The organism is Aeromonas sp. 61P (genome assembly GCF_051919545.1).
GTDB lineage: Bacteria > Pseudomonadota > Gammaproteobacteria > Enterobacterales > Aeromonadaceae > Aeromonas > Aeromonas veronii.
This window is the reverse complement of the sequence record NZ_JBQBEL010000001.1, coordinates 7,501-120,564: the sequence shown is the minus strand read 5'-3', so window position 1 is coordinate 120,564 and position 113,064 is coordinate 7,501. Positions and strand designations below refer to the sequence as shown.

General features: G+C 57.4%; 106 protein-coding genes, 1 tRNA gene and 7 pseudogenes (2 of these 114 cut by a window edge). 78 read left to right on the top strand and 36 right to left on the bottom strand.

The window, feature by feature from the left end:
• From lgt to ACTG2O_RS00565, 6 genes are all read left to right on the top strand, one after another.
• Window positions 1-383 carry the 3' end of a prolipoprotein diacylglyceryl transferase gene (gene lgt / locus ACTG2O_RS00590; protein ID WP_041201849.1) on the top strand. Its footprint begins 442 nt before the window's first position, so the window shows 383 of its 825 coding nt (coding positions 443-825); its start codon lies off the left edge, out of view; its stop codon occupies window positions 381-383.
• Entirely contained in the window at window positions 383-1,177 is a 795-nt protein-coding gene (gene thyA / locus ACTG2O_RS00585) for a thymidylate synthase (protein ID WP_019445582.1), read from the top strand. The genes lgt and thyA overlap by 1 nt, the downstream gene beginning before the upstream one ends.
• A gap of 223 nt (window positions 1,178-1,400) precedes the next feature.
• On the top strand, window positions 1,401-2,591 hold the full coding sequence (gene nhaA / locus ACTG2O_RS00580) for a Na+/H+ antiporter NhaA (protein WP_439975210.1): 1,191 nt from the start codon (window positions 1,401-1,403) through the stop codon (window positions 2,589-2,591).
• Complete coding sequence (locus ACTG2O_RS00575; protein WP_019445581.1) at window positions 2,588-2,995, top strand: hypothetical protein; 408 nt, start codon at window positions 2,588-2,590, stop codon at window positions 2,993-2,995. Before nhaA ends, ACTG2O_RS00575 begins: the two co-directional genes overlap by 4 nt.
• A complete protein-coding gene (nhaR, locus tag ACTG2O_RS00570; RefSeq protein WP_005340434.1) occupies window positions 2,982-3,914 on the top strand; it encodes a transcriptional activator NhaR in 933 nt (310 codons plus the stop codon). The genes ACTG2O_RS00575 and nhaR overlap by 14 nt, the downstream gene beginning before the upstream one ends.
• Window positions 3,915-3,965: 51 nt before the next feature.
• A complete protein-coding gene (locus tag ACTG2O_RS00565; RefSeq protein ID WP_005348924.1) occupies window positions 3,966-4,268 on the top strand; it encodes an ArsR/SmtB family transcription factor in 303 nt (100 codons plus the stop codon).
• Between the two features lie 49 nt (window positions 4,269-4,317).
• Here ACTG2O_RS00565 and rpsT read toward each other — a convergent pair whose 3' ends face one another.
• Window positions 4,318-4,581, bottom strand: a complete 264-nt coding sequence (rpsT, locus tag ACTG2O_RS00560) for a 30S ribosomal protein S20 (protein WP_005308808.1) — start codon at window positions 4,579-4,581, stop codon at window positions 4,318-4,320.
• 191 nt (window positions 4,582-4,772) lie between these two features.
• Between rpsT and murJ the strand changes: the two genes are divergently transcribed.
• From murJ to tapY2, 12 genes are all read left to right on the top strand, one after another.
• Window positions 4,773-6,335, top strand: coding sequence for a murein biosynthesis integral membrane protein MurJ (murJ, locus tag ACTG2O_RS00555; protein ID WP_026034954.1), 1,563 nt, complete (start codon window positions 4,773-4,775; stop codon window positions 6,333-6,335).
• A gap of 154 nt (window positions 6,336-6,489) precedes the next feature.
• Entirely contained in the window at window positions 6,490-7,464 is a 975-nt protein-coding gene (gene ribF, locus ACTG2O_RS00550) for a bifunctional riboflavin kinase/FAD synthetase (protein WP_019445579.1), read from the top strand.
• Entirely contained in the window at window positions 7,464-10,325 is a 2,862-nt protein-coding gene (gene ileS / locus ACTG2O_RS00545) for an isoleucine--tRNA ligase (protein WP_439975209.1), read from the top strand. The genes ribF and ileS overlap by 1 nt, the downstream gene beginning before the upstream one ends.
• Complete coding sequence (gene lspA, locus ACTG2O_RS00540; RefSeq protein WP_019445577.1) at window positions 10,325-10,822, top strand: signal peptidase II; 498 nt, start codon at window positions 10,325-10,327, stop codon at window positions 10,820-10,822. Before ileS ends, lspA begins: the two co-directional genes overlap by 1 nt.
• Entirely contained in the window at window positions 10,819-11,271 is a 453-nt protein-coding gene (gene fkpB / locus ACTG2O_RS00535; RefSeq protein WP_042059691.1) for an FKBP-type peptidyl-prolyl cis-trans isomerase, read from the top strand. Before lspA ends, fkpB begins: the two co-directional genes overlap by 4 nt.
• Complete coding sequence (gene ispH / locus ACTG2O_RS00530; protein WP_439975208.1) at window positions 11,271-12,206, top strand: 4-hydroxy-3-methylbut-2-enyl diphosphate reductase; 936 nt, start codon at window positions 11,271-11,273, stop codon at window positions 12,204-12,206. Before fkpB ends, ispH begins: the two co-directional genes overlap by 1 nt.
• A 110-nt stretch (window positions 12,207-12,316) precedes the next feature.
• The gene (locus ACTG2O_RS00525; protein ID WP_005358030.1) at window positions 12,317-12,721 is read left to right on the top strand and encodes a type IV pilin protein; all 405 of its coding nucleotides are present in this window, start codon (window positions 12,317-12,319) and stop codon (window positions 12,719-12,721) included.
• Between the two features lie 3 nt (window positions 12,722-12,724).
• Window positions 12,725-13,294: a type IV pilus modification protein PilV gene (gene pilV, locus ACTG2O_RS00520; RefSeq protein WP_042084357.1), complete on the top strand. Its 570-nt coding sequence runs from the start codon at window positions 12,725-12,727 to the stop codon at window positions 13,292-13,294.
• Window positions 13,291-14,286: a PilW family protein gene (locus ACTG2O_RS00515; protein ID WP_439975207.1), complete on the top strand. Its 996-nt coding sequence runs from the start codon at window positions 13,291-13,293 to the stop codon at window positions 14,284-14,286. The genes pilV and ACTG2O_RS00515 overlap by 4 nt, the downstream gene beginning before the upstream one ends.
• Complete coding sequence (gene tppD / locus ACTG2O_RS00510; protein WP_083851939.1) at window positions 14,283-14,717, top strand: type IVa pilus pseudopilin TppD; 435 nt, start codon at window positions 14,283-14,285, stop codon at window positions 14,715-14,717. The genes ACTG2O_RS00515 and tppD overlap by 4 nt, the downstream gene beginning before the upstream one ends.
• 10 nt (window positions 14,718-14,727) lie before the next feature.
• Window positions 14,728-18,390, top strand: coding sequence for a pilus assembly protein (locus tag ACTG2O_RS00505; protein ID WP_019445573.1), 3,663 nt, complete (start codon window positions 14,728-14,730; stop codon window positions 18,388-18,390).
• On the top strand, window positions 18,387-18,668 hold the full coding sequence (gene tapY2, locus ACTG2O_RS00500; protein ID WP_019445572.1) for a type IVa secretion system protein TapY2: 282 nt from the start codon (window positions 18,387-18,389) through the stop codon (window positions 18,666-18,668). The genes ACTG2O_RS00505 and tapY2 overlap by 4 nt, the downstream gene beginning before the upstream one ends.
• A gap of 27 nt (window positions 18,669-18,695) precedes the next feature.
• Here tapY2 and ACTG2O_RS00495 read toward each other — a convergent pair whose 3' ends face one another.
• Entirely contained in the window at window positions 18,696-19,223 is a 528-nt protein-coding gene (locus tag ACTG2O_RS00495; RefSeq protein WP_019445571.1) for a GspH/FimT family protein, read from the bottom strand.
• Window positions 19,224-19,321: 98 nt separating this feature from the next.
• The gene (locus tag ACTG2O_RS00490) at window positions 19,322-19,840 is read right to left on the bottom strand and encodes a GspH/FimT family pseudopilin (protein ID WP_019445570.1); all 519 of its coding nucleotides are present in this window, start codon (window positions 19,838-19,840) and stop codon (window positions 19,322-19,324) included.
• Between the two features lie 146 nt (window positions 19,841-19,986).
• On the opposite strand from ACTG2O_RS00490, the gene ACTG2O_RS00485 reads away from it, so the two are divergent.
• From ACTG2O_RS00485 to luxS, 4 genes are all read left to right on the top strand, one after another.
• Window positions 19,987-21,609 carry an NAD+ synthase gene (locus ACTG2O_RS00485; RefSeq protein WP_019445569.1) on the top strand — a complete coding sequence of 541 codons (1,623 nt, stop codon included), beginning with the start codon at window positions 19,987-19,989 and terminating at the stop codon, window positions 21,607-21,609.
• 9 nt (window positions 21,610-21,618) lie between these two features.
• On the top strand, window positions 21,619-21,957 hold the full coding sequence (glnB, locus tag ACTG2O_RS00480) for a nitrogen regulatory protein P-II (RefSeq protein WP_005308848.1): 339 nt from the start codon (window positions 21,619-21,621) through the stop codon (window positions 21,955-21,957).
• Window positions 21,958-22,018: 61 nt separating this feature from the next.
• Entirely contained in the window at window positions 22,019-22,612 is a 594-nt protein-coding gene (locus ACTG2O_RS00475) for a transglycosylase SLT domain-containing protein (protein WP_272942506.1), read from the top strand.
• Window positions 22,613-22,630: 18 nt separating this feature from the next.
• Window positions 22,631-23,140, top strand: coding sequence for an S-ribosylhomocysteine lyase (luxS, locus tag ACTG2O_RS00470; protein WP_011704660.1), 510 nt, complete (start codon window positions 22,631-22,633; stop codon window positions 23,138-23,140).
• Window positions 23,141-23,465: 325 nt separating this feature from the next.
• Here luxS and tppF read toward each other — a convergent pair whose 3' ends face one another.
• On the bottom strand, window positions 23,466-24,080 hold the full coding sequence (gene tppF / locus ACTG2O_RS00465) for a type IVa pilus pseudopilin TppF (RefSeq protein WP_026034953.1): 615 nt from the start codon (window positions 24,078-24,080) through the stop codon (window positions 23,466-23,468).
• Between the two features lie 41 nt (window positions 24,081-24,121).
• On the opposite strand from tppF, the gene ACTG2O_RS00460 reads away from it, so the two are divergent.
• From ACTG2O_RS00460 to deoD, 7 genes are all read left to right on the top strand, one after another.
• Entirely contained in the window at window positions 24,122-24,895 is a 774-nt protein-coding gene (locus tag ACTG2O_RS00460; protein WP_019445566.1) for a TatD family hydrolase, read from the top strand.
• A 222-nt stretch (window positions 24,896-25,117) separates the two neighbouring features.
• The gene (locus ACTG2O_RS00455; protein ID WP_019445565.1) at window positions 25,118-26,392 is read left to right on the top strand and encodes a NupC/NupG family nucleoside CNT transporter; all 1,275 of its coding nucleotides are present in this window, start codon (window positions 25,118-25,120) and stop codon (window positions 26,390-26,392) included.
• Between the two features lie 125 nt (window positions 26,393-26,517).
• Entirely contained in the window at window positions 26,518-26,688 is a 171-nt protein-coding gene (locus ACTG2O_RS00450; RefSeq protein ID WP_005340467.1) for a XapX domain-containing protein, read from the top strand.
• Window positions 26,689-27,112: 424 nt separating this feature from the next.
• The gene (gene deoC / locus ACTG2O_RS00445) at window positions 27,113-27,886 is read left to right on the top strand and encodes a deoxyribose-phosphate aldolase (RefSeq protein ID WP_019445564.1); all 774 of its coding nucleotides are present in this window, start codon (window positions 27,113-27,115) and stop codon (window positions 27,884-27,886) included.
• Between the two features lie 109 nt (window positions 27,887-27,995).
• Entirely contained in the window at window positions 27,996-29,327 is a 1,332-nt protein-coding gene (gene deoA / locus ACTG2O_RS00440) for a thymidine phosphorylase (protein WP_019445563.1), read from the top strand.
• Between the two features lie 14 nt (window positions 29,328-29,341).
• Window positions 29,342-30,550 (top strand): phosphopentomutase, encoded by a 1,209-nt coding sequence (locus tag ACTG2O_RS00435; RefSeq protein ID WP_021230981.1) that lies wholly within the window; start codon window positions 29,342-29,344, stop codon window positions 30,548-30,550.
• Between the two features lie 76 nt (window positions 30,551-30,626).
• Window positions 30,627-31,343: a purine-nucleoside phosphorylase gene (gene deoD / locus ACTG2O_RS00430; RefSeq protein WP_005340471.1), complete on the top strand. Its 717-nt coding sequence runs from the start codon at window positions 30,627-30,629 to the stop codon at window positions 31,341-31,343.
• A 67-nt stretch (window positions 31,344-31,410) separates the two neighbouring features.
• Here the strand turns inward: deoD and ACTG2O_RS00425 are convergent, their stop codons facing one another.
• Window positions 31,411-32,031 carry an AhpA/YtjB family protein gene (locus ACTG2O_RS00425; protein ID WP_005340472.1) on the bottom strand — a complete coding sequence of 207 codons (621 nt, stop codon included), beginning with the start codon at window positions 32,029-32,031 and terminating at the stop codon, window positions 31,411-31,413.
• Between the two features lie 120 nt (window positions 32,032-32,151).
• On the opposite strand from ACTG2O_RS00425, the gene serB reads away from it, so the two are divergent.
• Window positions 32,152-33,162, top strand: a complete 1,011-nt coding sequence (gene serB / locus ACTG2O_RS00420; RefSeq protein WP_439975206.1) for a phosphoserine phosphatase SerB — start codon at window positions 32,152-32,154, stop codon at window positions 33,160-33,162.
• Between the two features lie 28 nt (window positions 33,163-33,190).
• A complete protein-coding gene (locus tag ACTG2O_RS00415; RefSeq protein WP_439975205.1) occupies window positions 33,191-34,096 on the top strand; it encodes an alpha/beta hydrolase family protein in 906 nt (301 codons plus the stop codon).
• 54 nt (window positions 34,097-34,150) lie between these two features.
• Here the strand turns inward: ACTG2O_RS00415 and ACTG2O_RS00410 are convergent, their stop codons facing one another.
• Window positions 34,151-36,529 (bottom strand): PilZ domain-containing protein, encoded by a 2,379-nt coding sequence (locus tag ACTG2O_RS00410; protein WP_439975204.1) that lies wholly within the window; start codon window positions 36,527-36,529, stop codon window positions 34,151-34,153.
• A gap of 100 nt (window positions 36,530-36,629) precedes the next feature.
• Between ACTG2O_RS00410 and radA the strand changes: the two are divergent.
• A pseudogene (radA, locus tag ACTG2O_RS00405) lies at window positions 36,630-37,996 on the top strand (DNA repair protein RadA).
• Between the two features lie 81 nt (window positions 37,997-38,077).
• Here the strand turns inward: radA and ACTG2O_RS00400 are convergent.
• Window positions 38,078-38,458, bottom strand: coding sequence for a PilZ domain-containing protein (locus ACTG2O_RS00400; RefSeq protein WP_005340482.1), 381 nt, complete (start codon window positions 38,456-38,458; stop codon window positions 38,078-38,080).
• Window positions 38,459-38,558: 100 nt separating this feature from the next.
• Window positions 38,559-39,041: an Rsd/AlgQ family anti-sigma factor gene (locus tag ACTG2O_RS00395; RefSeq protein WP_005348975.1), complete on the bottom strand. Its 483-nt coding sequence runs from the start codon at window positions 39,039-39,041 to the stop codon at window positions 38,559-38,561.
• Between the two features lie 337 nt (window positions 39,042-39,378).
• Here ACTG2O_RS00395 and hupA point away from each other — a divergent pair, with 337 nt between their 5' ends.
• Window positions 39,379-39,651, top strand: a complete 273-nt coding sequence (gene hupA, locus ACTG2O_RS00390; RefSeq protein WP_005340484.1) for a nucleoid-associated protein HU-alpha — start codon at window positions 39,379-39,381, stop codon at window positions 39,649-39,651.
• Window positions 39,652-39,779: 128 nt separating this feature from the next.
• Here hupA and ACTG2O_RS00385 read toward each other — a convergent pair whose 3' ends face one another.
• The 3 genes and pseudogenes from ACTG2O_RS00385 to ACTG2O_RS00375 all read right to left on the bottom strand — a co-directional run bounded on the left by ACTG2O_RS00385 (window position 39,780) and on the right by ACTG2O_RS00375 (window position 42,580).
• A complete protein-coding gene (locus tag ACTG2O_RS00385; RefSeq protein WP_042084388.1) occupies window positions 39,780-40,223 on the bottom strand; it encodes a PACE efflux transporter in 444 nt (147 codons plus the stop codon).
• A gap of 163 nt (window positions 40,224-40,386) precedes the next feature.
• The gene (locus ACTG2O_RS00380; protein ID WP_279464313.1) at window positions 40,387-41,244 is read right to left on the bottom strand and encodes a hypothetical protein; all 858 of its coding nucleotides are present in this window, start codon (window positions 41,242-41,244) and stop codon (window positions 40,387-40,389) included.
• 111 nt (window positions 41,245-41,355) lie between these two features.
• Window positions 41,356-42,580: pseudogene (locus ACTG2O_RS00375) on the bottom strand (Nramp family divalent metal transporter).
• Window positions 42,581-42,817: 237 nt separating this feature from the next.
• Here ACTG2O_RS00375 and rpsF point away from each other — a divergent pair.
• The 4 genes from rpsF (at window position 42,818) to ACTG2O_RS00355 (ending at window position 44,806) form a co-directional block, all read left to right on the top strand.
• Window positions 42,818-43,204: a 30S ribosomal protein S6 gene (gene rpsF, locus ACTG2O_RS00370; protein ID WP_005308887.1), complete on the top strand. Its 387-nt coding sequence runs from the start codon at window positions 42,818-42,820 to the stop codon at window positions 43,202-43,204.
• Window positions 43,205-43,234: 30 nt separating this feature from the next.
• Window positions 43,235-43,465: a 30S ribosomal protein S18 gene (gene rpsR / locus ACTG2O_RS00365; RefSeq protein ID WP_005308890.1), complete on the top strand. Its 231-nt coding sequence runs from the start codon at window positions 43,235-43,237 to the stop codon at window positions 43,463-43,465.
• Between the two features lie 52 nt (window positions 43,466-43,517).
• Window positions 43,518-43,964, top strand: a complete 447-nt coding sequence (gene rplI, locus ACTG2O_RS00360) for a 50S ribosomal protein L9 (protein ID WP_005340490.1) — start codon at window positions 43,518-43,520, stop codon at window positions 43,962-43,964.
• Between the two features lie 101 nt (window positions 43,965-44,065).
• Entirely contained in the window at window positions 44,066-44,806 is a 741-nt protein-coding gene (locus ACTG2O_RS00355) for a ferredoxin--NADP reductase (RefSeq protein WP_439975203.1), read from the top strand.
• Window positions 44,807-44,857: 51 nt separating this feature from the next.
• Here the strand turns inward: ACTG2O_RS00355 and ACTG2O_RS00350 are convergent, their stop codons facing one another.
• The gene (locus tag ACTG2O_RS00350; RefSeq protein WP_162507950.1) at window positions 44,858-45,208 is read right to left on the bottom strand and encodes a hypothetical protein; all 351 of its coding nucleotides are present in this window, start codon (window positions 45,206-45,208) and stop codon (window positions 44,858-44,860) included.
• 19 nt (window positions 45,209-45,227) lie between these two features.
• Window positions 45,228-45,524 carry a hypothetical protein gene (locus ACTG2O_RS00345; RefSeq protein ID WP_021229026.1) on the bottom strand — a complete coding sequence of 99 codons (297 nt, stop codon included), beginning with the start codon at window positions 45,522-45,524 and terminating at the stop codon, window positions 45,228-45,230.
• Between the two features lie 254 nt (window positions 45,525-45,778).
• Between ACTG2O_RS00345 and ACTG2O_RS00340 the strand changes: the two genes are divergently transcribed.
• Window positions 45,779-46,789, top strand: a complete 1,011-nt coding sequence (locus tag ACTG2O_RS00340; RefSeq protein WP_159158184.1) for a Preprotein translocase subunit SecY — start codon at window positions 45,779-45,781, stop codon at window positions 46,787-46,789.
• A gap of 54 nt (window positions 46,790-46,843) precedes the next feature.
• On the opposite strand, the gene ACTG2O_RS00335 is transcribed toward ACTG2O_RS00340, so the two are convergent.
• Entirely contained in the window at window positions 46,844-47,011 is a 168-nt protein-coding gene (locus tag ACTG2O_RS00335; protein WP_005308905.1) for a hypothetical protein, read from the bottom strand.
• A 56-nt stretch (window positions 47,012-47,067) separates the two neighbouring features.
• On the opposite strand from ACTG2O_RS00335, the gene ACTG2O_RS00330 reads away from it, so the two are divergent.
• From ACTG2O_RS00330 to gshA, 4 genes are all read left to right on the top strand, one after another.
• Window positions 47,068-48,045, top strand: coding sequence for an NADP-dependent oxidoreductase (locus ACTG2O_RS00330; RefSeq protein ID WP_439975202.1), 978 nt, complete (start codon window positions 47,068-47,070; stop codon window positions 48,043-48,045).
• Window positions 48,042-48,479: a YqaA family protein gene (locus ACTG2O_RS00325; protein WP_005348990.1), complete on the top strand. Its 438-nt coding sequence runs from the start codon at window positions 48,042-48,044 to the stop codon at window positions 48,477-48,479. Before ACTG2O_RS00330 ends, ACTG2O_RS00325 begins: the two co-directional genes overlap by 4 nt.
• A 27-nt stretch (window positions 48,480-48,506) precedes the next feature.
• Window positions 48,507-51,320 (top strand): M16 family metallopeptidase, encoded by a 2,814-nt coding sequence (locus ACTG2O_RS00320; protein ID WP_107683770.1) that lies wholly within the window; start codon window positions 48,507-48,509, stop codon window positions 51,318-51,320.
• A gap of 61 nt (window positions 51,321-51,381) precedes the next feature.
• On the top strand, window positions 51,382-52,980 hold the full coding sequence (gshA, locus tag ACTG2O_RS00315; protein WP_005340500.1) for a glutamate--cysteine ligase: 1,599 nt from the start codon (window positions 51,382-51,384) through the stop codon (window positions 52,978-52,980).
• Window positions 52,981-53,061: 81 nt separating this feature from the next.
• On the opposite strand, the pseudogene ACTG2O_RS00310 reads toward gshA, so the two are convergent.
• Window positions 53,062-54,857 (bottom strand): annotated as a pseudogene (locus tag ACTG2O_RS00310) (AMP-dependent synthetase/ligase).
• A 227-nt stretch (window positions 54,858-55,084) separates the two neighbouring features.
• Here ACTG2O_RS00310 and ACTG2O_RS00305 point away from each other — a divergent pair.
• Complete coding sequence (locus ACTG2O_RS00305) at window positions 55,085-55,588, top strand: hypothetical protein (RefSeq protein ID WP_371155262.1); 504 nt, start codon at window positions 55,085-55,087, stop codon at window positions 55,586-55,588.
• A gap of 38 nt (window positions 55,589-55,626) precedes the next feature.
• Here ACTG2O_RS00305 and rimI read toward each other — a convergent pair whose 3' ends face one another.
• Window positions 55,627-56,076: a ribosomal protein S18-alanine N-acetyltransferase gene (gene rimI, locus ACTG2O_RS00300; protein ID WP_439975201.1), complete on the bottom strand. Its 450-nt coding sequence runs from the start codon at window positions 56,074-56,076 to the stop codon at window positions 55,627-55,629.
• 118 nt (window positions 56,077-56,194) lie between these two features.
• Window positions 56,195-56,629, bottom strand: coding sequence for a DNA polymerase III subunit psi (locus ACTG2O_RS00295; protein WP_236284973.1), 435 nt, complete (start codon window positions 56,627-56,629; stop codon window positions 56,195-56,197).
• A 314-nt stretch (window positions 56,630-56,943) separates the two neighbouring features.
• Here ACTG2O_RS00295 and ACTG2O_RS00290 point away from each other — a divergent pair, with 314 nt between their 5' ends.
• The 4 genes from ACTG2O_RS00290 to ACTG2O_RS00275 all read left to right on the top strand — a co-directional run bounded on the left by ACTG2O_RS00290 (window position 56,944) and on the right by ACTG2O_RS00275 (window position 62,093).
• Window positions 56,944-58,557 carry an ATPase RavA domain-containing protein gene (locus ACTG2O_RS00290; RefSeq protein WP_236284975.1) on the top strand — a complete coding sequence of 538 codons (1,614 nt, stop codon included), beginning with the start codon at window positions 56,944-56,946 and terminating at the stop codon, window positions 58,555-58,557.
• Between the two features lie 9 nt (window positions 58,558-58,566).
• Window positions 58,567-60,021: an ATPase RavA stimulator ViaA gene (gene viaA, locus ACTG2O_RS00285; RefSeq protein WP_263084714.1), complete on the top strand. Its 1,455-nt coding sequence runs from the start codon at window positions 58,567-58,569 to the stop codon at window positions 60,019-60,021.
• A gap of 224 nt (window positions 60,022-60,245) precedes the next feature.
• Window positions 60,246-60,791, top strand: coding sequence for a hypothetical protein (locus ACTG2O_RS00280; RefSeq protein ID WP_439975200.1), 546 nt, complete (start codon window positions 60,246-60,248; stop codon window positions 60,789-60,791).
• Window positions 60,792-60,812: 21 nt separating this feature from the next.
• Window positions 60,813-62,093, top strand: a complete 1,281-nt coding sequence (locus ACTG2O_RS00275; protein ID WP_439976639.1) for a tetratricopeptide repeat-containing diguanylate cyclase — start codon at window positions 60,813-60,815, stop codon at window positions 62,091-62,093.
• Between the two features lie 141 nt (window positions 62,094-62,234).
• Here the strand turns inward: ACTG2O_RS00275 and ACTG2O_RS00270 are convergent, their stop codons facing one another.
• Window positions 62,235-62,957, bottom strand: a complete 723-nt coding sequence (locus ACTG2O_RS00270) for an SDR family oxidoreductase (RefSeq protein WP_139402495.1) — start codon at window positions 62,955-62,957, stop codon at window positions 62,235-62,237.
• 429 nt (window positions 62,958-63,386) lie between these two features.
• On the opposite strand from ACTG2O_RS00270, the gene prfC reads away from it, so the two are divergent.
• A complete protein-coding gene (prfC, locus tag ACTG2O_RS00265; protein WP_085942070.1) occupies window positions 63,387-64,976 on the top strand; it encodes a peptide chain release factor 3 in 1,590 nt (529 codons plus the stop codon).
• 249 nt (window positions 64,977-65,225) lie between these two features.
• Here the strand turns inward: prfC and ACTG2O_RS00260 are convergent, their stop codons facing one another.
• Together ACTG2O_RS00260 and mdtH are read right to left on the bottom strand one after the other, a co-directional pair.
• Entirely contained in the window at window positions 65,226-66,137 is a 912-nt protein-coding gene (locus tag ACTG2O_RS00260) for a bifunctional helix-turn-helix transcriptional regulator/GNAT family N-acetyltransferase (RefSeq protein WP_236284980.1), read from the bottom strand.
• A gap of 139 nt (window positions 66,138-66,276) precedes the next feature.
• Window positions 66,277-67,473 (bottom strand): multidrug efflux MFS transporter MdtH, encoded by a 1,197-nt coding sequence (gene mdtH, locus ACTG2O_RS00255; protein ID WP_005340523.1) that lies wholly within the window; start codon window positions 67,471-67,473, stop codon window positions 66,277-66,279.
• A gap of 92 nt (window positions 67,474-67,565) precedes the next feature.
• Between mdtH and ACTG2O_RS00250 the strand changes: the two genes are divergently transcribed.
• On the top strand, window positions 67,566-68,459 hold the full coding sequence (locus ACTG2O_RS00250) for a LysR family transcriptional regulator (RefSeq protein WP_005349020.1): 894 nt from the start codon (window positions 67,566-67,568) through the stop codon (window positions 68,457-68,459).
• Between the two features lie 32 nt (window positions 68,460-68,491).
• Here the strand turns inward: ACTG2O_RS00250 and ACTG2O_RS00245 are convergent, their stop codons facing one another.
• A complete protein-coding gene (locus tag ACTG2O_RS00245) occupies window positions 68,492-70,267 on the bottom strand; it encodes a M4 family metallopeptidase (protein WP_236284982.1) in 1,776 nt (591 codons plus the stop codon).
• Window positions 70,268-70,613: 346 nt separating this feature from the next.
• On the opposite strand from ACTG2O_RS00245, the gene ACTG2O_RS00240 reads away from it, so the two are divergent.
• Together ACTG2O_RS00240 and rimJ are read left to right on the top strand one after the other, a co-directional pair.
• Window positions 70,614-71,168, top strand: a complete 555-nt coding sequence (locus ACTG2O_RS00240) for a GNAT family N-acetyltransferase (protein WP_005340529.1) — start codon at window positions 70,614-70,616, stop codon at window positions 71,166-71,168.
• Complete coding sequence (gene rimJ, locus ACTG2O_RS00235) at window positions 71,168-71,719, top strand: ribosomal protein S5-alanine N-acetyltransferase (RefSeq protein ID WP_019444980.1); 552 nt, start codon at window positions 71,168-71,170, stop codon at window positions 71,717-71,719. Before ACTG2O_RS00240 ends, rimJ begins: the two co-directional genes overlap by 1 nt.
• A 62-nt stretch (window positions 71,720-71,781) precedes the next feature.
• Here rimJ and ACTG2O_RS00230 read toward each other — a convergent pair whose 3' ends face one another.
• From ACTG2O_RS00230 to ACTG2O_RS00220, 3 genes are all read right to left on the bottom strand, one after another.
• Complete coding sequence (locus ACTG2O_RS00230) at window positions 71,782-72,030, bottom strand: hypothetical protein (RefSeq protein WP_005340533.1); 249 nt, start codon at window positions 72,028-72,030, stop codon at window positions 71,782-71,784.
• Window positions 72,031-72,339: 309 nt separating this feature from the next.
• Window positions 72,340-73,389 carry an oxidoreductase gene (locus ACTG2O_RS00225; RefSeq protein WP_439975199.1) on the bottom strand — a complete coding sequence of 350 codons (1,050 nt, stop codon included), beginning with the start codon at window positions 73,387-73,389 and terminating at the stop codon, window positions 72,340-72,342.
• 135 nt (window positions 73,390-73,524) lie between these two features.
• On the bottom strand, window positions 73,525-74,688 hold the full coding sequence (locus ACTG2O_RS00220) for a multidrug effflux MFS transporter (protein WP_005340537.1): 1,164 nt from the start codon (window positions 74,686-74,688) through the stop codon (window positions 73,525-73,527).
• A gap of 238 nt (window positions 74,689-74,926) precedes the next feature.
• Between ACTG2O_RS00220 and rdgB the strand changes: the two genes are divergently transcribed.
• The gene (gene rdgB / locus ACTG2O_RS00215; protein ID WP_005340539.1) at window positions 74,927-75,523 is read left to right on the top strand and encodes an RdgB/HAM1 family non-canonical purine NTP pyrophosphatase; all 597 of its coding nucleotides are present in this window, start codon (window positions 74,927-74,929) and stop codon (window positions 75,521-75,523) included.
• A gap of 90 nt (window positions 75,524-75,613) precedes the next feature.
• Entirely contained in the window at window positions 75,614-76,759 is a 1,146-nt protein-coding gene (gene hemW, locus ACTG2O_RS00210) for a radical SAM family heme chaperone HemW (protein WP_019444978.1), read from the top strand.
• 117 nt (window positions 76,760-76,876) lie between these two features.
• On the opposite strand, the gene ACTG2O_RS00205 is transcribed toward hemW, so the two are convergent.
• Both ACTG2O_RS00205 and zntR read right to left on the bottom strand, forming a co-directional pair.
• Window positions 76,877-77,116, bottom strand: coding sequence for an alternative ribosome-rescue factor A (locus ACTG2O_RS00205; RefSeq protein WP_019444977.1), 240 nt, complete (start codon window positions 77,114-77,116; stop codon window positions 76,877-76,879).
• A gap of 214 nt (window positions 77,117-77,330) precedes the next feature.
• On the bottom strand, window positions 77,331-77,786 hold the full coding sequence (gene zntR / locus ACTG2O_RS00200; protein ID WP_005341244.1) for a Zn(2+)-responsive transcriptional regulator: 456 nt from the start codon (window positions 77,784-77,786) through the stop codon (window positions 77,331-77,333).
• A gap of 415 nt (window positions 77,787-78,201) precedes the next feature.
• Here zntR and purH point away from each other — a divergent pair, with 415 nt between their 5' ends.
• The 4 genes from purH (at window position 78,202) to ACTG2O_RS00180 (ending at window position 82,372) form a co-directional block, all read left to right on the top strand.
• Window positions 78,202-79,794: a bifunctional phosphoribosylaminoimidazolecarboxamide formyltransferase/IMP cyclohydrolase gene (gene purH, locus ACTG2O_RS00195; protein WP_439975198.1), complete on the top strand. Its 1,593-nt coding sequence runs from the start codon at window positions 78,202-78,204 to the stop codon at window positions 79,792-79,794.
• A gap of 101 nt (window positions 79,795-79,895) precedes the next feature.
• Window positions 79,896-81,182: a phosphoribosylamine--glycine ligase gene (gene purD, locus ACTG2O_RS00190; protein WP_005341242.1), complete on the top strand. Its 1,287-nt coding sequence runs from the start codon at window positions 79,896-79,898 to the stop codon at window positions 81,180-81,182.
• A 277-nt stretch (window positions 81,183-81,459) separates the two neighbouring features.
• Window positions 81,460-81,834, top strand: coding sequence for a cytochrome b562 (locus ACTG2O_RS00185; RefSeq protein WP_439975197.1), 375 nt, complete (start codon window positions 81,460-81,462; stop codon window positions 81,832-81,834).
• A complete protein-coding gene (locus ACTG2O_RS00180; RefSeq protein ID WP_439975196.1) occupies window positions 81,815-82,372 on the top strand; it encodes a cytochrome b/b6 domain-containing protein in 558 nt (185 codons plus the stop codon). Before ACTG2O_RS00185 ends, ACTG2O_RS00180 begins: the two co-directional genes overlap by 20 nt.
• A gap of 172 nt (window positions 82,373-82,544) precedes the next feature.
• On the opposite strand, the gene ACTG2O_RS00175 is transcribed toward ACTG2O_RS00180, so the two are convergent.
• Window positions 82,545-83,764, bottom strand: a protein-coding gene (locus ACTG2O_RS00175) for an IS3 family transposase (RefSeq protein ID WP_439975195.1) whose coding sequence is annotated in 2 segments (ribosomal slippage) — window positions 82,545-83,416 and window positions 83,416-83,764 — 1,221 coding nt in all. Because the reading frame shifts where the segments join, the coding sequence is not laid out codon by codon here.
• Between the two features lie 561 nt (window positions 83,765-84,325).
• Between ACTG2O_RS00175 and ACTG2O_RS00170 the strand changes: the two genes are divergently transcribed.
• From ACTG2O_RS00170 to ACTG2O_RS00100, 15 genes and pseudogenes are all read left to right on the top strand, one after another.
• Window positions 84,326-85,774 (top strand): tyrosine-type recombinase/integrase, encoded by a 1,449-nt coding sequence (locus ACTG2O_RS00170; RefSeq protein ID WP_317114604.1) that lies wholly within the window; start codon window positions 84,326-84,328, stop codon window positions 85,772-85,774.
• Window positions 85,775-85,916: 142 nt separating this feature from the next.
• A complete protein-coding gene (locus ACTG2O_RS00165; protein WP_439975194.1) occupies window positions 85,917-86,285 on the top strand; it encodes a hypothetical protein in 369 nt (122 codons plus the stop codon).
• A gap of 45 nt (window positions 86,286-86,330) precedes the next feature.
• Window positions 86,331-86,777: a DUF6387 family protein gene (locus tag ACTG2O_RS00160; protein WP_439975193.1), complete on the top strand. Its 447-nt coding sequence runs from the start codon at window positions 86,331-86,333 to the stop codon at window positions 86,775-86,777.
• Between the two features lie 98 nt (window positions 86,778-86,875).
• Window positions 86,876-87,106, top strand: a complete 231-nt coding sequence (locus ACTG2O_RS00155) for a helix-turn-helix domain-containing protein (RefSeq protein ID WP_075116276.1) — start codon at window positions 86,876-86,878, stop codon at window positions 87,104-87,106.
• A 16-nt stretch (window positions 87,107-87,122) separates the two neighbouring features.
• Window positions 87,123-87,335 (top strand): annotated as a pseudogene (locus ACTG2O_RS00150) (ogr/Delta-like zinc finger family protein); the annotation flags it as partial.
• Window positions 87,336-87,439: 104 nt separating this feature from the next.
• Window positions 87,440-88,069 (top strand): GPO family capsid scaffolding protein, encoded by a 630-nt coding sequence (locus tag ACTG2O_RS00145; RefSeq protein ID WP_439975192.1) that lies wholly within the window; start codon window positions 87,440-87,442, stop codon window positions 88,067-88,069.
• 12 nt (window positions 88,070-88,081) lie between these two features.
• Window positions 88,082-89,047 (top strand): P2 family phage major capsid protein, encoded by a 966-nt coding sequence (locus ACTG2O_RS00140; protein WP_043851644.1) that lies wholly within the window; start codon window positions 88,082-88,084, stop codon window positions 89,045-89,047.
• 4 nt (window positions 89,048-89,051) lie between these two features.
• Window positions 89,052-89,765 carry a hypothetical protein gene (locus ACTG2O_RS00135; protein ID WP_439975191.1) on the top strand — a complete coding sequence of 238 codons (714 nt, stop codon included), beginning with the start codon at window positions 89,052-89,054 and terminating at the stop codon, window positions 89,763-89,765.
• A 78-nt stretch (window positions 89,766-89,843) separates the two neighbouring features.
• On the top strand, window positions 89,844-90,314 hold the full coding sequence (locus ACTG2O_RS00130) for a host cell division inhibitor Icd-like protein (protein ID WP_152985934.1): 471 nt from the start codon (window positions 89,844-89,846) through the stop codon (window positions 90,312-90,314).
• Window positions 90,311-90,562, top strand: coding sequence for a hypothetical protein (locus tag ACTG2O_RS00125; protein ID WP_439975190.1), 252 nt, complete (start codon window positions 90,311-90,313; stop codon window positions 90,560-90,562). The genes ACTG2O_RS00130 and ACTG2O_RS00125 overlap by 4 nt, the downstream gene beginning before the upstream one ends.
• A complete protein-coding gene (locus ACTG2O_RS00120) occupies window positions 90,559-91,200 on the top strand; it encodes a primase-helicase zinc-binding domain-containing protein (RefSeq protein ID WP_439975189.1) in 642 nt (213 codons plus the stop codon). Before ACTG2O_RS00125 ends, ACTG2O_RS00120 begins: the two co-directional genes overlap by 4 nt.
• Window positions 91,161-93,290, top strand: coding sequence for a DUF927 domain-containing protein (locus ACTG2O_RS00115; protein ID WP_439975188.1), 2,130 nt, complete (start codon window positions 91,161-91,163; stop codon window positions 93,288-93,290). Before ACTG2O_RS00120 ends, ACTG2O_RS00115 begins: the two co-directional genes overlap by 40 nt.
• A 297-nt stretch (window positions 93,291-93,587) precedes the next feature.
• Window positions 93,588-94,871: an AAA family ATPase gene (locus ACTG2O_RS00110; protein WP_421195434.1), complete on the top strand. Its 1,284-nt coding sequence runs from the start codon at window positions 93,588-93,590 to the stop codon at window positions 94,869-94,871.
• A gap of 2 nt (window positions 94,872-94,873) precedes the next feature.
• On the top strand, window positions 94,874-95,407 hold the full coding sequence (locus ACTG2O_RS00105; RefSeq protein WP_421195436.1) for an RloB domain-containing protein: 534 nt from the start codon (window positions 94,874-94,876) through the stop codon (window positions 95,405-95,407).
• Window positions 95,408-96,425: 1,018 nt separating this feature from the next.
• Window positions 96,426-96,737: a hypothetical protein gene (locus ACTG2O_RS00100; RefSeq protein ID WP_439975187.1), complete on the top strand. Its 312-nt coding sequence runs from the start codon at window positions 96,426-96,428 to the stop codon at window positions 96,735-96,737.
• Between the two features lie 557 nt (window positions 96,738-97,294).
• Here the strand turns inward: ACTG2O_RS00100 and ACTG2O_RS00095 are convergent.
• The 6 genes and pseudogenes from ACTG2O_RS00095 to rpsU form a co-directional block, all read right to left on the bottom strand.
• Window positions 97,295-97,371, bottom strand: a tRNA-Ile gene (locus tag ACTG2O_RS00095).
• Between the two features lie 177 nt (window positions 97,372-97,548).
• A protein-coding gene (locus tag ACTG2O_RS00090; protein WP_439975186.1) for an IS3 family transposase occupies window positions 97,549-98,768 on the bottom strand; the annotation gives its coding sequence in 2 pieces (ribosomal slippage) (window positions 97,549-98,420 and window positions 98,420-98,768; 1,221 coding nt in all).
• Window positions 98,769-98,883: 115 nt separating this feature from the next.
• A pseudogene (gene rpoD / locus ACTG2O_RS00085) lies at window positions 98,884-100,739 on the bottom strand (RNA polymerase sigma factor RpoD).
• 222 nt (window positions 100,740-100,961) lie between these two features.
• The gene (gene dnaG / locus ACTG2O_RS00080; RefSeq protein WP_160880934.1) at window positions 100,962-102,749 is read right to left on the bottom strand and encodes a DNA primase; all 1,788 of its coding nucleotides are present in this window, start codon (window positions 102,747-102,749) and stop codon (window positions 100,962-100,964) included.
• Window positions 102,750-102,837: 88 nt separating this feature from the next.
• A pseudogene (locus ACTG2O_RS00075) lies at window positions 102,838-103,280 on the bottom strand (GatB/YqeY domain-containing protein).
• Between the two features lie 15 nt (window positions 103,281-103,295).
• Window positions 103,296-103,511, bottom strand: coding sequence for a 30S ribosomal protein S21 (rpsU, locus tag ACTG2O_RS00070; protein WP_005309452.1), 216 nt, complete (start codon window positions 103,509-103,511; stop codon window positions 103,296-103,298).
• 179 nt (window positions 103,512-103,690) lie between these two features.
• Between rpsU and tsaD the strand changes: the two are divergent.
• Window positions 103,691-104,703: pseudogene (gene tsaD / locus ACTG2O_RS00065) on the top strand (tRNA (adenosine(37)-N6)-threonylcarbamoyltransferase complex transferase subunit TsaD).
• A gap of 243 nt (window positions 104,704-104,946) precedes the next feature.
• Here the strand turns inward: tsaD and ACTG2O_RS00060 are convergent.
• Window positions 104,947-106,266 (bottom strand): anaerobic C4-dicarboxylate transporter, encoded by a 1,320-nt coding sequence (locus ACTG2O_RS00060; RefSeq protein WP_019444958.1) that lies wholly within the window; start codon window positions 106,264-106,266, stop codon window positions 104,947-104,949.
• A 125-nt stretch (window positions 106,267-106,391) separates the two neighbouring features.
• A complete protein-coding gene (gene aspA / locus ACTG2O_RS00055) occupies window positions 106,392-107,834 on the bottom strand; it encodes an aspartate ammonia-lyase (RefSeq protein WP_005340569.1) in 1,443 nt (480 codons plus the stop codon).
• Window positions 107,835-108,276: 442 nt separating this feature from the next.
• On the opposite strand from aspA, the gene ACTG2O_RS00050 reads away from it, so the two are divergent.
• Entirely contained in the window at window positions 108,277-108,753 is a 477-nt protein-coding gene (locus tag ACTG2O_RS00050) for an FxsA family protein (protein WP_005340570.1), read from the top strand.
• Window positions 108,754-108,786: 33 nt separating this feature from the next.
• Here the strand turns inward: ACTG2O_RS00050 and ACTG2O_RS00045 are convergent, their stop codons facing one another.
• On the bottom strand, window positions 108,787-110,121 hold the full coding sequence (locus ACTG2O_RS00045; protein ID WP_439976638.1) for an MATE family efflux transporter: 1,335 nt from the start codon (window positions 110,119-110,121) through the stop codon (window positions 108,787-108,789).
• 260 nt (window positions 110,122-110,381) lie between these two features.
• On the opposite strand from ACTG2O_RS00045, the gene ACTG2O_RS00040 reads away from it, so the two are divergent.
• The 4 genes from ACTG2O_RS00040 to ACTG2O_RS00025 all read left to right on the top strand — a co-directional run.
• A complete protein-coding gene (locus ACTG2O_RS00040; RefSeq protein ID WP_005340573.1) occupies window positions 110,382-110,675 on the top strand; it encodes a co-chaperone GroES in 294 nt (97 codons plus the stop codon).
• A gap of 42 nt (window positions 110,676-110,717) precedes the next feature.
• On the top strand, window positions 110,718-112,352 hold the full coding sequence (gene groL, locus ACTG2O_RS00035; RefSeq protein WP_005340575.1) for a chaperonin GroEL: 1,635 nt from the start codon (window positions 110,718-110,720) through the stop codon (window positions 112,350-112,352).
• 102 nt (window positions 112,353-112,454) lie between these two features.
• Window positions 112,455-112,955: a molybdopterin-binding oxidoreductase gene (locus ACTG2O_RS00030; RefSeq protein ID WP_019444953.1), complete on the top strand. Its 501-nt coding sequence runs from the start codon at window positions 112,455-112,457 to the stop codon at window positions 112,953-112,955.
• 23 nt (window positions 112,956-112,978) lie between these two features.
• Window positions 112,979-113,064: the beginning of a putative bifunctional diguanylate cyclase/phosphodiesterase gene (locus ACTG2O_RS00025; RefSeq protein WP_019444952.1), read on the top strand. It continues 1,846 nt past the right edge of the window; the window shows 86 of its 1,932 coding nt (coding positions 1-86); the start codon lies at window positions 112,979-112,981; the stop codon falls past the right edge of the window.

Below are 113,064 nucleotides of genomic sequence, written 5' to 3'. Positions count from 1 at the left end.
TCCTCAACGGCGAGCTGTGGGGCCGGGTCACCGATGTACCCTGGGCCATCATCTTCCCGGAGGCCGGCCCCGAGCCGCGTCATCCCTCCCAGCTTTACCAGTTCGCACTGGAAGGGGTGGTGCTGTTCATCATCCTCAACCTGTTCTGGCGCAAGAATCCGCCGCGCGGTGCCATCTCCGGCATGTTCCTGCTGTTCTACGGCCTGTTCCGCTTCCTGGTGGAGTTTGTGCGCCAGCCGGACAGCCAGCTCGGTCTCTACTTCCAGGAGATCAGCATGGGCCAGATCCTCTCCACCCCGATGATTATCGCCGGTGCCCTGATGATCTGGGCCGCCTACAAGCGTCCGCAGTTGTTCGGTAATGCCATGAAGGAGGCGAAATAATGCGAGCTTATCTCGACCTGATGCAGAAAATCCTCGATGAGGGCACCGTCAAGTCAGATCGTACCGGCACCGGTACTGTCTCCCTGTTCGGCCATCAGATGCGCTTCAATCTGGCGGAGGGGTTCCCGCTGGTGACCACCAAGAAGTGCCACCTGCGCTCCATCATTCACGAGCTGCTCTGGTTCCTCAATGGCGATACCAATACCGCTTATCTGAAGGAAAACGGCGTCAGCATCTGGGATGAGTGGGCCGACGAGAATGGCGATCTGGGGCCGGTTTACGGCGCGCAGTGGCGCTCCTGGCCTGCGGCTGACGGGTCTGTCATCGACCAGATCCAGAAGGCGGTGGATGACATCAAGCACAACCCTGATTCGCGCCGCATCATCGTATCCGCCTGGAACGTGGGCGAGCTGGACAAGATGGCGCTGGCTCCCTGCCACGCCTTCTTCCAGTTCTATGTGGCGGACGGCAAGCTCTCCTGCCAGCTTTACCAGCGCAGCTGTGATGTGTTCCTCGGCCTGCCGTTCAACATCGCCAGCTATGCCCTGCTGACCCACATGATGGCCCAGCAGTGCGATCTGGAAGTGGGTGACTTCGTCTGGACCGGTGGTGATGTGCACCTCTACTCCAACCACATGGAGCAGACTGCGCTGCAGCTATCCCGCGAGCCGCGCCCGCTGCCGACCCTGGTGATCAAGCGCAAACCTGACTCCATCTTTGACTACAAGTTCGAGGATTTCGAGATCGAGGGTTATGACCCCCATCCCGGCATCAAGGCGCCCGTCGCCATCTGATAACAAGGCGCCTCAGGGCGCTTTTTTTATGCAGTTAAATAATTGAAAATTCATTTTATTGATTAATAAGACGGTAGCCAGAGACGAGGAAAAACCTGCTTGTAGCAGGTATGTTCTATTTTGCTTTCGGTTTTTTCGTTGTATTGAGCAGCAAGAAACGATTTTCCATTGGTTGTTGCAAGGGATAGACTCAAACCAAAGCAATACGGTGGAAAATTTAACCATGAGTGACGTAATCAAAAAGTTCCTGAAGCTGGAGGCCGCCTCCGGAATTATTCTGATCATGGCTGCCATGCTGGCAATGATTTTGGCCAATACCGCGCTGGCTGGCGGGTATCAGGCGTTTCTCGACACGCCGGTGCAGGTGCGCATCGCGGCTCTCGACATCAACAAGCCGCTGCTGCTCTGGATCAACGATGGCTTTATGGCGATCTTCTTCCTGCTGGTTGGTCTGGAAGTGAAGCGTGAAATGCTTGAGGGGGCGCTCTCCTCTCGGGTGCAAGCGACTTTTCCGGCTATTGCGGCGGTTGGCGGCATGCTGGCTCCGGCCTTGATCTACGCCTTTTTCAACTATTCGGACGAAGTGGCGCGCGCTGGCTGGGCAATTCCGGCTGCGACCGACATCGCCTTTGCCCTCGGGGTGATGACGCTGCTCGGCAAGCGGGTGCCGGTGAGCCTCAAGGTATTCCTGCTGGCGTTGGCCATCATGGATGACCTCGGCGTCATCATCATCATCGCGCTCTTCTATACCCAGCAGTTGTCGCTGGAGGCGCTGGCCATCGGTATTCTGGCAACCCTCACCCTGCTTTGGATGAATCGTCGTGGTGAGGACAGGATCAGCCTCTACATGCTGGTTGGCCTGGTGCTCTGGGTTGCGGTGCTGAAGTCTGGCGTCCATGCGACCCTGGCCGGTGTGGTAGTCGGTTTTATGGTCCCGCTTAACGGCAAGCGTTACGCCTCGCCGCTCAAGTATCTGGAGCACAAGTTGCACCCCTGGAGTGCCTATCTGATCCTGCCGCTGTTTGCCTTTGCCAACGCGGGGGTATCGCTGGAAGGGATTGGTCTCTCCTCCCTGCTGAGTCCGGTGCCTATGGGGATCATGCTGGGGCTGTTTATCGGCAAGCCGCTCGGGGTGTTCACCATCAGCTGGCTGTCGGTCAAGCTGGGCATCGCCCAGTTGCCGCCCGGGGTCAACTTCAAGCAGATTTTTGCGGTCAGCATCCTCTGTGGCATCGGGTTCACCATGTCGATGTTTATCGCGTCGCTCGCCTTCGAGCACGGTGGGCTGGATTACGGCAGCTATTCTCGCCTCGGGATCCTGGTGGGCTCCACCATGGCGGCGGTAGTCGGCTATCTGGCCTTGCGCATGGCCCTTCCCAAGGGTGAAGGGGAACAGAGTACGGAGGGACTATGAAGCTGCATACAGGGTTGTTGATGCTGTTGTTGAGCCCCGCGGCCTGGGCCGGCGGGCTGGAGGATTGCAAGCAGGACGCCGCTTCGGCGAACTGCTCTGCCTATCTGAACGGGGTGGTAGACAGTGCCCTGCTGCTGGGGGACAAGCAGGCCAAGGCGCGCTTTGGCGAAACCTTCTCCGAGCGGGCGCTAAGCAGCAGGGCTGGCGAGATGGTCAAGCGCTCCAACAAGCGTTATTGCGCTGACCGGATGCCTGACAAGGCACGCCTCAAGGCAAGTCTGATGGAGCAGTTTGGCGCGAACAAGGTTGACTCGGTTAGCGACATGTATGACATTCTGGCGGTTGAACTCAGCTGCTACCGGAGTCCGCGTCAAGCGGGAACCCCATCGGATGTCACACCTTAACTACAACCATCTCTACTATTTCTGGATGACTCAGAAGAAGGGCTCCGTTACCCAGGCAGCGGAAGCCCTTTTTTTGACCCCGCAAACCGTCACCGGCCAGATCAAGCTGCTGGAGCAGCGCCTCGGTGGCAAGCTGCTCAAACGCAAGGGGCGCTCCCTAGAGGCGACCGAGCTGGGTCAACTGGTGTTTCGCTATGCCGACAAGATGTTCAGCCTCTCCTACGAGATGCTCGATATCGTCAACTACCGCAAGGAGAGCCAGATCCTGTTCGACGTCGGCATCGCCGATGCCCTCTCCAAGCGCCTTGCCAGCCGCGTGCTGCTCTCTGTCATCCCCAATGATGGTTCCATTCATCTGCGCTGTTTCGAATCGACCCACGAACTGCTGCTGGAGCAGCTGAGCGAGCACAAGCTCGATATGATCCTCTCCGACTGTCCAGTGGACTCCAGCCAGCATGCGGGGCTGCTCTCCAAGCGGTTGGGCGGCTGTGGCGTCAGCTTCTTCTGCAAGGCGCCGCTGCCTGAAAAACCCTTTCCTGCCTGTCTGGAAGAGCGCAAGCTGCTGATCCCCGGTCGCCGTACCGCCATGGGGCGTCAGCTGACCCAGTGGTTCGAACAGCAAGGTGTCTCCCCCAGCATTCTTGGCGAGTTTGATGATGCCGCCTTGATGAAGGCGTTTGGCTTCTTCAATCAGGGGATTTTCATGGCTCCCACCATCTATCGGGAGGAGATCCTTGAGGGGGAGGGGGTGATGCTGATCGGGGAAACCCAGGATCTGATGGAGGAGTATTACGTCATCTTCGCCGAGCGGATGATCCAGCATCCGGCGGTGAAGCGGGTCTGCGAGAGCGATTTTACCTTTCTCTTTTCCGGCCAGGAGAATTTCTCCGCCATCCAGCCGGCCACCCTGTCGTTTTAAAACGACCCGTCACCACGTATCATCGGCGATGAGTGGTAGAGGAGAGATGTGATGCAACTTGAAGAGATGGAAGCCAATGCGAGTAAAGCGGTGGCCTTGCTCAAGGCGCTGGCCAACGAACGGCGGCTGTTTATTCTGTGCCAGTTGCTGGAGCGCGAACTGTCAGTGGGGGAGCTCAACGAGCGATTGGGATTGAGTCAGTCGGCCTTGTCACAGCATCTTGCGCTGCTGCGGCGGGATGAGCTGGTGACGACGCGCAAAGAGGCCCAGACGGTCTACTATTCGCTGCGCAGCCATGAGGTGCGTGAAATGATCAGTTTGCTGCATCGACTTTATTGCAGCTCAGATAAATAAAAAACCGGCACTAAGGCCGGTTTTTTCAGCTTTGATCAGCAGAAGCTGATTAAGCCATAGCTTTGATCTGGGCAGACAGGCGGCTCTTGTGACGAGCAGCTTTGTTCTTGTGGATCAGGCCTTTGGTCGCCATACGATCCATGATCGGCTGAGCAACAGCGAAAGCGGCAGTCGCAGCAGCTTTGTCGCCAGAGGCGATAGCAGCAATGACTTTCTTCAGGTAGGTACGGGTCATGGAACGACGGCTGGCGTTGTGCTGACGGCGTTTTTCTGACTGAAGAGCGCGCTTCTTAGCAGATTTGATGTTAGCCAAGGTAAAACTCCTAAAACTGTCTTAGCGAGTGTATTGAAAAGGCCCGGAAATATGCCCTTCCAACCACATATTGTCAAATGATTTGTGCAAATAAACACCGCCTCCCGGTGGTGTGTCAGTAGGGAGACGGTTAAACTGTCGGCCGATTCTAGCAGCATTCTTTTCATTCTGACAGTTCCAGAGGCCTCGTCTTGAGTAAGAAATTGATCAAATCCGGCATGATAGTGTCCGGAATGACGCTGGCATCCCGCGTAATGGGCTTGGTTCGCGATGTAGTCATCGCAAATCTGCTCGGTGCCGGGGTGGCCGCCGACGTCTTCTTTTTTGCCAATCGCATTCCCAACTTTCTGCGTCGTCTGTTCGCCGAAGGTGCCTTCAACCAGGCCTTTGTTCCCGTGATGACGGAGTACAAGAAAAATGGCGACGAGGGGGAAGTGCGTGAATTGCTGGCGGCGGTGGCGGGCACGCTGGGGGGGATCGTGACTGTGGTCACCCTGCTCGGTGTGCTGGGGTCGGGTGTGCTGACCGCGCTGTTTGGCTGGGGCTGGTTCTGGGACTGGCTGCATGGCGGCCCTGCGGCCGAGAAGTTCGAGCTCGCCAGTCTGATGCTCAAAATCACCTTCCCTTACCTATGGTTCATCACCTTTACCGCCATGGCGGGGGCTATCCTCAACACCTTCGGCCGCTTTGCGGTCTCGTCGTTTACGCCGGTGTTTCTCAACATCACCATGATTGCGGCGGCCTGGTGGATTGCACCGCTGATGGACAAACCTGAGATCTCGCTGGCGATTGGTGTCTTTTTGGGCGGTTTGGTGCAGTTTTTGTTTCAGTACCCCTTTTTGCGCCAAATCAACATGCTGGTATGGCCCAAGTGGGGATGGAATCACCCTGGGGTGGTGAAGATCCGCACCCTGATGATCCCGGCCCTGTTCGGGGTCTCGGTCAGCCAGATCAACCTGCTGGTCAACACCATGCTGGCTTCGTTCCTGGCGACCGGTGCCATCAGTTATCTCTACTACTCTGATCGCCTGCTGGAGTTCCCCCTCGGGCTGTTTGCGGTAGCCATCAGTACCGTGATCCTGCCTGCGCTGGCGAAGAAGCATGTGGATGCCGATCCGGCCGACTTCTCCCGCACCATGGATTGGGGGGTGCGGATGGTGATGCTGCTCGGCCTGCCCGCCATGATAGGTATTGCGGTCATGCGCGAGCCCATTTTGCGAGTGCTGTTCATGCGCGGCGAATTTGGCCTGCATGAAGTGGCCATGTCGAGCGCCAGCCTGCTGGCCTCCACTACCGGTCTGCTTTCCCTGATGCTGATCAAGGTGCTGGCGCCCGGTTACTACGCCCGTCAGGACACCAAGACGCCGGTGCGGATCGGGGTGATGTCGATGATTGCTAACATGGTCTGCAACCTCATCTTCATCTACCCGCTCGGTTACGTGGGGCTGGCGCTCTCGACCGCCTGCTCGGGTACCCTGAATGCGGCTTTGCTGTTCAAAGGGTTGTACCAGCAGAGCGTCTATCGTCCTTCCCGCCATACCGGCGTGTTCTGCCTCAAGCTGCTGGTCGCCAGCGTGCTGATGGGCGGCGTGCTCGCCTATCTGTCGCCAGACTTGGCCCAGTGGGGCGCATGGAGCATGGGCAAGGCCAGTTTGCAGCTGACCATGCTGCTATCGCTGGGGGCTGCGGTCTATGCCGTGGTGTTGCTGCTGCTGGGCATTCGGCCGCGTCACCTTAAATCGGGGCAGCAGTAGTCGTGATCCTGCGGCGCCATGGGGATAGTGCCTCATGGCGCCGCAGTGGGCGTGATTGGGCCCGGATAGTTGAAATCAGGCTATGAGGGCTGACCCTGCCTGCTGCCTGATATATAATCCGCCGATTTCCATGGCAGCAACGCACAAGGCACTGATGGAGCTTATTCGCGGCATTCACAATCTCAAGCCCCGTCACCGGGGATGTGTATTAACCATTGGCAACTTTGATGGGGTTCATCAGGGTCACCATGCGGTATTGGCACGTCTCAAGGAGAAAGCGGCCCAGCTGGGATTGCCCGCCTGCGTCATGCTGTTTGAGCCGCAGCCGCTGGAGCTGTTTGCCGGCACAGCTGCGCCCGCCCGGCTGAGCCGGTTGCGCGAGAAGTATGAAGCGCTGCAGGGGCTGCATATCGACCGCATGCTCTGTGTGCGCTTCAGCCACCGCTTTGCCGAGCAGGCGGCCTCGACCTTCATCGAGCAGTTGCTGGTGGAGAAGCTCGGAGTGCGCTATCTGGTGGTCGGCGATGATTTTCGCTTCGGCAAGGGGCGGGAAGGGGATTTCCACCTGCTGGAGGAGGCGGGCCATCGCTTCGGCTTCGAGGTGATCAGTACCCAGAGCTTCCAGCTCGAACGGCAGCGGGTCAGCAGCACCCTGGTGCGTGAAGCCCTCAAGGCGGGCCGGATGGCGGAAGTGGAGCTGATGCTTGGCCGTCCCTACACCATCAGCGGCCGGGTGGCCCACGGCGACAAGCTGGGGCGCACCATAGGTTTTCCCACTGCCAATCTGGCCCTCAAGCGTCAGGTGATCCCGGTCGGTGGCGTGTTTGCGGTGGAAGTGATATGTTCCGGCAAGACCTTCCCCGGTGTAGCCAATGTGGGTGTACGGCCGACCTTGAGCGGTACACAAGCCAGATTGGAAGTACATCTATTTGATTTTTCTGGTGATCTATATGGTCAGCAGGTCAAGGTGCTGCTTCGCCACAAGCTGCGCGAAGAGCAGAAGTTTGCCTCTTTCACTGCCTTGAAAGAGCAGATCGAACGAGATGCCCTGGCGGCCCGAGCCTGGTTCGGGCTGCCACAATTCAATTTACCCAGCACTCTTTTAGAAAAGAAGGGAACCCAGGACTGATGAGCGACTATAAACACACCCTGAATCTTCCGGAAACCGAGTTTCCGATGCGTGGCGATCTGGCCAAGCGCGAACCCAACATGCTGAAACGTTGGTACGATCAGGATCTCTACGGCGCTATTCGCCGCGCCAAAGCGGGCAAGCCTTCTTTCATTCTGCATGATGGCCCCCCCTATGCGAACGGCAACATTCACATCGGTCACTCGGTCAACAAGATCCTCAAAGACATCATCATCAAGTCCAAGGGCCTCTCCGGTTTCGATTCCCCCTATGTGCCGGGTTGGGATTGCCACGGTCTGCCTATCGAACTGAAAGTGGAAGGCATGGTCGGCAAGCCGGGCGAGAAGGTTTCCGCTGCCGAATTCCGTGCCGAGTGCCGCAAATACGCCAAGACCCAGATCGAAGCGCAGAAGACCGACTTCATCCGTCTGGGTGTGCTGGGTGACTGGGAACACCCCTACCTGACCATGGATTTTGGCACCGAAGCCAACATCATCCGCTCCATGGCCAAGATCGTTGAAAACGGCCACTTGCACAAAGGCTCCAAGCCGGTGCACTGGTGTACCGATTGCGGCTCCGCGCTGGCTGAAGCCGAAGTGGAGTACTACGACAAGAACTCCCCCTCCATCGATGTGCGCTTCAAGGCTGTTGATGAGGCGACCGTTGCCGCCAAGTTTGACTGTGCCGAAGGCCACACCGGCAAGGGCCCGATCTCTGCGGTGATCTGGACCACCACTCCGTGGACCCTGCCAGCCAACCGCGCCATCGCTATGCACGCCGATCTGGATTACGCACTGGTGCAGGTTGAAGGTGAGCATCCCGAGCGTCTGATCCTGGCCGCAGAGCTGGTCAAGGACGTGATGGATCGCGCCGGTATCGAGAAGTTCCACAATCTGGGCTATGCCAAGGGTGCCGCGCTCGAGCTGCTGCGCTTCAACCACCCTTTCTACAGCTTAGACGTGCCTGTGGTACTGGGCGATCACGTGACTCTGGATGCCGGTACCGGCGCCGTACACACCGCCCCTGGCCACGGTCAGGAAGACTTCGTGGTCGGCCAGAAATACGGTCTGGAAGTGGCCAACCCGGTTGGCAGCAACGGCGTTTACCTGCCGGATACCGAACTGTTTGCCGGTCAGCATGTGTTCAAGGCCAACGCCTCCGTGATCGAAGTGCTGACCGAGCGCGGTGCCCTGCTGCATCACAAGGTGTTCAACCACTCCTATCCGCACTGCTGGCGTCACAAGACCCCGATCATCTTCCGTGCTACCCCGCAGTGGTTCATCAGCATGGAGCAGAAGGGTCTGCGCAAGCGCGCGCTGGAAGAGATCGAGCGCATCGAGAAGGATGGTATTGCCCAGCAAGGCCAGAGCGGCTGGGTACCGGCTTGGGGTAAAAACCGTATTCAGGCGATGGTCGAGAACCGTCCTGACTGGTGTATCTCCCGTCAGCGCACCTGGGGTGTGCCTATCTCCCTGTTCGTCCATAAAGAGACCCAGGAACTGCACCCGGAATCCGTGCGCCTGATGCACGAAGTAGCCAAGCGGGTCGAGCAGTCCGGCATTCAGGCATGGTGGGATCTGGACAAGGCGGAGCTGCTGGGTAGCGACGCCGACATGTACGACAAGGTGCCTGACACCCTCGACGTCTGGTTTGACTCCGGTTCTACCCACGCCTCCGTGGTCGATGCCCGTCCCGAGTTCAACGGTAAGCCAGCCGACATGTATCTGGAAGGTTCTGACCAGCACCGTGGCTGGTTCATGTCCTCCCTGATGATCGGTGTGGCCATGAAAGACAAAGCTCCCTACAACCAGGTGCTGACTCACGGCTTCACCGTGGATGGTCAGGGTCGCAAGATGTCCAAGTCCATCGGCAACGTAGTGAGCCCGCAGGACGTAATGAACAAGCTGGGTGCAGACATCCTGCGTCTGTGGGTAGCGAGCACTGACTACACCGGCGAGATGACTGTCTCCGACGAGATCCTCAAGCGCTCTGCCGATGCTTATCGTCGTATTCGCAATACTGCCCGCTTCCTGCTGGCCAACCTGAACGGCTTCAATCCGGCGACCGACATGGTGGCGCCTGCCGACATGGTGGTGGTGGATCGCTGGGCTGTGGGTCGTGCCAAAGCGGTACAGGCCGAGATCATGGCGGCATTCGACGAGTACAACTTCCACGGTGTAACCCAGAAGCTGATGCAGTTCTGCTCCATCGAGATGGGCTCCTTCTATCTGGACGTCATCAAGGATCGCCAGTACACCGCCAAGGCTGACAGCCTGGCCCGTCGCTCCTGCCAGACCGCCCTCTATCACATTGCCGAGGCCATGGTGCGCTGGATGGCGCCGATCATGAGCTTCACCGCTGATGAAATCTGGGCCCTGCTGCCGGGTGAGCGCGGCGAGTTCGTCTTCACCGAAGAGTGGTACGACGGCCTGTTCGGTCTGGAAGCGGGTGAATCCCTCAATGACGATTTCTGGGCCGAGATCCTCACCGTGCGTGGTGAAGTGAACAAGGCGCTGGAAGTGGCCCGTGGCGAGAAGCGTATCGGCGGTTCCCTGCAGGCCGAACTGACCCTGTTCGCCAAGCCGGAGCTGGCGGCACGCCTGAATGCCCTGGCTGATGAGCTGCGCTTCGTGCTGCTCACCTCCAAAGCCAAGGTGGTTGTGGCTGACACTGCGCCGGAAGGCTCTGTGGCGACCGAGCGTGATGACCTGTGGCTGAGCGTGGCCCAGTCTGCCGCCGCCAAGTGCGACCGCTGCTGGCACCATGTGGAAGATGTGGGCACCATCGCGGGTCACGAAGAGATCTGTGGTCGCTGTGTGACCAACGTTGAGGGTGACGGCGAAACTCGTCAATTTGCCTGATGAACATGACTCAACATAAAAGCGGCCTGCGTTGGCTGTGGCTGGCAGTGCTGGCCTTTGTACTGGACCAGGCGAGCAAGCTCGCCGTGGTCAAGTTGCTGCCATTTGGTTACCCGGGGGTGGAGATCACCCCCTTCTTCAATCTGGTTCACGTCTACAACAAGGGTGCCGCATTCAGCTTCCTGGCTGATCAGGGGGGCTGGCAGCGCTGGTTCTTCGCGGTGCTGGCTTTTGCCATTTGTGGATTGCTGATCCACTGGCTACGCAAGCAGTCGGTGGCCCAGCGTTGGAGCGGTATCGCCTATTCACTCATCATCGGCGGCGCCCTCGGCAACGTCTTTGATCGACTGGTGTTGGGCCATGTGGTCGATTTTCTCGACTTCTACTGGCAGCGTGCGCATTGGCCGGCATTCAATCTGGCCGACAGCTTTATCTTTATCGGGGCCGCCATGATTGTGCTGGACGGTTTCCGTGGTGAGAAAAAGGAGCAGGCATGAGCCAGCAGATCACCGCTAACAGCAGCGTGCTGTTCCACTTCTCCATCAAGCTGGAAGATGGCTCGGTTGCCGACAGCACGGCGCTGCACGGCAAACCTGCCCGCCTGCGGATGGGCGATGGCAGCCTGACCCCCACCTTCGAGCAGTGTCTGCTGGGCCTGTGCGAAGGGGAGAGCAAGAGTTTTACTCTGGCGCCGGAAGAGGCCTTTGGTCTCTCCAATCCCGACAACATCTACCATCTCGACCGTGCCAAATTTGGCGCCGATGTGGAGCCAAAAGTCGGCACCATCATCCTGTTCGATCAGCCCAATGGCAGCGAGCTGCCGGGCATCATCCGGGCGGTAGCCGGGATGTCGGTCACGGTCGATTTCAACCACCCGCTGGCCGGTCATACCGTCACCTTCGAGGTGGAGATCCTGGGCGTTGATGATGAGGAGAAGGTGCATTAATGGATATTCTGCTCGCTAACCCTCGCGGTTTTTGCGCCGGTGTCGATCGCGCCATCAGTATTGTCGAGAGCGCGCTGGAGAAGTTCGGTGCCCCCATCTATGTCCGCCACGAAGTGGTGCATAACCGGTATGTGGTGAACAAGTTGAAAGATGCGGGCGCTGTCTTCGTCGAGGAGCTGGACGAGGTGCCGGACGACAGCATCGTCATCTTCTCTGCTCACGGCGTGGCCAAGACAGTGCGCGAGATGGCAAAGTCCCGCGCCCTCAAGGTATTCGATGCCACCTGTCCGCTGGTGACCAAGGTTCATATGGAGGTGCATCGAGCCAGCCGCAAGGGCTCCGAGGCGGTGCTCATCGGCCACGCCGGTCACCCCGAGGTGATCGGGACCATGGGGCAGTACGAGAATCGCGAAGGCGGCATGTATCTGGTGGAGACGCCGGAAGATGTCGCCAAGCTCAAGGTGAAGAATCCGGATGACCTCTGCTTTGTCACCCAGACCACCCTGAGCGTGGATGAGACCTCTGACGTCATCGATGCGTTGCGCAAGTACTTCCCCAAGATCCAGGGGCCGCGCAAGGACGATATCTGCTACGCCACCCAGAACCGTCAGGATGCGGTGCGGGAGATGGCAGGGCTGGTGGACGCCATGTTGGTGGTGGGGTCTCGCAACTCCTCCAACTCCAACCGTCTGCGCGAGCTGGCCGAGAAGGTGGGCGCCAGAGCCTATCTTATCGACGATGCGTCGATGATTGAGGCGAGCTGGCTGGAAGGCGTGAAGGCGATTGGCGTCACCGCTGGCGCATCCGCCCCCGAGGTGCTGGTGCAGTCTGTGATTGCCCGCCTGCGCGAGCTGGGTGGCAAGGTGGTCGCCGAGCATCCTGGCCGTGAAGAGAACGTAGTCTTTGAGGTTCCTCCCGAACTTAGAATAATTTGAGTGCAGCCAGGAAGGCTTAAGAATAAAGTGTGTTGATAATGACGCCGGGTTTGTTCATGAGACAGGCTCGGCGTTAAACTTATGCAGCAGTCTGTCACCAAGGATGGGATATGATTGGATACTTTCGTGGCTTTTCTCTTATTGAGTTGATGATTGTCATCGCCATCGTGGCGATTCTTGGCACCATCGCTTATCCCGCCTATCAGCAATATGTGCTGACCAGTCATCGTGTCGAAGCCAAGAGCATGCTGCTCAATGCGGCCAATCGGCAAGAAACCTATTTCATGGATTTCAATCAGTATGCATCCTCTGCTGCTGCTCTTGGTATCAGTAGTGCATCTGAGAATGGTCTGTATCAATTATCCATTGCCGTATCAGGCAACACCTACACCTTGTCAGCCAGTGCCGGCGCGGCGACGGCCCAAGCTAAAGATACCGATTGCACGGTGTTTTCCATTAATCAGTTAGGTGTCAAAAGTGCTTCTGGTGCAGCTAGCAATAGCTGTTGGGAATAGCCCATGGTCATTCATGTTTCACCACATGAGAGAGGATTCAGCCTGCTGGAGGTGATGATCACCGCAGTCATCCTGTCGCTGGGGCTGCTTGGTCTGGTTGCTTTGCAAACCCATTCCAAATTTGCCAGTTATGAAGCTCGTCAGCGCACTATTGCCAGCTGGTTGGCTAACGATATGGTTGAACGGGTACGGATAAATCGCGATAGCTGGACCGCATCCGGTGCAGTGAGCGTTAATCTTGCCACCAACTTGCCACGTCCGACATGCGCCGCCGCAGATGGCACAATCAGCGCGTGCAGTGCTGCAGATTTACGTAACGCCGACCTTCACTACTGGCAACAAGCCCTGCTTGGGGCCAGTGTGTCGGGGGCGGCATCTTCCTTGAATTCACCGATAGGCTGCGTGGTGCGGCGGGCTAATAATGTATTGGCTGTCGGAATATTCTGGGCTGGCAAGCAAGAGATATCTGATGGGGGGGCTGCTGCTGCCGCAGCAACGCTGATCAATGAGTGTCAACTCTCGACAGCAAATAATCTTTCGAGGCGCCAGTTTATTCTGACGACGACTTTATGAATTCTCGCGGTTTCACGCTGGTAGAGTGGCTGGTCGCTATGCTGCTCGGTCTATTTTTGTTGGCGGGGGTATTCACAGTTTTTGTGATGTCTCGCTCCAGCTCTGAAGATGCCTTTGATCAAAGTGAATTACAGGAAAATGGTCGATTGGCCATTCGGCTGATTAGCCAGGATATCAAATGGGCTGGCTTTTTTGGAGCTTATACTGGTCAGTCAACACAAGTTGGTTCTTCTCTGAGCCTCAGTGCTGGCAGCATTGTTCCTGCCAGTAGCGATTGTCTGGATGAGCGCTCTGTCGGTAGTTTGCCATCACCTCTTGGGCCAATTCGCGGACTTTGGGTTTCACGGGTTTCCGCAAGCAAAGGATTGAGTGGTTTTACTTGTATTGATGCCAACGATCGAGTGGCAAACTCCGATGTAATCAGTATCAAGCGACTGGTAGGGCGTCCTATACCAGGATCAGAGGGATTGGATACAAACCGCTTTTATATGGCAACCAATAGTCAGGAGGCGAGAGTCATCAAGGGAAGCGAAACCAGACCACTCTTTGGTGCCAATAATGAGAGCCAGATCTGGGAATACCAGCACTACATTTATTACCTATCACAAGAAGATGGTATTCCTGTTTTACGCAAGCGCTATTTGACCGTCAATGGTGGCTCTGCTCTGATTGGTGGCGCTATGGCTGAGGGCGTTGAACATATGGTGCTGATGTATGGTGTTGACGATTCCTTGATCCCTGATGGACGCATAGACAGATATATGTCAACGGACCAAATGACAACACAGCGCTGGAATGAGGGGCGAGTATTGGGGGCTCGGCTTTTCTTACTGATTAGAGCCGCTCGGGAATCAAGTCGCTATAAGAATAACAATAGCTATCAACTCGGTAATATTACGGTTAATGGTGGTGGTGATGGTTATCGCCGTCTGCTCTTGGAAAGCAGTATTGCATTACGCAATCAACAAATAACCACCCGAGGTGGAACATGAGATTGGTTAAAAAAAACCAGGGTGTAGCATTGATTGTTGCACTGGTTATTCTGGTTCCCTTGACTCTGATTGCGGTAGTCGTCATGCAATCCAGTGGTATGAGTCTGAAGATGGCGGGTTCTAGTGCCAGTTTGCAACGAGCGGAGCACGAAGTTGAAGGTGCTCTGGAGTCTGCATTGAGCGATACTTCTCTCTCAACACAAATTGCAACGCAGGCAATTGGTACTTCGGCGGCAATAGGCACTACCACTCCTACTACTTTGACAGTCAATACAGAAAGTGTATGCAAACGAAAATTTGAAGCCAGTAGCCAGAATGTAACGCCAGCTTGTCGTTATGCTGAAGCCACCACATCCAGTGCTTATGGCAAGGTGAATAGCCAAATGACCTTTACTGCCGGGGTAGAACAACCCTTGCTCAGTGCCAATTAGGGAGCGGGTGATGAACATAAGGAACTGTTTGTTTACAAGCTTGCTGGTATTGTGTTGCGGAATATCAGGGGGATCTTTGGCGGTAGGTACTGGTTATTCCGATGATACCGAGTTGTTTATTTATGACTTTGCCAAGGCGGGGGACTTCCGCCCTAAGGTGCTCTTTATTTTCGATAACTCGGGGAGTATGAAAAATACAACCGAAGTTGCTAAAGAGCCTTATGACTCATCGATAAGTTATCCATCATTGGCTAATGATCCAGATGTTAATAATAGTAATCGCTTCATCTATTTCTCCAGTGATGGAAAAGTTCCCACTATCAACAGTACCAAACGTTTTAGTGAGAATTTAAATGCATGTGCGACATCTAAAGGCCCTCTAAATAATGTGGGCCGATTTCAGTCACGAGTTTGGGGATATGAAATATATGATAAAAATAGAAAGGGGCGTTGGCGTTCTCTAAATGATTTTGATATTTACAGTATAATAATTGCAGATTGCCAGCAAGATATTGATGAGCAAAACGCAAACAATCAATATTCAGGTCCATATTCAACATATATTGTTGATGGTTATCCCGTTGACAAGCCAAATCGCACAACGGGAAGCTGGTTTTACACATCAAATGTAGCCAATGCTCTTGCTAGTGGTAGTTCTACCCAGATCTCATTATTTACGGCAAATTATGTCCGTTGGTATTACGGTAGTACAGGTGTGTCAACACAAACTCGATTGAAAGTTGCTCAGGATGCAGTCAAAGAACTGGTTTTGGCTACGCCAGCTGTCGATTTTGGTCTGGCTGTTTTTAACTACAATGATGGCAATGAACCAGGTAGTAGAAATGGCGGAAGAATAATCCGCAATATTGTAGGTAACGATGCCATCCTCACCTCTGGTAAAAGCGGTGCGCAGGATTTGATTGACAAGGTAAATAGTTTGAGCTCTGACACTTGGACTCCCTTATGTGAAACACTATATGAATCATATAGATACTTTGGCGGTTTGGGGGTGTACTTTGGTGACGATGATGTAAATCGTACTCCAAAGCGGGATAGCAATGCTGAAGTAACATCGGGTATATATAAAACCCCCTATGATAAATGTTCCAATAATGGTTATATCATCTATATGACAGATGGTGAACCAACCAATGATAAAGCAGCAGATTCCCTTGTCGCCAACCTGATCAGCACGTTATCTACAGAGGAGAAGGTTGCTTATGGCGGCTTGGTTAGTTATGGGTCTTCTGGTGAAAAAAGCTATCTTGCTGCACTTGCCGGATATATGAAAAACAATGATGTAAACACCTCGGCTATAGGCAAACAAACAGTCACAACATTCACCGTGGGTTTTGGAGATGAAGCAATTAAGGGGGCCGGTGCATTATTGGCAGAGACCGCTCGTCGTGGTGGGGGTAAATACTATCCAGCAACCGATGCAACCCAACTTAACGAAGCATTAAAATCATCATTACTAGCTATCTTGAAAATGAATACCTCGTTGGTCTCTCCCGCCATTGCCACTAATAACTTTGACCGTACTCGCAGTCTGAATAATATTTATTATGCAATGTTTGAGCCTGGTTCTGGTCCACGATGGAAGGGCAATCTTAAAAAGCTGGTTCTGAATCCAGATAAGGGTTATGTAGTCGATCAGAGTGGCTTACCTGCGATATCCAGTGATGGAACAATTCTTGAGTCAGCAAGAACCTATTGGTCATCCACCAGTGATGGTAACAAGGTTGCCGAGGGTGGGGTACAAGAGATGCTGGCAGCTAAAACCAATCGCAATCTTTATGTTATTCCCCCTTCCACTAATACATTAACTCCCTTTAGCAAGTCTGCTCTTGAGGGCATGGCAGGCGGGGCGACGCAGCTACGCACTGTCATGAAGCTTGATAGTGCTGATAGCATGGATGACCTGCTTAATTGGACCAAGGGGATTGATGCGTTTGATGAGAATCAGGATGGTGATAGAACAGATAATCGGGAGCATATTCTTGGTGACCCGTTGCATTCACGGCCATTAGTGATCAACTACGGTTGTACAACGTCGACAGGACAGACTACATGTACACCTGACTTGCGCATTGTGATGGGAAGTAATGCCGGCTTCTTGCATATGTTTAAAGACAGCGGCACCACGGTTGATGAAAGCTGGGCCGTTATGCCTTATCAATTTATCGCGAATCAGAAAGCGCTGCGAGAGAACCTGGACTCATCAGTGCATCTCTATGGTGTGGATGCATCGCCTACAGTGCTGGTCAATGAGCAAGTAAAAGATGGTCATATCAAGTCGTCACAAGGTGACAAGGTGTGGTTATTTACTGGGCTGCGGGGTGGTGGCAAGGCCTATTATGCGTTGAATATATCCAATCCGGACTCCCCTTCGCTGATGTGGCGGTTGGATAAAAACAGCGCCGGTTTCAGCAAACTGGGCGAGACCTGGTCGATCCCCGAGGTTGCGTTTATTCCCGGTTATTACACAGAAACCAATGGTAAAAAAACCTATAAGCCAGTCCTGATATTCTCTGGAGGTTATGATCAGGCCAAGAGCTATTTGGGCCAGGGGGCTGAAGACAGTGAAGGGTTGGGTATTTATATCGTGGATGCTGAGGCCGGCACGCTGTTGTTCAGCTTTACCCCGGATGCGGCCAGTGCAACCAACAAACAAGTTGCAGGCATGGTTTATAGCATGCCTGGCTCTGTCTCCGTGCTGGATAGTGATGGAGATGGTATTTCAGACCGAATCTATGCAGGAGATACCGGTGGCCAGATCTGGCGCATCGACATGAAGGGGACAGAAAAATCTAAATGGACGGCCATCAAATTTGCCAGTTTGGGTAATGCCCATTTAAGTGAGGGTGATAAGAAACTGGCAGACGACCGTCGCTTCTTTACTCAGCCCGTATTGGTGCGCACCATCAATAAAGGTTGGAAGTATGATGGTACAAATTATCTTTACAGTGAGCGTCCGTTTGATGCCGTATTGATAGGCAGTGGTGATAGAAATCGTCCTTCCTCAGAAGCGACAACCCAAAATGTGTATGTGATGCTACGTGACTACAATGTTAATCCAACCTTGTTTGGGGAAACGTCTGAACCAGCGGTGCCATCAAGTATCACACTGAACGATCTCTACGATGTGACCAGCGATCCCTTTACGGGTTTGAATGAAGAGCAGATTGTAAACACCACCAAGGCGTTGACCAGCAAGTTGGGATGGAAATTCTGGCTCAATGAAAGCGGTGAAAAATCAATGGGGGCTGGTTTGGTGTTGCAAGGCAAGCTCTATTTCACCTCCTTCTTACCTCAGGTACAGGACTTCCAACAATGTACGATTCAATCGATCGGTGCCATGCGCCAATATATGATTGATATGCACTATGGCACTTCGTTCAAATATGTACTGGATAGCAACAATCAGGAAGTTATTCAGCGTTACGTAGAGGTGCAAAATAAGGTTGCTGATGATCTGGTTATTCATGGTGGGGATGATGGCCGGATCAGGATTATAGGTGGTGCTCCGGGCAAGGAGGTCATCCTCAAAGATGATGGGAAGGGAGAGCCTGAGCGCTGTACCGGTGAAGGAGAATGCTCACAAGGTGCGGAAGAGGCAAAAATGGATATGTCCCCCAAGAAAATCTATCTCTATGAAGGAGAACAGGGATGAAACGCATGCTGCTCTGGTGTGTGGGCTTACCCTTGTTGGTTCATGCTCAAACGGAAGACATGAAATGTTATGTCACTCTGGAAGGTGGCGTGCAGATGGTGTTGCAGCAACCGGTTGCTGATACGAGCAAGGCAAATCTGGTCAGGGTGTTTAAACAGAAAGGTTATGAGATTGATGGGGTGGTGCATCTTGTCACAGAGGTAATCGAGTGCGTTCCTTTGGCGGCTACCTTTTCGCTGGCTGATGCAAAAAAACAAGATGAAATCCAACCCAGATAACGTTGGTTATTGAGTAGGGTAAAGGGGCTAAGAACAACTCAGCCCCTTTTTTTCGCTTCTGCTTCTGCCGGATGGGGAAACGATGATATCGACTCGAGGTGCCTGGTCGATACAAAACCGGAGTGTCATGTTGGTGCCAATCGCAGTGCCATCTGGACTAAATCGCACAAATTGTCGATTGGCCGTCACGGTATGTTTTTCAAGAAAGGGTTCTGTTGCTGATAACAAGATATCGCCATTTGCAATATCGAATTGGCGATCCTGATTGGTGTCGATAAAGACAAGCATGCGCTGAGCGCCGGTTTGATTTGCGAGTACACAACCTTCTTTTGTGGAGTTTCTGACAGGCATGGCAAGACATGCTGTGACGGGTTGCTGCTGTGTGATGGCTTGCCGTTGGCCGAAGATCAGGTGGTCCTGCAGGTTTCTTGTGTAGATGTCGCTGTTGGTAGATGTCAGCAGATTTGCCAATGACGGCAGTCCCAAGGTCAACAGGATGGTTGTCAGGCTTGCAGATATTAAAAACTCAAGCAGGGTAAATCCATTTCGTGCCATAGCGTATGAGTCCTTGTTCAAAGGAGACTCTAAGCATAGCTATTGGATTGAAATGGATCCTTTTGTGCTCGTGTGTGTTTCGCAGTAGTTAACGCAGGTCATGGACATACAGCACCACTTGCCTGGCTATGGGCACGCCCGGCAGGCATAACTGCAATCTCAATGCCCTTTTCACCGCTTACACAGAGTGAAAAGATGACCTCGCTATCAGACGTAATGGTGCCATCAGGGGTGAAGCGCAGCGCCTGTGCATCTGCAGAAATGGCCAGTTCTGCAGGAAACTCGGGACTTGCCGTCAGAGTTGTTTCGCTGCCATTGAGCTTCTGATCGCTATTAGTATCGATAAAAGCGATCTGCCGGGTCGCTCCATTTTGATTGGCAGTAACGCACTCTTCTACAGAATTATTGATAGTGGTCAGGCAGAGAGTAACCGTTTGCTGGTTAGAGATAGCCTGTTGTCTGGCATAGTTTAAGTGGTTGAGAAGACTTTTTTCCTGGGTCGCCAAATTATTGCTGCCAAGCAGGTTAGAGAGGGAAGGAATACCAATCCCCAACAGAATGACGCCCAGTGCAATGGCTATCATCAACTCCATCAGGGTAAATCCGGCGTTTTTCATATCTGCGAAGGCCTGTCGTTCCGTGACTATCTACAGCTTATCCTTCCCGCATGTTGCTGTCACACGGTTACGCCTGTCTTGAACTGGCAGATTGCCCCCCTTTTCTTTATCATTCCCCATCATTTTCGAATTCAAGATGCATCGCCATGGCAAAAGCCCTCTCTCTGATGCTTGCCCAGTTGAATCTGACGGTAGGCGCCATCGAAGATAACTGTGACAAGGTGCTGGCGGCAGCCGCCGAGGCCGATCGGCAAGGTGCCGATCTGCTGGTCTGCTCCGAACTGGCTCTGACCGGCTATCCGCCGGAAGATCTGCTGCTGCGCGCCGATCTGATGATCCGGGTGGAGGCCGCCCTGGCCCGCATCGCGGCATGGCAGGGGGCTTGCGCCATTCTGGTGGGTCACCCCTGGCGCGACGGGGAGGCACTCTACAACGCCGCCTCCCTCTACGAGCAAGGCAAGCTGGTCGCACGCTACTTCAAGCAGGATTTGCCCAACTATGGGGTATTCGACGAGAAGCGCTACTTCACTGCGGCAACCGAGACCTGTGTGGTCCCCTTCCGTGGTCATCAGCTGGGGTTGCTCATCTGTGAAGACCTCTGGCAGCCGGGTCCGGCGCTGGCCGCCAAGGCGGCGGGAGCCGAGCTGCTGCTCACCATCAATGCTTCGCCCTATGATCAGGAGAAACCCTGGATCCGCCGCGAGCTGATGGCCGAGCGCTGCGATCAGACCGGTCTGCCGTTGGTCTACCTCAATCAGGTATGTGGTCAGGACGAGCTGATCTTCGACGGTTGCTCCAAGGTGTTCAACAGCCAGGGCGAGCTGACCCACAAGCTGGCTCCGTTTGCCGAAGAGCTGGCGCTGGTGCGCTTTGCCGATGGCCAGCCGGTGAAAGAGCGGGAACCGGCTGCCCCGCTCGATCCTTTGGCCGAGACCTATCAGGCGCTGGTGCTGGCGGTACGCGACTATGTCACCAAAAACGGCTTCCACGGCGCCGTGCTGGGCCTCTCCGGCGGCATCGACTCGGCACTGACCCTGGCCATCGCGGCCGATGCCATCGGCGCCGACAAGGTGCAGGCGGTGATGATGCCATTCCGCTACACCGCCCAGATGAGCGTGGAAGATGCCAAGGAGCAGGCCGAGCGGATGGGGGTGGAGTTCAATATCATCTCCATCGAGCCGATGTTCGAAGGCTTTATGGCCCAGCTGGCGCCGCTGTTTGAAGGGACTGCCCGCGACACCACCGAAGAGAACCTGCAGGCGCGCTGCCGTGGCGTGCTGTTGATGGCGCTCTCCAACAAGCGTCGCCGTATCGTGCTGACCACCGGCAACAAGAGTGAGATGGCGGTGGGCTACGCCACCCTGTACGGCGACATGGCCGGTGGCTTCGATGTGCTGAAAGATGTCCCCAAGACACTGGTCTTCAAATTGTGCGAATACCGCAATACCGTCGATTATGTGATCCCGCAGCGGGTCATCGACCGTCCCCCTTCGGCAGAATTGGCACCGGACCAGGTGGATCAGGACAGCCTGCCGCCCTATGACATCCTGGATGCCATCCTCAAGCGCTACGTGGAAGAGGATGCCTCTGTGGCCGACATGGTGGCGGAGGGCTTCGAAGAGGCGGTGGTGCGCAAGGTGATCCGGCTGGTGGATCTCAACGAATACAAGCGCCGTCAGGCGGCGGTCGGGCCCCGCATCACGGCCCGCAACTTTGGTAAGGATCGCCGTTACCCCATCACGTCCGGGTTTGGCAAACAGAACTGGTAAGGAGTCACCATGAAGAAGATTGAAGCCATCATCAAACCGTTCAAGCTGGACGATGTGCGCGAGGCCCTGGCCGAGATCGGCATCAACGGCATGACAGTGTCCGAGGTCAAGGGCTTCGGCCGTCAGAAAGGCCACACCGAGCTCTATCGCGGCGCCGAGTACATGGTCGACTTCCTGCCCAAGGTGAAGGTGGAGCTGGTGGTGCAGGACGAGGATCTGGATGCCTGCCTGGAAGCGATCCAGAACACCGCCCGCACCGGCAAGATTGGTGACGGCAAGATCTTCGTCTGCGAGGTGGAGCGCGTCATTCGTATCCGTACCGGCGAAGAGAACGAAGACGCCATCTGATGAGATGGCAGAGCCTCGTGATGAGCCAACGAATGGAGACTCGATCCCGCTGATGTCCTGGATGCGCCTCGTTGCGGTGGCCGGCCTGCTGGCCGGTCTGACCGCCTGCAGTACCCGGCCGCCGGCCCAGCCGGAAAACCTGTGCCAGATCTTTCGCGAGAAACCGGACTGGCACAAGGCGGCGCTCAAGATGAACGAGAAGTGGGGAACCCCGATCCACGTGGTGATGGCCATGATGTATCAGGAGTCCTCCTTCGTGCACGATGCCCAGCCGCCGATGCAGTATTTCCTCTTCATCCCGACCGGGCGGGCCAGTTCGGCCTACGGCTATGCCCAAGTCAAAGATGAAACCTGGGCTGACTACCAGCGGGAAACCGGCAACGGCTGGAGCGATCGCGACGACTTTGCCGACGCCATCGACTTCATGGGCTGGTACACTCACAAGGCCCAGCGGCTGAACGGCACCTCCAAGTGGGATGCGTATGGCCAGTATCTCAACTATCACGAAGGGTGGGGTGGCTATCGGCGTGGCAGCTACCGCAGCAAGGGATGGCTGATGAAGACATCCCGCAAGGTGGAGGCCCGCGCCCAGCGCTACGGCGCCCAGTATCGACAATGCAAGGATCAGCTCTCCAGCGGGGGCTGGTTCTGGTAACCAAATCAGGAGTCAGAAATGCCGTTATTGGACAGTTTTACCGTTGACCACACCCGCATGGCTGCGCCGGCGGTGCGTGTGGCCAAGACCATGCAGACCCCGAACAAGGACACCATTACCGTGTTCGACCTGCGTTTCTGCGTGCCGAACCAGGAGATCCTCTCCGAGCGCGGCATCCACACCCTCGAGCACCTGTTTGCCGGTTTCATGCGTGATCACCTGAACGGCAATGGGGTGGAGATCATCGACATCTCCCCCATGGGCTGCCGGACCGGCTTCTACATGAGCCTGATCGGTGCACCGGACGAAGCCCGGGTTGGCGCCGCCTGGCAGGCCGCCATGAGCGACGTGCTGACCGTGCAGGAGCAGGGCAAGATCCCCGAGCTGAACGAATACCAGTGCGGTACCTACAGCATGCACTCGCTGGAAGAGGCCCATGCCATCGCCCGTCACGTGCTGGAGCGCGGCATCGGCGTCAACCGCAATGACGAGCTGGCCCTGCCGGAAGAGAAGCTGAAGAGTCTGTGAGGCTGATGAGCTGTCGCTCATCGGATAACCTCTTCAGGGAATGTTAAAAGAGCCGGTCAGCCATGCTGACCGGCTCTTTTTTATTCCGCCTGATCGCGGTTATGGGGATGACTTGCTCCCCTTGCCGACTCTGATTAGGATGGTTTTTGACCTGAACCTGTTGGCGGAGGTGCGACGATGAAGGGGATATTGCTGCGTTGGCTGGCCCGTTACGACGCGTGGTGCGAGGAGTGGGGCCTCACCCAGGAGAACCGGCGCTGCTGTACGCCGGTTCGTTATGATGATGATTCAAGCAAAGAGCGAGCTTGCGCAGAAGAGGCTGAGCTCAATCAAAATTGCGGGTCACGGCACCGGTAACGCTGTTGTACTCGAAGCCGAGGCCGTTGGGGTGATCCGGGAGGCGGCCGATAGAATCGCGAAGAATATAACGGCAGTTATCGTGACGTAGCCCCCCGTCAATTTGGTCATCTGCAGCAATGATCTCAGAGGTGTAGTCTGTGTCCGTATTTTTGTCTGCTAGGTCAGGAACGGTTTGATTGGTATCAAGTAATCCAGTGAAAAGTAGTTTGCAGTCATCCGGGCTACTGACCGATATCTGGTCACTTGTGCCTCCGGGGAAAACAATATCAACACCTTGATTACCCTGATCCTCTTTTGTCCCCACAGGCCAGCCGTAGTGGTTGATATCCAAATCTTTATTGCCCATCCCACTGAAGTTATACAGTGCGAGGTCTTGTCCCTGCACTTTCACCGCCCAGCCAGCATGAGCCAGCTGAACTGCGCTTGCAAAGCTGCCAGCGGTCGCCGAGACCGTGCTTTTCAGGGCATCATCCTTGATATTGATAAAGCGGGGCAGGGCGGTGACGGCCAGGATCCCCAGCACTATGATCACCAGCACCAGTTCAATCAGGGTAAAGCCGTTGTTTCTGTTGTTCATCATGTTCAATGACCCATTAAATACCGCAAACAGGTGTGAGTGATATGCAGCTGATAGATACCCATTGCCATCTCGACTTTCCGGTGTTCGACCAGGACAGGGAGGCGCTGCTGGCCCGTTGTCGGGCATTAGGGGTGACGGAGTATATCATTCCTGCCATCGCAGAGGATAACTGGACTCGTGTGATGGCACTGGCAGAGCAACATGACGGCCTCTTTTATGGTCTGGGCATTCATCCCTGGTATGCCGGTGAACAGCGGGAGGGGGTGATGGAGCGGTTGCGAATGCTGGTGATGAGCCAGCCTGCCGGGCTGGTGGCCATTGGCGAGTGCGGGCTGGACCTCCGTTCTCACGTGCCGCAGGAGGGGCAGCTTGCGCTGTTTGAGGCTCAGATCCGGCTGGCTGCCGATGTCGGGCTTCCCCTGATGATCCACTCGGTGCGCGCCAATGACACTGTGACCAAGCTGTTGCGCCGCTTCAAGCCGCCTCGTGGCGGGGTGATCCATGCTTTCAGCGGTTCATTGCAGCAGGCGGAGGCTTTCTGGCAACAGGGCTTTCGACTCGGGGTGGGCGGGGTAATCAGTTTTGAACGTGCGAACAAGACGCGAGAGGTATTTCGGGCTATGCCGCTCGAGGCTCTGGTGCTGGAAACCGATTCGCCCGATATGCCGTTACAAGGTGAGCAAGGCACCCGGAATACCCCGGAAGCGCTGCCGAAAATAGCGGAAATATTGATGACTTTGCGGGATGAACCATCGGCAGATGTTGCCAAGGTGTTATTTGAAACTGCCCGACATATTTTCCATCACGACCAATAGCCATGAAACAAATTCGCAACACCTGATTTAGTTGTCAGGAAAAAAAATGAGCGTAAAAATCGTTTGCTGTCTAATTTTGTGACACTTGGACATTTTGATAACGATAAAATGTGACCAGCATTCTATTTTATCGGACTTTAATTAGTATAATGCGCTCCCCTTGATTAGTTGGGTTTAATAACAACTCGCTAACAAGCCAGGTGCTACTAGAGGAAGATAATAATGAATTTGTTCATGGGTCTGGTAGGGATGGCGACGCTCGTCCTTATCGCGGTGCTGTTCTCCAGCAATCGCAAGGCAATCAACGTCCGTACCGTTGTCGGTGCGTTCGCAATTCAAGCCGGTCTGGGGGCGTTTGTTCTCTATGTTCCGGTTGGTCGCGATATCCTGGTCGGCGTGTCCGACGCGGTATCCAGCGTGATCAGCTACGGCCAGAACGGGATCGACTTCCTGTTTGGCGGTCTGGTCAGCAACAAGATGTTTGAAGTGTTCGGTGGCGGCGGCTTTGTCTTTGCCTTCCGTGTTCTGCCGGTCATCATCTTCTTCTCTTCCCTGATTGCAGTGCTCTACTACCTGGGCATCATGCAGATGGTCATCAAGTTGCTGGGCGGCGGTCTGCAGAAAGTACTGGGTACTTCTCGCACCGAATCCCTGTCTGCAACTGCCAACATTTTCGTCGGTCAGACCGAAGCGCCGCTGGTGGTTCGTCCTTACATCTCCAAGATGACTGACTCCGAGCTGTTCGCCGTCATGTGTGGTGGTCTGGCTTCCGTTGCCGGTTCCGTACTGGCCGGTTACGCCTCCATGGGCGTGAAGATGGAATACCTGATTGCTGCCTCCTTCATGGCTGCACCGGGTGGTCTGCTGTTCGCCAAGCTGCTGGTTCCCGAGACCGAGACCCCGAACTACGACGAAAGCTCTGCCGATGCCGAGCTGGATGACAAGCCTGCCAACGTCATTGACGCTGCTGCTGCTGGCGCCTCTGCCGGTATGCAACTGGCTCTGAACGTCGGCGCCATGCTGCTGGCCTTCATCGGTCTGATCGCCATGATCAACGGCATCTTCTCCGGTGTGGGTGGCTGGTTCGGTTATCCGCAACTCTCTCTGGAACTGCTGCTGGGCTGGATCTTCTCCCCGCTGGCCTTCCTGATCGGTGTGCCCTGGAATGAAGCAGTGGTTGCCGGTTCCTTCATCGGTCAGAAGCTGGTAGTGAACGAGTTCGTGGCTTACCTGAACTTCGCTCCGTACCTGAAAGACGAAGTGCTGATCAACGGTGTGGCCATGTCCGATCACACCAAGGCGATCATCTCCTTCGCGCTGTGTGGTTTTGCCAACCTCTCCTCTGTTGCCATCCTGCTGGGTGGTCTGGGGTCCATGGCGCCGAACCGCCGCGGCACCATTGCACGCTTTGGCCTGAAAGCCGTATTGGCTGGCTCTCTGTCCAACCTGATGTCTGCCACTATCGCAGGCTTCTTCCTGGCACTGTCCGGCATGTAATCGCCGCCTGACTGACAGGGTATAAACACGAACGCCACGGCATCTGCCGTGGCGTTCGCGTATGGAGCGGTGACAACCGTTTTCCTATCTAAACTAATAATAAAATGAGTCAAATCGGAGGTTATATGAATGAAGTGCTACTGGCGATGGTGGCCGGCTTTATAGTTGGTTTGTTGTTTTCTTTCCTCAAATTGCCGATCCCGGCGCCTCCCGTTTTGTCCGGGGTAATGGGGATCGTCGGGGTCTATCTGGGGGGATTGGCCTACTCCTGGATCCTGACCCGTTTCTTTTCGTAAGGCTTTTTTAGACCTGGATTTGCCAGATGTGAGGTACCTCTGAAATTGGCAAATCCGGCTTGCAAACAGGGGGTATCTCGGCTGAAATAGGCATTGCCAGCAGGGTGCTGGCAATGACTAATACTCGATGAAATCGGGTGTTGGCGGTCAAATGGAATTGATTGGGAAGTCGGGTCAGATGTTGTCGGCCTTTCTCAAGTCTTCATGGAACCAAGTCCGCACTTTTGTAAGAAAGTGACAGGGCTCTTGCCTTATTTACAGTCGCAGTGCCTGCAGGGTGTTTTGAATAGCATCCCGATAGTGCCGGTGCCTTCGCACTGTAATTCCATTCCCGTATAGCTGGGGATTACTGCCTGTGCATCCATTGCTGGATGGTATGGTGGCGCCCGGTTATCTGGATTAAATCGAGACTTTGGAGAACAGAATGACTGATCTGAAAGTGGCCGCTCAGCGCGCCCTGAACCTGATGGACCTGACCACCCTGAACGATGACGACACCGATCAGAAGGTGATCGACCTGTGCCATAAGGCCAAGTCACCGGCTGGCCTGACTGCCGCCGTCTGCATCTATCCCCGTTTTATTCCTATCGCTCGCAAGACCCTGCGTGAGATCGGCGCTGCCGATGTACGCATTGCGACCGTGACCAACTTCCCGCACGGCAACGACGACATCGAGATCGCCGTGGCCGAGACCCGTGCCGCTGTCGCCTACGGTGCTGACGAAGTGGACGTGGTGTTCCCGTATCGCGCCTTCATGGCTGGCAATGAACAGATCGGTTTTGATCTGGTCAAAGCCTGTAAAGAGGCCTGTGGTGCCAACGTGCTGCTGAAAGTGATCATCGAAACCGGCGAGCTGAAAGAAGAGGCGCTGATCCGTCGCGCTTCCGAAATCTCCATCGATGCCGGTGCCGACTTCATCAAGACCTCCACCGGCAAGGTGCCGGTCAATGCGACACCGGAAGCGGCGCGGATCATGATGGAAGTGATCAAGGCCAAGAATCCGAAAGTTGGCTTCAAGCCTGCTGGTGGCGTGAAAGATGCCGCCGTTGCCGGTCAGTATCTGGCCATGGCCGAAGAGATCCTCGGCAACGACTGGGTATCCGCCCGTACCTTCCGCTTTGGTGCATCCAGCCTGCTGGCCAGTCTGCTGGCCACTCTGGGGCATGGCGACAAGCCGGCCAACACCAGCGGTTACTAATAGGTTGATGAGAGGGCGGACCGCTGTCCGCCCTGTTAGCCCCCACCATGCGGTGTGCGGGCAAGGATTCAGGCTTGTGTAACGCCAGCAATGGCGGAGGGAATGAAAGATGTTTTTGCCTCAAGAAATTATTCGCAAGAAGCGCAACGGTGAAGCGCTCAGTACCCAAGAAATTCAATTCTTCGTTCAGGGCATTACCAATAACACCATCGGCGAGGGGCAGATCGCCGCGCTGGCGATGGCGGTCTACTTCAAAGACATGACCATGGATGAGCGGGTTGCCCTGACCTGCGCCATGCGCGACTCCGGCATGGTGCTGACCTGGGATCACCTCAATCTGGGTGGCCCGATTGTCGACAAACACTCCACCGGCGGTGTGGGTGACGTTGTCTCCCTGATGCTTGGCCCGATGGTCGCTGCCTGCGGCGGTTTCGTGCCGATGATCTCCGGCCGTGGTCTGGGCCACACCGGCGGTACCCTCGACAAGCTGGACGCCATTCCCGGCTACCAGACGTCGGTCGACAACGATCGTTTCCTGAAAGTGGTGAAAGAGGCGGGTGTCGCCATCATCGGCCAGACCGGCGATCTCGCCCCCGCTGACAAGCGTATCTATGCAGTACGGGACATCACCGCCACCGTCGAATCTGTCGCCATGATCACCGGCTCCATTCTCTCCAAGAAGCTCGCCTCCGGGCTCGAAGCGCTGGTGATGGATGTGAAAGTGGGCTCCGGCGCCTTTATGCCGACCTTCGAAGCGTCCGAAGAGCTGGCCAAGAGCATTGTGGCCGTGGCCAACGGTGCCGGTTGCCGCACCTCTGCGCTCTTGACCGATATGAACCAGGTGCTGGCCTCCAGCGCCGGTAACGCGGTGGAAGTGCGTGAAGCGGTGCGCTACCTGACCGGTGAATATCGCAACCCGCGCATCCACGAAGTGACCATGGCGCTGTGCGCCGAGATGCTGATCTCCGCCGGTCTGGCCAGCGACGAGCGCGATGCCCGCACCAAGCTGCAGGCGGTGCTGGATAACGGTAAGGCGGCCGAGATCTTCGGTCGCATGGTGACAGGTCTCGGTGGCCCGGCCGATTTTATGGAGCGTTATGACGCTTACCTGCCCAAGGCTGCCATCGTGCGCCCGGTCTACGCGGCCAACAGCGGTTTTGTGACAGCCATGGATACCCGCGAACTGGGTCTGGCTGTGGTCGCCATGGGCGGTGGTCGGCGCGCTGCCGGTGACAAACTTGATTATGCGGTCGGTCTGACCGACTTTATCCGCCTGGGTCAAAGCGTCGATGCTGACAAGCCGATCGCGATGATCCACGCTCAGACTGAAGAGCAATATGCTCAGGCTGCCAGCATGGTGCAGGCGGCTGTCCGGATTGGTGGCGAGCGGCCGGAAGCACTGCCTGAAGTGTACCGCCGTATCACCCTGGCCGATTTGTAACAAGGGGAAGACCCATGAAACGTACCTTTATTCTGATGATGGACTCTTTCGGTATTGGCGCTGCTGCCGATGCCGACAAGTTCGGAGATGTGGGCGCCAACACCCTTGGCCATATCGCCAAGGCGTGTGCGGCAGGTGAAATTGAAGGCCGCGGTGCCCTCAATCTGCCCAACCTCAACAAGCTGGGTCTGGGCCACGCCTGCGAGCAGGCCTCCGGCTACTTCCCGGAAGGGCTGAAGAAAGATATCGAGGTGGTCGGTGCCTACGGCTTTGCTCAGGAGCTCTCCTCCGGCAAGGACACCCCGTCCGGTCACTGGGAGATCGCCGGCGTGCCCGTGCTGTTCGAGTGGGGCTACTTCAAGGATCACCACAACAGCTTCCCGCAGGAGCTGCTGGACGCCATAGTCGAGAAGGCAGGTCTGCCAGGTTATCTCGGCAACTGCCACGCCTCCGGTACCCAGGTGCTGGATGATCTGGGCGAAGAGCACATGAAGACCGGCAAACCGATCCTCTACACCTCTGCCGACTCCGTGTTCCAGATTGCCTGCCACGAAGAGACCTACGGCCTCGAGAAGCTCTATGAGCTGTGCCACATCGTGCGCGAGCTGCTGGAGCCCTACAACATCGGCCGCGTGATTGCGCGTCCGTTCGTGGGTACTGGCAAGGGCAACTTCAAGCGTACCGGCAACCGTCACGACTACTCAGTGCTGCCGCCGGCGCCGACTGTGCTGGATTACATGAAAGATGCGGGTGGTCAGGTGGTCTCCATCGGCAAGATTGCCGACATCTATGCCCAGCAGGGTATCACCAAGCAGGTGAAAGGGACCGGTCTGACCGAGCTGTGGGATCGCACGCTGGAAGAGGTGAAAGCGGCCGGTGACAACACCATCGTCTTCACCAACTTTGTGGACTTCGACTCCTCCTACGGCCACCGCCGTGATGTTGCCGGTTATGCCGGTGCGCTGGAGTATTTCGATTCCCGCCTGCCGGAGCTGTTTGAGCTGCTGCAAGATGGCGACGTGGTGGTGCTGACTGCCGATCACGGCTGCGACCCGACCTGGGGTGGCACCGACCACACCCGCGAATACATTCCGGTGCTGTTCTTCGGCAAGCCGGTCAAGGCTGGCTCCGTTGGTCGTCGCGAGACCTTTGCCGATATCGGCCAGAGCATCGCGGCTTACCACGGTCTGCCGAAACTGGCATACGGTACCAGCTTCCTGTAATTTACCCGCCCGCCACTTCGGCGGCGGGCAATTTATAAAACAATAAAACTCAACCTAGTGTGAAGGAATCAAGAGAATGGCAACTCCTCATATCAATGCGAAAGATGGCGCCTTTGCTGATACCGTGCTGATGCCGGGCGACCCCCTGCGCGCCAAGTACATCGCTGAAACTTTCCTGGAGAACGTCGAGCAGATCTGCGACGTGCGCAACATGTTCGGTTTCACCGGTACCTACAAGGGCCGTCGTATCTCCGTCATGGGTCACGGCATGGGTATTCCATCCTGCTCCATCTATGCAAAAGAGCTGATCACCGATTACGGTGTGAAGACTCTGATCCGCGTGGGCTCCTGTGGCGCTGTGCGTGAAGACGTGAAACTGCGTGACGTGGTGATCGGTATGGGTGCCTGCACCGATTCCAAAGTAAACCGTCTGCGCTTCAAGGATCACGACTTCGCTGCCATCGCCGACTTCGACCTGGTTGCCAATGCCGTACAGGCCGCCAAGAACAAGGGCGTTGCCGTGCGCGTCGGTAACATCTTCTCCGCCGACCTGTTCTACACCCCGGACCCCTCCATGTTCGACGTCATGGAAAAATACGGCATCCTGGGTGTCGAGATGGAAGCCGCCGGTATCTACGGCGTGGCCGCAGAGTACGGTGCCAAGGCACTGACCATCTGCACCGTCTCCGACCATATCCGTACCGGTGAGCAGACCACCTCTGAAGAGCGTCAGCTGACCTTCAACGACATGATCGAAATCGCGCTGGATTCCGTCCTGCTGGGCGACAAGTAATTCCCTTGCGAATAAGAAACGGCGGCCTTCTGGCCGCCGTTTTTGTATCTGCTCTCTGGTTGCGCCATCAGTTTTCCGGTGGCGGCGAGGGTGGGGTACTCTTTTTCTTGTGCTTGCGTACCCGCATGTAGTTGCGGCGCACGCCGTAGGAGATGAGCACCCCGGCCAGCAGGGCGACCAGCAGCATCAGCCGCTGTTTCTCCTGCACCACCTTGAGCCGGGTGTCCTTGTCTGCCAGCATCTGCTGCTCTTCCAGGGTGATTCGCAGGAAGCCGATGGTCTGCTCGCCATCCCGGATCTCCTGTACGAACTGGATCCGCCCCTTGCCCTGCTCCGGCAGTGACTTGTTATCGCTGCCGATGGGCAGCAGGCTCTCCAGCGGCACCGCCTGCTCAGACTGGGCGAGGGGAATGCCGCGTCCGTCGTAGAGGGTGGCATCGAGGATCTCCGGCTCCGCCGCCAGATCCCGCGCCAGCCGCTCCAGTTCGCTGCTCTTCTCCTCCTTGATCCAGCGTTTCATGTCGCGGGCGGCATAGGCGACCAGCGCCTGTGCCCGGTTGCGCGCTTCGCTGTGCAGCGAGGCCTGGCTTTCACCCTGCATATGGATGAGCACACCGAGCACCCAGCATCCGAGCAGGATACCGGCACCCAGGCTGAGAACACGTTTGATGGGAAGATGACGCTGCAAGCGCGAGACCTCATGGTAACAAGGAGTGGCGGGATCTTGGCGCTTGCCTGTACAAAAAGCAATACGCTACTCTGGGCCTGCACTGTTAACCCCCTGATCACCAAGGAAGGCGTATCCCTTATGTTGTTGTCCCGGCTCCCCCCTCTGTTATCCGATTGGCCCGCGTTGTTGTCCGGCTCACCCTGTTGGCAGCTCCACGCAGATGCGTTGCAACCGACAGAGACTCCGCAGGCTGGCGGCTGGTTGGTGCTGTTTGGCAAGGGGCTGGGCGCCTCCCATCTGGCGCGTCTGTCGCTACTGTTGGCTGCGCAGGAGTTGGCGGCCACCCTCTATCCTCCCACCGAGGTGGCGGGCGTGCCGTTGCTGCTGCTTGGCTGCGATCGCTTCTCTTCCGAGCTGGTGGCCGAGCTCAAGAGCGGTGAGTGGGAGATCGATCTCTGCCATCTGCCAGCGCTACCGACCCTGAACGAGCCCGGCCTGCTGGTGATGGACATGGACTCCACCGCGATCCGCATCGAGTGTATAGACGAGATTGCCCGGCTTGCCGGGGTTGGCGAGCAGGTAGCTGCAGTGACGGCCGCGGCGATGCAGGGCAAGCTGGAGTTTTCCGACAGCCTGCGCAATCGGGTTGCCCTGCTGGCAGGGGCGCCGGTCACCATTCTCGACGAGGTGGCGGCATGGATGCCCTGGATGCCGGGCTTGCAGCTGATGGTCGATACCCTCAAACAGGCGGGGTGGCGTGTTGCCATCGCCTCCGGCGGTTTTACCCGTTTTGCTGGCCAGTTGCAGCGCGAGCTGGGGCTCGATGCCATCTTCGCCAACGAGCTGGCGGTGGAGGGGGGCCAGCTGACCGGCAAGGTGAGCGGGCGCATCGTTGATGCCAGCGTCAAGGCCGAGGTGTTGCAGCAGCTGGCTCAGGAGTACGGCATTGCTGCCGACCAGACCGTGGCCATCGGCGATGGTGCCAACGATCTCAAAATGATGGGGGTCGCGGGCCTTGGCATCGCCATTCACGCCAAACCGCTGGTGCGGGCGCAGGCGGCGGCCACCCTCAATCATCACGATCTGGAGGGGGTGATCTGCCTGCTGGCGGCGCGGGCCTGCAGCGAGCAACGCTGGGACAAGCGCTAACAGTGTTTCAAGGAGGAAACCAATAAAAATGGAATTGTTGCAGCAGTCTCTGTTTATCCCCTGTGGTGGCCATCAATTGCATGTTCGCCACATCAAACCCCGGGTCGCCGTGCATGGCGAGCCGATCCTGATGGTGCACGGCGCCATCGAGAACGGGCGGATCTTCTATACCGAATCGGGCAAGGGGTTGGCCTGCTTTCTGGCCCGCCACGGTTATCAGGTCTATGTGGCTGATTTGCGGGGGCGGGGGCTCAGCACTCCTGCCATCGCCGAGCAGGCGGAGCACGGTCAGCATGAGCTGATCACCGAGGATCTGCCCGCCCTGCACCGCTGGATTGCCGAGCGCCATCATGGCTTCAAGGTGCACTGGGTGGCCCACTCCTGGGGGGGGGTCATCATGGCCTCGACCCTGGTGCGCTTCCCCGAGTTGGCGGATCAGGTGGCCAGCCTGCTGTTTTTTGGCACCAAGCGCGGTGTGTCGGTGCACAATCCCGAGCGCTGGCTGAAGGTGGATCTGATCTGGAATCGGCTGGCCCCCTGGCTGGCTCGCCGCCGTGGTTTTCTGGCGGCTCGCAATCTGAAGATCGGTGCTGACGACGAGCCGCTGCGCTATCTGCAGGAGACCATCCCCTGGGTCAAGTGCGGCCCTTGGCAGGATCCTCACGACGGTTTTGCCTATGACGAGGCGGCGGCACGGGTCAACTGGCCACCGCTCTGGATGATTTCGGCCAAGGCGGACAAGGTGCTGGGCCACCCGACCGATGTGCGCCGCTTCAGCGACGAGATGGGTTCGGCCACGCGTCACACTCGATTGGGGAAGGACAACGGTAACCGCCTCGATTATGACCACATCAATATGCTTACCGCCCCGCAGGCCCAGGAGGATCACTTCCCCCAGATCCTCGACTGGCTGCTCAACCCGCAGGCGGCATGACAAAAAACAGGGCGCATCAAGCGCCCTGTTTCATTTTTGTCTGTTTCCGGATCATCAGTTCAGTGGTGGCGTGATGCCAAAGCGGAACAGGGTGGCCTGGGTGGTATCGGTCAGTTCGCCCACCCCCACCACGCTCCACAGCTCCTCTTCCAGCTTGCGTGCCTTGTGGATGGCAAACTTGGCGATGTAGTCCAGCTCGTTGGCGATGAAGTTGGTGTCGGGCCGTCCGGTACGGGAGATGCCGACCAGCACCGAGTAGAACTCCCCCTGTTGCTGCGCCAGCTCGATGAACTGACGCTTCTCTTTGACATTGGCAAAGCTGCTGGCCAGTCGGCTGCTGAAGATGGGCAGGCCGGCCTTGGTCTGGATGCTGGCGATATAGACCTCGTCTTCTCTCGGTTTGTCCTCCCGCTCGATGGCACGTAGCGGGTTCATCAGCAGCTCCTTGAGCAGCTCCCCCTGAAACAGCGGGTAGAGGTTCTCCTGCTCCGGCAGCTCGGCACAGGCTTGCAGCAGCCGCTGCAGACTGCGTGGTTGCAGAGACTTGCCGATGGAGGCCGGTTTGGGCGCGCCTTTCAGCTTGTTGACATAGACCGGCGAGTTGAACAGGTGGTGGGTGTAGATGTTGCGCAGTGCCCGCGCCAGCCCACGATAGCGGCGCTGCTCCTGCGCCGCCTTGAGCTTGTTCTGGTTGCTCTCGATCAGCAGGCTGAAGAATTGGCGGCCGGTATGGCGATCCGAATCCCCTTCGATGCAGAGGTGCAGCACGGTGCGGGTCATGTTGAGGCTGACCAGCCTGTAGGAGAGGCGCTGCAGATCCATGCTCTTGGAGAGCTCCTGCAAGCGGGGCAGGGCGATGGTCACCACATCGTTCTTCTCGCCGATAAAGGCATCTTCCAGCTCGATTTGCAGGCCGTGAGTCGAGATGTCGCGGGTCCAGCCGATCCAGGATTTGCCGTTGTGATGGATGGCGACCGCGGTCTTGTGGATGTAGCGTGACTCCTTGCGCAGCTGAACATAGTGCAGGGTCTCGATCTCGAAGGGGGCAACCCCCTGCTCGTGACCAAAGCGTTGCAGCTCGTTGGCGTTGTTGCTGACCCCTTCCTGATGGAACTCTTCCCGCTGGGACTCCAGGCCGATCTCCTGCAGCAGGCCGCAATAGCCGATCTGCTTGAGCCGCTCGAGCAGCAGGATATCTTGCAACTGCGGGTTGTCCTGCCCCTGCAGTTGTCCCACATCCGCTTCGACCAGATCGCATGCCTCCAGCGCGAACTTGTAGACACGCCAGCTGGGGCGGCGCGAGCCCACCTGGAAGAAGAGGGCGGTGAGGCCACTCTGGCGCAGCTCCTCGGCGGTGGCGGAGAAGAAGTAGATGTGGCTGCGCACCGTGTGGGTAAAGCAGTAGATGATGGTCTCGGTGGTGGTGCCGGGGGCTGGGCAAAGCCGTTTCATCCGCTCTGCGCTGAAAAGCCCCGCGAGGGCATCGCGGTTTTTCTCATCGCGCCAATACTCCAGCAGGTGCTGGTTGTTTTCCGTACGCAGGGCAATCTCGAGATTGGGGCTGTCGCCGGTGCCGAAGAAGAGCGGCATACCGGTCATCCGCGGCAGGTAGAACTGCTCATACCCTTTGATGATGGCGGCGGAGAGCAGATAGTCGACGCTGACCCGATAGCGGATCTTGTTGGCATCGATAAAGTCGCTGAGGAAGGCATCAAAGGCTGGCTGTTCGCCGGAGCGCACCAGCCGCAGCCAGTATTTCCCCTCTTTGCTCTCTTCTCCGAGGATCTGATAGCCGACCGGCTGGTGCAGCACCGGATTAGGGGTGTCCCGCTCCAGTCCGGTAAAGAAGACCTCTACCTGGGCGCCGGTGTGATAGCTCGGCAGATAGGGGACCGAGACCCGCATGCCACCCAGCGAGAGATCGGAACTCTTGGCGAACAGCTTCTCACCATCCTGAAACTTGATCAGCACCGGCGAGCTGAAGTGCATCCGCTCCTGACGGCGGCCATAGTAGCTGGCAAAGGCAATGGTGTTGACATCATATTGCCGGAAGGGGCTGGCCGGGGGAGACAGCTGACCATCCACACTGGCGTTGTGGTGCTGCTTTTGCCACTGTTGCAGCGCCTCGTAGACACCGAGGGTATAGATATCGCGGTAGAGATAGCACTGGGACTGGAACAGGGCAATCGCATCGGCGGGCATGAAGTGAGTGATGCCGTCGAACTCATGCACCAGGCACTCATCCTCTAGCTCATCGCGCATGTCGATGACCCTGCGGCAGGGGGAGCACTTGCGCTTGAGCTCCATCTTGATCAGAAAACGGCTGTTGCTGTTTTCCTCCTGAGTCATGCGGTTGAAGATCTCCTCGAAATCTTTCTCCCGCAGCAAGGGGACGAGTTGTTCAATCAGATGTTGCTGGTGTTCTGAATCCATTTGTTCCTGCCACGGAAAGTCACTTTTCCGATTCTGGGTTTGATCTGTCGGTCGCAAACAAGTATATCAAGCAGGAATTCATCCTGTCCCCGAGTTATCAATGGCCAAAAATAAAACTGCTTATGTTTGTTCCGAATGTGGTGCCGACTTCACACGCTGGCAAGGTCAATGCAGCGAGTGCAAGGAGTGGAATACCATTACCGAGGTGCGCCTTGGCTCGGTGAGCCCCGCTGGCAAGAGTGCCCGTTACACCGGTTATGCCGGCGCGGTCGGCAGTCAGGTACAGACACTGGCAGAGATCGCCACTACCGAAATTCCCCGTTTTACCTCAGGTTTCAAGGAGTTGGATCGGGTGCTTGGTGGCGGTGTGGTGCCCGGATCGGCCATTCTGATCGGCGGCAACCCGGGGGCGGGCAAGTCGACCTTGCTGCTGCAGACCATGTGTGGTCTCGCTGAACGGATGAAAACCCTCTATGTCACCGGCGAGGAGTCGCTCCAGCAAGTCGCGATGCGGGCCAACCGCCTTGGGCTACCCACCGACAAGCTGCGGATGCTCTCCGAGACCAGCGTCGAGCAGATCTGCCTGATTGCCCAGCAGGAGCAGCCGCAGATCATGGTGATTGACTCCATTCAGGTGATGCATGTGGCGGATGTGCAATCGTCCCCCGGTTCTGTCTCACAGGTGCGCGAAGCGGCTGCGTTGCTGACCCGCTACGCCAAGCAGAATCATGTGGCCATCTTCATGGTGGGCCATGTGACCAAGGATGGCAGTCTGGCGGGCCCCAAGGTGCTTGAGCATTGCATCGACTGCTCTGTGCTGCTCGATGGCGGTCATGACTCCCGTTTTCGGACTCTGCGCTCTCACAAGAACCGCTTCGGTGCGGTCAACGAGCTGGGGGTCTTTGCCATGACTGAACAGGGGATGCGCGAGGTGAGCAACCCCTCCGCCATCTTCCTCAGCCGGGGGCAGGAGCAGGCGCCCGGTTCCATCGTCATGGTGATCTGGGAGGGCACCCGACCGCTGCTGGTGAGTTGCAGGCGCTGGTGGACTACTCCCAGCTCTCCAACCCGCGCAGGGTGGCGGTGGGGATGGATCACAACAGGCTCGCCATGTTGCTGGCGGTGCTGCACCGTCACGGCGGGTTGCAGATGGCAGATCAGGATGTCTTCATCAACGTGGTTGGCGGGGTCAAGGTCGAGGAGACCAGCGCGGATCTGGCGCTGCTGCTGGCGATGGTCTCCAGCTTCCGGGATCAGGCGCTGCCCAAGGATCTGGTGGTCTTTGGCGAAGTGGGCCTTTCCGGTGAGATTCGTCCGGTTCCGTCCGGTCAGGAGCGGTTGCAGGAGGCGGCCAAGCACGGTTTTCGTCGCGCCATCGTGCCGCACGCCAATGCCCCCAAGCATCCCATCGAAGGGATGGAAGTGGTGCCGGTCAAGAAGCTGTCCGAGGCACTCGAGGCGCTGTAATCCCTCAGCATTGCAATCGATACAACAGCACAACGGAAAAAGAGCGCCTCGGCGCTCTTTTTTATGGGCTGGAACCTGCCATCAGGGCTGGCTATGTTCCAGATGTTCGCTCAGCAGTTGTTCCAGCTCGCGGTGGAGCAGCTCTTCGTCGCCGACGTTAAGCTCGATCATCCGCTTGAGATGGGTGGCGCTGTCGATATCGATGTGGTGGCAGTAGAAACCCAGCTTCTTGCTTGCTTCGTGGGTCAGCTCGACCTGCATTTTGATCTCGATATCGCTACCGCTCAGGATAAAGCTGAGCTGGTACTCCTTGTTGTCACGGCTCTCCCAGTCGTCAGGGCGGATCAGCAGGGCTCCCTGCAAGGAGACGTCGACAAGCTGGGTCTGCCACTTCTGTTCCCCCTGGGTGAGTTCTGCCATGGTCAAGTAGAGGATCCGTGCAAAACGGCGGCGCTCAGACATGCTCATCTCCTGTATGCAATAAGTGTGGACGCTAGGGTCATTGCTCTGAGTGTAATCCACCTTGGTTGCCAGTATCTTGAACTTGCTCCGAAAATGGCATTCAGGCTTGCTGGGTACTCAAGGATTCCACCACATGAAGCGCCTTAACCAGGCGGTCTTCCTGTTTGAACCGCTCTTCAAGAACCGGACCCAACTCGTTGAGATCATCATCCAGTAGCAGTAATTGGGCCTCGTCGGCATCACTGTATTTGTCGTTGAACTCGAGGGCGAATTCAGTGCTGTTACGAATATGGGGATAGATGCGCTTGGCCAGCTCCAGTGTTTCGCCGCTGGCTTGCTCGAAGGCGGTGACGACGTGGTGGTAGATTTCGAAATGGCCCGCGCTGACATAGTCGACCAGCCGGTCGCAAAACTGATGCAGCTCTTCTGTTTTGGGCAGGCTGCGTTGCTTGGTCCGCGCCGGAGTGAGGCCTGCCAGCTGCATGTATCCGACCAGCAACGCTTGCCTTGCATCCAGCCAGTCGTCGATAGCCTTATGCTTGCCTGCCAGCGCCTGCTTGGTCTGTTCCAGTTTCGTCAACATAATCCCTATCCCTCCGTGGGGCAAAGGCTGGCCGATTGTTCGGTATTCCGAGCCGTTTGAGCAGTGACACAACCTATAACTAGGGAAAATCTGGGCAAGCGTCAATAGCCATGGGGGGATAATGTTAAGTGGCGAAGAAATAGTCAGCGGATTGTGTCTGCGTGCTAGCAGGTTTCAGGCCTGCTCACGGTTTTTCGCGTGTGGAATGTGACTATTTCCGCAGATCTTGATGAAAACCCCAGCGTTTGACGCGTTCGGCTCGATAAAGGCTTTGCCTGTGCGTTTTTTTTTGCATAGAGTGACCCAGCGCTAAATGCCCGATCATAAAGGAAATGTTATGAACAAAGCTCAACTTGTCGATGCGATTGCCGCCAAAGCAGATCTGAGCAAAGCTCAGGCCAAAGTGGCTCTGGAAGAGATCATCAATGGTATTACCCAGAGCTTGAAAGAAGGCGATGCTGTGCAACTGGTCGGTTTTGGCACCTTCAAGGTCACCCACCGCGCAGGCCGCACCGGTCGTAACCCGCAAACTGGTAAAGAGATCCAGATTGCTGCTGCCAACGTGCCTTCATTCGTGGCTGGCAAGGCTCTGAAAGACGCCGTCAAGTAAGTCCGAAAGTCTGTTTTGTCCAATGCCAGTCAGCTTGCTGACTGGCATTGTTTTTATGGGATTATCCCATCCTTCCTAGTTAGTCCTTCCTGACTTTTCCTTCTGTCGGCCTCGTTGCGGCTGAGGCCTTATGCCGTCTGCGGGTTGGATGGCAGCGGCCAGATCCGCTCATAGGCCCAGGTAAAGAACATGATGTAGACGAGGTAGAAGGCGACGAAACCGAGATCCAGCATCAGGGCGTCCCACACTCCCAAATCGAGCCAGAACATGACGCAGGGGAGGGAGAGCATCATAAAGCTCGCTTCATAGCCAAACGCGTGCAGGAAGCGGTCCAGTGGTCGCTTGTTGGTGCGCCCGCAAAGTTTGAGCAACCCCTTGTCGAACAACAGGTTCCAGCCATAGGTCCAGGCGGTGGCGACGATGGAGAAGAAGATGGCCAGCGAACCGACCTCTGCGACGCCCTGACCGAACAGCTGGCTGATCAGCGGTGCGACCAGTGCCAGCCCGATGCCTTCGTAGAGAACCAGATAACGAAGTCGATCCGGGGTGGTGCGTAGTTGGGTACTACTCATGGGTGATGTGCCTCCTGTGGGAGGCGCATTCTAATCAGGGAGTGGTTAAAAGAGAAGCATCGGCCCGTCATGACGGGCGTTGAGGGGCATGATGATGCGCCCTCTTTGCGATACTTCTCTATTGCCAACTTGGGCGTTAGCCCTGAGTGGTCAAGTCTGCGACTCAGGCGTCGGTTGGCGTGACCCGGGTCAGCATGGCAAAGCCCTCTTCCACTTGAGTGAGCTTTACCTTGACCTCTCCCAACTCGGCGAGCGAGGCAACATGGGTGCCACCACAGGGAATGGTCACCTCCTGGCCTTCCAGCATGCAGTGCCAGTAACGGGAATCGATGATCGCCTCGCCAGCGCGGCTGCGGCGGATCTCGCCTCCGGCTGCAATCCAGTCGGCCAGCTGCTGGTTAACCTTCTCTTCAATCAGCGCCAGATCTGCCAGCAGCGCCTCGCTGTTGACCCCTTTCTTGCGCAGGCTCTTGCCGATGCGGTACTGCTCCCGCGATCCACAAGGCTCGACCCGAGAGCTTTGAATAGCCAGGCGGTCGAAGTCGGGCTGGCCCAGTGCATCACGCTCGCTTACCTCCTTGCGCCAGTAGGGGATGAGAGCCCGGTTGAGAGCGAGCGCCGCCAGATGGCAGCCGCTATGGCCTAGACTCAGGGCGTGGCGGGCAGCGCTATCCACTTGTAATTCGACCTGGCTGCCAACGGCCAGCGCGTGGTCACCGGTCAGCGGATGCACCACCACGAAACGCCACCCCTCAGCGCCCCGTTTGACCGGAATGGCAGTATCGACGAACAGCTCGCCATCCGGGCTGATGGCCCCCATTCGGCAAGGGCCAATGGTTGCTTCGCCCCCTTCCCAGCGAACATGGCCCACATCCCCCGGCTGATCGGGCCAGAGGTGGCTCTGGGGATGAAAGGGGGTGAGGTCGGTGACCAGCAGCGTGGTGTCACCGCGCTGGCAGCAGACCACGCTGGCCTGCTCCTGATGATGGCCCAGTACGAAGCTGGCTCGGGTATGTTCCATGGCAAGACTCCCGCAACGATAAATGAGAAGAGAAAGCGGCAGCATACGCCAAAGTACGAAAGGGCTCATTAACCAGTGTTAATGAGCCCCTCTTCTCGGTTTTACGGTTCGCTAGATCATGGCGACCAGCAGATAGGCGTTGAGGCCAATCACCAGTGCAACGATAAGGCGGCCGATGGCTTGTGTGACCGGATGGTTGCGATGTTGCCCCATCAGCGCCCGATCGCCGGTCAGCATCAACAGCGGGATCAGGGCCAGCGCGATGCCAAAGCTCAGGATCACCTGACTCAACACCAGAATTTCGGTGGTGTTGAGCCCCATGGCGATTACCACGAAGGCGGGAGCCATGGTGATGGCGCGACGCAGCCAGAGCGGGATGGTAAAGCGGACAAAGCCCTGCATCACCACTTGCCCGGCCAGGGTGCCCACCACGGTAGAGCTGATACCGGAGGCGACCAGCGAGAGGCCAAACAGGGTGGCTGCCGCCTGACCCAGCAGTGGAGTGAGGGTCTGGTAGGCGGATTCCAGCTCGGCCACCTGCTGGTGGCCCGAGCTGTGGAACGCAGCGGCCGCCATCGCCATCATCGCCAGATTGACGAAGCCGGCGATGGTCATGGCAATCGCCACATCGACCCGGGTGGTGTGCAGCCGCTGGCTGACCGAGCCCTGATCCTGCGTGTGCTGGGTCAGTGCCGAGTGCAGGTAGATAACGTGGGGCATCACGGTGGCACCGAGCACACCGGCGGCCAGATAGACGGCATCGCTGTTGGGCAAACCGGGGAAGAGGGCCCCTTCCAGCAGGCTGGGTAGATGGGGGCGGGAGAAGATCAGTTCGACGATGTAGGCCGCCGCGACAAACAACAGCAGGCCGCCGACCACGAACTCCAGCGGTTTCTGGCCACGGGATTGCAACATCAGGATCCCCCAGGTCACCACGGCGGTGATGCAGGCCCCTTCAAGCAAGGTCACGCCAAGCAGCAGCTTGAAGCCGACTGCGGCGCCGATAAATTCGGCGAGATCGGTGGCCATGGCGATGATCTCTGCCTGCACCCAGTAGGCCCAGACCGCCGGTTTTGGCAGTCGGTCGCGGATGTGCTCCGCTAGATTCTTGCCGGTGACGATACCGAGTTTGGCCGAGAGGGTTTGCACCAGCATGGCCATCAGATTGGCCCATACCACCACCCAGAGCAGTTGGTAGCCAAAGGTAGAGCCCGCCTGAATATTGGTGGCGAAGTTGCCCGGGTCGATATAGCCGATGGCGGCGATAAAGGCAGGCCCGAGCAGGGTCAGTTTGAATTTGCGGGCTGGAATCGTCAGTCGTCAGTGCGGGTTGCATGGCATCACCCTCCATAAGGATATGGAGAGAGAATAGATCTAAGTGATAATCATTATCAATTGTTGTTTCTGATGATTTCCATCGGGAAAAACATTTAAGGCGGTCAGTTGCAGTGAGGGATGTGATTTCGTACAATACGCCGCCCTAGAAAAGCAGCGACTAAACACCTTTATGTTCCTTGCCTCCGAGGTCTGGCTGCACCTGGGCGGAGGCTGAATTAATCCGTAAGGAGCTAAAATGCGTCATTACGAAATCGTCTTCATGGTTCATCCGGACCAGAGCGAGCAAGTTCCCGGCATGATCGAGCGTTACACCGGCGCCATCACCACCTCCGGTGGTACCATTCATCGCCTGGAAGATTGGGGCCGTCGTCAGCTGGCTTACCCGATCGACAAACTGCACAAAGCCCACTACGTTCTGATGAACGTAGAAGCAGAGCAAGCTGTTATCGATGAGCTGGAAACCAACTTCCGCTTCAACGATGCCGTTATCCGCAACATGATCATGCGCACCAAGCACGCCGTGACTGAAGTTTCTCCGATGGCCAAGGCCAAAGAAGAGCGCTTCACCCGTCGTGACGACGAGCGCCGCGAAGAAGCTACTGAAGCTGCTTCCGAAGAGTAATTCTGGATCACTGACTAGAGGATAAAGGCCATGGCACGTTATTTCCGTCGTCGTAAGTTCTGCCGCTTCACCGCCGAGAACGTTACCGAGATCGACTACAAAGATATCGTTACTCTGAAAAACTACATCACTGAATCTGGCAAGATCGTACCGAGCCGTATCACCGGTACCCGCGCCAAGTATCAGCGTCAGCTGGCACGCGCCATCAAGCGTGCTCGTTACCTGGCTCTGCTGCCGTACACCGATCTGCACAACAAGTAAGAATCGGCCCGGCACTTAAGCCTAACTCAACGAAATTTATAGAGGAAAGGTAATGCAAGTTATCCTGCTCGACAAAATCGCCAAACTGGGCGGTCTGGGTGACCAAGTTTCCGTGAAATCTGGTTATGCCCGTAACTACCTGATCCCGCAAGGCAAAGCTGTTATGGCCACCAAGGCCAACATCGAAGCTTTCGGTGCTCGTCGCGCTGAGCTGGAAGCCAAACTGGCTGCCAACAAAGCTGCTGCTGAAGAGCGTGCTGCCAAGCTGGCCGAACTGGCTACCGTGGTTATCGCTTCCAAGTCTGGCGACGAAGGCAAGCTGTTCGGTTCCATCGGTACCCGTGATGTGGCTGAAGCCATCACTGCTGCTGGCGTAGCCGTTGCCAAGAGCGAAGTCCGCATGGGCAACGTTCTGCGTAACACCGGTGACTACGAAGTTGCTGTTCAGCTGCACGCTGACGTTAAAGCAACCGTACAGATCCAGGTTGTTGCCCTGTAATAGCGATTCGCTTTTGCAGAGAAAACCCGCGCTTTTGCGCGGGTTTTTTATTTTCCGGCCCGGGGGTAGAGTGAAGGTCTGTTCCACTGGAGGAGATCTTTATGGCTTGGGTAGAAGGTCGCGTCATCGAACGCATCGAATGGACACCCACTCTGTTCTCCCTGCGGGTAGCGGCCGAGCTGGCTCCCTACAAGGCAGGCCAATTCACCAAGCTGGCCCTCGAGCAGGGTGATCGCCGCATTCAGCGTGCCTACTCCTTCGTCAATCCCCCCTCTGCGCCATATCACGAGTTCTATTTGGTCGAGATCCCGAGCGGTGAGCTGACTCCGTCCCTCGGCTCGCTGCAAGCGGGCGATACCCTGCTGGTGCAATCCCAGGCCACCGGCTTTCTGACGCTGGATGAGGTGCCCGCCGGGCGCGATCTCTGGCTGCTCTCGACCGGTACTGCCATCGGCCCCTTCCTCTCCATGCTGGCCGATGGGGAAGCCTTCAACCGTTTCGAGAATCTGGTGCTGGTGCATGGGGTACGTAAAGGCGAGGAGCTGAGCTATCAGGATTTGATCGCCAGCTTTGCCGAGCAATATGGCGCGCGTTTCCGCTATGTCCCCTTTGTCAGCCGCGAGCCCTGGCCCGATACAATGGCAGGGCGGATCCCGGCGGCGATTGCCAATGGTCAGCTACAGGCGCGGGTGGGGTTGGAGTTCTCACCCGAGCTGAGTCAGGTGCTGATCTGCGGCAATCCGGAGATGGTGAAAGAGACCCAGCAGACCTTGCTGGCGCTGGGGTTGGCCAAGAATCTGCGGCGGGCGCCGGGCAATATCAGTGCGGAGAATTATTGGTAAAACAATCAGCACAGGGGCGCCATGCCCCTGCTGCATAAGGAAAGGGGGCGGTCAGTTTTTCTTGCCGTTACCCTTGTTTTTATCCTTCTGTTTGTCGTGACCTTGCCCGGGGTTATTGCCGCTGTGGATGCTGCGGTTGTAGTGATCCCGGTACTTGCCATCCATCTTGTCGCAGTTGAGTTTGATCCGGCTGTCGCCAATGCCAAGATCCAGACAGTTGTCCTGCCACCAGTCGTACTCTTTGTCATCCCAGTCGAGATTGATCTTGATGTCATCACCGGAGATCTTGATGCCATCGCTATTTTTGCTTGGCGGTGCCGCAACCGCGATGCCATGTGCCATCAGCAGGGAGAGCAGCAGGGCGCCACGCTGGATAACGGGGTTGTGTTTGGCTTGGGTCATCGCAAGGGTACTCCTGTCGTTATTGGCCACTCTGCGAGTTGGCAGGGATCTGGTTGGTTTGCGGCGGCTGGTTGCGGTTCTCTTCATCTTCCAGATTGAATTTGACCGCCCTGCAGTCGGCCGGGGCGGTTTCGCCGACCCCCAAGTCGAGACAGTCGTTCTGGGTCCAGCCGAACTGCTTGTCATCCCAGTCCAGATTGAATTTAAGCTCATCGACGGAGAATTCGGAGCCACTGCTCTCTTGATATTGCTGGGTCGCTGCGGCGCTGCCGGTAACCAGAAGAAGGGAGAGTAGCAAAGTGGTCTTACTGTTCATGATGGCCTCGGATAATTGCAACGGTGGATGAGTGTACAGACCGGAGCTGAACCCGGGCGGAACTGTTCCCCATCTCACTACATGATCAAGTCAGGGAGGGATTGTATCGCTTTTCTGCTGCCGATTTGTCCGTTTTGGTCGCACTCTGGGCAGCTGGTTGCCAATCTGAAGAAATTCAGTCATTTGCCCTTCTCTGGGCGAGTCTGGCGACTATAATCGGCAGCCAACTTTTCCTGCACAGCCCCCCCTTCATCATGACCACACAGGACTCCTCTACATTGCGCTACCCCAAGGGGTGGTTTGCTCTGACGACGGTATACAGTTTCACCGGGTTGGCTATTCTGGCCTCCATTATCTTCTCCCTGCTGCTGTTCCTCTCCATCGATGACAATCCGCTGATGAAGTGGCTGTTCGGCGGCTTGGCCATCATCTTCGAGCTGGGCAAGTTTTACGTCTGGTACGAGTACGGCGAGCGCAAGGCGCGGCGGGATTTAAGTGGCGCTTTCTGGTCGCTGTTGTTTTACAGCGTGCTGGCGGCCATCTCCATCGGCGGCAGTATTGGTGGCATCAACAGCGCCACCAACACGGTACTGAGCCAACAGGCACGCCACGAACGGGAACTGGCCCGTTTCGACGAGCAGATCGCCAGCATCGAGCGGCAGATCCAGCTCAACGAGGAGGCGGCCCGCAAATACATCGAGCTGGAGCGCATTTCCAGTGGCGTCTCCTCGTTGCAGCATGCCAACACCAAGCTGCGCTTGCAGCAGGATGAGCTGCGTCAGCAGCGCGATGCCAAGCCGGTCAACGAACAATCCTCCATGTTGGGGCTGATGAGCAGTCTGGCGGACGGGGTGGGGATGAGCATCAGTCAGGTGCAGTTCCTGCTGGTCTGCTTCCTCTCGGTGTTGCTCGATGTGTTCGGTGCCTTTTTCGTCAGTCTGATCGGCGAGGAGAACCGCTTTCGCCGGATGTGGCGCTGGCAGCAGGATCAAGCTCGCAGAGAGGCGCAGGAGGCGTTGGCGATGGCGGCCCAGCCCGAGCCCATGCTGCCGCCCGAGCCCGCCCCCGAGGTGCTGGCGCAGGTGCGCGGTGCGCTGGTGAGCGGTGAGCTCAAGTGCAGCAAGCGCTCGGTGGCACAGGCGTTGTCACTCTCGCTGGAGGAGGTGGATCGGGTGTTCCACCATCTGCTGTCGCAAGGGGTGTTGGGGCAGGGGAGCAATCGCCACTACTACCTCAATCCGGCGCTGGAGCAGCAACCCGGATAGTGAGAAGGCCACCGGAACGCGGTGGCCTTTTTCGTTATCGAGTGGCTGTGGCACTCAGTGAGTCAGCACCATCATCAGGCTGAGGAAGGCTGCCAGTCCGCCACCGATGCCGATGATCCAGTAAAACCCCTTGGCCCCCTGTTTGAGCGGGATGCGGAAGTAGAGCAGAAACGCCCACCACCCCAGTGCCAGCAACAGAGGAATAAGAAACATTCGAGCCATGGTGTCCTCGCTGTTATTCTGTTGACCCTTGATCAATCAACAGGATGGATTGTGCAATGACGCAACTACAGATTACCGCATTCGGTGACCCCTCGGTACTCAAGCTCAACCCTTCCCTCGATAAGGTGCCAGCCGATGGCGAAGTGCGGGTACGCATCTGCTTTGCGGGGGTCAACCCCATCGATGCCAAAACCCGCGCAGGTCTCGGCTGGGCGGCGGCCCAGAACAAGGACAAGCTGCCCTGGACACCGGGTTATGACATCTCCGGCGTGGTAGAGAAGGTGGGCCCCGGCGTGACCTTGCTGGTCGAGGGGGATCGGGTGTGCGGCATGGTCGGTTTTCCCCTTACCGCCGGTGGCTACGGGGAGTCTGTGGTGGCAAGCGAGAGCGAGCTGGTCAAGCTCGACGGGGTGAGCCTGCAGCAGGGGGCGGCGCTGCCGCTGGCCGGTCTCACCGCCTGGCAGGGGCTGCTTGAGCACGGTGGCCTCAAGAGCGGTCAGCGGGTCTTGATCCTCGCCGGTGCCGGTGGGGTCGGCCATCTTGCGGTGCAGTTTGCCAGCGCCTATGGTGCCGAGGTGGTGGCTACCGCCAGCCCGGACAACCATGGCTTCCTGCACGCACTGGGGGCGCGCTGGATGGTGGATTACCATGATGCGAACTGGCCAGCACGGGTGGTGGCAGAGGCCGGCCAGGTCGATCTGGTGCTGGATCTGGTAGGCGGCGAGAGCGGCAAGGCGGCGTTGGCCTGCGTCAAGCCGGGGGGCCGCTTGGTGACTGTGCCTACCATTACCGCCCAGCAGATCAAGGATGCTGGGGCTGCGGCGGGGATCGAGGTGGTCGGCATGCTGGTGCACCCCGACCAGAAGCAGCTGGGGCAGATGTTGATGCTGCTGCGTCAGGGGGAGGTGAAGGTTACCCTCGCCGGTGAATTCCCCCTGGCCGAGGGGGCGCTGGCCCATCAGGCCATCGAAGGGGGCCATGTGCACGGCAAGCTGCTGCTGCGGATGCCTGCGGCCGACGGCTATCCCGGATGAGCGAGATGATGGAGATGGGGCTGGGGTGGCTCTTTTTAAGCGCCTTTACCTCCGCCACCCTGCTGCCCGGCAGCTCCGAAGTGCTGCTGGGGGCTATGGCGGCCAAGGGGGAGTGGAGTATGGCGAGCCTGCTGCTGTGGGCGACGCTGGGCAATACCCTCGGCTCCATGACTACTTGGTGGCTCGGCTGGCTCGCCACCTTCAAGAAAAAACCGGAAGATTTTCAAGGCCGTGGGGAACAAAAAGCCTTAGGCTGGCTCAAACAACATGGTCACTGGTGTCTGCTGCTTGCCTGGACGCCGGTGGTCGGTGATGGTCTCTGTCTGTTGGCCGGTTGGCTGCGCCTCTCCTTCTGGCGCTCTCTCATTTTGATCGGGCTCGGCAAATTGTTCCGTTATGCCCTGGTTTTTCTGCTGGCCAGTCACATTTTCTAGCCTGTTTTTGTCACTCACGAGGTTACCGTGAACAAAGTCATACCTTTAACGATTCTGCTGGGCTTCACCCTGCCGGTGCTGGCGGCACCGACCCTGATCGCCGAACAGGGCAAGGAGGAGGGCAAGCTCGCCATCCCCTACCAGATGTACAAGCTGGACAACGGCCTGACCGTGATCCTGGCCCCCGATCGCTCCGATCCGCTGGTGCACCTCGATGTGACCTATCACGTCGGCTCATCCCGCGAGACGGTCGGCAAGTCCGGTTTCGCCCACTTCTTCGAGCACATGATGTTCCAGGGCTCGAAACACGTCGGTGATCAGGAGCATATGCGGATCATCAACGAAGCCGGTGGCGACATGAATGGCACCACCAACAAGGACCGCACCAACTACTACGAGACAGTGCCTGCCAACCAGCTGGAAAAAGTGCTCTGGCTGGAGGCGGATCGGATGGGCTTCCTGCTCGATGCGGTGAGCCAGAAGAAGTTCGAGATCCAGCGCGCCACCGTCAAGAACGAGCGGGCCCAGCGGGTCGATAACCAGCCGTACGGGCTGGTGAGCGAGAAGGTTGGGGAGGCGCTCTATCCGCGTACTCACCCTTACTCCTGGCAGCCTATCGGTTACGTGGAAGATCTCGACCGGGTCGATGTGAACGACCTCAAGCAGTTCTTCCTGCGTTGGTATGGTCCCAACAACGCCACCCTGACTCTGGGCGGCGACTTTGACAGCAAGCAGGCTCTCGAGTGGATCGAGAAGTACTTCGGCTCCATCCCGCGCGGCCCGGACGTGGCCGAGCCGACGCCAAAGCCGGTGACCCTGCCCGAGACCCGCTACGTGACGCTGCAGGACAAGGTACACCTGCCGCTGCTCTATATCAGCTACCCCACCGTCTCTCTTGGCGATCCGCAGGAGCCGGCACTCGACATGTTTGCCGACGTACTCGGCGGTTCCGCCAGCTCCATGCTCTACCAGTCGCTGGTGAAAACCGGCAAGGCGATCGATGTGGGGGCGTCCCACTATTGCGAAGAGCTGGCCTGTACCCTGACCGTCTACGCCTACCCCAATCCGTCACAGGATGGCAGCCTCAAGACCCTCAAGGGGGAGGTGGACAAGGTGATCGGCGAGTTCGCCCAGCGCGGCCTCAAGCCGGAAGATCTGGAGAAGGCGATCGCCAAGTACCGCGCCTCTGCCATCTGGGGGCTGGATAGCGTCTCCGGCAAGGTGAGCCAGCTCGCCATGGGTCAGGTGTTTGCCCAGGATCCCAACTATGTGTTCAAGACTCTCGATGCCATCGGCAAGGTGACACCGGAGCAGGTGAAGGCCGCCTACGACAAGTTCATCGCGGGCAAGCCGGCGGTGGTGCTGAGCGTGGTGCCCAAGGGCAAGACCGAGTGGCAGGTTGCCACCCCGAACTTTACCCCCGCCAAGCGCGAGCTGCCGGATTACAGCAAGCATGACGAAGCGCTGGCCGAACGACCGGTAAAAGACAATTTCGATCGCAGCGTGCAGCCCAAGGCGAGCGAGGCGGTGAGCGTCAAGGTGCCCGCCATCTGGCACGGCAAGCTCGACAAGAACATCGAGATCATCGGCACCAAGAGTGACGAGATCCCCGCGGTCTCCATCATGATCGCCCTGCCGGGCGGCATTCGTGCCGAAGATAAGGGGCAGCTTGGACTGGCCAATCTGACCGCCGCCATGATGGGGCAGGGCACGGTGCGCCTGACCGAGGCTCAGCTGAGCGATGAGCTGCAAAAGCTGGGCTCAAGCATTGATGTCTCCAGCGCCCAGTACAACAACCTCATCACCGTCAGCTCGCTGGCGGACAAGTTGCCCCAGACCCTGGCGCTGGTGCGCGAGGTACTGGAGCGCCCGGGCATGCGGGAGGCGGACTTCGAGCGGGTCAAGGCGCAGCTGCTGCAAGGGATGCAACAGGCCCAGCAGCAGCCCGAGTGGCTGGCCGGGCAGGCGTTCCGCGAGCTGGTCTACGGCAAGCAGAACCGCCTCGGTCAACCTACCGACGGGGTAGCGGCTGATGTGGCCAAGCTGACCCTGGCGGACGTGAAGCACTTCTATCAGGCCTACTACAACCCCACCAACGCCAAAGTGGTGGTGGTCGGTGATGTGGGCCAGAAGCAGATCGAGGAGCAACTTGGCTTCCTGACCGAGTGGAAGGGGGCCACGCCGACCCTGGGGGATCTCAAGCTCAAGGGTGAGCAGGCCAAGCCGGGTATCTATCTGGTCGACAAGCCGGGGGCGCCCCAGTCGGTGATCCGTATCGGCCGCCGTGCCATGCCGTTCGATACCACGGGGGATTACTTCACCGCAGGGCTGATGAACTTCAACCTGGGTGGCAACTTCAACAGCCGCATCAACCTCAACCTGCGCGAAGACAAGGGTTACACCTACGGCGCCAGCTCGGGTTTCTCCGCCAACCGCGAGGTGGGCACCTTCGCCACCGGCGCCAATGTGCGGGCCGATGCAACCGTCGATGCCATTCGCCAGTTCCTCAAGGAGATGGACAACTACCGCAAGAGTGGCCCGACGCCGGTCGAGCTGGCCTATATGCGCAGCGCGGTCTCCCAGCAGGATGCCCTCTCTTACGAGACCTTGGGCCAGAAGGCGGGCTTCCTGCTGCAGATGGTGATGTATGACCTGAAACCGGACTATGTGCAGGCCCAGAACAACCTGATCAAAACGGTGTCGCCCGAGGCGCTGAAGGCCAGTGCGGCCCGTTGGCTCAATCCGGCCGACATGGTGATCGTGGTGGTGGGAGACAAGCAAAAGCTTGAAAAACCCCTGAAGGAGCTTCATCTTCCCATCTATCCGCTGCAGTTGCCGTAACTGACGCTTTATAAAAATCAAGAGCCGCCCCGGATGGGGCGGCCTCACATGAGCCGTGAATATGACTACAACAAGCTTGTCGCTCACCGAGTTGCTGAATGCGTTGGGATCACCGGAGCGCCTCACCGCGCTCAAGGGGATCCGGCGCGGGATCGAACGTGAATGCCTGCGCATCACGCCGGATGGCCGACTCGCCCAGAGTGACCATCCCCGGGCGCTGGGCTCGGCCCTGACCCATCCCAATATCACCACCGACTACTCGGAGAGCCTGCTGGAGTTCATCACCCCGGCCACCGACTCCATCGACAGCCTGATGGAGCAGCTCGGCGACATCCATCACCATGTGATTCAGCATCTGGGTGACGAGCGGATTTGGCCGCTCTCCATGCCCTGCTTCGTCGGCGGGGAAGAGAGCATCCGACTGGCTCAGTACGGCAGCTCCAACATCGGCAAGATGAAGACCCTCTACCGTCAGGGCTTGAAGAACCGCTACGGCAGCCTGATGCAGGTGATCGCCGGGGTGCACTTCAACTTCTCCATGCCCGACAGCTTCTGGAGCGAGTGGCAGGATCTGGTGTGCGAAGGGTGCTGCAGCCAGCGCTTTATCTCCGACAAGTACATGGGGCTTATTCGCAACGTCTACCGCTTCGGCTGGCTGGTGCCCTATCTGTTTGGCGCCTCCCCGGCCATCTGCGAATCCTTCCTCAAAGGACGCAAGAGCAACCTGCCGTTCGAGAAGACCGGCAAGGGCACCCTCTATCTGCCTTACGCCACCGCGCTGCGTCTCTCCGATCTTGGCTATACCAACAGCGCCCAGGCGGGGCTCAAGATCAGCCACGACAATCTGCCTGCCTATGTCAGCAGCCTGCGCCGCGCCATCAACACCCACAATCCCGACTTTGCCAAGATCGGGGTCAAGGTGGATGGGGAGTATCGTCAGCTTAACGACAACGTGTTGCAGCTGGAGAACGAGCTATACGCCCCGATCCGCCCCAAGCGCACCCCGCGCAGCGGCGAGAAGCCCTCGGATGCGCTGGATCAGCGCGGCATCGAATACATCGAGCTGCGTACCGTGGACGTCAACCCCTTCACCCCGCTCGGCATCGACGCCGACCAGATCCGCTTCTTCGACCTGTTCCTGGTCTGGTGCCTGCTGCGCCCCTCTCCGGTGCTGAGTGACGAGGAGATTGCCCGCAACCGCCGCAACCAGAACAAGGTAGTGCTGGAAGGGCGTCGTCCCGGCCTGACGCTGGAAGATGAGCAGGGCAATGCCATTGGCCTGAAAGAGTACGGCCTCAAACTGTTCGACGAGCTGGCTCAGGTGGCCGACTTGCTGGATCGCTGCTGCGGCCGCAACCGCTATCGCGAGACGCTGGCGATGCACCGCGAGAAGCTGCTCAACCCCGAGCTCACCTACTCCGCCCGCATGCTCAAGGAGCTGCTGGAGAGCGGCAAGGACAACGGCTGCTACGGTGACAAGCTGGCGACCCGTTATCGCGAGGAGCTGCTGGCAGGGGAGCTGCAGTACTGGGATGAGGCCTACTTTGCCGGTGAGGCGAAGGATTCGCTGGCCAAGCAGCGCGAACGCGAGCGCAGCGACAGCCTGTCGTTCGATGACTTCCTGGCCGACTACTTCGGTACCAGTACCACCACGGCCTGAAGGCGGGTGCGTACCAACCAAAGTGCCAACAAAAAGCCGCTCGAGTGAGCGGCTTTTTTATTCCTCTGAGCCTGAGCGATATCAGACGTGGTTATACATGGCCTCGATTTCGCTCTGGTACTTGGCCTCGATGATCTTGCGGCGCAGCTTCATGGTGGGGGTCAGCTCACCCAGCTCCATGGAGAAGGCGCTCGGCAGCAGGGTGAACTTCTTCACCTGCTCGAACTTGGCCAGCTCTTTTTGCAGATCGGCGATGCGGGCTTCGAAGAACTCCATTACCCGGGAGTGGCGCAGCAGCTCGGTCTTGCACTGGTACTGCAGGTTGATGGAGCGAGCGTACTCCTCCAGCGACTCGAAGCAGGGCACGATCAGCGCCGAGACGAAGTGGCGGGCATCGGCGACGATGGCGATCTGCTCGATAAAGCGATCCTTGCCGATGGTCCCTTCCACCAGCTGCGGGGCCACGTACTTGCCGTTGGAGGTCTTCATCAGCTCCTTGAGGCGCTCGGTGAAGTAGATATTGCCCTGGCTGTCGAGCTCACCGGCATCGCCGGTACGCAGGAAGCCATCCTCGGTCATCACTTCGGCGGTGGCGTCCGGCTTGTTGTAGTAGCCGCGCATCACGGTCGGGGAGCGCACCAGCAGCTCGTTGTTCTCACCCAGCTTTACTTCGATGCCGTTCAGTGCCGTGCCGATGGAGCCGAGCTTGAACTGGCTGTCTTCGTAGCAGCAGACAGTGGCGGTGGTCTCGGTCATGCCGTAGCCGTACTTGAGATTGAGCCCCATCGCCTGGAAGAAGAGGTTCACATCGTCGGCCAGACGGGCGCCCGCTACCGGCAGAAAGCGGGTGCGGCCGCCAAAGCGGGCGCGCAGCTTGCGAAACACCAGTCGCTCGGCAAGCCAGAGCTGGCCGTAGAGCAGCGGGGAGGCGGACTTGCCCGCCTGACGGGTGGCAACCATCTGCTTGCCGACCTTGGTCGCCCAGCCAAACAGGGCGCGGCGCAGAGCCGGAGCCTGAGCCACCTTGGCCTGGATCATGGCATAGGCCTTCTCGTAGAGGCGCGGCACGGCGCACATCACGGTCGGCTGCACTGCACCTCGCCAATCACATCCATCACCTTCTGTGGATCGCGGATATAGACGTTTTCGGCACCACAGTAGAGCACGTAGTAGCTCCAGGCCCGCTCGAACACGTGGCTGAGTGGCAGCATGCAGAGCGACACATCCTGCTGATTGAGGTCGAGGCGGCTGTTGTGCATCTCGAAACAGGCGGCGATGTTGCTGAAGTCGAGCATGACCCCCTTGGGCTCGCCTGTGGTGCCGGAGGTGTAGATCAGGGTCAGCAGATCATCCATCTGGTACTGGGTTTCCCGTACTCGCAGTTCCTGCTCGCTGGGCTGATGGTTGCCGGAGACCAGAAATGTCTGGAAGTGACTCGCCTGCTCGCAGCCGCGCAGATTGATGTTGCCATCGAGAGCGACGATCTGACGAATTTCGCCGTTTTGCAGCAGGGTCAGCGCCTGATCGAACTGGGGTTGTTCGCCAACGAACAGTACCTTGATGCCGGCATCTTTGACGATGTAGCGCAGCTGATCGAGCGTGCTGGTTGGGTAGATAGGGACGCTGACGCCGCGGGCGGCCAAGATGCCGAGATCGGCCTGGGTCCATTCCGGCATGTTGCGGGCATAGATGCCGACCATCTCGGTTGGCTGGTGGCCGGCACGGATCAGCGCCTGTGCGCAGTAGTCCATGGCCTGGCCCAGAGTACGCCAGCCGATGGCGCGCCACTGGCCATCTTGCTGAACCCGCAGGGCAGCCTTGTTGCCAAGCTGGGCAATACGTTCACGCATCAGTCGAACCAGATGAAGCTTCGGCATCAGTTAAACATCCTTTAATTACAGTTGTACGCCCGCGAGGGCACTAAAAATCGGGCTAGAGTTTAAACTCCAACATTACGGCTTACAAGTGTTCGCCGTTTGTCTTGGATCACAAAGAGCGCAAATAGCTCTCCCTTTGCGCAGACTGGCCGATACTGCTAGGAGGCAGAGAGAGGGTTAACGATATGAATCTGTGGGTGAAAGGGGCGTTGGCCGCGGTCGGGCTGATGGTGGTGGGGGGCGCTGCGTTTTGGTTCTTTGCCGGAACGTCATCACAGGGGCCCGCCAATCCCTGGTATCAGGGGGCCGAGGGGTATCAGCAGGCGCAGCAACAGGCGCTGGCGTTGGGCTATCCGCTGCTCTATGTGCTGGAGACCCCCAAGTGCCGCCGCTGCGGCGATCTGGAGAAGAAATTCTGGCAGAGCAAGGAGATGGCAGGCCCGCTTGCCCGGCTGGTGAAGGTGCGGCTCAACCCGGGCAAGGGGGATGGCAGCGAGCAGATCCTGCGCCGCTTTCCCAAGGTTGCCACACCGCCCGGCATCTATATCCAGCAGCCGGGGCAGCCCCTCAGACCCATCAAGATAGTGGTGGATATCGATCAGATCTGGATGCCGGGAAAAACCTGGCAGCGTGGCTTCTATATGCCGCTCTCCGGTGCCGGATTCGAGGCGGTGGTGCATACCACCCTGGCCTTGCAGGATCCCGCGCTGGATAACGCCCCCCTCGATTGAGGGGGGACAAAAGGCTTGGGCGCGACGAACAGGCTGGATCAGCCGAAATCGAACAGTCGCGACATCAGTACCGCATCTTCCCTGTCGTTGCCGGTGCCGTAGTAGTCGGCGCGGCGGCAATATTCGGCAAAACCGGCGCTCTCGTAGAGGTTGATGGCGGTCTGGTTACCGGCCCGTACCTCGAGAAACCAGGCCTCTGCCCCGGCTTGCTTGCTGCGCGCCAGATAGGCCTGCAACAGTGCTCGTCCCAACCCCTTGCCCTGAAACGCCGGATGCACGCAGATGTTCATCAGCGAGCTGTCACCGGCCACCAGATCCGAGATATAGAAGCCCGCCGGGGAACCATCGACCAGCATCAAGCCGTTGAAATAGCGAGGGCCGAAGCAGGAGAGCAGGTTGGCCTCACTCCACGGCTCCTTGTGGGCGGCTTGCTCGATGGGGTAGACAAGGTCGAAATCGCTCTCGAGCAGGGGACGAAACTCAGGCATGGGGGCTCCGGATGGCAAGATGTTGGGCACTGGGGTTAGCAGAGGTTGCAGAGGCGGCATTTGTAAAATCAGGTAAAAAGAGCGGCATCACAGTGGGACTTGGCGGCATGATGCAGGATCACGCCGCGCTGGCCGCAAGGTGCTGGCGCAGCTGTTGCCACAGGGCGCGCTTTTGCGCGGCGCTGGGGGCGAGCGGGCAGATCAGCGCATTTGGCCGCTCGGGGTTGGCCTCCGTCAGCCAGAGCAGAGGGGAGGCGCCCGCCGATTGTAGATCGGCAGGCGGCAGCTCGCTGAGCAGTGAGACCTCGTCGGGGGTCATGCCGAGCAACTGGCAGATATCCGCCAGCAGCGTGGTGGCAGGCAGCTGAGGCGCCAGCAGCCAGAGTTTGCCGCTGGGCAGCGGAGCGCGGGTGGCCGGTGCTGTCTGGTCGGGCTGCACGGTATCTTGCGCAAGCTCGGGAGCGGGAGCTGCGCCCAGCAATGCCGGACGACGCAGTTGCCAGCTTTGAATGCCCATGCGGGCCAACATGCTCTGACGAACGGGATCTTGCATTTGAGGCGACTCACTCTTGATCTGCATTGGGGAAAATTGTGTTGCGCAGGGTACACTCGAACCGCTTTTGCTGCACCCTTTGCAACGCATCATCTGGCGCATGCGGGCATGGTGCTCATCACGACACTGGCTATGCATGGGCGCAGCACGCTGTCGATACGGTATCGCACTGCCTTTGCGTTTTTTCCTGCCAGAGGCGGGTATTGTGCGGCAAGAGATACCAGAATAAACATCATAACAAGACAAAACCCAAGGTCGAGCAAATGGATATCGCGCCTTGGGGCTAACATCATCCCAGCTTCGGAACACTCTCTATGTCGTCTTTAGCTCAAGCCCAGAATCCTGCGCGTCTTATTCCCATCCAGGAGCGCTTGCCCCGGCTGCTGGCCGCCCTCGGTGAGGGACTCTACGAACGGCAGGATGCCTTGCGCCTCGGTCTGCTGGCGGCCCTCAGCGGTGAGAGTGTCTTCTTGCTGGGGCCACCCGGTATTGCCAAGAGCCTGATCGCCCGCCGCCTCAAGCTGGCCTTTCACGACGCCCGCCACTTTGAATACCTGATGACCCGTTTCAGTACGCCGGAGGAGGTGTTCGGCCCCCTCTCCATTCAGGCGCTGAAAGAGGATGGCAAATACCTGCGCCTCACCACAGGTTATCTGCCAGAGGCTGAGGTGGTGTTCCTCGACGAGATCTGGAAGGCCGGTCCCGCCATCCTCAACACCCTGCTCACCGCCATCAACGAGCGGCAGTTTCGCAACGGAGACAGCCAGCACCCCATCCCGATGCGCTTGCTGGTGACTGCTTCCAACGAGCTGCCGGCACCGGACAGCGGGCTGGAAGCGCTCTACGACCGGATGCTGGTGCGGATCTGGATGGACCGGGTGCAGGAGAAAGCCAACTTTCAATCCATGCTGGCCAGCGATGGCCACGCCCACCAGAACCTGCCGGAATCCCTGCAGATCCGAGGGGATGAGTACGAGCAGTGGCAGAGCCAGATTGAACAGGTGCGTTTGCCGGATGCCTGTTTCGAGCTTATCTATCAGCTGCGCCAGCAGCTCGACAGTCAGCTGGCCCATCGCTGCTATGTGTCGGATCGCCGCTGGAAGAAGGCGGTACGGCTCATCAAGGCGAGTGCCTTCTTCAATGGCCGCGATGAGGTCGCACCGGTAGATCTGCTGCTGTTCAAGGATTGTCTCTGGCATGACGAGGAGTCCCGCACCGCCCTGCTGGAGATGATGACCGAATTCTCCCGTCTCTACGGCTATCAGCAACTGGCGATGACCCGTCAGCTACTCGCCCTTCGGGATCAGTTCAAACAGCTCAAACAGAGCGTGGCCCAGCGCCTTTGCACAAAGGCCCGCCAACGCAAGCAGTGGTTTGGCCGGCGGGCTCGGGGCATCGAGATCCCGCTTGCCAATGCCAGACCCTTTGGCAAGCAGGTGCACTTCCATCTGCTCACCCCGGCGCCGCTGGATGGCAGCGATCCCGAGCGTCTCACCCGCACCCTGGTGTTCGATCGCACCTTGCTCTCCCATTGGCATCCCACCGGTGAGGCGCTGGTGGGTTATGAGTTCGGCAACCCGAAAGAGGGGCATTACGAGCTGGTGCTGGACGATGAGCTGCGGCTGCAGGTGCTCGATATCCAGCGCCAGCAGATCCCGTTGGTGCTAATGGAGCGCAACGCCATCCCCGAGGTGGTGCTGGCGCCCTGGTTGCAGTCACTCGACGAGCAGCTGGTTCAGGTCGGCAAGGTGATGCAGATACTCAAGCAGCAGCGCAGCCTGTTCGAGCGTCACCAGCAACACCTCTTTATCGCCCAGCGCTGGCTGCAGCAGGTGGAAGACAGCTTCTTCGTGCTGAACCGGGATCTCGAACTGCTGCGTAGCGAGCTGACCCAGTGGCGCGAGCGGTTGCCAAGGCTGGACGAGTAAGGAGCGCTCATGCTTGAGATCGGCATGCTGGATCTGGGCCTTCTCATGGGAGAGGGCGAGCTGGCGGGAGAGGTGGTGGCGCTGCTGGCGGCCTCACCCAAGATTTCCGAATTTATCAAACGCTCCCCGCTACAGGGCAAGCTGCTGAAAAAGCGCCTGCAGAGTTGGGGCGAGCAGCTTGGTGAGGAGATCCGTCACAAGCCGGTGCCGGTGGCGTTGGAGCAGGAGTACCTGCTCTATCAGGCGCATCGGCAACTGCCGATGACCGAGCTGATTGGTCGCCTGCCCGGCTTGCTGGAGTCGCTGGAGCAGTACAGCCCCTTCGCCGGTGAGGCCAGATCCTTGGTGCGTCAGCTGACGGCCCACCCCACCGAGGGGCTGCGCCAGCTCTTTATCGACAAGTGGCGCGCCAGTCTGGTGGGAAGCCTGCTGCAACTGCAGCAGCAGATAGCCGAAGCGGAGCGGGAGAAGCAGCGTCAGGAGATTGAAGATCAGCTGCTGGCGAGCCGCACCCTGGCCGATGCCCTCGATCCCAACCAGATCTCCGCTGGTGGTCTTTGGGATCTGGCGCAGGGGCACTGGCACAAGCGCAGTCTGGTGCTGGTCAAGCAATACGCCCGCATGTTGCAGCGCGAGCCCTTGCTGGCGGAGATTGCCGGCCTGCTCGGGCGCAGCGAGCGGGATCGGCGGGCGCAGGAGCAACCTGTGCCGCCGGTTCAGGTGCTGGAGCTGGAGCCCGCTCCCAGCGATGATGTGCCGGACGACTTGGTAGGCATTCATCAGGCCAGCGATCTGATGCGGCTACTGCCAAGCGAGGCTGTGATGCTGGGCCTGCCCGAGCTGGAGCTGGAGTTCTACCGCCGCTATCTGGAGCGGCGTCTGCTCAGCTACCAGTCACGTGGCACCTTGCCGCGTCAACGCATCATGCTGCGCACTCCGGAGCAGGGGGGGCAGCAGTTGCAGCAGCGAGGCCCCTTTATCGTCTGCGTCGATACCTCCGGCTCCATGGGCGGCTATCCCGAGGAGTGTGCCAAGGCGCTGTTTCTGGCGTTGCTCAAGGTGGCGATGGATGAGAAGCGCGGCTGCTACCTAATGCTCTTCTCCACCGAGGTGGCGACCCTCGAGATCACCGCGGATACCGGTCTGGACAAGGCGGAGCGCTTTCTCTCCATGAGTTTTCACGGCGGTACCGATCTGGTGCCCTGCTTGGAAAAAGCGCTGGCCAAGCTCGATGATCCCGCCTTTGCCAAGGCGGATGTGCTGGTCATCTCCGACTTTATCGCCCAAAGCTTGCCTCATCTCCTGCTCGATCAGATGAACCGCTATCGCCAGCGCCAGACCCGTTTTCACGCTGTCGCCATGTCCCGCCACGCCAAGCAGGCGCTGTTGCGGGTCTTTGACAGCAGCTGGCTGCTCGATTGCGGCCTGCGTGGCCGGCTGCTGCGGCGCTGGCAGCACCACTAGTGACCGGGAGGGGGCAACCCCTCTTGAGTTGTTATCCCGCCCTCTTTTTCGCTGTGCGTCCCCGCTTTCATTCCAACGCGATGATATCGCAGTAAAATGTGACTAGCCTGCCATTCGGGCTCTCTGTCCGGGTGATAGCCTTTACAACCATTGTTACAGGGGAAAGATGGTGATTTTCCGGCATCGGCTTGCCCGATGATCTTTCCCATTGATCCGGAGTGTGTATGAGCCGACTTGCCTTGCTGCTGTTGCTGGCGGTGTTCGGGCTGGCAGCCAAACCCTTGTCCCCCGAGCAGTTGGAAAATGAACTGGGAGGGATGGAGCGGGTCTATCAGCCGATCGAGTTGCTGCGGGAGCGCGTTGCCCGTTTGCAGCGGGACGGCAACGCCTATCCGCCGTCGCAGCAGATGCGGATCAGTCGTCTGGCTTGCTGGGCTCAATCGGCCGATGACATGCAGGAGTCCCGTACCGCCATCGCCAATGCGGAGCGGATGCTGGCCATTGCGCGCGAGCAGGGTGATGACGCCGCCGTGGCGGAGCTGACGATTTGCCGCGGCTGGTTCAATCAGCTGCTCGGCGAGGTAGCGAAGGCTCGCCACGATTACGATGAGGGGCTGCGGCTGGCAAGAGAGGCCGCCGTGCCAAAGCTGGAGGCGCTGGCGCTGGCCCGCCGGGGGGCCATGCTGTCTTTTCAGGGGGTCTCAGGCCAGGGGCTGATGGATCTCACCAAGGCGCACAATATCTATGAGCAGCTGGGGTTGCCCACCTAGTATCACCAGGCGCAGCTCGAGATTGCAGCCACATTTCGTCGTATGGGCCTCTATGCCGAAGCGCTCGCCACCCTCAACCGGTTGAGCGAGCATTTTGCCAGAAGTCACGACGGGTTTGGCTCGGCAAGGTTAAGTGATCAACTGGCGATGGTCTATCTGCAGACCGGGCGTTATCAGGATGCGCTGGGCGAGCTTGAACGTAGTGCGGCCTTTTATAATCAGCCTCAATATCTGATTGAGCATGCCGAACGCATGGTGATGCAGGCCGAGGCTCTGCTTGGCCTGGATCGCCCCGCTGATGCGGGACGCTTGCTGGCACAAGCGGCGAAGGTGCTCTCTCCCGACGTTGACCCCATCCTCCATGCGCATCTCGAGCTGGTGCGGGCGAGGTTGATAGTCGAACAGCAGGAACCGGCGCCAGCCTTGCATGCGCTTGAGAAGATTGAGCCGATTTTGAAGGTGGAAGGGCACGTGCGCTTTTTGCTCGAGCTCTACTGGGTACGCAGTCGGGCGCTCGAGTTGCAAGGCGATTATCCGGCGGCACTGGCCGCATTGCGGGAGCATCTGGTGCAGGAGCAGCGGCTCGATCAGCTGTTACGGGAACAGAGCACGGCCTGGGTTCGCGGCGAGTTCGAGCTGGCACGTCAGGAGGGGGAGAACGAGCGACTGCGAGTCGAGCAGAAACTGCAGCAGCAGGAGCTGGAGCAGGTCAAGGAGCGTCGCTTCTGGCTGCTGGTGGTGATGGTGCTCTGCGGGGGACTGGCACTGCTGACGATGGGGTGGCTGCTTGATCGCAACCGTCGGATGCGTCGTCTGGCCTTTACCGATGAGCTGACCGGCATCAACAACCGCCGTCGGGTGCTGCGGCAGGGCAGCGATATGTTGGCGCAGGCTCGCAGGCAGGGCTCGCCATTTTGTCTGCAGGTGTTCGATATCGATCACTTCAAGCGGATCAACGATACCCTGGGCCATCATCAAGGAGACAGGGTGCTGCAATGGGTCTCTCGAGCGGCAGATCGTCAGCTGCGGCACCAGGATCAGTTGGGGCGTACCGGCGGAGAGGAGTTCTTGATCCTGCTGCCGGATACCAGCCTTGAAGAAGCGTGCCGGGTGGCTGAGCGGATCCGTCACTCGGTCGCCAACCGGGCGCTGCCCGGCATGTCGTACCCGGTAACCATCAGTATCGGATGTGCCTCTCTGCGAGACGATGATCAGGATCTGGCGGCCTTGATCCAGCGTGCTGACAATGCGCTGTATCGTGCGAAAGAGGCGGGGCGCAACCGGGTGGAAACAGACGAGTGACGGGCTGGGTATTGTCACTCACCAGGGTGTCATCGATATTGGGGAGCACTCTGATACGGCGATGGGACTCGTCCCCTGCGCTCGTTCTTGCCTGCGATGACAGATTGGCAAGCGCGAGCGCAGAAGACTGTCAGAAGGGCGTTAGGCCCAGGCGCTGCCGCCATTGAGGTGAAGCACCTCACCATTCATGTTGTTATTGCTCATCAGGAACAGCGCGGCCTGCGCATAATCCTCTCCCTCTCCCAAGCGTTTCAACGGCAGGCTTTGCGCCACGGCAGCCACTTTTTGTGGGTCATTGCCCAGCGCTTTAAGCAGCATGGGAGTGCGCATGGGGCCCGGGTTGATGACGTTGATCCGACGGGGGGTCAGCTCGGTAACCAGACTGTGAGCCAGCGTTTCAACCGCGCCAGCTGCAACGGCAGGGAGTGCCTTACCTAGTTGTGGGCGACGCGTCACCATCCCGGACGTGAGCACGATGGAGCCGCGTTCGGACAGTTTGGGTGCTGCGGCGCGGATCGCATGAACACTTCCCCAGAAGCGGCTGTCCATGTTGATTTTCAAATCCTCGATGGCAGCGGTGAGAAAGCTGCCTGGTCGCATGACGGCGGCGGTGATGACGAGATGATCCAGCGAATCCAGCTGGCTGAAAAAGTGATTGACGGAGTCGACGTCGAGAATATCCAGTTGATGGCCACTGGCATTTGGGCCCAGTTCAGCCAGCGCAGTGGCAAGCTGCTCACGGCTGGAACCGCCGATAATGACCTTGGCGCCTTGCTCGATCGCTTGTTGGGCGGTGGCCAGGCCAAGACCCGAGGTACCACCGATAATGACGATCTGTTGATTGTGCAGGGTGGAATGTTTCATGTAATGACCTCTCCATTATGTAGATACGATTTACATATTTGTAGCTGGATAGGGAAAGTCCAAGTATGAAAATTTATCAAGAGTGGTTGTTGCTGGCATGAGGAGGGGGCCAAGTCCACGTGGTCCGGATGCTGCCATCCGATTCGGAGTGTTTGATTTTCTGTTCAGTTGGAACCTGTGGAACGGCTGAGCGGCCAAATTATCATCTCTTGTCAGGCTGGGTATTTTTCACTCGCGCGGGTATAATGTCGCGCAATTTTGCTTTGACTCAGGCGAGAAGACCCATGTAACGCAACCCTCCTCCCTCTCTCCACCAGGTTGGCAACACGCCAGCTGGCGTGGCTTTCGTTGCGTATACATGTGCCGTGAGCGGCATTCCGGATTTATTCCCACGGTGGCTGATGCCACCGCTCAATAGAAGAACGTTGAATTATGTCAGCTGAATTTCTGAGTGAAGTCTCCAAGAGACGCACTTTTGCGATCATTTCGCACCCGGATGCGGGTAAAACCACCATCACTGAAAAAGTCCTGCTGTTCGGACAGGCCATTCAGCGCGCCGGTACCGTCAAGGGCCGTGGCTCGGGCCAGCACGCCAAATCCGACTGGATGGAGATGGAGAAGCAGCGTGGTATCTCCATCACCACCTCGGTGATGCAGTTCCCCTATGCCGATTGTCTGGTCAACCTGCTCGATACCCCGGGTCACGAGGACTTCTCTGAAGATACCTACCGTACCCTGACCGCGGTCGACTGCTGCCTGATGGTCATCGATGCCGCCAAGGGTGTTGAAGACCGGACCCGCAAGCTGATGGAAGTGACCCGTCTGCGTGATACCCCTATCCTCACCTTCATGAACAAGCTGGACCGCGAAGTGCGCGATCCGATGGAAGTGATGGACGAGGTGGAGCGCGAGCTGAAGATCATGTGCGCCCCGATCACCTGGCCAATCGGCTGTGGCAAATCCTTCAAGGGTGTCTATCACCTCTACAAGGATGAGACCTATCTCTACCAGAGCGGTCAGGGCCACACCATTCAGGAGAAGCGTGTAGTCAAGGGGCTGAACAACCCGGATCTGGATGCCGCCGTCGGCGAAGATCTGGCCCGGCAACTGCGTGACGAGCTGGAGCTGGTGCAGGGCGCCTCTCCCGAGTTCGATCACGATGCCTTTATCGCTGGCGAGATGACCCCGGTCTTCTTCGGTACCGCACTGGGTAACTTCGGTGTTGACCACATGCTGGATGGCCTGACTGACTGGGCGCCGTCTCCTATGCCGCGCAAGGCCGAGAGCCGCGAAGTGGTGGCGACCGAGGAGAAGTTCTCCGGTTTCGTATTCAAGATCCAGGCAAACATGGATCCGAAGCACCGTGACCGTATCGCTTTTATGCGTATCGTGTCAGGTACTTACAGCAAGGGCATGAAGATGCGCCACGTGCGTATCGGCAAGGATGTGAACATCTCCGATGCCGTGACCTTTATGGCCGGTGACCGTGAGCAGGCGGAAGACGCCTTCGCCGGTGACATCATCGGTCTGCACAACCACGGTACCATCCAGATCGGCGACACCTTCACCCAGGGTGAGGATCTCAAGTTCACCGGTATCCCGAACTTTGCACCGGAACTGTTCCGCCGCATCCGCCTGCGCGATCCGCTCAAGCAGAAGCAGCTGCTCAAGGGGCTGGTCCAGCTCTCCGAAGAGGGTGCGGTACAGGTGTTCCGTCCGCTGATTAGCAACGATCTCATCGTTGGTGCGGTCGGTGTGCTGCAGTTTGACGTGGTGGTTTCGCGCCTCAAGAGCGAGTACAACGTCGAGGCCATCTACGAGGCGGTCAACGTCTCCACCGCCCGCTGGGTGGAAGGGACCGACGTCAAGAAGTTCGAAGAGTTCAAGCGCAAGAACGAGGTCAACCTGGCCCTCGATGGTGGTGACAACCTCACCTACATCGCGCCGACCATGGTCAACCTGCGCCTGGCCCAGGAGCGTCACCCCGACGTGGAGTTCCGCCAGACTCGCGAGCACTGATAACGGTTTGTTTGCCTGTTGGCAGATAATCAAAGAGACCCCGCTTCGGCGGGGTCTCTTGTTTTGTGCCGTTTTGCCTGTTTAAGGAGGGATGCAGGGGGGAATTTTTCAGCATATACCAGTCGCAAGCAACCCTCACCCTAGCCCTCTCCCAGAGGGAGAGGGAACCATCAGAGGTCTGCCTGAAAGATCGCGGAAGTGTTTTGCCCCCTTCTCCCCTTGCGGGAGAAGGGTTGGGGATGAGGGGGGTTACCCCAGTGTCAGCACCATGCAGATCTCGCAATCCCCGTGGCCGGTGCAGCCAAGGGGGCCGGGCAGGTGTTCAAAGCCCAGTGATTCATAGAGGCTGGTGGCTTCGCGCAAGACCTCGGTCGTTTCCAGATAGCAGCGCTGATAACCAAGCGCGCGCGCCTCGTCCAGTGCCTGCAACACCAGCCGCTTGCCAAGGCCCAGTCCGCGCAGGGCGGGCAGAAAGTACATCTTCTGCAGCTCGCAGACTCCCTCTTCTCCCGCCAATGGCGCGATACCACCACCGCCGAGGATGGAACCGTCCGGCCCTTCGATGACCCAGTAGCGACTCTTCTCCCCCTGATAGCTCTGGGAGAGGGTATCGAGATTGGGATCGGATACCCCATACCCCTTGTCGGCGGTGAGACCATATTCGGCCGATACGGCGCGGATCACCAAGGCGATCTGGGCATTGTCCGCCGCCGTGATGGGGCGGATCTGGTAGCCCCGCTGGCGACGGGCGCGGGAGAGGGCGCTGCGATAGAGCCGCAGCCCTTGCCACAGCTGCTCCCGCTCGGGCAGGCTCAACTGCGCCAGCATCTCTTCCATCGTCCCGTCCATCTCCCGGTGCAACTCCAGCAGCATCCCCTGACCGTTGACAGTGAGGCGGGCCTCCTTGCTGCGCCCATCGGAGGGATGCGGGTGCCAGCTGATAAGCTCCCGCTCGGCGAGGCGCGCCAGCGGACGACTGGCGTTGGATTTGTCGATGTGCAGCTTTTCTGCCAGCTGCTGGTTGGTGGCCGGGGCGTTTTCCAGCTCGATCAGCAGGTGTGCTTCGATGGGGGTGAGGGCCAGATTGCCGCACTGCTGGGAGAGCATGCCGAGTTCGCGAACCAGATCGCGCGACAGGGCGCGCAGGGGACGGGGATCCATGTCGTGGTTTCCTTTTTAGTTGTGCATGACAACTAAAATAGCGTAAAAGTTGTAATTCGCAACCTTTTGCTGTGATGGCTTGCAGAATATGGGGTAAGCGGCAGCCCCGTTGATTGTGCTGCCGCTGGTGGGGCGGTCGTCAGGCGGCGGCTCTGATAGCCAGCTCTGGGCGGCGGGAGAAGCAGCGGGCGAGCAGCAACATGGTGGCGACACCTATGGTGCCCAGCACCAGCCAGGGAAGGGCCGGTTGTCCCTGTTGCAGCGAGAAGTCATAGAGGGAGCCGCCGCCCACATAGCCGGTCATGCCCCCCAGCGCCAGTCCGAGGCGGCTGAAGCCCATGTAGCTGCCGCGGGCTGTGGGGTTGGCCAGCCGGGTCATCAGGGTCTCCCGGGCCGGTTCGCAGATGATGATCCCCAGATAGAAGCAGGCCAGCAGCACGAAGATGCCGGAGAGGGTGCTGACAAAGGCGACCAGCCCGATCCCCACCGTCATCAGCAGGATACCCGCCATCAGCCGGCTCTCCAGCCGATAGCGCCGCTCGCTAAAACGGGCGATAGGGTAGAGCAGCGCCAGCGACAGCGCCGTTTCCAGGCTGTACATCCAGCCCACCGCCGTGGTGGTGCCGGAGAGCTGTTTGACCAGAATGGGGAAAATCAGCATCACCTGTACCCACAGCATGTAATAGCCGCTTAAGATCAGCACCAGTCGGCAGAAGGCACGATCCGCCAGCACTTGCCCCAACCCTTCCCGCATAGGAGTCGGTTTGACCGAGAGGCGGTAGGCGGGCAGCAGGGTCCAGTTGCACAGGGCCGCCAGGGTGAAGAGTCCGGCGCCCAGCAGGCAGACGTAGGTGAAGTCAAAACGCAGCAGCCAGCTGCCGAGCAGCGCACCGGTGACGGCGCCTGCGCTCTCCAGCATCATCAGCAGGGAGATAAAGCGGCCCCGCTCATGGGGACGGGTAAATTTGATCACCAGTGCGGCCCGGGGTGGGTCGAACAGGCAACCGCCCAGTCCGGAGAGGAAGCAGGAGAAGATCAGCATGGCGCCGCTGTCGGCCCAGGCCAGGGTGGCGAAGCCCACCGCCCGCAGCAGCATGCCGGTGACAATGAGCGGGCGGGCACCGAAGCGGTCGGCCAGCGAACCGCCAAAGATCCCCAGCCCCTGCTGGGTCAGCTGGCGCAGGCCGAGGGCCAGCCCCACCAGACCGGCCGCCCAGCCGAGTTGATCGACGAAGCGCAGGCTGATCATCGGCATCACCACAAAGAAACCCAGGATCACCAGTGTGGTATCCAGCGCCAGAAACCAGCGTCCCCAAAACCTCGCCCTATCGACCATAACGCCCTCTCATTCACAGATACCTTCATTCTGGAGAGGGTTTAGATATAGTGGTAGACGACAACTACCTATATTTCATATCAGGATTATTTATGTCTATGGATCTGGACGATCTGCAACTGCTGCTGGATGTGGCCGAGCTGGGCAGCTTCAGTCAGGCGGCGGCCATTCGTGGCTGGTCACAGCCGCTGGTGAGCCAGCGGATTGCCCAGCTGGAGGAGAGCCTCGGGGCGCCGCTGTTTCAGCGTCATCGACGCGGGGTGACGCCGACCCGTGCCTGCGAGGAGTTTCTGCCATCGGCCCGCTCTGCGCTAGCGATCCTGAGCGAAGGGCGGCTGGCACTGCAGGGGGCACCGGCGCTGCCTTGTATCCGTCTCTCCAGCCTGCCCTCCCTCACTTCGGTGGTGTTTGGCTCGCTATTGATGGAGCTGGTGGACGAGCCGTTCGAGATCCGCTGCACCACGGATCACTCCGGCGAGATCATGCAGTCGCTGCTGACCGGGGAGGCCGATATCGGCTTTGTGCTCAAGCGCCCGCCGGTTGCTGGCCTGCAGATGGAGCTGCTCTGCTGCTCTCCCATCATCGCAATCGCCTCGCCATTGCATCCGCTGGCCGGTTGTCACGGCCTCACCCTGGAGGATATTGCCGACCAGCGGCTGGCGCCCCAGGTGTGGGGGCCGGGGTGTGACGTCTTTATCCAGCAGTTGCGGCGGCTACGGAGGGCGGCCAGCCCCCTGCATGCGGTGCAGCCGGCCAGTGCGGCGCGTGATCTGGCGCTGGAACACGGGTTTATCACCCTGATGCCGGAGCTGGCCATCAAGCGGGATCTGGAGGTGGGGCGGCTGGTCAGGCTCGATGTGCGCAATCTGCCGCAGGAACATTGGGATGTGATGATGGCGTGGCGCGGTGGCAAGCGGCCCAACCCGGCTAGGGAAACCGTGTTGGCCACCGCTCGCACGCTGGCGAAACGGTGGCGCAATGAGTAGAGCGATGCGGGACAAGGCCCGCATCGGGTGGATCAGTAGCTGGCCTTGAGGGTCACGCCACTGAACGCGGAAAACCCTGACAGCTGCACATGCCAGGTGCCCGCTTTGGGATTGGTGAACGAGCAGCTTTCGTTATTGCCCCCCTTGTAGGGGCGGCAGTCGTAACTGCTGCTGGTGGGGGCGCTGCCAAAGCGGACGTAGAGGTCGGCATCACCGGTACCGCCGCTGCTGCTGATCTGCAGCGACCTGGTGCCCGCCGGCACGTTCAGGGTGTAGTTGAGCTTGCCACCCTTGCTGGCGGCAAGGTTGCTTACCGGCACGCCGTTTTGCAGCACGTTGTCGCTTGGTGGCGGCGTGCTGCCGCAGCTGGCATCGACCCCGACGGTCTGGAAGGCCCGTGCCACATCCGCCTGACTGTAACCCAGGTCGGCGGTCGCCCGGCTGACGCCGCAGGCCCCTTGCTGGTAGTTGGTGTTGGCGCCCCAGTAGAGGCGGTTGGCCAGCAAGAACACTTCAAATGCCTTGCGGGTGTTCCAGCCGCTGCTGGTGGCGAGCAGGTAGAAGGCGCGGTTGTAGACCCCGGAGCTGTGGTGTACATCCATCCCCTCCTGATAATCCGCGGCATGGCCGATGGATCTGCCATCCCGGGTCGGATCCTCGAAGTAACGCAGGGAGCCGTTTCCCTTGAATATCTGCGCCCCGACCAGCCAGTCGTTGCTCCCCTTCATGTAGAACTCTGCCGCTTCCCCCGCCATATCGGAGAAGGCCTCGTTGATGCCGCCGGATTGTCCTGAATAGACCAGCCCGGAGTTCTGCTCGGTAAAGCCGTGGCTCACCTCGTGGGCCGCCACATCGAGGCTCACCAGCGGGTGGAAGGTGGTGGCGCCGTCACCGAAGGTCATCTGGCTGCCATCCCAGAAGGCGTTCTCGTAATTCTTGCTGTAGTGAACCCGCATCTTCAGTTTGAAGGTGAGGGGCGCCGTGTTGTACCAGTTGCGGTACATGTCGAACACCACGTTGCCGAAGTAGTGGGCGTCGTTGAGGGGCGAGTAGGCGCCGTTGATCTCCTTGACCCGGTTCTCCGGACAGGTGAACTGGTGGATGGCGCCGCCTGAGGTGGCGTGGTTGAGGTTGATGGTATCGACGTTGGGGCTGGTCATCCGGCAGTTGTCATCCACGATGAGCGGACCAAAGTCGGTGCCGTAGACGTATTTGCCGGTCTTGATGTTGCCCCCCGGGCCGGTGGCGTCCTTGTGGTTGATCCCCTCCCAGCGTTTGAGCTCCTCACCGCTCTGGGCATCAAGAATGACGAAGGGGCGGCTTGGCTTGTCACCTTCGGCGATGAAGGAGACCTGATAAACCAGCCGGGCCAGCCCGTTCTCATCCTGCATCACGTAGAGTTTGACCTGCTCGTTGCTCCCCTTGCTGCCCGCCTTGGCCTTGCTGGCGGCATCCTGTGGAGATAGGGTGGCGACCGGGCTTGCCACATCCTGATCGATCTGGCGCAGCATGCGCCCGCTGGCCTGTTGCAGCTGGCCGTTCAGGCTCTTGTCAGCAACGACTACCTGACCCATTACCGGGATGCCGTTCCAGACCTGCTCGTAGCGGATCCGCTGCTGGCCGTTGGGCAGCTTGACCACCCGCACCTGACGAAACTCGCCATCTTCCAACTGCAAGGTACCACTCGCGGCACTGAGGCCTGTCATGGCCCGGATGCCGTTTGCCGTTACGTTGATCTCTACCTCTTGCGCCGCCAGTGCGGCGCTTCCCCAGCAGGCCAGCGCAACGGCCAGATAAATTTTATTCATCTCTTCTTTCCTTAAATCGATGAGGTTGATAAACCGACCGAAGGTCGGGCGTTTTGAAGCTAGTGCCGGTGGGGGAAAGTGCCCCCTGTCAAAAGTGACAGCGCAGCACAAAGGGGTAGCAGGATCTGCCAAAGTGCCGTTTGGGGGTATTCGTCGGCGCCATGTGGAGAGCATTATCCGGTTTCGGACACCCACCCTCCTCTTTTGAGGGAGGAGAGTACGTGCGCTGTCACCCTCTGCGAAGCCTGCCGGAGGGGGGCCGTAAAAGTGGCTGGCGCGGCCAGTGGCGATTGGCTACATTGGGTGCTGATTCGCTATTTGATCACTGATTTGAAAGGAGAATCCCATGTTTTCATGGCAGTTGGACGACGAGCTTGCGCTGCTCTTCTTGCAGCCCGATATGGCGAGCGAACTGTTTGCCCTCTGCAATGACAACCGGGAGTACCTCTCCCAGTGGCTACCCTGGCCGCCACTGATCCAGCGCCCCGTCGACAGCGCCCTCTTCATTCGCAGTGCCATCGAGAAGTTCGCCCGGGGCGAGGGGCTCACCACCGCCATCGAGTATCAGGGGGAGGTGGTGGGGGTCATAGGTTACAACAGCATCGATCACGACCTTGGCAAGGTGGTCATCGGTTACTGGCTGGCGGAGCGCTGGCAGGGTAACGGTATCATCACCCGGGCCTGTCAGGCCCTGATCCACCACGCCTTCGAAGAGATGGGGATGGAGAAGGTGGAGATCAGCGCTGCCACCGATAACGAGCCCAGCAGGGCTGTTTGTGAACGGCTCGGGATGCAGCTGGAGGGGGTGACCCGGCGCGCAGAGCGTCTGGGCAACCGGATTGTGGACCATGCCCACTACAGCCTGCTGCGCGATGAGTGGCTAAGACAGCGGGAGTCCTGATGGCGCTGCCACATATCAAGACGGCCCGTACCCACCTGACCATATTGTCGCCGGATCAGGCCCCCATGATGCTCGACTTCTACCGGCGCAACCGCGCCCATCTCGCCCCCTGGGAGCCGCTTCGGGACGAGCAGTTTTACACCCTCTCTTACTGGCATGCCCGGCTGCAGGACAGCTACAGCCAGTTCTTCAACGGCACCGGCGTCAATCTGGTGGCCCTCGATCCGGCTGGCGAGCGGGTGATCGCCACCTGCAACTTCAGCAATATCCTGATGGGGGTCTTCAAGGCGTGTCATCTGGGCTATGCCATCGACCAGCAGCATCAGGGACAGGGGGTGATGGGAGAGGTGCTGTCAGCCGCCATCGACTACCTGTTTCGGGAGCACGATCTGCATCGCATCATGGCTTGCTATATGCCAGCCAATCAACGCAGTGGCGCCTTGCTGGAGCGGCTCGGCTTCGAGCGGGAGGGATTCGCGCGGGCGTATCTGATGATCAATGGCCGCTGGGAGGATCACATCCTCACCTCGCTGATTAATCCGGCCCCCTGAGCGACAGATAAAAAAACGGGCCCGAAGTTGCCTTCGGACCCGTCTTCGAATGAGGTGCAGGCTTAGTTGGCCTTGGCATCGCTCACTGCAGCTTCAACCTTGGTAGCGGCTTCGGTAGCAGCTTTTTCTACGGTTGCAGTCGCTTCGGAGGTGGCCTTCTCTACGGTAGAGGTGGCTTCGCTAGCGGCTTTTTCTACAGTGGCAGCAACTTCGGCGGCCGGAGCAGCAGCAGGAGCGGCAGCTTTTTCTTCTTTCTGACCGCAAGCAGTCAACATCAGACCCAGGATACCGGCTACCAGTACTTTGTTCATGTGCATTCCCTCAAAAAAAGATGGAGAGATGGTCTGTGCAACCATCACAGCGCCCACCGTTGCCCGGTATTGAAACAAGAAGCCGGGAGGCAGCAGGCGGGCGCAATATAGCCCCATTAGTTACCGATGAAAACGGATATCACAATGACATTTTTTCGTGCCGTGGATAAAAAGCTCCACTGCAACGACTGATATCAATACAAGATGCCGTTAAATGGCACTAATTGCACAATAAAACACCGCTTTGTTGCCATCTTGTGGCGGTTTAACAAGGTAAAGGTTGGTCAAGCGCGGCCGATGACCCGCACCTTAGTCAGACAGCTTCTGACAGGGCAGCCGTTTTCCCTCAAGGTGGCTCTGACGGGCCAGATCCAGCAGCGCCATCACCGCCAGCGCTTCACTTGCTGGCACCAGATTGCTTCCCTCCCCCTTGATGGCGGCGCAGACACCGCGATAGTAGGCGCCATAATCCCCCGCCTCACCCACCACGCTCTGCTGCTGCAACTGACCATCGACAATGCGGCTGAGCTGACCGGGTTCACTATCAATGCCCCAATCCGCCGCCGGTGGCCGCTTGCCCAGTTTGAGCTGATCTTCCTGCACATCCATACCGAATTTCACGAACGAACCCTGGCTGCCGTGAATGACAAAGCGCGGCATGGTGGCCGAGACCAGACAGCTGCCATGCAGAATAACCCGCAGAGCACCGTAACCCAGCACCACATGGAAGTAGTCGTCCGCCAGTGCGCCGGGGCGTTGCTCGGCCAGATCGGCCTGCAGCCAGTCCGGCTGGCCGAACAGCTGCAGCGCCTGATCCAGTACATGGGGGCCGAGATCGAACCAGAGGCCGGAACCCGGGCCACCCGCTTCGCGCCAGCGCTGGCGCACTTCGGGGCGATAGCGATCGAAGTGGGATTCGAACTGGGCGATCTGCCCCAGCGTCCCTTCGGCAATCAAACGGCGCACGGTAAGGAAATCCCCGTCCCAACGACGGTTGTGGAAGATACTGAGCAGCCGCTGCTGCTTTTCGGCCAGTTCGACCAGTGCTTGCGCCTCGGTCAGATCCAGTGCAAAGGGCTTGTCGATCACCACATGTTTGCCTGCCAGGAGCGCCTGGCGGGCGAGGGGGGCGTGGGTGTCGTTGGGGGTGGCGATCACCACCAGATCGACGGTCTCATCGCTTAGCACCTCCTCCAGTGAACCGACCCAGCAGCCGGGCAGATCGGCCTGCACCTTGGCGGCATCGCGGCTTACCACCCAACTCAGGGACAAGCCCGGCGTGGTGGAGAGGAAGGGGGCGTGGAAGGTCTTGCCTGCAAAGCCATAGCCCACCAGGGCTGCGTTGAGAGTGTGGCTCATCGGGAGTTCTCCGCTGACATCGAGTGAGTGGGGTTGCCATCGCCGGCTCTCTGCCGGATGGCCATACGCTGTAAAGGCGATACAAACGAGAAGGGGGCCGATGGCCCCCTGAGTGTGCCCATCAGAGCACAAGATTTATTGCAAACACAAGCGGCGACCGCGGCGGGTCATCAGCATCACCAAGGGCGGCAGCAGCAGCCACATATGCAGTGCCAGCTGGCTGAGCGGGTCGTGCATCAGGGCGCCGGTCAGACCAACCAGGGCGCCGGAGCCGCTCATCTGGAACAGGCCGAGCAGGGCGGCGGCGGTACCGGCGCAGTGGCCGAACGGTGCCAGCGCCATCCCGGCGGCTGAGCCCAGAATCATGGCAAAGCCGATGCTGGAGAGGAACACCGGCCCCATCATCGCCAGCGGATGTTCGATGTGCATCGCGAGGGTCAGGGTGATGGCCGAGAGCATCAGTACCAGCAGGCCGATACGCAGGGTGCGTCTTGGCCCTACCTTGGCAATAAAGCGCGGGGCCATGAAACAGGCCAGAATGTTAAGCGCAGCGTTGGCGGTAAACCAGTAGCTAAAGCCGCTCATATCCAGCCCCAGTTTCACCATCAGCTGCACCGGTGCGGCGGTGACATAAGCGAGGATCACCGCCATCGCCAGCATGCACAGCGCCGCGTTGAACAGGAAGCTGGGGGAGCGCAGTACCGGGCTGTAGCGAGACCAGCTGATGAGGGCGCCTTCGCTACGGGTCTCCTCCGGGCGGGTCTCCGGCATCCGCCACATCAGCCAGCTGCCGACGATGAGCGCATAACCGGCCATAAACCAGAAGTTGGCAGACCAGCCCGCCTTGGCGGTGAGCCAGCCACCGAGCAGGGGGGCCAGCGCAGGAATAAAGCAGATGGCGCCATTGAGGTAGGAGATCATCTGGCCGCTCTTTTTCGGGCCGTAGCTGTCACGTACCACCGAGAAGGCGGCGACCGAAGTAGCGCAGGCGCCGAAGCCCTGCAGCACCCGGGCCAGCATCAATTCACCGAGGCTGGCGGCAAAACCGGCCCCCAGCGCGCTCAGGCCATAGAGCAGCACGCCGCCCAGCGCGATGGGCTTGCGACCGTAGCGATCGGCCAGCGGGCCAACAAGCAGTTGCCCCAGCCCCATGCTGAACAGGAACCAGGTGATGGTGCCCTGCATCAGAGTTACTTCGGCGCCCAGCTGCTCGGCCATCTGCGGAATGGCGGGAAGGTAGATGTCGATAGCCAGCGGACTGAACAGCACCAGTAGTACGAGTAAAAGTATCAATGGCATCTGTCACCTCTTTAGTCAGCCAGGTTAATGAATTGGGGCGCGAGTCTACTGACTCACAGTAATGAATAGAAATGGTATTTAATCACTTTGGTTATTCCATTATGGAAACATGTATTAAAAAGCTGGTTATTCGATGGCGGCAAATCCCCCGTAACCCCATCACAGCGGGTGTAATTGACGCTTTTACTAAACGCTTGCGCCGCATAGAATGCGCAGATTATTTTTGCGGAGGTGCTCGATGAACAAGCTTGTCCTGGCAACAGGTAACCAGAAAAAGGTGAAGGAATTGGCCGCCATGCTGGCCGATATGAAGATCCAGGTGATCCCACAGAGCGAGTTTGCGGTCTCCGATGCCGATGAGACCGGCACCACCTTCGTCGAGAATGCCATCATCAAGGCCCGCCACGCCGCCCGCATTACCGGTCTGCCCGCCGTGGCCGATGATTCCGGTCTGGAAGTCGATCTGCTGCAAGGGCGCCCCGGCGTCTACTCCGCCCGCTTTGCCGGTGTGGGTGCCGGCGACAAGGCCAACATCGAGAAGCTGCTCGGCGAGCTGCAAGGTGCCCCCGAGTACCTGAAGAGCGCCCGCTTCTGGTGTGTGCTGGTCTATATGCGCCACGCCGATGATCCCACCCCCATCATCTGTCAGGCGAGCTGGGAAGGGATGATCATCGACGAGCCGCGCGGTCAGCATGGTTTCGGCTATGACCCGGTCTTCTTCGTGCCGGATCACGACTGCACCGCCGCCCAGATGCCCGCCGAGCTGAAAAACCAGCTGAGCCATCGCGGTCAGGCGCTGGCCAAGCTCAAAGCGGCGCTGGCTGCGGCGCACTGAGCCAATTCGCCACCTTGTCGGTTACACACGGTCAATTACACATAGTCATCTACAATGGGGGCCTTGAGCCCCCGTTTTATTGGAAGCCCCATGCTGCAACTGCCGCCGCTCTCTCTCTATATTCATGTGCCCTGGTGCGTCCAGAAGTGCCCTTACTGTGACTTCAACTCCCATGCCCAGAAGGGGGAGTTGCCTCACCTCGAATATGTCGCCGCCCTGCTGGAGGATCTGGATCAGGATCTGAAGTGGGCACAGGGGCGGCCGCTCTCCTCGATCTTTATCGGTGGCGGCACCCCCAGCCTGTTGACGGTGGAGGCGATGCAAGCCTTGCTGGACGGGGTGCGGGCCCGTATTCCGCTCGCCGCAGATTGCGAGATCACCATGGAGGCCAACCCGGGCACGGTGGAGGCGGACAAGTTTGCCGGTTTCCAGCGCGCCGGCATCAACCGCATCTCCATCGGTGTGCAGAGCTTCCAGCAGGAGAAGCTGAGCCGCCTCGGCCGCATTCACGGCCCGGAAGAGGCGCGCAAGGCGGCGGCACTGGCCCACGCCATCAAGTTGCCTACCTTCAATCTGGATCTGATGCACGGTCTGCCGGATCAGAGTCTGGATGATGCCCTTTATGACCTGCAGCAGGCTATCGACTGCGCCCCGCCGCACCTGTCCTGGTATCAGCTCACCATAGAGCCGAACACGGCGTTTGCCTCCAAGCCGCCCACACTGCCGGAAGATGACACCCTGTGGGACATCTATGAGCAGGGCCACGCCATGCTCACCGCCAGCGGTTATCGCCAGTACGAGATCTCGGCTTATGCCAAAGAGGGCTACCAGTGCCATCACAACCTCAACTACTGGCGCTTTGGCGACTATCTGGGGATCGGCTGTGGCGCCCATGGCAAGGTGACTGATCTCGCGAACCAACAGATCCTGCGCACCGCCAAGGTGAAGCATCCGAAAGGGTATCTGGACAAGAGTCGCCCCTATCTGGACGAGCAGTGGCAGGTGACGGCAGACGATCTGCCGCTCGAATACTTTATGAACCGCTTCCGCCTGTTTGAACCGGCCCCCAAGGCGGAGTTCGAGGCCTATACCGGCCTGCCGCTGGAACGGGTGGAGACGGTGCTCGCCATCGCCCAAAGCAAGGAGCTGATCGAGGATCTGGGGGATAGCTGGCAGCTCACTTCTCTCGGCCATCGCTATCTCAACGTGCTGCTCGAACTCTTTATGGATGAGTGAGTAGCCTGTTGAGGTGCAACTTTGAGGTGGTGAGTTGGCGTTGCCAAATCGCTTCTTCTGTCAAAACAATCAGGGCGCCAATGGCGCCCTGATTGTTTATGGTCGGTAGAAACCCGCTCAGCAGCAGACGCGGATCATCTGCTGTTGGCCAGGCTCCCACCGCTTGCCAAATTTGGCCTTGCGCTGGTAACTCCCCTTGCCCTTCTTGTTGCGCTCGACCCGGCTGCGAAACAGCGGATCGGAGAGCAGGGCGTGCAGATGGTTATCCTTTATTTCGCCGCGCTGATGGGCATAGCAGCCCCCTTGCGCATTTTCCTCACGGGGGAGGGCGGGTTGGTCGACCCGAATTTTGGCCATGATGGCACCTCTTCTTTTCTCTTGGTGTGTTGATGCTTGTGTCTGGATGGTGGTTTTCGCTGCGGGTGCCTGTGCAGGCTAGCGCCCGGCAACCGGATGCACTTGCACCGGTTAAAAACGCGGCGATTTTGTCACCAAATCGCCGCCGGAGCAATGCGTCGGGCACGCCGAGTCAGTCACACTGAGCTAGGCACGCTCAGTCAGGCATACCATGTCAGCCGTGAACCGGGTCATGCTGGTCGTGGCTGTGGTGCTCGTGATGGGCAGGGGCGCCAGATTCCAGCGTCTCGAGGATGGCGCAGTGCTCCGCCGAGCGCGGCCCGCCGCAGCAGATATTGGAGAGCTCGCGCAGATTGTCGCGAAAGCGGGTCAGTTCGATGATCTTCTGCTCCACCTGGGCCAGCTTGGTGTCGGCTACCGCTTTCACCTCCTGACAGGTGACTTTGGCCTTGTTGGTATCGAGGTCGAGCAGCTCGCCGATATCGGCCAGCGAGAAGCCCACCGACTTGGCGCGGATGATGAATTCCAGCCGCCGCTTGTCCTGTTCGCTGTAGAGGCGGTAGCCGGATTCGTTGCGGATCCCCGGTGAGATAAGCCCGTTCTTCTCGTAAAAACGCAGGGTATCTGCCTTGACCCCGCACGCCTTGGCCAGTTCACCGATCCGATACATGCTCTCTCTCCCCTTGAATGTATGCCGCCACAAAAACCGGAATCCACTATCACCCCTTTGCCCATGGATTGCCAGCCAAGGGCATAAAAGGGGCAGATAAACATCTCCTGGCGACCCTTTTTCCCATAAAACACTGAAAGTGCAAACGTTTCGAGAAAATCAAGCGGAAAACGTTTAACGCCGCGCCAAATAAGGCTTTGCTGTTTCAAAAAATCCACCACAGGTCACATTTTTTGTGTAGAATACGCGCCCATAACAGAGCGCCGCACCAAGCGGGCATTTCCTAAAACGCTTTTGCCGGATGTCGGGGCGAGAGTGGTTTGCGAAATCCCCCACTTCCATTTATTTGGGGACTCTCTGTGTTGAGCCTCGCCTCCCATGGAACGGTCCCCGTTATGTTGAGGACGATAGTGTGATGGAACAAGCTCGACCCATTCGCCGTGCACTGCTGAGTGTGTCTGACAAAACTGGCATTCTGGAATTTGCCAAGGCACTCAACGAGCGTGGTGTTGCCCTGCTCTCCACGGGCGGTACCGCCAAGCTGCTTGGCGAGGCGGGTCTGCCGGTGACCGAGGTCTCCGACTACACGGGTTTCCCTGAAATGATGGATGGCCGGGTCAAGACCCTGCATCCCAAGGTTCATGGCGGCATCCTCGGCCGTCGGGATCAGGATGACGCCATCATGGCTCAGCACGCTATCTCCCCCATCGACATGGTCGTCGTCAACCTTTACCCCTTCGCCGCCACCGTGGCCAAAGCGGGCTGCACCCTGGCCGATGCGGTCGAGAACATCGACATCGGCGGCCCAACCATGGTGCGTTCTGCCGCCAAAAACCACAAAGATGTTGCTATCGTCGTCAAAGCTGCTGACTATGATCGGGTTATTCGCGAGATGGATGCCAACGGCAACAGCCTGAAACTGGCGACCCGTTTCGATCTGGCCATCGCAGCCTTCGAGCACACCGCCGCCTACGACGGCATGATCGCCAACTACTTCGGCACCATGGTTCCTTCCTACGGTGACAACAAGGAGGGTGACGAGGAGTCCCGTTTCCCGCGCACCTTCAACAGCCAGTTCATCAAGAAGCAGGACATGCGTTACGGCGAAAACAGCCATCAGGCAGCCGCCTTCTACGCCGAAGAGCATGCCGCTCCGGGTTCTGTCTCCAGCGCTACCCAGTTGCAGGGCAAGGCGCTCTCCTACAACAACATCGCCGATACCGATGCGGCGCTGGAGTGTGTTAAGGAGTTCGACGAGCCGGCCTGCGTCATCGTCAAGCATGCCAACCCCTGCGGTGTGGCTATTGGTAGCGACCTGCTGAGTGCCTACGATCGTGCCTACCAGACCGACCCCACCTCCGCCTTTGGCGGCATCATCGCCTTCAACCGCGAGCTGGATGGTGCCACTGCCGCAGCCATCGTGGCCCGCCAGTTTGTTGAGGTGATCATCGCCCCGACCGTCAGCCAGGAGGCCCGCGATGCAGTCGCCGCCAAGCAGAACGTGCGTCTGCTCGAATGCGGTCAGTGGACGGCTCCGGCGCAAGGCTTTGACCTCAAGCGCGTCAACGGCGGCCTGCTGGTACAGGAGCGGGATCTCGGCATGGTGACGCTGGCTGATCTGACCGTGGTCAGCAAGCGCCAGCCGACCGAAGCCGAACTGCAAGATCTGCTGTTCTGCTGGAAAGTGGCCAAGTTCGTCAAATCCAACGCCATTGTCTACGCCAAAGATGGCCAGACCATCGGCGTCGGCGCAGGCCAGATGAGCCGTGTTTATTCGGCCAAAATCGCCGGTATCAAGGCGGCGGATGAAGGACTGACCGTGGCGGGCTCCGTGATGGCCTCCGATGCCTTCTTCCCGTTCCGCGACGGTATCGATGCTGCCGCGCAGGCCGGTATCTCCTGCGTGATCCAGCCGGGTGGCTCGATGCGCGATCAGGAGGTGATCGATGCCGCCGACGAACACGGTATGTGCATGGTGTTCACCAACATGCGCCATTTCCGTCATTGATGGGTCAGGGGCTGCCGATGGCGGCCCTTTTGTTGTCTCTTTTCAACTGACTGACGGCCCGGGTGGCCGTCCGGTGACCATAAATAGAAGCGAGCGATACGATGAAAGTACTGATCATTGGCAACGGTGGCCGCGAACACGCCCTGGCCTGGAAGGCCAAACACTCCCCACTGGTACGTCACGTTTTTGTGGCGCCGGGCAATGCGGGCACCCAGCTTGAGCCGGGTGTCGAGAACGTTGCCATCGAGGCGACCGATATCGAAGGGCTGCTGGCCTTTGCCAAAGAGAAGCAGGTCGGCCTCACCATCGTCGGGCCGGAAGCGCCGCTGGTGAAAGGGGTGGTGGATGCCTTCCGCGCCGCCGGTCAGCCGATCTTTGGCCCGACTGCTGCCGCTGCCCAGCTGGAAGGATCCAAGGCTTTCACCAAGGATTTCCTGGCCCGTCACGCCATTCCGACCGCCGAGTACCAGAACTTCACCGAAGTGGAGCCAGCACTCGCTTATCTGCGCGAGAAGGGCGCCCCCATCGTCATCAAGGCCGATGGTCTGGCGGCGGGCAAGGGGGTGATTGTCGCCATGACCTTGCAGGAAGCGGAAGACGCGGTGCGCGACATGCTCTCCGGCAATGCCTTTGGCGAAGCGGGCTCCCGGGTGGTGATCGAGGAGTTTCTGGAGGGTGAAGAGGCGAGCTTTATCGTCATGGTCGATGGTGAGCACGTGCTGCCGATGGCCACTAGTCAGGATCACAAGCGGGTTGGCGACGGTGATACCGGCCTCAACACCGGTGGTATGGGGGCTTACTCCCCGGCGCCGGTGGTGACCGCCGAGGTACATCGACGCGTGATGGAGCAGGTGATCATGCCGACCGTGCGTGGTATGGCGGCCGAAGGCAATGTCTACACCGGTTTCCTCTACGCCGGTCTGATGATCGACGGTGCAGGCAACCCCAAGGTGATCGAGTTCAACTGCCGCTTTGGCGATCCCGAGACCCAGCCCATCATGCTGCGGATGCAGTCCGATCTGGTAGAGCTCTGTCTGGCGGCTTGCGCAGGCAAGCTGGATCAGAAAGAGGCCATCTATGATCCCCGCGCCGCTATCGGCGTGGTGTTGGCGGCGGGTGGCTATCCCGGCGATTACAGCACCAACCACCCCATCAGCGGCTTGCCGGTGGATGAAGTGGCGGGTGAGAAGGTGTTCCATGCCGGTACCCGCCTGGAGGGCGATACCAGCCTGACCGCTGGCGGTCGTGTACTGTGCGCCACGGCGCTGGGCCATACGGTTGCAGAAGCCCAGCAGCGTGCCTATCAGCTCGCTGGCCGCATCAAGTGGGATGGCGTCTTCTACCGCAAGGATATCGGCTGGCGCGCCATTGCTCGCGAACAGGAGTAACTGACGCCAGCAAATGGCCAGCTGATTCAGACCCCGCTAAGGCGGGGTTTTTTGTCCCTGTTTACCGCTTTCAACCATCCTCATGCTGCGCGTCACCGGCGTTCAGTCAGTTACCAAGCGCAAACAAGCGCGGCATATCTGTCACTATTTGCCACAAAAAACAGCATTTTTCACAAACGTTTCACCATGAGTCATGGCATCATGCTGGTGATGAATTCTTGTTTGGATTCATAAGTACCCCTAACAATTCGAGCATGTCGTTATATAAGGAAATCCCATGTTGAAAACCGTCCGCCCCCTGCTGCTGGCCCTGATGTTTGGCCTGATGACTCTGCCTGCCGTGGCGGGTGATCTGGAACAGCCGATGAAGAAGATTGGCTTCAACTACAAGCAGGCCGTCAAGGCTGATGATGCAGCCACCATGGAGAAGCACATCAACGAGATGAAGGCCCAGCTGGATGTGGCCAAGCAGAAGAACATGCCGGCCGCCAAGAAAGAGAAATTCCTTGAAGGGATGAACGAGGTACAGACCGAGCTGGACGCCAGCCTGGCCGCACTCAAGGCGGGTGATGAGGCCAAGGCGCGCGAACATCTGGCCAAGGTCAACGACCTGAAGAAGGAGTACCACAAATATGCCAAGCAAAAAGGGTGAGCCCTTTCACTGGGATCCGCTGGTTCGCCTGACCCACTGGGGCTTGGCGGCAGTCTGCATCGGCAACCTCTGGGTTAACGAAGCGGGCGAGGAGTGGCACGAGTGGCTGGGTTACGGCGCCATTGGGCTGGTCTCCTTGCGTCTGCTCTGGGGGCTTACTTTTGCCCGTGGCTACGCTCGCCTTGGTGCCCTCATCCCCAGTGGTGAGGATTTTCGCCAGCAAGCGCGCGAGATGCGTGAGCGGCAGCCTCCGGCACCGGGTCATCACGGTAGCGGCAAGCTGGCCGTGTGGGCGCTCTGGCTGGTTGTGCTGGCCACTGCTGGCAGCGGCTGGTTTCAAAATACCGAGACGGGATTTGAACTGGGGGCTGACGAGTGGCATGAGTGGTGCGTGGTGGCGCTACAGGGGCTGATAGGTCTGCACCTGCTGGCGATTGTCTTCACCTCCTGGCGTCAGCGCAGCAATCTGGTTACCCGGATGCTGCCTGCCATCGGGCGTCGCTCATCCATCCAGAGCGGCAGCAACGAGCAAACCTGAGGCTCAGCATTAGGCTCCTTGTCTCTGAGTGAGGCGCCTGATCCGGACCCTGCCCAGACCCGCCCATGGCGGGTCTTTTCTATGGCCTCATCGAGCTTATCACTGGACATTGCCCGATACGTATGTCTAGTCCTGAAATAGGTTTACACATTTTCGGCTAGCTTTGCTCCACTCAGAACCCCCTATGTACCGCATCGGGGGTTCTGTATTTCAACGCATGATGCGGCCGCTCCGCGTTGTAAATATCCACTGCTTCACGCACCATTTCCCGCGCTTGCGTCAAATCCTGCGGGCTTTGCAACAATAACTCTCCTTTCAAAATCCCGTTCACCCGCTCCGCCAACGCATTCTGGTAGCAGTCATACCCATCCGTCATCGAGCATTTCACCCCGTACCGTTCATGTAATGACTGATACAGCCCAGAGCAATACTGCACGCCGCGGTCAGAGTGATGGATGAGTTCACCGCCGCCACGTCGTTGCTTCAGTGCTTTCTTGAACGCCATCGCCACCGATTCGGCGTGCATCCCTTCGTGCACGTGATGGCCCACTATCTTGCGTGAGTAGGCATCCGTCACCAGGCTCAGGTACAGCGGCCCGCTTCTGGCTGGCAGATAGGTGATATCAGCGACCCAGACCTGCTCCGGGGCCACCGGTGTGACCTGCTCTGGCCCCGCCTTGAGCAAGTTGGGATGACGGTAGAAACGGTGAAAACTGTGGGTGGTCTTGTGATACGCCCGCCTGGGCTGCACCAGCAGGCGGTGCTCGGCCAATATCTGAAACAGCCTGTCCCGCCCGACCTTGAGCCCGCCATCATCCTGACCCTGCAGCAGATAATGCAGCTTGCGAGTGCCCACCCGCGGTTGTCGCAGTCGAACCTGACGCACAAAACGCACCACTTGCAATCCCTGTGCATGGCGCTCGTCGGCGACCCGATTGCGCTTGTAGTAAGCCTGCCGGCTTATCCCCAGAAACAGGCAAGCCCTGACAATGGTCAGCCTCTCGACTTGCCGCTGCGAGAGGACTTGCCGGGTCGCTTTTTTACGATGGAGACGCCGTAGTCATTCTTCAGTACATCGACGACGGCCTCAAAGAACTGGGCCTTCTGACTCATCAACGCCAGCTGTTGCTCAAGTTCCTTGATGCGCTGTTCGGGCGTCTGATTGTCGTGGTCAGGCATGGTGATGCTCCTGCCGGCACGCACAGAAGCCCCCTGGCTCCAATCTTGCCGACCATGTTTACGCAACCATACCAGAACGGTGGAGCGGCCCTGAATGCCATAACGCACCTGAGCCTGTTTGTAGGTGAGCTCGCCTTTTTCAATCTGCTCGACCAGCGCCAGTTTAAAAGTCAGCGAGTAATCGCGCTGTGTCCGTTTCACACCTTGTCCCATCGGGCTCTCCATTTATTGGGGGGAAAGGTGTAAACCATATTCAGGACGGGACAGTAGATGCAAAAAGGCCGCTCATCATGAGCGGCCTTTTTCAATTTGGTGGCCCCTGGGGGACTTGAACCCACGACCAATCGATTATGAGCGTGGGGAAAATGCATTTTACTGTATTTACGTACAGTATATGATGTTATATAAATCAATATCTTAGAGCGCGCTGCTCATTTTATGACCTTCCCTGATCTTCCCCTATATTCTCCCTCTGTCATATCCTATAGGTATCCTTTTTCGACCAATCGATTTTTAGGATACCTGGATCGATTGGTCGGCCAAGAGCAGGCTAGCCAGGGAAAGGAGCCGCAAACGCCACTCCCCCCTTGGGCCAAAAAAGGTCGCATAGGGTTTAAATATTGAGGTTACAGAGGTTACAAGGTTACATCTCTCTACAGGCCACGGTTTTACTGGGTTTGTTTGTAACCTCACCATAAATAGTCAGAGGTTACAGAGGTTACAAGACCTGTCTTGCCTGCCCTTCCTCTGGCTAGCCTGGTTGGTGGGAGGAAGATGAAAGCGTTCAAATTCACCAAGGCCACGATCGATGCACTGCCCCGCGCACCAGAGGGGAAGCAGGTCGAGTACTGTGATGCCATGGTGCAAGGGCTGAGGCTTCGGGTCGGGGCCACTGGAACCAAGTCGTTTAGCGTGGCCAAGAGGAAAGAAGGGCGCTTTATCAGGGCGACCTTGGGGCGCTATCCGGCATTGACCATCGACATGGCCCGCGCCAAGGCGCTGGAGATCTTGGGAGACGTGGCCATCACTGGCCAGAACCCCAACGTGATCCGCCGCGAACAGGATAAGCTGAAAGTCACCCTGGGCGAGGCGATAGATGCCTACCTTGCCAGCCGTGGCGACCGGATCAGAGCAGAGACGGCCAAGCACTACCGCGCCGATCTCAACAACTACTCCGGCGACTGGATGACGATCCCCTTGGTCAAACTCACGCGGGAAAAGATCGAGGTTCGCCACAAGGCCATCACCGAAGGGTTACCCAGTGCCTGGCACGGCGCATCGCCAGAGTTTCGCAAGGCGGGCACCGGCAAGGGCAGCAAGGCGCAGGCTGACCGCTGGGCGCGCACACTGCGGGCCGTGTGGCGCTTTGCCCGTGATCACTATCGGGATGCCAATGATCGGGTCATGCTGCCCGAGCCACCGACCGAAGTCCTGAGTAGCAAGCGGCTTTGGCACAACACCCCCAGACGCAACGACCGGATCCGCACCCACGAACTCAGGCGCTGGCTGGATGCTGTGGAGCAGGTCAGGCAGCACGCCATCGACTGGCGGGACGATACGACCGCCACCGTCTGCGATGCCATCGACATGGCGTTGTTTACGGGGTTACGCCGCGCTGAAGTATTCCAGCTCACCTGGGATCGGGTCAGCATGAGCGGCGGCTACTTCTGGATTGACCAGACCAAGAATGGTGATCCGCTGGAGCTGCCGATCACCGATACCCTGCTCACCATTTTCCGCCGCCGTTGGCACTGGAACCTGAAACAGAGCCGGTTTGTGTTCCCTGGTCGCAATCCGGATCGCCCTATCCACGAGCCGCGCCGTGTCATAGCCAAGATCTGCGCGGCCACTGTACCGAACCCGAACCCTGATGGCCTGCCGCCGCTCGAGTTCAAATGCCACGATGCCCGCCGAACCTTCGGCACTGTGGCCGAATTGGCCGAGGTCGGTCAGTACACCATCAAGCGCCTGATGAATCACCGCACACTACGCAGTGCAGATGTCACCCAGGGTTACATCCACTTCACCGCAGACGAACTGCGTAAACCGGCAACCAGGATTGAACGGGATATTTTGGAATACGCAGGCCGCCTGGACAGTAAAAATAATGCCAATAGTAATTTATTAACCATTTTCGCCACACTGCCAGAAACAGAACAACGCCGGTTATTACTAAGTCTGCATGGCGTGGCCGACAACGAGAGAGGAAAAGACCTTGTTTAAAGCTAGCTATATGGAGAGTGAAGAGTTTAAGCATTCCATAAAAAATGGAGATATGCAGGTTAAACTATTTTCTTTTTTCAAGAGTGATAAATTTAAAAACGTAGTAAAGTTGACCTAAAAAGAATTGATTGAACAATTACATTTGAGAGCGAATATTTATGACCTTCTAATAAAAAATGATCCCGCAGCAGGATATTATATAGAGCCTTGGGTGAGGATGTGCAAATCTGACTCTCTGATGATTATCAGACCAGACGATATAGAAATTGATGTGTATGAGTTTATGAAGGGGAAAATGGAGCCTCACGAGGTTTCAGAGTTAATAAAGCAGACTGGCATATCAGAGTTCACCACACTACGGGAACTCCGTACCAAAACAAAGCAGTTCCAGGCATTTATTAATGATATTGTCTTGGATGAGCCTAGGGTGCTGTCACATCTGAATAGCGTGACCCCTCTTTCAGTTGGCAAGGTCTACGAGATGGCCAACATAGCTAAGGAGCTGGAGTGAAGCCCTGTCGATTCATTCAGCGCACATTATAAAACCAAGGCATGCGTGGATGCTTTTGCATCTGAACCTAATTATTCTCCTGGTGATAATATTGTTGTGTCGCTCAACTTGAGTCACTACACGAACAGGGAGATCCTGGAGGATATGGGCAGATTGCTTGATAAGTGGCGCCAGGAAAGCGCTATCGATTATTGCCAAGATGGAGTCAAGGCTAGCAATAATGCGTTGCGGAAGGCTATAACCAATAAGTACCTCATGTTATTGGATACCATGATTGCTAATCAGCTCTATCCTGGTCTCATTAATGATGAGGTAACGTTGGATTTAGTATATCCGAATTTGAATATTGAGCCTGAATCGCTAAGAAAAACACATAGGAAAAACGCCCTGGCATTTGCTGATCACCAGTGTCTCAAAACGTGGGAAAGAACGCTTACTCATGCAGGTGTATGGAATATGCCGGTAGAGCAGGCAATAACAGAACCGTTCTAAATTCTCAAGTAAAAAAAACAGAGCTTCGTTTCTCCCTACTAATATCATGGCCCCCCAGAGAAAATTAGCACCATCAAAGCAATACTGGGGGTGCCAAGATGAAATCAGTAATAAACCAGAACACTCCGCAACGCCTTACTCGCCGTGAGGCTGCCGCCTACCTTGGGTTGTCCGAGAAGACCCTTGGGGTCTGGGCCAGTAATGGCCGGTATGAGATCCCTTACTACAAGCTCGGCAACCGTACCCTCTACGAACGCGCCGATCTCGATGCGTTCCTCGCCTCCCGCAAGATGCTGCATTCCAGCAAACCCGCGAACTCCGTCCAATAACCAGGAGGTATGCACTATGCGCGTAATGTGCACCGAGTGCGGCCAATTAGGCCGTATCACCAAAACCAATCGCATGACGGTAGGGATCGCCAATCTCTATTGCCAATGCACTGATGCCAGTTGCGGTCACTCTTGGGTGTCCACACTGGCCTATAGCCACACCCTGAGCCCTTCAGCCAAGCGAGCCAGCGCCATGGCCATCGCACTGGCGCGAGGGCTGTCGCCGGAGGCGCACGCCCCGCTGTGTCAAAGCATGAACGAACGCCAAAAACAGCTGGATGAGCAGGCCGCTAAAGAGCAAAAAAAGCCCGTTTCAAATGATCGGTGGGTGCTATGAGTAGTCAAGTCAAAACCGGCTGGGTGTGCATCGCCACGGCGGGGCCAACACTGGATGGCCGCACTATTACCCCCGAGTGCCTGCGCGAGCTGGCCCAGACCTACAACCCGAGTTTCTATGTGGCCAACCTCTGGCCAGAGGGGGCACGCATTCGCCCACTTGGCTATGTGGATGCGTTGAAGGTGCAAGAGGAAGACGGCCAGCTCAAGCTGATGGCGGTACTTTGTCCGACCCTTGAGCTGATTGACCTCAACGCCAACGGCAGCCACGGCTTTTGCACCATTGAGGCGGCTGAAAACTTTGCAGGAACTGGCCAGTGGTATCTGGCGGGGGTCTCTGTCACCGACCAGCCGACCATCACGGGGCTGACCCAACTGCAATTCAGTGCCAAACGGCCCGAGGCGCGCCCACTCTTGGTGCCAGCCTCTTTGCCTGTGCCAGTCCCCACCAAACCGGTGAACCGGACACCAGACCCTGATCGCATGTTTAAGCAGCTGGAAACCTTGGTGTCGGATATCGACAGCATCAACAAAAAGCTCGCCAGCATGATGCCCTGCCCACCAGACCCGCCCACTGCTGGCCGCCGTGATAACCCCGACTCTGACAACACCTACCCCCTCTACTAAGGAGCCTTTCTGATGACCTTATCTGACCTGCTGCGCGATGTGCGCATGAGCTTTGCCCCCGCGCCGCAACCCAGTTTCGGCAACCTCGACAATGCCACCAGTTTGGCTCTGACGGCGGCCATTTTGCAGGCCGTCCCGTTCCTGTGGATGGTCTCTATCTTGGGGGTGGATGACCCGCACGCCCCGCGCTTTGACCCGCTCAAGCCAACCCTGCGCAGTGGCCGCAAGGCGCAAGCGCGTTTCATGGTTCCGGCCAAGCCGAGCAAGCGCGCCCACCAATACGAAGAGATGGACAGCAGCGTTATCTGGACATGGCAACAGCTGGCCCAAATGCTGGAAGGGCTCGACCAAGCCCAGGTTAACGCCCTGCTCGAAGAGCTGGCCTTGGCCGCCTTTGGTGATGACTTGATACGGGTCGGCTTCCATGGCCAATCTGCTGCCGTCAATACCGACCCCGTTGCCAACCCCAACGGGGAGGATGTGATGGTGGGCTGGCCCGCCTTGGCCAAGGCAGCTGACCCCGAGGGGCTGCGGGTGCTGCGCGATGCGGTCACCTTCTCCACAAGCGGCAAGGGCGATTTCGCCGACCTCGACAGCATGGTCTATGCCCTGATTGAGAAGCTGCCCGAGGCGTACCGCCAAGACCCGCGTCTGGTGGTAATGGTCGGCGGCGAACTGCTGCGCGCCCACCAGAAAGCCCACCTCAAGGCCGGACAGGTACGAGATAAAACCCAGCGCATGAAGATTGCGGACTTGGGCTTTGTCTCGCACCAGCATATGCCAGGCACCTATCTGGCCATCACGCTGGCCGAGAACCTGCAGGTGCTCACCGTCAACCACACCCACCGCCTCACGGCGGGCGACATTGACGACTTGGCCAGCTGGGGCATTCGCTACAACCGCGCCCAGACCTACGCCTTGGGCGAGCCAACCGCCTACGCCGCTTTTGATGCCATCACCCTTGTCACTGAGGAGTAACACGATGCAAGAGAATCCTTCTGTGCAGGCCGTGCCGACTGCCCCCGCAGCCACCCGAGCCAACCGACTGGATGAACACGTGACCCTGTTTCAAAGCGAACACAGCAAGCTGATGGAACTCGACCAAGAGATATTGACCTTGCGCGAGCAGCGCAAAAACCTGATGGCGCAAATCCCGTCTGCCCAGGCGCGCCGTGAGGAGCTGCGTCAAGGGCGGATAAGCCAGATGATTGGGGGAGAGGTCTCGCTGGAGGAGGCGCGGGAATACCGCGAATTGGCCGAGTTGATAGAGGATGCCCAAGCGGCGGCCAGCATGTCGGAGCGCCAAGAGAAACGCTTGGCATTGCCGCTCTATGATGCCCAGCGTGAAACCGACCTCGCCAAGCGGAGGGTCGCCGGATGGTATGACAAACACCTCGACAACAAGTTGGCGCCCGCCATCTTGAAACCGCTCAAACAACAGTTGGCAGAGCTGGCTGCGTTGACCCGTGCCAAAGGGTGCATCATGGGGCTCGAGGAGGCCCGCCGCTGGGCGCTTGCCGAGTTGGGGAGTGCTCTCAATGAGGCATTGAACGGCGAGCAGGTGGCGCTGGAGGGGGATAACCCCGCAGCACGCAAGGCGCTCATTACCTCAACCCGTCCGGAGTGCGCTGATCTGCTGGCGTTGTGTGACAGTCCAGGCAAACGGCAGCAGCTGAAAAGGGAGTTGGGGAAGTAACCGCCCAGAAAAACAAAAGGGAGCCTGCCAGGGCTCCCTATTTGCTTACCCCACCCCCAAATCCAGAGGAGCAAGCCCATGCACCATAGCAAAGCCCCTGATCCCCAGCAAGAGTTGCATCCACAGATCAATTCGGATAGCCTTCCTCGTGTCGCCTTAAGCAAGCGACAAGGCTGGCGGATTAAGCACCCGCAAGCAGCGACTCACGTAGGAAAATTTGCGTCCCTTTCCCCCATTTCTGGCATCTTGCCGGAGATCTATCCTGTTTTGGGGGCATGGGTCGGGAGCCAAAGAAAACGCCCCCACTGTGCCTGCCTACGTGAGCACTGCTTTGCGGCTACCCGATCCGCCCTGCGTCAACTTCACGTAGGGATAACCCAAATGATCTTCACCTTCCTGATCGCCACCCATGGCAGGGTCTCTGACCTTCACCGTATACGCACCATTTCTGCCGTCGCTGATACCGAAGCCCAAGCGCGCGCCAATCTACCTGGCTTGCCGCTCGTGTTTGTTGCCCGTATTCCCTGTGCGAAAAGGGGGCAAGCATGAACATCCATCAGAACCCCTCAAAAGAGCTTACCCGCGTCACTGCTGAACTGGATACGTCAGTGTGTGCCCTTCATACTCTTTCCCATTTGTTGTCCGCCTGCGTGGATTGGGAGCGTAAGAACCGCATAGACCATGAAGAGTTTACCTATGGCATTTCCGGCCTGCTCAAGGCACTGGCGAAAGACATAGACACCAACTCTTGCCGGATCAGTGAGTTGAATGATCGGCTGCCTGGAGGTGAGTCATGACCTCTATTCGAATTGTCTCTGATGTCTCCCTGGCAGCCCGTGGCCAATGGCCCTTTATCCTTGCTGAACTTGGCCTATCAGTCCCCAAGCGTGGCCAGCATGGCCCATGCCCTGCCTGCGGTGGCAAAGACCGGTTTCGCCTGGATGATAAGGAGGGGCGGGGCACCTGGATTTGTTCCCAGTGCGGCGCCGGTGATGGCTTAACCCTTCTGGCCAAGGCCACCCACAAGAGCACCAAGGAGGCCGCCCAAGAGGTGGCCACCTTGCTCGGGTTATCCCCAGACGGTCTCGATGCAAACGAGGTAGCCGCCCGCCGACAGAACGCCGAGCAGGTAGCAGCCAAAGCCAGACAGGATGAAGAGAAAGCCAAGCGCAAAGCTTGCACCAGGGCCGCCTCAATCATGGGGGATTGCGTTAAGGGCCGTAGCCCCTATCTCTCCCTCAAGCACCTGCCCGACTGGCTGGCAGATACCAATCAGACCCTGATCCGAGAAGCGCGGCACAACTCCCCCAGGGCTCCCTGGTTATCCCACTTACTGATGAACATGATCAGCTGGTCAACGTCCAGCTCATCGACCCCCAGGGCGAAAAGCGCTATTTGGCCGGCGGCCAGAAAGCAGGGGCATTTCACCGGTTAACCGGCGGGCTACGGGTGGCAATCTGTGAAGGTTACGCAACGGGTGTCTCTGTCCATTTGGCGACAGGGGCAACTGTCTATTGCGCCATGGATGCAAGCAATCTGCTAGCCGTGGCGGAGATAGCCAAGCGCCGAGAAGGGGCTGAGCCGATCCTGATTGCCGGTGACAACGACGCCCATACTGATGGCAACCCTGGCCAAGCCAAAGCCCAAGAAGCAGCAACAGCGATAGGGGGGCTGATCTGCCTTCCTAGTGAAGCTGGTGACTGGAACGATTACCACCAGGCCCATGGGCTGCTCGATACCAAGAAGGCGATCATGACCTCTTTCGCAGATACCAAGACCCCAACAGAACAAGCACCAGAGACACCAGAACTTCCCGACAACTACAGCATGGGGAAAGATCGACTCTTCGCCATGGAGTGGCGTGGCAAGGGGGAGGAGGCCGAGCGGGTGCCGGTGCCTATCAGTTCCCCGCTACATGTCAGGGCGATCACACACACCGAGCAGGGCCAAGGCTTTGGCCGGTTGCTGGAGTGGCGGGATACAAATGGCAAGACCCGCCGTTGGGCGATGCCCATGCGCATGCTGGTTCACAAAGGCGGCGAGGAGGTATTCGGCCAGCTGGCGGAAAGCGGGCTCAGTTACATCAACATGAGCAAAAAGAACCTGCTGCGCGATTACCTGATGAGCTGCCAGCCACAAGCCAGGATCACCTGTGTCGAGCGCACTGGTTGGCACAAGCGGGCCTATGTGCTGCCAAATGGCAACTTGGGGCCGGATGCCAACGAGGTGATCCTGCAAACCACCGGTTATGTGAATAACGACTTCACCACGTCCGGCACTTTGGCCGAGTGGCAAGCCCAGGTTGCCGCCCTGGCGGTCGGCAACAGTCGGTTGGCCTTTGCCATGTCGTGTGCCTTTGCTGCTCCCTTGCTATCACTGATCGGGGTAGAGGGGGGAGGATTCCACTTGAAAGGCGAGAGTACCGATGGCAAGACCACCGTGATGATGGCCGCTGCCAGCGTCTACGGCCCCGAGGCGTTCGCTCATACCTGGCGTGCTACCGGTAACGCGATAGAAGGGATCGCCAGTCGCCGTAATGATGCCTTGCTGTGCCTGGATGAAATCAAGGAGGTGGATGGACGGGAGGCCGGTCTGGTCGCCTATATGCTGGCCAACGGACAGGGCAAGGGCCGGAGCCGCCAAGATGGGGAGCTGCGCGAGCGCAAGCAGTGGCGTCTGTTATTCCTCTCAACCGGTGAGCTTTCCCTGGAAGACCACGCCGAGCAAGCGGGCCAGCGCACCTTTGCCGGTATGGAGATTCGCACTATCCAGATCCCGAGCGACACAGGCAAGCATGGTGCGTTTGAGGAGCTGCACGGCATGGCCGATGGCCGCCAGTTCGCCGATACCCTGCGTGAGCGCCTGCAAGGGCAACACGGCACTGCTTTTCGTGCTTATGTTGAGGCATTGGCCAATGACCTAAACGGGCACAGCGCATGGATGAAGGGCGAGATCCGCCGATTGGTCACGACCATGACCCCAGAGGGGGCAGGTAACCAGGTAGGGCGAGCTATTAACCGCTTTGCCCTGGTTGCAGCAGCTGGTGAGCTGGCCACTCGCTTAGGGATCACTGGATGGCAAGCCGGAGAGGCCACCAAGGCAGCACGAGTTTGTCTTGATGCGTGGCTTGCCGATCGTGGCCATCTTGGCAACCAGGAAGACGCAGCAACCCTGCGACAGATCCGTCAGTTCTTCACTGCTTACCAGTACAGCCGGTTTGCGGATTGGGATGATAGTAATCACCGTCCATCCCAGATGGTTGGCTATCGAAAGAATCCCAAAGTGGGAGATGATGAAGGGGTCGTATTCCTGGTGTTGCCCGAAGGTTGGAAAGAGATTAATCGTGGCCGCGATTTTAAAAAGGCTGCCAAACTGGCCGTGTTGGCAGGTTGGATCATCAAGGCTGCGCCAAACAAGACTCAAGCGCTTGTGCGCCTTCCTGGAATGGAGAACAAACCGACCAGGGTGTATGTGCTCGGGCATCAAGTGTTGTCTGATGGCGATGATTTGACAGAGGCGGTATGAGTTTGCCAAGAAGTGATTAGGCTACCTTTGGTAGCCCTTTTTGTGAGCACACAAACCGAATGGGTCTCATTGGGCTTTTTGTATAAAAGAGCTTGTTTGTATGGCAACGCTTTGGACTGCCACTCTTGAGCATGAGCAACTATGACCGCGTACTATCTGTCCAAGTGTAGCCTCTTGTCGCGTGATGCGCACAAAAGTAGTCGTTGCGTCACTTTTCCACCCATTATGGTGGACTTGGGTCCATTTGATGTGCATAGTTAGCGTTAATAGACAAAATTTTGTCTAAAAGGGGATGTCATGATTCTTAAGTATAGTTTTGAAAATTTCTTTTCGTTTGCAAATGAGACCACCGTAGATCTCACTTCAAACGCTAAGGCCACCAGTACTCGTTATGACTATCAAACTGATGATGGTTATAAAGTAAATAAAGTTTCAGCGATATTTGGTGCTAATGGTTCTGGTAAATCAAATTTATTAAAACCTTTGGCGTTTTTACGCTGGTTTTTGAACTCGTCCTTTAAGTCATTAGACAGTGATGACGTGATACCTATTAAGCCACATTTCTCCAGAACTGAGGACAATATTTTCATCAGCGTGGAGTTCTTGAACTTACCAGATGTCGATGAAAAAACAGTTCCTCTTCAGTTTAAATACAGTATTGAATTAAATCCAGAAAGGGTAATCAAAGAAGAGCTTAAATTAAGGTCATCTAAGCAATATCGTAGTATTTTTACGCGAGAGTTTTCTAAGGAAAATAATGACTATAATTACAAAGCCAACAAGAAATTTTTTGATTTCTCACCAGAGATTTTATCATCTACGCCTAAAAATGCCTCTTTGATTTCATTTTTAAACCGGCTTTCTGATAGCGCTGGTAAATATAAAAATATATCACTTGAAAATGAAGATATAATTGCAAAAAGTCTTGTTACTGTTGTTTCTGGCATGTTTGAGCTTTTTAGTAGTAATTTGTGCTTGAATGGTAGAATCGGCGATAGTGTTGATAAAACAGTACTTGATACAACAAAGCTATATAGCACTGATAATGTTTTATTCGAAAAAGTATCAAAAATAATATCTGATTTTGATATTGGAATTGATAGTTTGTCTATTTCAGAAGAAGAGTTTATTACAGAAAGTGGCGAGAAAAAGAAAATGAAATTACCTCTTGCCAAGCACACTCATAACAATAAGCAATATGTTTTGCCTTTACTATATGAATCTAGTGGCACTAAGTCGGCGTACAATGTTCTGTATTCCATTGTAGGTATACTTACTTATGGCGGTGTAGCTATTATTGATGAGTTGGACAATGATCTTCATCCACGTTTGCTATTAGAAACAATAAGCCTATTTAAAAATGAAGAGACGAATCCCCATCATGCTCAGCTCATATTTAGTACTCACACACCGGAAGTATTAAAAAATCTTAAAAAGCACCATTGCTTTATTGTTGAGAAAGAAAACTCAGAGTCTGATGTATGGCGAATTGATGACATTGAAGGCATTCGTAGTCAGGATAACCTTTATACTAAATATATGAGTGGCGCGTTAGGTGGTGTGCCTATGATAGGTAGATAAAAATGGCAAGAGAAAAAAGAAAGTTACATACCACCATTCTTTTTGTTGGAGAAGGTCCCACCGAAAAGACTTTCATTGAGTATCTTCGGGGGATTTATTCACCAGGGAAAGCGAAAGTAACCGTCAGGTCTGCGGATGGTAAAGGTCCAAAACATATTATAGCTGAGGCTATTACCATGCAGAGGCAAGATGATTATAACCATTGCTGTGTATTTTTAGATACTGATTTGGAGTGGCCAGCAGAGTCAATAAAAAAGGCAAGATCGAAAAAAATCGTTCTTATTGGTTCAGAACCTTGTGCTGAGGGTTTTTTCCTTGATGTTCTAAAAATGAAAAAGCCTCAAGATAGCCAAGGATGTAAAGAGGCATTTAATTTATCTATCTTGAAAAAGAAGAACGCGATGATAGAGCGCGCTATTCTTGAAAAGCACTTTACGTTTGAAGTTCTTGAAAAGATGAGATTAAAAGTTGCCATTCTAGATAAGATAATTAAATGCCTGGAGGGGAGGGTTAAAGAGGTTTTCGAGGAGGGGTAGATTAAAAGCGCTGTAATCGTGAGTGCGTGTCGTAGACACTTGCCGTAAAGGCAAGGACAAGCAGCTAGGTTCCAGTGCATCGGAAATGAGCACGAGCGCGATAACCTCACGGAATCCGCGCTCATCCGCTCCCGCCTGCGGGCCTCGTAAAGATAATTTTTTGCAGAAATGGATTACCACAGTTTCCTAGCTCTAGGGTGCGCCGCTCTTGGGGGGTGGGGGCTTGGGAGGAACTGCACGAAGTGAAAGGAATTTCAGTTTTTTGCAAAAATGCGCCGCATTAGCAGGTTAGACGTAAAATATAAGTATCTGATTTATATATAAAAACGTACTTTTCGTGGCAGTTTCTCCATTGCCCAGATTTTTCAGTTTGCCGACTGGAATCACCTTTTTTCATTTAAAAACAATGACCTATGAGTAAATCTTCGGTTTATAGGATCTGAGAAATTTCATTTTTCTATCTGTACTACTGAGCATGCCGTCCAGAGTGCTGAAATGAGCTTCGGCTGCACCGAGGGCTTCATGTGCTGCACATTATTCATTCTATCTCGTCGCACCTAGCAATCGACATGCTATCTAATCCTTCGTCTTGAACTATCCGGCAATGAATACGGGAGGGAGTACATAGACAATCACATTTGGACTGATCACTAGGCTAGGCAGATTCCTCTTTTTACTTATTAATCACTGATTAAGCGCTCATTAAGGTTCGGATGGCAACATTGTTGCCTGCAGAAAAATGGTTTTTTGCAATAGAAACAAGGGTATGGAAATGTCATTTAAGGTTGGGGATGAGGTTACTTATAAAAAGGAAACGATGACGGTTCATTTTGTTTCTGGCGATGAGGTTACGTGTGTTTACACCGTTGACAACATTCATCACTCAATCAAGCTTAATGCCGCCGAACTTACACTGAAAACTGATCAGCCACTTAAGAAAAGACGTCGGCGAGTAAGCAGCTATTGATGCTGATTCGCAAACTACTAACACAGAAAAATAGACCTTTGAGAGATTGTTATGACAGCAGCTATTACTAACTTTGATGGTTTTTTGGACAATGTTGATGACTACTATGCTGAGGTTTACTCACTTTATCATGCTGTCGCGAATGAAACTGAAATGGGGTCTTTCAAGTGTGTTCCTGCAAATCGTGCGGGTGCCTGGCTAGTTAGAACTGCGGGTAGTGAGGATCTTCTCTTGGCATCTCCAGCAGCTAAGCAAGCTTTCCTGAGAGCCATTGTGGATCGTTTTATTGGCGATGAAGAAGATGGAATGGACATTGAAGGCTGGTATGCCTACAACAGAGCCATGGAAAACGATAACGATTAACTCAAGGGGCCTCTGGCCCCTTTGTTCTACCTGGATAAAGAGACATGAGCACATGAAGGCATCGTTAGCCTCATTCAATTGAGGGTACGAAGTCTCAATTTATAAGGGCTGAGATTTGTAACCTCACGGGGTTACAGGTTACAGCGCCAAGAAAAATCGCTACAGCCCGCACCAGACAAGGGCTACAGGCTTGTAACCTCATGCCTCTTTCGGAGCGTGTAACCTCTATTCGCATTTTGTGCCTTGAGTGGGGTTACAGCGCAAAGCCGCGCCAGTACTGGGCTAGAGCCGAGTTGTAACCTCGTAACCCGTGTAACCCCGTTTTTTTCAATATATAGAGATAGAAAAGGGAAATCTGGGGAGGAGAAAAAATTTTAGCGATGGTTCTCAAAAGAGAACATTCCTAAGAGGCTGATAATTTTTCTTCCTGGTGGAGAAAAAATTTTTTGAGGGGCTGGGGAGTGGTTTTAGAGTGGTTACTCTACAGGCTGAGATATCCTATAGGTATCCTATTGAAAAGAGGGTTAGCGAGTACTATCTCGCTAACCCTCTGGAATTGGTGGCCCCTGGGGGACTTGAACCCACGACCAATCGATTATGAGTCGACTGCTCTGACCAACTGAGCTAAGGGGCCAAATTGTGCGTTTAGCGGCGTGGATTATAGGGGAAGAGGAAAGGGCAGTCTATAGGCATATCAACCACTTGGCGACTAATTGTCCAGCTTGATTGAGGGCGAAAAGAGGGTTGCAAGGGTAAATGCCATGTCTAGTCCTGAAATAGGTTTACACATTTTCAACTAGCATTTCTCTACTCAGAACCCCCTATGTACCGCATCGGGGGTTCTGTATTTCAACGCATGATGCGGCCGCTCCGCGTTGTAAATATCCACTGCTTCACGCACCATTTCCCGCGCTTGCGTTAAATCTTGCGGGCTTTGCAACAATAACTCTCCTTTCAAAATCCCGTTCACCCGCTCCGCCAACGCATTCTGGTAACAGTCATACCCATCCGTCATCGAGCATTTCACCCCGTACCGTTCATGTAGTGACTGATACAGCCCAGAACAATACTGCACGCCGCGGTCCGAGTGATGGATGAGTTCACCGCTGCCACGTCGTTGCTTCAGTGCTTTCTTGAACGCCATCGCCACCGATTCGGCATGCATTCCTTCGTGCACGTGATGGCCCACTATCTTGCGTGAGTAGGCATCCGTCACCAGGCTCAGGTACAGTGGCCCGCTCCTGGCTGGCAGATAGGTGATATCTGCGACCCAGACCTGCTCCGGGGCCACCGGCGTAACCTGCTCTGGTCCCGCCTTGAGCAAGTTGGGATGACGGTAGAAACGGTGAAAACTGTGGGTAGTCTTGTGATACGCCCGTCTGGGCTGCACCAGCAGGCGGTGCTCGGCCAATATCTGAAACAGCCTGTCACGCCCTACCTTGAGCCCGCCATCATCCTGACCCTGCAGCAGATAATGCAGCTTGCGCGTGCCCACCCGAGGTTGTCGCAGTCGAACCTGACGCACAAAGCGCACCACCTGCAATCCCTGGGCATGGCGCTCGTCGGCGACACGATTGCGCTTGTAGTAAGCCTGCCGGCTTATCCCCAGAAACAGGCAAGCCCTGACAATGGTCAGCCTCTCGACTTGCCGCTGCGAGAGGGCTTGCCGGGTCGCTTTTTTACGATAGAGACGCCGTAGTCATTCTTCAGTACATCGACGACGGCCTCAAAGAACTGGGCCTTCTGGCTCATCAGCGCCAGCTGCTGCTCGAGTTCCTTGATGCGCTGTTCGGGCGTCTGGTTGTCGGGGTCAGGCATGGTGATGCTCCTGCCGGTGCGCACAGAAGCCCCCTGGCTCCAATCTTGCCGACCATGTTTACGCAACCATACCAGAACGGTGGAGCGGCCCTGAATGCCATAACGCACCTGAGCCTGTTTGTAGGTGAGCTCGCCTTTTTCAATCTGCTCGACCAGTGCCAGTTTAAAAGTCAGCGAGTAATCGCGCTGTGTCCGTTTCACACCTTGTCCCATCGGGTTCTCCATTTATTGGGGGGAAAGGTGTAAACCATATTCAGGACGGGACACCAGACAAAACAAAGCCCCGCATGGCGGGGCTTTGGCAGAGCAGTTTGACACAGGGTCAGGACTATTCGTCCAGGAAGCTGCGCAGCACTTCCGAGCGGCTCGGGTGGCGCAGTTTACGCAGTGCCTTGGCTTCGATCTGACGAATACGCTCACGGGTAACGTCGAACTGTTTGCCCACTTCCTCGAGGGTGTGGTCAGTGTTCATGTCGATACCGAAACGCATCCGCAGTACCTTGGCTTCGCGGGCGGTCAGGCCAGCCAGCACTTCGCGGGTGGCGTTGCGCAGGCTTTCGCTGGTCGCCGCATCCGCTGGCAGAGCCAGGGTGGTATCTTCGATAAAGTCGCCCAAGTGGGAATCTTCATCATCACCGATGGGCGTCTCCATGGAGATAGGCTCTTTGGCGATTTTCAGTACCTTGCGGATCTTGTCTTCCGGCATGCCCATGCGCATGGCCAGCTCTTCCGGGTTCGGTTCACGCCCCATCTCCTGCAGCATCTGACGGGAGATTCTGTTGAGCTTGTTTATGGTCTCGATCATGTGTACCGGGATACGGATGGTACGGGCCTGGTCCGCGATGGAGCGGGTAATAGCCTGACGGATCCACCAGGTTGCATAGGTCGAGAACTTGTAGCCACGACGGTATTCAAACTTGTCTACCGCCTTCATCAGACCGATGTTGCCCTCCTGGATCAGATCCAGGAACTGCAGACCGCGGTTGGTGTACTTCTTGGCGATAGAGATAACCAGACGCAAGTTGGCCTCAACCATCTCTTTCTTCGCACGGCGGGCTTTGGCCTCACCGATGCTCATGCGACGGTTGATATCCTTGATCTGAGCAATCGACAGACCGGTCTCTTCTTCAATCTGCTGCAGCTTGCCGATGGCGCGCTGGATATCCTCGTCCATTTCAACCAGACGAGGAGACCAGGCTTTGCCAGCCTGCTTCTGGTATTCGAACCAGGCAGTTTCACACTCGTTGTTGGTGAAGGCCGCGACGAAGGTTTTCTTCGGCATCTTGGCCTGCTCAACGCAGAGCTTCATGATGATGCGTTCCTGCACGCGGACGCGCTCCATCATTTCACGCATGTTGTTGACCAGGCGATCGAACTGCTTGGGCATCAGGCGGAATTGACGGAATACATCGGCCAGCTGGGCGATGGCGGCCTGGGTATCTTCGTGCGCGCGACCATTCTTCTGAATGGAGAGGCGGGTCACTTCATACTGGGCACGCAGTTCACCAAACTTCTCGCGAGCGACTTCCGGATCCGGACCACCGTCACCGTCGTCGTCAGAGCTGTCGCCATCTTCATCTTCGTCTTCTTCGTCTTCTTCATCTTCATCGGCCAGATCGTCTTCGCCGAGCTCGGAACCGATATGCGTGGCGGTAGGCGCCATATCTTCAGTTTCGTTCGGGTCAATAAAGCCAGAGATGATGTCAGAGAGACGCAGCTGCTCGGCTTCGTACTTGTCGTACTGTTCGAGCAGGTAAGTAATTGCTTCAGGGTACTCGGCTACGGAGCTTTGTACCTGGTTGATACCGTCTTCGATCCGCTTGGCGATGTCGATTTCGCCTTCACGGGTCAGCAGTTCGACGGTACCCATTTCCCGCATGTACATGCGGACGGGATCGGTCGTGCGACCAATCTCAGATTCAACAGATGCCAGAGCCTGGGCCGCTGCTTCGGCAGCGTCCTCATCGGCGGTACCACCTTCAGCCATGATAAGGTCATCGGCATCCGGAGCGTTTCAACCACTTGAATGCCCATATCGTTGATCATCTGAATGATGTCTTCGATCTGGTCTGAATCGACAATGTCTTGCGGGAGGTGATCGTTCACCTCGGCATAGGTCAGGTAGCCCTGTTCTTTACCTTTGGCAACGAGGAGTTTAAGCTGAGACTGCGGGGTTTGCTCCATAGAACTCATCCGGTTGGTGTTGCTAGGTTGCGCGTACAGTGCGCTGCTGCGCAAATAGCCAATTCTAATAGAAAACCGCCAGACATGCTATGTCTGGTTGCGGCGTCGGTCATGAGAAACCCCTGCCCGCAGTATTGTCGGGGCCAGGCGGTTATAAAAAATTTGCTTTTCATCCCGTCGATTCGGGCAACGCTATCCATATTGGGACTAATCACTCAAATATCAAGCCCCACTCTCATTTCTTTTCTCAATTTGCACCTCTCTTATCAGCATCATCAGCTCTTGGGTTTCTTCGGAGCTTAGTCCTTCCTGAGCCACTTTGGCCTGCAATTCTTCGATCCGCTGTTTCAGAAACTGGTTGATGAAGCCGACGAAGGTGTCCTGCAATTCTCCCAGAATATCCGGCTCCTGATCGAGTTTGATCTCCTCGAACAGGTCGTGCATGGCCAGCTGAGCAAGGATCTCTCCCTCCTTGGTACCACGCCAGTGTTCCAGCAGGATACCGGTTGTGATACTAGGCTGTGCCAGGATCTGCTGGTGCAGTTGCAGCAGGAACTTGATGCCCTGTACGCGTAGTCCGGCCAATTCCGGCATGGGGGGAAGCTCAGCCGTTACTGCCGGATATTGCACCATCAGTGCCAGCGCACGCCGCAGTGGTGTCAGCTTGGCTGCCTTGGGTTTGTTGACCTCGGCCTTGGGCTGACTGTTGCGGGCAAAGAGCTCGGCGATGCGCTGTTTGTTCTCGCCCCAACGCATCATGCTGGAGAGACGAGTGATCAGCCCTTCGCGGGTAAACCCTTCCGGAACGCGACGAATAAGCTCGGCGGCCTTGTTGGCCACTTCGAACTTGCCAGCCTCACCGGAGAGCGCCGCATCGCGACCGAGACGCTCGAACATGAAGTCGGCGAACGGCTGGGCTTCATCGAGCAGGGCTTCAAAGCCCTCCTTGCCGATCTGGCGTACCAACGAGTCGGGATCCTCGCCATCGGGCAGGAACACGAACTTCAGCTCGCGGCCATCCTGCAGATGAGGGAGGGCATTATCCAGCGCGCGCCACGCGGCTTCACGACCAGCATTGTCGCCGTCGTAACAGCAGACCACCTCGGCGGTGGTGCGAAACAGGGTGTGGATATGGTCGCTGGTGGTCGCAGTACCCAGCGCCGCCACCGCATAGTCGATGTCGTACTGACCGAGTGCCACCACATCCATGTAGCCTTCCACCACCAGGATCCGGCGTGGATCCTTGTGTGCCTGCTTCACCTCGTAGAGACCGAACAGCTCCCGCCCTTTATGGAAGATGGGGGTCTCCGGCGAGTTCAGGTACTTGGGGGTGCCATCACCCAGTACCCGGCCACCGAAACCGATGACACGGCCACGCTTGTCACGGATCGGGAACATGATGCGATCGCGGAAACGATCATAACTCCCCGGGCCATTGTCACGGGTGATCAGCATGCCGCCCGAGATAAGCAACTGCTCGTGATCCCGGCTGGTACCAAAGCGGCGGCGCACCTGATCCCAATCGCTCGGTGCATAGCCAATGTTGAATCGCTTGACCACTTCACCGGTCAGCCCACGTCCCTTGAGGTACTCCACCGCATGGGGAGCACTCTTGAGGTTGCTCTCGTAGAAGCGGGCGATCTGGTTCATCAGCTCGAACAGATCCTTGCTAACGGCGGGCTGACTATTGGCCGAGCCGCCGATGCTCTGCTCGCGAGGCACCTGCATGCCCTGCATGCTGGCGAGCTCTTCGATGGCATCGGGAAATTCGAGACCGTCGTACTCCATGACAAAGCCGATGGCGTTGCCGTGGGCGCCACAACCGAAACAGTGGTAGAACTGCTTCTCCTGGCTGACGGTAAAAGAGGGGCTTTTTTCGTTATGAAAAGGGCAGCAAGCCTGGTAGTTCTTACCGGCTTTTTTCAGCCGCACTCGCGAGTCGATCAGCTCGACTATGTCTGTGCGTACGAGCAGATCGTCGATAAAGGATTGGGGGATCCTGCCTGCCATAACCGTCCTGTTTCATTGCGGAGAAAATAAAAAAGCCGCGCATTCCAAGGGAAGCACGGCTTCTTCGACCAAACAAGAGAGTTGCCTGTTACGCCAAGCGGGTTTTCACCTGAGCACTGACGGCGCCGACATCGGCACGCCCCTGAATTTTCGGCTTCAAGACAGCCATGACCTTGCCCATATCAGCCATGACGGCAGCACCACTTTCAGTGATGGCTTGCTCGATCAGGGCAGCAATTTCATCTGCGGTCAACTGTTGCGGCAGGAACTCCTGCAACACAACGATCTCGGCGGACTCTTTGTCGGCGAGATCCTGGCGCGGGCAGCTTCAAATTGGCTGATGGAATCGCGGCGCTGTTTGACCATTTTGGTCACGACAGCGAGGATATCCTCATCATTCAGCTCGATACGGGTATCGACTTCACGTTGCTTGATTTCTGCCATCAACAACCGGATAGCGCCCAACCGTGGCTTGTCTTTGGCAAGCATGGCGAGCTTTTGCTGATCCTTGAGTTGATCCTTCAGAGACACGGCAATATCTCCCGATTAGTACAGGCGGATACGACGTGCGTTTTCGCGAGACAGCTTCTTGGCGTGACGCTTGACAGCAGACGCTTTGGCGCGCTTACGAATGGTAGTCGGCTTCTCGTAGAACTCACGGCTACGAACTTCGGACAGGATACCGGCTTTTTCGCAAGAACGCTTGAAACGACGCAGAGCAACGTCAAACGGCTCATTTTCACGGACTTTGATTACTGGCATGTGCCTTTCACCTCAGTGATAAATTGTTAGCTGACCTTCAATCGATCAGCATGTCTTAAAATGGTGCGAAATTATACTCTGGACAGGGAATGAAAGTAAACCCGCAGAGATCGCTCTGGTTTAAAAAACCCGCGAAGGTTACCATAGCCGTCTCATTTTAGCAGTGAAATTTTTTAGCAATGCGTGTATTGGGCATAGAGACATCCTGTGACGAAACCGGGATCGCGATCTTCGACGATCAAAAAGGGATCCTTTCCCATCAGTTATACAGCCAGGTCAAGCTGCATGCAGACTACGGTGGCGTCGTCCCCGAACTCGCCAGCCGGGATCATGTCCGCAAGACGATCCCGTTGATCCAGGCCGCATTGCAAGAGGCGGGACTGGGCAAAGATGACATCGACGGCATCGCGTATACCGCGGGGCCGGGTCTGGTTGGCGCCATTCTGGTGGGGGCGACCATTGGCCGCTCGCTGGCGATGGCATGGAACAAGCCTGCTATCGCCGTCCACCATATGGAAGGGCACCTGCTGGCCCCCATGCTGGAAGAGAAAGCCCCGAGTTCCCCTTCGTGGCGCTGCTGGTCTCCGGTGGTCACTCCATGCTGGTGCGGGTTGATGGCATCGGCAGCTATCAGCTGTTGGGGGAATCCATCGATGATGCTGCTGGCGAAGCGTTCGACAAGACCGCTAAGCTGATGGGGTTGGACTATCCAGGTGGTCCGCTGCTCTCCCGTCTGGCCGAGAAGGGCACTACCGGGCGCTTCCACTTCCCTCGTCCGATGACAGATCGTCCCGGGCTCGACATGAGCTTCTCCGGCCTGAAGACCTTCACCGCCAACACCATCGCTGCCAATGGTGATGATGAGCAGACCCGTGCCGATATCGCTCGGGCGTTTGAAGATGCGGTGGTCGATACCTTGGCCATCAAGTGCCGTCGTGCTTTGAAAGAGACCGGTCTTAAGCGTCTGGTGGTCGCTGGCGGCGTCAGTGCCAACCGTCATCTGCGTGCCCAGCTGGCCGAGCTGATGGAGAGCCTCAAGGGCGAGGTGTTCTATCCGCGCACGGAATATTGCACCGATAACGGCGCCATGATCGCTTACGCCGGTATGCAGCGCCTGAAAGCGGGCGTGTTCGAACCGCTGGCGGTCAAAGCCGTGCCGCGTTGGCCGCTGGATACCCTGGATCCGGTCTGATCCAAAGGATCCCGCCTTCTGGCGTGGTGGTGAGTGCCATGGTGGCCTACTGTTCCTGCAATCCGGCAGCGGTGGTTATAGCGCCGCTGGCACGCCGTGGTGGTGTCTGCTGTCGCCGCGGTTGAGCCATCCGGATAAGAGGTCAGGTCTCTTGCTGGCAGACAGCCAAGCACAGAGTAAAGAGATAAAAAATCCCCGCCAACTGGCGGGGATTTTTTGTTTGGTCATCGGCAGGCGATAGGATTACAGCAGGATGCCGCCGAAGAAGAAGCCCAGCGCCACGGCGATGGCGATGGTGGCGGTGCCCGGTACGAAGAAGGGGTGATTGAAGACCGCCTTACCGATACGGGTGGAGCCGGTGTCGTCCATCTCTACCGCGGCCAGCAGGGTCGGGTAGGTCGGCAGTACGAACAGGGCGCTCACGGCTGCAAAGGAGGCAATCGCAGTCAGCGGGCTGACACCCAGTGCCAGTGCGGCAGGCATCAGTGCTTTGGTGGTGGCGCCTTGTGAATAGAGCAGCATGGCAGCGAAGAACAGCACCACGGCCAGCAGCCAAGAGTACTGGTTCAGCAGGTCGCCAGCGATCAGCTGGATGGTATCCATGTTGCCTTTCACGAAGACGTTACCCAGCCAGGCGACACCCAGTACGCAGATACAGGCGGACATACCGGACTTGAAGGTCGGCATATTGGTGACCTGGGTGGCGTCCAGTTTGCACACCAGGGTCATGATGGTGGCTGCGGCCAGCATGATGCCCATGATGGCGCCGTCACGGGGGATCGGCGGGTTGGTGATCAGACCCACTTTACCGGAGATGGCAGTGGCATAAGCCATGACAGCAACGATGGCGGCGATGAAGATCCAGACCGACAGCTTGGCGTACGGTTTGATCTCGAGCTTGGTAGTACCACGCAGTTTGATCAGACCCTTGGCTTTACGCTCCAGATAGACTTCGTCCTGATCCAGCGGTTTGCCCATCATGTTGGCAATGAAGGCGCCCAGGATACAGGCCAGGAAGGTAGAGGGGATGCAGATGGCCAGCAGGGTCAGGTAGTCAACACCAAACGGCTCGAGCATGCCGGAGAAGGCAACCACAGCGGCAGAGATCGGGGAAGCTGTGATGGCGATCTGGGAGGCGACAACCGCGATGGAGAGCGGACGGGATGGGCGGATCCCTTGCTCTTTGGCCACTTCAGCGATCACCGGCAGGGTGGAGAAGGCGGTATGACCGGTACCGGCCAGCATGGTCATCAGATAGGTAACCACCGGAGCGGCGAAGGTGATGTATTTGGGGTTCTTGCGCAGCGCTTTCTCAGCCAGAGAAACCAGGTAGTCCATCCCGCCAGCCAGTTGCATACAGGCGATGGCACAGATGACGGACGCGATGATCATGATCACATCCCAAGGGATGTAGCTGACCAGTTGATCGCTCGGGATGGGCATGCCCAGACCCCACGTCAATACCAGTACCCCCAGACCACCGGCAAAGCCGATGCCGATGCTGCCTATCCGGGCCCCCAGATAGATAGCGGCGAGCACGACAAGTAACTCGATTCCAATCATAGCGATAACTCCATTTTTTAGTTTTTGGTTTTTATTTGGCAAAAAGCCAATTCCCGATCGGGCTGGGGATAAAGACCAATCGGGAACTGACTTTATAGGCCGGGAAGATCCCGGCCCACACTCGCTTATACGGCAGCTTCGCGGGTGAAACGCTTGGCTTTGTATTGCGGGTTCATCAGGTTCTCGATGGAGAGAATTTCGTCCAGCTGCTCGGCGCTCAGCAGGCCACGCTCAAGAACGACTTCGCGGACGTTCTTGCCGGTCTGGGCACAGATCTTGCCGACGATATCCCCTTCGTGGTGGCCGATGAAGGGGTTCAGGTAGGTCACGATACCGATGGAGTTCAGCACGTGATTCATGCAGATTTCCGGGTTGGCGGTGATACCTTCCACGCACTTCTCGCGCAGGGAAATACAGGCTTTTTCCATCAGACTCAGGGATTCGAACATCGCCTGACCAATCACCGGCTCCATGACGTTCAGCTGCAGCTGACCGGCTTCGGCGGCGAAGGTGATGGTGATGTCGTTACCGAATACCTTGAAGCAGGATTGGTTGACCACTTCCGGGATAACCGGGTTGACCTTGGCCGGCATGATGGAGGAACCCGCCTGCATTTCCGGCAGGTTGATCTCTTTCAGTGCAGTGCGCGGGCCGGAGGAGAGCAGACGCAGGTCATTACAGATCTTGGACAGCTTCATGGCCAGACGCTTGATGGCGCCGTGCAGCATGACGTAGGCGCCACAGTCGGAGGTCGCTTCGATCAGGTCTTCTGCCGGCACATAGGCACGACCGGTGATCTCGGCCAGACGCTTGATAGCCAGTGCAGAGTACTCGGGCGGAGTGTTCAGACCGGTACCGATGGCGGTCGCGCCCAGGTTCACTTCCAGCAGCAGCTCCTGGCAGCGCTTGATGGACTTGATCTCTTCACGCAGGGTCACGGCGAATGCGTGGAACTCCTGACCCAGGGTCATCGGAACCGCATCTTGCAGCTGGGTACGGCCCATCTTCAGGATGTTTTTGAACTCTTTCGCTTTGGCATCGAATGCCGCGATCAGGTGCTCCAGCGCGTGCAGAGTCACGTCAGTGCTGTTGACCACAGCAACGCGGAAACCGGTCGGGTAGGCATCGTTGGTGGATTGGCACTTGTTGACGTGGTCGTTCGGGTTGATGACGTCGTAACGGCCTTTCTCCAGACCCATGATTTCCAGGGCGATGTTAGCCAGTACTTCGTTGGTGTTCATGTTGACGGAGGTGCCGGCACCACCCTGGTAAACGTCGACCGGGAACTGGTCGAAGCATTTGCCGGTGTTCAGCATCAGGTCGCAGGCTTCTACGATCTTGTCAGCAATTTCAGGACGGATGGTACCCAATTCACCGTTTGCCAGCGCAGCGGCCTTCTTGGTCAGCACCATACCGCGGACGAATTCCGGAACGTCAGAAATCTTCTGAGAGCTGATCTTGAAGTTCTCGACAGCGCGCAGGGTGTGCACACCGTAGTAGAGATCATTGGAAACTTCTTTGGTGCCCAGCAGGTCTTCTTCAATGCGGACGTTCTTGATGTCGCTCATTGTAATGCCTCAGAAATCAGATAAATGGAAAAATCCTCACCGAGTGGTCGCGAGTTCCTTGCGCACAGCTCATCCTGAAGCACCACACATCGAGTGGGGCGGTTGGGAGAATGACCTCCCGAAAAACTAATCAATATACTACTCCAATTGAGGTATCGGTTATTAGAGGTGGATCACTAAATTTGCGACATTTTCAAATTACTTTGAGGAAAGTACACATATGTTATGAAGTTTTTATCGTGATGATTTTTATAAGTTTTTGTGACTTTTTGCTGATTTTTTAGATTGCTGATGACGTAGGAGTCAGTTGACCAACTTGAAAAGAGGGGGGCAGCCCCCATTTATTCAGGGCAGAAAGTGGTGATGACGGGGCGGCAAAATCGCCTCTGACCATCGTTGGATGGGCGCCACTTTTTCTCAATTTACCGGTGCTGGAGTGGATATGGGCAAGTTGTTTTTGTTGTTGGTGGGTCTGGTTGTGCTGGAGCTCACCGTGATGATCGAGGTCGGCTCGGTAATCGGGGCGCTGCCGACTGTCGGCTTGCTCATACTGACTGCGGTATTGGGCTCCTCGCTGGTGCGCAGTGAAGGGATCAAGACCCTGTTCAGCGCCCAGCAAAAGATGCAGATGGGCGAGATGCCGGGTCGTGAGGTGATGGGGGGCATGATGCTGGCATTGGCCGGCTTGCTGCTGATTATCCCGGGTTTCGTGACCGACATTTTCGGTGTGCTGTTGCTGCAACCCTGGCTGCGCAACAAACTGGCTGACAAGCTGATCGGCAGCAGCCAGTTCCGGATGCAGATGGGTGGTTTCCAGCGTACTCAATCCCCGTTTGGCAACGCACCGTCCGATGATCATCTGGGGAACGCCAAGCAGGGCGGCACAACCATCGAAGGCGAATTTGAGCGTAAAGAGTAATCGACGAGACGAAAACCGAGGTGAGTGACTGAATCAGGGTTTACCCTGATGGCACAGCGCCTCGAAGCGGTGTCGGGCATACCACCATGCTAGGGTGCCCGCCGCCAGATTGGCCAGCAGTATCCCCAGATATATCCCCTGTTCTCCTCCCAGCTTTGCCCCCAGCCAGGCTCCTGGCAACAGAAAACCAAACAGCCGCAATCCGTTGAACAAAAACGAGATACTGGATGCTCGCACGCCATTGAGTGCTGAGGCCAGCAGCATCACCATGCCCTGAAAGCCGTAACCGATCGGCACCAGATGCAGATAGAGAATGATGAGGCGAATGACCTGCGGATGATCGCTGAACAGATTGGCGATGAGTGGCGCCAGTAGCCAGGTCAGGCTATAGATGGCGAGCTGAAACAGTAGTGCAAAGCGCATGCAGCTCTGAAGTGCGGCTTTGGCCCGGGCCGGATTACCGGCGCCGCAGTTTTGCGAGATGAAAGGGGCCAGTACGGAGGCGAGGGCCATCATCACAATTAGCAACAGCGCCTCGACCCGCGACGCGGCGCCGTAAGCGGCCACCACCTCGGTACCCAGACCCGCAAAGATCGTCATCAGCACCGCATTGGCCAGGGGGTTGAGCATATTGGTAAAAGAGGCGGGGACGGCGACATGGAGTAACGCCCGCCAGTGGGTCAGCAACCGGGCCCGCGGCGAGAGGCGCCACAGCAGCAAGCCCTCCCGATGACGCAGGATATAGAGGCTGACCAGCATCGCCATCAACCAGGAGATAGAGGTCGCGATGGCGGCCCCGCGGATCCCCCATTCGGGAAAGGGGCCGATACCGAAGATCAACAGAGGATCCAGCACCCCGTTGACCAGCCCGGCTACTGCCATCACCAGACTGGGGGTTTTGGTATCGCCGGTCGCCCGGATGGCGGCATTGCCCACCATGGGCAGCACCAGCATGGGGACGGTGAGATACCAGATCAACATGTAGTCATGGATGAGGGAGATAAGCTCGGCACTGGCCCCCAGCAGAGTAAACAGGGGTTTGATGGTGAGAGCCCCCCCCGCGGAGAGCAGGGCTACCATGATCACCGCCAGAAACAGGCTGTCGGTGGCGAGATGGGCCGCCTCATCGTGTTTGCCCTGCCCCAGGGTATGACCGATCACCGCTGACAATCCGGCGCCCAATCCCATCGCCAGCGAGGTAACCACAAAAGTGACAGGAAAAGTAAAACTGATGGCGGCCAGAGCTTCTGTTCCCAGCATACCGATAAAAAAGGTATCGACCAGATTGAAGGCAAGAATGGCGATGATGCCGAAGATCATGGGACCCGTCATCTGGCGCAGTACGACCGGAATAGGGGCTGTCAGCATGGGGTTGGTGCGGGTCAAAGGCTCGTCTCTACAGCTGGCTTTGAAGGTTCTTGCATGGAAACCGGGCGGCTTGAACCGACCTTGCACCAGAGTGCGGACATGGCTGAACCATCGAAGATGTTTATAGTACGTGAAAAAATTTTTTTTGTATTTGCCCTTGAAGGGTTAGCAACTCTGCCCCACATCAGGGACATATCTAATTTGGCCTGGAACGGCCATTCCTCAAAGCAACAATGAGACTCATTTTGGGAGAGTTATCGATGAAAATTCGTCCACTGCACGACCGCGTCATCATCAAGCGCATCGAAGCTGAAGCCAAATCTGCCGGCGGTATCGTCTTGACTGGTACTGCGGCCCAGAAGTCCACCCGTGGTGAAGTGCTTGCCGTGGGGACTGGTCGCATCCTGGATAATGGCGAAGTCAAAGCGCTGGCCGTGAAGGTTGGTGACAAGGTTATCTTCAACGAAGGCTACGGTGTTAAGACCGAGAAGCTGGATGGTCAGGACGTCCTGATCCTCTCCGAAACCGACATCCTGGCGATTGTCGAAGAGTAATCCATCCTCCTTTTCCCCGAATTGATTTAAGGATTGAAGAAAATGGCAGCTAAAGACGTTAAGTTTGGTAACGAAGCCCGCATCAAGATGCTGGAAGGCGTAAACATCCTGGCTGATGCCGTCAAGGTGACTCTGGGCCCGAAAGGCCGCAACGTGGTGCTGGACAAGTCCTTCGGCGCCCCGACCATCACTAAAGATGGTGTGTCTGTTGCGCGCGAAATCGAGCTGGAAGACAAGTTCCAGAACATGGGCGCTCAGATGGTCAAGGAAGTGGCTTCCAAGGCGAACGATGCCGCCGGTGACGGTACCACTACTGCAACCGTTCTGGCTCAGGCTATCGTCAACGAAGGTCTGAAAGCCGTTGCCGCCGGTATGAACCCGATGGATCTGAAGCGCGGTATCGACAAGGCCGTTGTGGCTGCTGTTGCCGAGCTGCAAGCGCTGTCTCAGCCGTGTGCCGACAGCAATGCCATCGCTCAGGTGGGCACCATCTCCGCCAACTCCGACGAGAAAGTGGGCAAGCTGATTGCCGAAGCCATGGACAAAGTGGGTCGCGATGGCGTCATCACCGTTGAAGATGGTCAGGGTCTGGAAGATGAGCTGGCAGTTGTTGAAGGTATGCAGTTCGACCGCGGCTACCTGTCCCCCTACTTCATCAACAAGCAAGAGACCGGTTCCGTTGAACTGGACGACCCGTTCATCCTGCTGGTTGACAAGAAAGTCTCCAACATCCGCGAAATGCTGCCGGTACTGGAAGGCGTTGCCAAAGCTGGCAAGCCGCTGCTGATTGTTGCTGAAGACGTAGAAGGCGAAGCGCTGGCGACTCTGGTGGTTAACACCATGCGCGGTATCGTGAAAGTGGCTGCCGTCAAGGCGCCTGGCTTCGGTGACCGTCGCAAGGCCATGCTGCAGGATATCGCCGTACTGACTGGCGGTACCGTCATCTCTGAAGAAGTTGGCATGGAGCTGGAAAAAGCGACTCTGGAAGATCTGGGTCGTGCCAAGCGTATCGTCATCACTAAAGAGAACACCACCATCATCGATGGCGTGGGTGATGCCGGTGTGATCGAAGGCCGTGTTGCCCAGATCCGTCAGCAGATCGAAGAGACCTCTTCCGACTACGATCGTGAGAAGCTGCAAGAGCGCGTAGCCAAGCTGGCTGGTGGTGTTGCCGTGATCAAGGTTGGCGCAGCCACCGAAGTCGAGATGAAAGAGAAGAAAGCCCGCGTTGAAGATGCCCTGCACGCTACCCGCGCCGCGGTTGAAGAAGGTGTGGTTGCCGGTGGTGGTGTCGCGCTGGTTCGCGTTGCAGCCAAACTGGCGGGTCTGCGCGGTGACAACGAAGACCAGAACGTCGGTATCAAGGTTGCCCTGCGCGCCATGGAAGCCCCGCTGCGTCAAATCGTCATCAACGCCGGGGAAGAAGCCTCCGTCATTGCCAATGCAGTGAAGAACGGCGAAGGCAACTTCGGTTACAACGCTTACAGCGAACAGTATGGCGACATGCTGGCCATGGGTATCCTGGATCCGACCAAGGTAACCCGTTCCGCCCTGCAGTTTGCCTCTTCCATCGCCGGTCTGATGATCACCACCGAGTGCATGGTCACCGAACTGCCGAAGAAAGATACCCCTGCCATGCCTGACATGGGCGGCATGGGTGGCATGGGCATGATGTAATCATCCCCCCTTGCTCTGTTTGACAAACGGCTCGCTCAAGGCGAGCCGTTTTTTTATATCTGGCTAAACTGAGTCTGTTGAGACAGCAAATATGGGGGCGATATGAAAATGTTTGGTTGGCTGACACTACTGTGTTCATTGGTCATCATGCCGGTGATGGCTGCTGAGGCGCTGACTGGGCCGGTGATCCTGAAAGTCGGTGGCAACATCAGGTCGGCAGACGAAGTTGATGGCAAGGTGTTGTTTGATCTGGCAAAACTACAGGCTCTGCCGCAACATGAGATAGTGACAGGCAACCCGTGGGTGGATAAGCCGCACACCTACAGAGGCCCAAAACTGGCCGATGTATTGGCTGCAGTCGGTGCGGATGGCAAGACCATTACGTTGACGGCACTGAACAGTTTCCAGGTCCGCATTGAATGGGACAAGGTTGCCAAATACGAGCCCATTCTTGCATGGGAAGACAATGGGGCTGTCATGCGGGTGCGTGACAAGGGGCCGGTCTGGTTTATGCTGCCTCTTGATCAATATCCGGAATTGAAGCGATCCGAATATACCGACATGATGATTTGGCAGCTGGATTTGATAGACATTCAGCACTGATAAAAACAGCACGGGAGCATGGGGTGAAAGGAAAGACCAGGGCGTGGCCACTGCTCGTCATTCTGTATGTATCCATCCTGTTGTTTACCGGGAGCACCCTCTATTGCCT

Bases quoted from the DNA above. Each gene is read 5' to 3' on its own strand.
- aspA (WP_005340569.1), bottom strand. From the start codon at position 107,834: ATGAGCGACATCAAGAACGTCCGCATTGAAGAAGACCTGCTGGGCACC.
- ACTG2O_RS00460 (WP_019445566.1), top strand. From the start codon at position 24,122: ATGCAGCTGATAGATACCCATTGCCATCTCGACTTTCCGGTGTTCGAC.
- ACTG2O_RS00575 (WP_019445581.1), top strand. From the start codon at position 2,588: ATGAAGCTGCATACAGGGTTGTTGATGCTGTTGTTGAGCCCCGCGGCC.
- ACTG2O_RS00385 (WP_042084388.1), bottom strand. From the start codon at position 40,223: ATGAGTAGTACCCAACTACGCACCACCCCGGATCGACTTCGTTATCTG.
- ACTG2O_RS00525 (WP_005358030.1), top strand. From the start codon at position 12,317: ATGATTGGATACTTTCGTGGCTTTTCTCTTATTGAGTTGATGATTGTC.
- mdtH (WP_005340523.1), bottom strand. From the start codon at position 67,473: ATGGTCGATAGGGCGAGGTTTTGGGGACGCTGGTTTCTGGCGCTGGAT.
- purH (WP_439975198.1), top strand. From the start codon at position 78,202: ATGGAACAAGCTCGACCCATTCGCCGTGCACTGCTGAGTGTGTCTGAC.
- purD (WP_005341242.1), top strand. From the start codon at position 79,896: ATGAAAGTACTGATCATTGGCAACGGTGGCCGCGAACACGCCCTGGCC.
- ACTG2O_RS00415 (WP_439975205.1), top strand. From the start codon at position 33,191: ATGGAATTGTTGCAGCAGTCTCTGTTTATCCCCTGTGGTGGCCATCAA.
- pilV (WP_042084357.1), top strand. From the start codon at position 12,725: ATGGTCATTCATGTTTCACCACATGAGAGAGGATTCAGCCTGCTGGAG.
- zntR (WP_005341244.1), bottom strand. From the start codon at position 77,786: ATGTATCGGATCGGTGAACTGGCCAAGGCGTGCGGGGTCAAGGCAGAT.
- ACTG2O_RS00230 (WP_005340533.1), bottom strand. From the start codon at position 72,030: ATGAACAAAGTACTGGTAGCCGGTATCCTGGGTCTGATGTTGACTGCT.
- hemW (WP_019444978.1), top strand. From the start codon at position 75,614: ATGCTGCAACTGCCGCCGCTCTCTCTCTATATTCATGTGCCCTGGTGC.
- ACTG2O_RS00185 (WP_439975197.1), top strand. From the start codon at position 81,460: ATGTTGAAAACCGTCCGCCCCCTGCTGCTGGCCCTGATGTTTGGCCTG.
- ACTG2O_RS00030 (WP_019444953.1), top strand. From the start codon at position 112,455: ATGAAAATGTTTGGTTGGCTGACACTACTGTGTTCATTGGTCATCATG.
- tppD (WP_083851939.1), top strand. From the start codon at position 14,283: ATGAGATTGGTTAAAAAAAACCAGGGTGTAGCATTGATTGTTGCACTG.
- ACTG2O_RS00170 (WP_317114604.1), top strand. From the start codon at position 84,326: ATGAAAGCGTTCAAATTCACCAAGGCCACGATCGATGCACTGCCCCGC.
- rdgB (WP_005340539.1), top strand. From the start codon at position 74,927: ATGAACAAGCTTGTCCTGGCAACAGGTAACCAGAAAAAGGTGAAGGAA.
- serB (WP_439975206.1), top strand. From the start codon at position 32,152: ATGTTGTTGTCCCGGCTCCCCCCTCTGTTATCCGATTGGCCCGCGTTG.
- viaA (WP_263084714.1), top strand. From the start codon at position 58,567: ATGCTTGAGATCGGCATGCTGGATCTGGGCCTTCTCATGGGAGAGGGC.
- ACTG2O_RS00325 (WP_005348990.1), top strand. From the start codon at position 48,042: ATGAGCGAGATGATGGAGATGGGGCTGGGGTGGCTCTTTTTAAGCGCC.
- ACTG2O_RS00240 (WP_005340529.1), top strand. From the start codon at position 70,614: ATGTTTTCATGGCAGTTGGACGACGAGCTTGCGCTGCTCTTCTTGCAG.
- fkpB (WP_042059691.1), top strand. From the start codon at position 10,819: ATGAGCCAGCAGATCACCGCTAACAGCAGCGTGCTGTTCCACTTCTCC.
- glnB (WP_005308848.1), top strand. From the start codon at position 21,619: ATGAAGAAGATTGAAGCCATCATCAAACCGTTCAAGCTGGACGATGTG.
- ACTG2O_RS00040 (WP_005340573.1), top strand. From the start codon at position 110,382: ATGAAAATTCGTCCACTGCACGACCGCGTCATCATCAAGCGCATCGAA.
- ACTG2O_RS00260 (WP_236284980.1), bottom strand. From the start codon at position 66,137: ATGGATCCCCGTCCCCTGCGCGCCCTGTCGCGCGATCTGGTTCGCGAA.
- ACTG2O_RS00295 (WP_236284973.1), bottom strand. From the start codon at position 56,629: ATGCAAGATCCCGTTCGTCAGAGCATGTTGGCCCGCATGGGCATTCAA.
- ispH (WP_439975208.1), top strand. From the start codon at position 11,271: ATGGATATTCTGCTCGCTAACCCTCGCGGTTTTTGCGCCGGTGTCGAT.
- ACTG2O_RS00485 (WP_019445569.1), top strand. From the start codon at position 19,987: ATGGCAAAAGCCCTCTCTCTGATGCTTGCCCAGTTGAATCTGACGGTA.
- tppF (WP_026034953.1), bottom strand. From the start codon at position 24,080: ATGATGAACAACAGAAACAACGGCTTTACCCTGATTGAACTGGTGCTG.
- ACTG2O_RS00225 (WP_439975199.1), bottom strand. From the start codon at position 73,389: ATGAGCCACACTCTCAACGCAGCCCTGGTGGGCTATGGCTTTGCAGGC.
- ACTG2O_RS00455 (WP_019445565.1), top strand. From the start codon at position 25,118: ATGAATTTGTTCATGGGTCTGGTAGGGATGGCGACGCTCGTCCTTATC.
- ACTG2O_RS00105 (WP_421195436.1), top strand. From the start codon at position 94,874: ATGGCAAGAGAAAAAAGAAAGTTACATACCACCATTCTTTTTGTTGGA.
- ACTG2O_RS00180 (WP_439975196.1), top strand. From the start codon at position 81,815: ATGCCAAGCAAAAAGGGTGAGCCCTTTCACTGGGATCCGCTGGTTCGC.
- thyA (WP_019445582.1), top strand. From the start codon at position 383: ATGCGAGCTTATCTCGACCTGATGCAGAAAATCCTCGATGAGGGCACC.
- dnaG (WP_160880934.1), bottom strand. From the start codon at position 102,749: ATGGCAGGCAGGATCCCCCAATCCTTTATCGACGATCTGCTCGTACGC.
- ACTG2O_RS00400 (WP_005340482.1), bottom strand. From the start codon at position 38,458: ATGTCTGAGCGCCGCCGTTTTGCACGGATCCTCTACTTGACCATGGCA.
- ACTG2O_RS00305 (WP_371155262.1), top strand. From the start codon at position 55,085: ATGGTGGTGGGGGGCGCTGCGTTTTGGTTCTTTGCCGGAACGTCATCA.
- deoA (WP_019445563.1), top strand. From the start codon at position 27,996: ATGTTTTTGCCTCAAGAAATTATTCGCAAGAAGCGCAACGGTGAAGCG.
- ileS (WP_439975209.1), top strand. From the start codon at position 7,464: ATGAGCGACTATAAACACACCCTGAATCTTCCGGAAACCGAGTTTCCG.
- ACTG2O_RS00565 (WP_005348924.1), top strand. From the start codon at position 3,966: ATGCAACTTGAAGAGATGGAAGCCAATGCGAGTAAAGCGGTGGCCTTG.
- ACTG2O_RS00135 (WP_439975191.1), top strand. From the start codon at position 89,052: ATGCAAGAGAATCCTTCTGTGCAGGCCGTGCCGACTGCCCCCGCAGCC.
- ACTG2O_RS00100 (WP_439975187.1), top strand. From the start codon at position 96,426: ATGACAGCAGCTATTACTAACTTTGATGGTTTTTTGGACAATGTTGAT.
- ACTG2O_RS00205 (WP_019444977.1), bottom strand. From the start codon at position 77,116: ATGGCCAAAATTCGGGTCGACCAACCCGCCCTCCCCCGTGAGGAAAAT.
- gshA (WP_005340500.1), top strand. From the start codon at position 51,382: ATGACTACAACAAGCTTGTCGCTCACCGAGTTGCTGAATGCGTTGGGA.
- rpsF (WP_005308887.1), top strand. From the start codon at position 42,818: ATGCGTCATTACGAAATCGTCTTCATGGTTCATCCGGACCAGAGCGAG.
- ACTG2O_RS00515 (WP_439975207.1), top strand. From the start codon at position 13,291: ATGAATTCTCGCGGTTTCACGCTGGTAGAGTGGCTGGTCGCTATGCTG.
- ACTG2O_RS00220 (WP_005340537.1), bottom strand. From the start codon at position 74,688: ATGCCATTGATACTTTTACTCGTACTACTGGTGCTGTTCAGTCCGCTG.
- ACTG2O_RS00250 (WP_005349020.1), top strand. From the start codon at position 67,566: ATGTCTATGGATCTGGACGATCTGCAACTGCTGCTGGATGTGGCCGAG.
- ACTG2O_RS00380 (WP_279464313.1), bottom strand. From the start codon at position 41,244: ATGGAACATACCCGAGCCAGCTTCGTACTGGGCCATCATCAGGAGCAG.
- ACTG2O_RS00330 (WP_439975202.1), top strand. From the start codon at position 47,068: ATGACGCAACTACAGATTACCGCATTCGGTGACCCCTCGGTACTCAAG.
- ACTG2O_RS00410 (WP_439975204.1), bottom strand. From the start codon at position 36,529: ATGGATTCAGAACACCAGCAACATCTGATTGAACAACTCGTCCCCTTG.
- ACTG2O_RS00505 (WP_019445573.1), top strand. From the start codon at position 14,728: ATGAACATAAGGAACTGTTTGTTTACAAGCTTGCTGGTATTGTGTTGC.
- ACTG2O_RS00490 (WP_019445570.1), bottom strand. From the start codon at position 19,840: ATGAAAAACGCCGGATTTACCCTGATGGAGTTGATGATAGCCATTGCA.
- ACTG2O_RS00335 (WP_005308905.1), bottom strand. From the start codon at position 47,011: ATGGCTCGAATGTTTCTTATTCCTCTGTTGCTGGCACTGGGGTGGTGG.
- ACTG2O_RS00050 (WP_005340570.1), top strand. From the start codon at position 108,277: ATGGGCAAGTTGTTTTTGTTGTTGGTGGGTCTGGTTGTGCTGGAGCTC.
- nhaR (WP_005340434.1), top strand. From the start codon at position 2,982: ATGTCACACCTTAACTACAACCATCTCTACTATTTCTGGATGACTCAG.
- ACTG2O_RS00270 (WP_139402495.1), bottom strand. From the start codon at position 62,957: ATGAAACATTCCACCCTGCACAATCAACAGATCGTCATTATCGGTGGT.
- deoC (WP_019445564.1), top strand. From the start codon at position 27,113: ATGACTGATCTGAAAGTGGCCGCTCAGCGCGCCCTGAACCTGATGGAC.
- deoD (WP_005340471.1), top strand. From the start codon at position 30,627: ATGGCAACTCCTCATATCAATGCGAAAGATGGCGCCTTTGCTGATACC.
- ACTG2O_RS00280 (WP_439975200.1), top strand. From the start codon at position 60,246: ATGAGCCGACTTGCCTTGCTGCTGTTGCTGGCGGTGTTCGGGCTGGCA.
- ACTG2O_RS00345 (WP_021229026.1), bottom strand. From the start codon at position 45,524: ATGAACAGTAAGACCACTTTGCTACTCTCCCTTCTTCTGGTTACCGGC.
- ACTG2O_RS00045 (WP_439976638.1), bottom strand. From the start codon at position 110,121: ATGCTGACAGCCCCTATTCCGGTCGTACTGCGCCAGATGACGGGTCCC.
- nhaA (WP_439975210.1), top strand. From the start codon at position 1,401: ATGAGTGACGTAATCAAAAAGTTCCTGAAGCTGGAGGCCGCCTCCGGA.
- ACTG2O_RS00125 (WP_439975190.1), top strand. From the start codon at position 90,311: ATGAACATCCATCAGAACCCCTCAAAAGAGCTTACCCGCGTCACTGCT.
- ACTG2O_RS00145 (WP_439975192.1), top strand. From the start codon at position 87,440: ATGAGTAGTCAAGTCAAAACCGGCTGGGTGTGCATCGCCACGGCGGGG.
- ACTG2O_RS00130 (WP_152985934.1), top strand. From the start codon at position 89,844: ATGCACCATAGCAAAGCCCCTGATCCCCAGCAAGAGTTGCATCCACAG.
- ACTG2O_RS00475 (WP_272942506.1), top strand. From the start codon at position 22,019: ATGCGCCTCGTTGCGGTGGCCGGCCTGCTGGCCGGTCTGACCGCCTGC.
- groL (WP_005340575.1), top strand. From the start codon at position 110,718: ATGGCAGCTAAAGACGTTAAGTTTGGTAACGAAGCCCGCATCAAGATG.
- ACTG2O_RS00350 (WP_162507950.1), bottom strand. From the start codon at position 45,208: ATGACCCAAGCCAAACACAACCCCGTTATCCAGCGTGGCGCCCTGCTG.
- ACTG2O_RS00290 (WP_236284975.1), top strand. From the start codon at position 56,944: ATGTCGTCTTTAGCTCAAGCCCAGAATCCTGCGCGTCTTATTCCCATC.
- ACTG2O_RS00155 (WP_075116276.1), top strand. From the start codon at position 86,876: ATGAAATCAGTAATAAACCAGAACACTCCGCAACGCCTTACTCGCCGT.
- ACTG2O_RS00060 (WP_019444958.1), bottom strand. From the start codon at position 106,266: ATGATTGGAATCGAGTTACTTGTCGTGCTCGCCGCTATCTATCTGGGG.
- ACTG2O_RS00120 (WP_439975189.1), top strand. From the start codon at position 90,559: ATGACCTCTATTCGAATTGTCTCTGATGTCTCCCTGGCAGCCCGTGGC.
- ACTG2O_RS00355 (WP_439975203.1), top strand. From the start codon at position 44,066: ATGGCTTGGGTAGAAGGTCGCGTCATCGAACGCATCGAATGGACACCC.
- lspA (WP_019445577.1), top strand. From the start codon at position 10,325: ATGAACATGACTCAACATAAAAGCGGCCTGCGTTGGCTGTGGCTGGCA.
- rpsU (WP_005309452.1), bottom strand. From the start codon at position 103,511: ATGCCAGTAATCAAAGTCCGTGAAAATGAGCCGTTTGACGTTGCTCTG.
- ACTG2O_RS00435 (WP_021230981.1), top strand. From the start codon at position 29,342: ATGAAACGTACCTTTATTCTGATGATGGACTCTTTCGGTATTGGCGCT.
- tapY2 (WP_019445572.1), top strand. From the start codon at position 18,387: ATGAAACGCATGCTGCTCTGGTGTGTGGGCTTACCCTTGTTGGTTCAT.
- ACTG2O_RS00340 (WP_159158184.1), top strand. From the start codon at position 45,779: ATGACCACACAGGACTCCTCTACATTGCGCTACCCCAAGGGGTGGTTT.
- rimI (WP_439975201.1), bottom strand. From the start codon at position 56,076: ATGCCTGAGTTTCGTCCCCTGCTCGAGAGCGATTTCGACCTTGTCTAC.
- rimJ (WP_019444980.1), top strand. From the start codon at position 71,168: ATGGCGCTGCCACATATCAAGACGGCCCGTACCCACCTGACCATATTG.
- ribF (WP_019445579.1), top strand. From the start codon at position 6,490: ATGGAGCTTATTCGCGGCATTCACAATCTCAAGCCCCGTCACCGGGGA.
- ACTG2O_RS00110 (WP_421195434.1), top strand. From the start codon at position 93,588: ATGATTCTTAAGTATAGTTTTGAAAATTTCTTTTCGTTTGCAAATGAG.
- ACTG2O_RS00245 (WP_236284982.1), bottom strand. From the start codon at position 70,267: ATGAATAAAATTTATCTGGCCGTTGCGCTGGCCTGCTGGGGAAGCGCC.
- rpsR (WP_005308890.1), top strand. From the start codon at position 43,235: ATGGCACGTTATTTCCGTCGTCGTAAGTTCTGCCGCTTCACCGCCGAG.
- luxS (WP_011704660.1), top strand. From the start codon at position 22,631: ATGCCGTTATTGGACAGTTTTACCGTTGACCACACCCGCATGGCTGCG.
- ACTG2O_RS00450 (WP_005340467.1), top strand. From the start codon at position 26,518: ATGAATGAAGTGCTACTGGCGATGGTGGCCGGCTTTATAGTTGGTTTG.
- ACTG2O_RS00140 (WP_043851644.1), top strand. From the start codon at position 88,082: ATGACCTTATCTGACCTGCTGCGCGATGTGCGCATGAGCTTTGCCCCC.
- ACTG2O_RS00395 (WP_005348975.1), bottom strand. From the start codon at position 39,041: ATGTTGACGAAACTGGAACAGACCAAGCAGGCGCTGGCAGGCAAGCAT.
- rplI (WP_005340490.1), top strand. From the start codon at position 43,518: ATGCAAGTTATCCTGCTCGACAAAATCGCCAAACTGGGCGGTCTGGGT.
- ACTG2O_RS00495 (WP_019445571.1), bottom strand. From the start codon at position 19,223: ATGGCACGAAATGGATTTACCCTGCTTGAGTTTTTAATATCTGCAAGC.
- hupA (WP_005340484.1), top strand. From the start codon at position 39,379: ATGAACAAAGCTCAACTTGTCGATGCGATTGCCGCCAAAGCAGATCTG.